This is a genomic window from Streptomyces sp. NPDC006923 (genome assembly GCF_040635655.1).
In the GTDB taxonomy this organism is placed as follows: domain Bacteria; phylum Actinomycetota; class Actinomycetes; order Streptomycetales; family Streptomycetaceae; genus Streptomyces.
Genome location: NZ_JBEYIF010000005.1, coordinates 57672 through 172253, shown reverse-complemented (window position 1 = coordinate 172253; position 114582 = coordinate 57672). Strand labels below are relative to the sequence as shown.

Sequence of the window (114582 nt, the reverse complement as noted above, 5' to 3'; positions counted from 1 at the left end):
GGGTCGTGTATGGAGTGCTGCGCACGGCCGACGCGGTCTCCCCCGAGGTCTCCCAGGCGGAGGTGCTCACCTCGATGATCATCTTCACCCTGCTCTACGCGGTCCTCGCGGTCATCGAGGTCAAGCTGCTGGTGAAGTACGTCAAGGCCGGCCCGCCCGAACTCACGGACGCCGACCTCAATCCGCCCACAAAGATCGGCGGCGACCAGACGGACGCCGACCGGCCGATGGCCTTCTCGTACTGAGGACTTGAGGAGCTATGGAACTCCATGACGTCTGGTTCGTCCTGATCGCCGTCCTGTGGACCGGCTACTTCTTCCTTGAGGGATTCGACTTCGGCATCGGAATCCTCACCAAACTGCTCGCCCGCGACCGCAAGGAACGGCGCGTCCTCATCAACACCATCGGACCGGTCTGGGACGGCAACGAGGTCTGGCTGCTGACCGCGGGCGGGGCGACCTTCGCCGCCTTCCCGGAGTGGTACGCCACTCTCTTCTCCGGCTTCTATCTGCCGCTGCTGCTCATCCTGGTCTGCCTGATCGTGCGCGGTGTCGCCTTCGAATACCGGGCCAAGCGGCCCGAGGAGAACTGGCAGCGCAACTGGGAACACGCCATCTTCTGGACCTCCCTGCTGCCGGCCGTGCTCTGGGGCGTCGCCTTCGGCAATATTGTGCGGGGCGTGAAGATCGACGCGCGGATGGAGTACGTCGGCGATCTCGGGGACCTGCTCAACCCCTACGCCATCCTGGGCGGGCTGGTGACCCTGGCCCTCTTCACCTTCCACGGCACCGTGTTCGCCGCGCTCAAGACGGTGGGGGACATCCGGGTACGGGCCAGGAAGCTGGCGCTCACCCTGGGAGTGGTCACCGCTGTACTGGCGCTCGGCTTCCTGCTGTGGACCCAGGCGGACCACGGGGACGCCAAGAGCCTGGTCGCGATGATCGTCGCGGTGGCCGCGCTGGCCGGTGCGATCGGCGCCGTGGCGGCGGGCCGGGAAGGCTGGTCGTTCGCCCTCTCCGGGGTGACGATCGTGGCCGCGGTGGCCATGCTCTTCCTGACGCTCTTCCCGAATGTCATGCCGTCCTCGCTGAACGAGCAATGGAACCTCACGGTCACCAACGCCTCGTCGACCCCGTACACCCTGAAGATCATGACGTGGTGCGCGGGTATCGCGACCCCCCTCGTGCTGCTCTACCAGGGCTGGACGTACTGGGTGTTCCGCAAGCGGATCGGTACCCAGCACATCGCCGACGCGTAACCGCTGTGCGCGTCCGGTGGGACGCAGGACAAGGAGTGGGTGTTTCACGTGAAACCAATCGACCCGCGTCTGCTCCACTACGCCCGGGCCACACGTTTTTTCCTGGTGGCCGTGGTGGTTCTCGGCCTGGCCGGCGCGGGGCTGGTGATCGCTCAGGCCATGCTGATCGCCGACGTGGTGGTGGGCGCCTTCCAGCGCGGGCTCGACGGCTCCGAGCTGCGCACTCCCCTGCTCCTGCTGGGCGCGGTCGCCGTCGGGCGCGGTCTGGTCTCCTGGCTGACCGAGCTGGCCGCCCACCGCGCGAGCGCCGCGGTCAAGTCCGAACTGCGCGGGCGGCTGCTGGCACGGGCGGCCGAACTGGGTCCTCGGTGGCTGAGCGGACAGCGCACCGGTTCGCTCGTCACGCTGGCCACCCGAGGGGTCGACGCCCTGGACGACTACTTCGCGCGCTATCTGCCGCAACTGGGCCTGGCGATCGTGGTGCCGGTGGCCGTCCTGGCGCGGATCGTCACCGAGGACTGGGTCTCGGCAGCGGTCATCGTGCTGACGCTGCCGCTGATTCCGGTGTTCATGGCGCTCATCGGCTGGGCGACCCAGTCACGGATGGACCGTCAGTGGCGGCTGCTGTCACGGCTGTCGGGCCACTTCCTGGATGTGGTGGCCGGGCTGCCGACACTCAAGGTCTTCGGACGGGCCAAGGCGCAGGCCGAGTCGATACGCGAGATCACCTCGGAGTACCGGAGGGCGACCCTGCGCACCTTGCGGATCGCCTTTCTGTCGTCCTTCGCGCTGGAACTGCTCTCGACGCTGTCGGTGGCGCTGGTCGCCGTGGGCATCGGGATGCGCCTCGTCCATGGAGATCTCGACCTCTACACCGGGCTGGTCGTGCTGGTCCTCGCGCCCGAGGCATATCTGCCGCTCCGGCAGGTGGGCGCGCAGTACCACGCGGCGGCCGAGGGGCTTTCCGCCGCGGAGGAGATCTTCACCGTCCTGGAGACCGAGCCGCCGGCGAACGGTACGGGCGAGGTGCCGGGCGCCCCGCGCCTGGAACTGGACGGTGTGACGGTCCGCCACGACGGGCGTGCGGAACCGTCGCTGGAAGCCGCCACCCTGACGGTCGAGCCGGGGGAGACGGTCGCTCTCGTCGGCCCCAGCGGGGCCGGGAAATCCACCCTGCTCAATGTGCTGCTCGGGTTCGCCGTACCCGACGAGGGCCGGGTGCGGGTCGACAGCCGGGATCTGTCCTCCCTCGACCTGCACCGCTGGCGGGACCGGATCGCCTGGGTCCCGCAGCAGCCGTATCTCTTCGCGGGGACGATCGCGGAGAACATACGCCTGGCCCGGCCTGACGCGGACGACGCGGCGGTACGGCAGGCACTGGGGGACGCGGGGGCGCATGACTTCGTGACGGCGCTCCCCCGGGGCATGGACACCGCGCTCGGCGAAGACGGCGCGGGTCTCTCGGCGGGGCAGCGCCAACGGCTCGCCCTGGCACGGGCCTTCCTGGCGGACCGGCCGTTGCTGCTGCTGGACGAACCCACCGCGGCGCTCGACGGGGAGACCGAGGCGGGCATCGTCGACGCCGTACGGCGGCTCTCGGCGGGCCGCACCGTGGTGCTGGTCGTCCACCGGCCGGCGCTGCTCGGGGTGGCGGACCGGGTGATCGCGCTGCCGGAACGAGAGCCCCGCGAGCGGAAGGACCGAACGCGGGGGCTGACCGTCCCGGTCGGGCCGTCCGGGACCGCGCGGCAGTCCGTCCCCGGCGACGACCCGGCCGCGTCCGCAGGCCCGGCCCCGTCGGCGCCGCCCCGGGATCCCCTCGCGCGGGTTCGCGCGGCGGCCGGGACGCTGCGCGGCCGGTTCGGGCTGGCGCTGGTGCTCGGAAGCTGCGCGCTCGGCTCCGCCGTCGGCCTCATGGCGGTGTCCGGCTGGCTCATCTCGCGCGCGTCCGAGCAGCCGCCCGTGCTCTATCTGATGGTCGCTGTGACGGCGACCCGCGCCTTCGGCATCGGCCGGGCCGTCTTCCGGTACGCCGAGCGCATCGTGTCGCACGACGCGGTGCTCAGAATGCTCGCTGCCCTCAGGGTCTCCGTATACCGGCGGCTGGAGCGCATCGCGCCCGCCGGGCTGCGCGAGACCAGGCGCGGAGACCTGCTGTCCCGGCTGGTGGCCGATGTGGACGAACTCCAGGACTACTGGCTGCGCTGGCTGCTTCCCGTCGGCACCGCCGTACTCGTGGGAGCGGGCGCCGTCGGATTCACCGGGTGGCTGCTGCCGGAGGCGGGGGCCGTGCTGGCCGCCGGACTGCTCGCAGCGGGAGTGGGCGCACCGCTGGTGAGCGGCGCCTGCGCCCGCCGGGCGGAGCGGCAACTGGCCCCGGCGCGCGGAGTACTGGCGAGTCTGGTGGCCGATCTGCTCAGGGGCACCGCGGAACTGACCGTCGCCGGCGCGCTGAAGGACCGGCTGCGCCGGACGCGCGAGGCCGACGCGGCACTGACGTCCATCGCCTCGCGGGGCGCCACCGCCAACGCGCTCGGCAGCGGCCTCTCCGCGCTCGTCTGCGGCCTGACGGTGGCCGCCGCCGCGGTCGTAGGGGTGAGGGCCGTCCATGACGGCCGGCTCGCGGGCATCGAGCTGGCCGTTGTTGTGCTCACTCCGCTCGCCGCGTTCGAAGCGGTCACGGGCCTGCCCCTCGCCGTGCGGTACCGGCAGCGGGCCAGGCGCAGCGCGGAGCGGGTGTACGAGGTGCTCGACGCCCCCGTCCCCGTACAGGAACCGGACCGGCCGGCCGCCGCTCCCATGTCGCCCTTCCCGCTGGAGGTGCGGCGGCTGTCCGCCCGGTACGCCGGGCAGCGGCAGGACGCGCTCAGCGGCTTCGATCTGACGCTGACCGCCGGGAAACGGGTCGCTGTCGTCGGTCCCTCCGGCTCGGGCAAGACCACACTCGCCCAGGTCCTGCTGCGCTTCCTCGACGCGCGAGAGGGCACCTGCCGCCTCGGCGGGACGGACACGGCAGGGCTGGACGGGGACACCGTCCGGCGCTTCGTCGGGCTGTGCGCCCAGGACGCGCACCTCTTCGACAGTTCCGTACGGGAGAACCTCCGGCTCGCCCGTACGGACGCGACCGAGGACGAACTGCGTGACGCCCTGGGCCGGGCCCGGCTGCTCGACTGGGTCGACGCGCTGCCCGCCGGACTCGACACGCTCGTCGGGGAGCACGGCGCCCAGCTCTCCGGCGGGCAGCGGCAGCGGCTGGCGCTGGCCCGCGCGCTGCTCGCGGACTTCCCCGTGCTGGTCCTGGACGAACCGGCCGAGCACCTGGACCTGGCGACGGCGGACGCCCTGACCGCCGATCTGCTGGAGGCGACAGAGGGAAGGACGACGCTGCTGATCACCCACCGGCTCCGGGGACTGGACGCGGTCGACGAGGTGATCGTGCTGGAGCAGGGCTGTGCCGTGCAGCGCGGACCCTATGACGACCTGGTCGCCGGTGAGGGGCCGCTGCGGCGGATGCTGGAACGGGAACGCGCCGGTGATCTCCTTGACGCCCAGCAGCCGACTTTCCCTATCAAATAGGGCTTATTAGTCTCGATACCATGAATGTGTCCGAGCCTCCGGATTCCTTCGAGCCCGGCGCCCGCCCGGCCCGCGGCGCTCGCGGGCTGTCCACCGACCACACCTCGCAGGTACCTCAACTGCTGGAGGCCATGCGCTCCGCCGGAGCGGGCCGGGAACTGCACGCCACCCTGGAGCGGATCTGCGAGACCGCGGCGGGCCTCGGGGACGCCCGGTACGCCGCGATCGGTGTTGTCGACGAGGCGGGCGAGGGCCTCTCCGAGCTGGTGACCTACGGGGTCGACGAGGAAACGGCCCGGCGCATCGGCCGTCAGCCCGACGGGCACAGCGGTCTGCTCGGCGCCCTGCTCCACCATCCCGGCCCGCTCCGGCTGGCCGATGTCTCGGCCGATCCGCGTGCCGTCGGATTTCCGCCGGGCCATCCGGTGATGAGGACGTTCCTCGGCGTCCCCATCCGCGTCCATGACGAGATCTTCGGCAACCTCTACCTGTCCGAGAAGGCGAACGGACGCGAATTCGACGACTACGACCTGCACATGGCGCGCGTGCTCGCCACCGAGGCGGGCATCGTCATCGGCAACGCCCGTCTCTACGAGGCGGCCCGGCAGCGCGAGCGGTGGATCGACGGTTCGGTCGCGGTCACCACCGCGCTACTCTCCGGTGGCGACGCCGGCGGCGCCCTGGCGGTCGTCGCCGAGCATGCCCGCAGACTGGCGGACTCGGTCGTCGGCGTGGTGCTGCTGTGCACGGCGGATCGCGGTCTGGAGATCGTGGCCGCCTCCGCCGATCATCCGGCCATCAAACTGGGGACGGTCATCCCGGCGGAGAGCCCCGCCGTGGTGTCCCTGCTCGCCGGCGAATCCGTCTTCGTGGACGACGGTGCCACCGATCCGCGTGTGATCACGGATCTGGCCCTGAGTTTCGGCCCGTGCATGCTGCTGCCGCTGCGGACCGACGGCCGGGTGCTCGGAGTGCTCGCGACGCCTCGCATGCCGGGCGGACGCCGCTTCAGTACGACGGAACGCACTCTGGCGACGCAGTTCGCCGCACAGGCCGCGCTGGCGCTGATGATGGCCGAGGCCCAGCGCGACCGGGAGCGGCTGGCAGTCCTGGAGGACCGGGACCGGATCGCCCGCGACCTTCACGACCTGGTGATCCAGCGGCTGTTCGCCACCGGGATGATGCTGGAGAGCGCCCAGCGCGGACCTGTCGAGGCCGAGGTGCATCGGGGCATCGACAAGGCGGTCGGCGAACTGGACAAGACGATTCAGGAGATCCGCACCGCCATCTTCGCGCTGCACCAGGGACCGGCCGAGGCGCCGGCCGGATTGCGCACCCGCGTCCTGCGGGAGATCAATATGGCCGCGGTGCCGCTGGGATTCACTCCCTCTCACCGCTTTGTGGGGCCGGTCGACTCCGGCGTCGGTGAACTCGCCGGAAGGAATCTCATCGCCGCGCTCCGCGAGGCGCTTTCGAACGCCTTCCGGCACGCGCACGCCACCCGTATCGAAGTCGTGGTCGACGCGACCGTCAGGCTTTCGGACGGCAGGGTCGCGGTCCGGCTGTCGGTCGCCGACGACGGCGTGGGCATCCCGCACGGCGGGCGCCGCAGCGGACTGCGCAACCTGCGACGACGGGCGGAGTCACTCGGCGGATCCAGCACCTGCGGGCCGGGACTGGGCACGAGCAGGGGCGGCACCACGGTGATCTGGCAGGCCCCGCTCTGACCGGCGGAACCGTGCCGGAGCCTACGCGCCCGCCAGGATCCGCTCGATGACGACCGCGACGCCGTCCTCGTTGTTGGTGAGGGTGTGTCCGGAGGCGGAGGCGAGCACGTCCGGGTGGGCGTTGCCCATCGCGTACGAGGTCCCTGCCCAGGACAGCATCTCCAGGTCGTTCGGCATGTCCCCGAAGGCGACGACCTCGTCGGACGAGATACCGCGCTCGGCGCAGCACAGCGCCAGCGTGCTCGCCTTGCTCACTCCCAGGCCGCTGATCTCCAGGAGCGCGGTCGGGCTGGAGCGGGTGACGGACGCGCGGTCGCCCACCGCCGTACGGGCCAGCGTGAGGAAGCCGTCGGGCGTCAGGTCGGTGTGATGGGCGAGGAGTTTCAGCACGGGCGCGGCGGAGCCGGGGTCCGGCTCGTGGAGGAGCTTCTCGGCGCTGGCGACGGTCGCCCCGGCGTCCTGGTGGAAGGGCGGGTACGCCGGCTCGCGGTGGATGCCGGTGGTCAGCTCGACCGCGAAGGTCGTCCCCGGGGCGGCGTCCCGCAGGCCCCGTACGACCTCCAGGGCCGTCGCGCGGTCCACCGGGCGGACCCGCAGCAGCCTCGCGTCGTCGTGCAGATCGACGACCGCGGCTCCGTTGGCGCAGATGGCCAGGCCATGGCCGTGGACATGGTCGCTGACGACATCCATCCAGCGGGCCGGACGCCCGGTGACGAAGAACACGTCGATCCCGGCCTTCTCCGCGGCGGCGAGCGCGGCGACCGTACGGTCCGACACGGACTTGTCGTCGTGCAGCAGGGTGCCGTCCAGGTCGGTGGCGATGAGCCGGGGCCTGGCGGGCAGCGGGAAGTCCTGAGGCGCGTTCACGTCGCCCATTCTCACGTACGGATACGCACGGGCGTGCGGAGGGGCGCACATCTGAGAGGAGTTGTCTGGCCACTGCCGGTGCGCGGCGGTGGGACGCGGGGGCCCGGTGGCGGCGGTCGACGGAGCGGAGGCGGGGCCGGTGCGTGATCCGCCGCGCCTCCGGGGACCTGCCGCGCGGGCGCGGCGGATTCGGGGCGGCTGATCAGGTCAACTGGGTGAGCGCATCGGTGGCGATCTGCTCGAACACCTTCTGGTCGGCCGCGAAGTCCGAGTCCGGGATCGGGGAATGGATCACGATCTCGGTGATGCCGAGCGCGAAGTGCCTGCCGGCGAAGTCCACGAAGGCGTCGAGGGATTCCATGGGGCGGCCGCGGTCCGGTGTGAAGCCGGTGAGGAAGACCTTGTCCAGTTCACCCGGGTCCCGGCCGATCTCCGCGCAGGCGGCGCCCAGCCGGTCGATCTGATCCCGGACGGCGTCCCGCGACTGCTCGGGGGTGCCCGTCTCGAACAGCTTCGGGTCGCCCGTGGTCACCCAGGCCTGCCCGTGCGCCGCGGCCAGCTTCAGCCCGCGCGGGCCGGTCGCGGCCACCGCGAACGGAATACGGGGACGCTGTACGCAGCCCGGGATGTTGCGTGCTTCCACAGCGGAGTAATGGGTGCCCTGCCGGGTCAGCGAGGGTTCCGTCAGCAGCCGGTCCAGCAGGGGCACGAATTCCGCGAAGTGGTCGGCCCGCTCCCGGGGGGTCCACGGCTCCTGTCCCAGGGCCGTCGCGTCGAAGCCGTTGCCGCCGGCCCCGATGCCCAGGGTGATCCGTCCGCCGGACACGTCGTCCAGCGTGATCAGGTCCTTGGCCAGTGTCACGGGATGGCGGAAGTTCGGCGAGGTCACCAGGGTGCCGAGACGGATACGCTCCGTCACCGTCGCGGCGGCGGTCAACGTGGGCACCGCTCCGAACCAGGGCTTGTCCCGGAAGCTCCGCCACGACAGGTGGTCGTATGTGTACGCGCCGTGGAACCCCAGCTCTTCGGCCCTCGTCCACTGGTCTTTTCCGCCGTTGTGCCAAGGGCGGACCGGCAGGATCACCGTACTCAGTTGCATGATGACGACCTTACGGTCCGGCCTTCGGGCCTCCCCGCGCAGGCGGCGGATCGAACACCGGCCGCAATCCCACCGGCCGCGACATTCGCGGCCGTGCCGGTCGGACACGGCCGACAGGTGGGCGGCATCGGACAGCCTCGGCGTGCGGCCGGGCGCCCCAGAGGTGCGGATGGCAGACCCGGATCAGTTGGGACCGGACCAGTAGGCATCCGGCCACACCATCGCGTCGGGGCTGAACTCGACCTCGATCTTGTCGGCCGCGTCGGGAGGCAGCGAGAAGGCGTACTTGCCGACGGCTTCCTTGCCGGGCAGGACATAGCCGGTGATGACCTTCTGGCGTCCGCTTCCGTCGATCACCAACTCCGTGGAGGCCCCGTTCGCGTCGGTGACGTTGGGCAGCCCCGTCTCGACCGGGATCCGCTCCTTGCCACTGTTGAAGACGGTGACCGTCACCTGGACCGCCTTGTTCCCCGTCGCGTGACCGAATACGGGGTCGCTCGGCGTGAACGGCTGCGGCTTGGCCACGGTGACCCTCAGGCCGTTCTCGTAGGTGTACGTCTCACCGAATGACAGGTGTCTGGCCTTCTCCTCCTCCTTCGCCTTCTTGTCCTCCGCAGCCTCGGACGCCTTCACCTTGTCGATCCTCGCCCGAGTGTCTTCGGTGACCTTCTTCACCGTCATTACGGCAAACACCCCGCCGCCGACCGCGATCAGCAGACCGACCGCACCCAAGATCACACCGGCCAGTGACATCGCCCTGTTGGTCGCCAGCCCCTTGCGCGCGTGGCTCAGTCCGATGAAGCCGAAGACCACGGCCAGCAAGGACGGCAACCAGGACATCCAGAAGAGAATGATGACCAGGCTCAGGAGCACACCGACTATGCCGAGCACCAGGGCCGTGACACCCATCGCGTTCCGTGCCTGCGGCACCGGCACCGGGTACACCGGCCAGTTCAAGGCTGCCGGTCCCGACGGCCCGGGGCGCCACGGATCCTGGACCGGCGGCTCCTGGTTCACAGGATCCTGGCCTTCGGGCGGAGCGGGCATGGTCACGTGGAGTCCTCCGGGCAGGTCGAATGAAGAGTCGATGACACTACTGAATCTGAACGCGTCGCGCCCGCCGGACCGCGGTCAGGCTTCCATGGTCGGGCCGACGCCGGCCACGAAAAGCCACGGGTCAGCGCGTGACGGGCGAGCAGGCTTGACTGAGGCCACCAGGGCGCCGAGACGGATCCGCTCGGTGCGGTGGCCGCCATGGTCAGGGTCGGGACCGCTCCGAACCACGGCCCGTCGCGGAACGACGGTACGGCCCCGTGCGGCTCAGCCCGTGGCCGGCGCGGGGAGACCGAGCAGATGACGCATCGACTGCGCGGCGCGGACGGCCGCGTCGGCGCAGCAGTTGTTGAACAGGACATGGACCTCTCGGGCCTGCCCGGCCATCGTGCGGATGCGCGGCGCCCACTCGGCCAGTTCCCCGGGCGTGTAGGAGTGCCGGAACCTCTCTTCCTTGGTGCCCGTGCCCCAGGCGCTGTTGCGACCGTGAAAGCGCACGACCGCGAGCCCGGGGGTGGTGACCGGTGCGACCGGAGGTATGGAGGAGGGAAGGGTCTGCACCATGTCGACGGCCACGGCAGCCGCGTCCAACTCCGTCAGCAGCGCGGTTGTCGCGGCGATGTGCTCGTCACGCCACCAGCCGGGATGACGGAACTCCACGGCCACCGGCCACCCCTCGGCACGCTCACGGCACCGGCGCAGGAACGCCACCGCCGGCTTCCCCGGCACGAGCCGCTGCGGGAACTGGAACAGCAGGGTCCCCAGGCGGCCGGCTTGGCGCAGTGGTTCGAGGGCTCCGCTGAAGCGGTCCCACACCTCGTCGAGCAGACCGGGGTCGGTGCCGGTCCGGCCCGGCTGCCGGGCGAGGGCCGGGCGCAGTTCGGCCGGCAGCGCGCTCGTCCTGGTCGGATGCCCGGTCAGCAGGGAGAACGCCTTGACGTTGAAGCGGAAGCTCTCGGGGGTGCGTTCGGCCCACAGGAGGCTGTTGCGGGCGCTGGGCAGGCCGTAGTAGGTGGCATCCACCTCTACCACCGGGAACTGCGAGGCGTAGTGCCGCAGCCTGCCCTCCGCGTCGCGGTGGCCCGCCGGATACCAGCCGCTGGACAGCAGCGCCTTGTCCGTCCACGAGCACGTGCCCACCCGGATCTCTCCCATGCCGCCCGTCTGCCCGGCGCGACGACGCCAACGCCTGGGCGCGACGACGGCAACGCCTGGGCGGGCGGCGCCGCGGGGGCCTTTCGCGGTACGGGGGCGGACACACGCTCCGAGCTGTACCCGGTATCGCCGGGGCGCCGGAAAGGTTTCCTCGGTTTGCCGCCACTTTTTTGAAGTAATCGTCGCCCACAGGTTTGATCCACAGTCAACTTGACTTATCCACAGAGAGTTTCGGCGATTCTGTGGACAACTCAAGCTGCGCCGGGACTGATCCGGCTCAAGCGCCCGGCCTTCCCGGCTGCCGGGGCACGAGTTCGTCGAGGCAGAGGCGTCCGGGTTCCTCCCCCGAAGTCCCCGCGTGTGCGGTACGTGTTCGTCAGGTGACACAGATGAATCCGACCGCGCCCGGCGGGCCACGTCAAGCAGAGGGCGTTACCTGTGGATAACTTGGGTGCGGGCCGCTACGGGACCCCCGGCCCCCTACGGGTCCGTACATCTGGAGGGGGACACCGATCCAGCCGCCTGGTCTGACGTTCGATGTGGCCCGCGCCACTACCGTCGAACCGTGACTGTGATCGCGACCGAAAGCCTCAGCAAACGGTTCCCCCGGGTGACCGCGCTTGACCGGCTCTCCCTGGACATCGGACCCGGTGTGACCGGTCTGGTGGGCGCCAACGGAGCCGGCAAGTCAACCATGATCAAGATCCTGCTCGGTCTGTCCCCCGCCACGGAAGGCCGGGCCTCGGTGCTCGGCCTCGACGTCGCCACCAGCGGCGGCGCCATCCGCGAACGCGTCGGATACATGCCCGAGCACGACTGCCTGCCGCCGGACGTCTCGGCCACCGAGTTCGTTGTCCACATGGCGCGCATGTCGGGACTCCCGCCGACCGCGGCCCGCGAGCGCACCGCGGACACGCTGCGCCACGTCGGCCTCTACGAGGAGCGGTACCGCCCCATCGGCGGCTACTCGACCGGCATGAAACAGCGCGTCAAACTCGCCCAGGCGCTGGTCCACGACCCCCAGTTGGTCCTGCTCGACGAGCCGACCAACGGTCTCGACCCGGTCGGCCGCGACGAGATGCTCGGGCTGATCCGCCGCGTCCACACCGACTTCGGCATCTCCGTCCTGGTCACCTCGCACCTCCTCGGCGAACTGGAGCGCACCTGCGACCATGTCGTCGTCATCGACGGCGGAAAGCTGCTGCGCTCCAGTTCCACCAGCGACTTCACCCGGATCACCACCACCCTCGCCGTCGAGGTCACCGACACCGACGCTCATCCGGACGGCACACGCGCCCTGCGCGAATCCCTCACCTCGGCCGGAATCACCCTCCACGACGGCATGGAGGAGGGGCTGCCGGGAGCGGGCCACATCCTGCTCGTCGAGGCCACGGGCGAGGAGACGTACGACACCGTCCGCGACACCGTCGCCGGACTCGGCCTGGGTCTCGTGCGCATGGAACAGCGGCGTCATCACATCGCCGAGGTCTTCCGGCCGCGAGCGGCCGGGACCGCGGACACGGCGGCCACCGACACCCAGGACACCCCGCGGACGGGAGGCGGCCGAGATGAGCACTGAGACCGGAACCGAGAACACCCGGATCCACAACATCGGATACCGCGCGTATGAAGGACCGAGGCTCGGCCGCGCCTACGCCCGCCGTTCCCTCTACTCGCAGTCCCTGCGCGGCGCCTACGGACTCGGCCGCTCGGCCAAGTCCAAGGTCCTGCCGATGATCCTCTTCGCCGTGATGTGCGTGCCCGCGGCCATCATCGTCGCGGTCGCCATCGCGACCAAGCTCAAGGACCTGCCGCTGGACTACACGCGCTACGCCATCGTCACGCAGGCCGTCATCGGCCTGTATCTCGCCGCCCAGGCTCCCCAGTCCGTCTCCCGCGATCTGCGCTTCAAGAGCGTGCCGCTCTACTTCTCGCGCCCCATCGAACGCGTCGACTACGTCCTCGCGAAGTACGGCGCGATGGCCTCGGCGCTCTTCGTGCTGACCGCGGTGCCGCTCGTCGTCCTCTATGCCGGCTCGCTGCTGGCCAAGATGGACTTCGCCGACCAGACCGCGGGATTCGGGCAGGGACTGGTGTCGGTGGCGCTGCTCTCCATCCTCTTCGGCGGACTCGGCCTGGTGATGGCCGCGCTCACACCGCGCCGCGGCTTCGGAGTCGCCGCCGTGATCGCCACCCTGACCATCTCGTACGGCGCGGTCTCCACCGTCCAGGCGATCGCCTGGGAGTCGGGGTCGGCCGGCGCCGTCAAGTGGCTCGGCCTCTTCTCGCCGATCACCCTCATCGACGGCGTACAGACCGCGTTCCTGGGTGCCACCTCCGCCTTCCCCGGGGAGGCAGGCCCCTCGGCCGGTGTGGGCGTGGTCTATCTGCTCGCTGTCCTCGCGCTCGTCTTCGGCTCGTACGCCGTCCTCATGCGCCGTTACCGGAAGGTGGGGCTGTGACCACCATCAATATCGACCACACCTCGCGCTGGTTCGGCAACGTGGTGGCCGTCAACGACGTCACGATGACGATCGGCCCCGGAGTCACCGGGCTGCTCGGCCCCAACGGCGCGGGCAAGTCCACTCTCATCAATATGATGGGAGGCTTCCTCGCCCCGTCCACCGGCACCGTCACCCTCGACGGCCGGCAGATCTGGCGCAACGAGTCGGTGTACCGGCAGATCGGCATCGTGCCGGAGCGGGAAGCGATGTACGACTTCCTCACCGGTCTCGACTTCGTCGTCGCCAACGCCGAACTGCACGGGCTGGGCGCCAAGGCGGCCCGCGCGGCGCTCGCCACGGTGGAGATGGAGTACGCGCAGGACCGCAAGATCGCGACCTACAGCAAGGGCATGCGCCAGCGGGTGAAGATGGCGTCCGCGCTGGTCCACGACCCGTCGGTGCTGCTGCTCGACGAGCCCTTCAACGGTATGGACCCACGCCAGCGCATGCAGCTCATGGATCTGCTGCGGCGTATGGGCGCCACGGGCCGCACCGTCCTCTTCTCCTCCCATATCTTGGAGGAGGTCGAGCAACTCGCCTCGCACATCGAGGTGATCGTGGCCGGTCGCCATGCCGCCTCCGGAGATTTCCGCCGGATCCGCCGGCTGATGACCGACCGGCCGCACCGCTATCTCGTACGGTCCAGCGACGATCGGGCGCTCGCCGCCGCGCTGATCGCCGACCCGTCGACGGCGGGTATCGAGGTGGACCTCGCCGAGGGCGCGCTGCGTATCCAGGCGGTCGACTTCGGGCGCTTCACCGAACTGCTGCCGCGGGTCGCCCGTGAGCACTCCATCCGGCTGCTCACGGTCTCGCCCTCGGACGAGTCCCTCGAGTCGGTCTTCTCCTATCTCGTAGCGGCCTGAGCGGCCTGAAAGGAGCTGTGACGTCATGTACAACCCCACAGTCGCCCGGCTCACCTACCGGGCCCTGCTCGGCAGGCGCCGGGCCGCGATCCTCTTCGTGCTGCCCGCTCTGCTGATCCTCATCGCGGCGGCCGTCCGCGCCTTCAACGGCGCGGACGACCAAGTCGCCTCCGACGTCCTGGGCGGCTTCGCCATGGCGACCATGGTGCCGCTGATCGGGGTGATCGCGGGGACCGGCGCCATCGGGCCGGAGATCGACGACGGCTCGATCATCTATCTGCTGTCCAAGCCGCTGAAGCGGCCGACGATCATCTTCACCAAGCTGATCGTGGCGGTCGCCGTGACCATGGCCTTCTCCGCGATCCCCACCTTTGTCGCCGGATACATCCTCAATGGCAACGGCCAGCAGATCGCGATCGCCTACACCGTCGCGGCCCTCGTCGCCTCGATCGCCTACAGCGCGCTCTTCCTGCTGCTCGGTACGGTCAGCCGTCACGCGGTGGTCATAGGACTGGTCTACGCGCTGGTCTGGGAGGCGCTCTTCGGCAGCCTGGTGGCGGGCGCGCGGACCCTCAGCGTCCAGCAGTGGTCGCTGGCGCTCGCCCAGAAGATCAGCGACGCCGGCACGATCACCTCGGACGTGGGGCTGCCGGTCGCGGTCGCCCTGCTGGTGGCGGTCACCACCGTCGCGACCTGGTACGCGGGCCAGAAACTGCGGACGCTGACCCTCGCGGGCGAGGAGTGAGCGAGCTGTCGGCGAAGACAACCCCCGCTCGGTGGGCGGGGGTTGTCGGGCGAACCGTGCTCCGTATGAAAGGACACCGCGCGGCCGCGGATACCGAGTGACGTCCAGCCCCGGCCCGGCGTCGGGACGGCCCTCAGCCCAGCAGCTTCTCCAGCACCACCGCGATGCCGTCGTCCTCGTTGGACGCCGTGACCTCGTCCGCCACGCATCTGAGTTCCTCGTGTGCGTTCGCCATGGCCACGCCGTGCCGTGCCCAGCGGAACATGGGGATGTCATTCGGCATGTCGCCGAACGCGATCGTGTCGGCGGCCGTGACGCCCAGACGGCGGGCGGCGAGCGAAAGCCCGGTGGCCTTGCTCAGGCCCAGCGGCAGGATCTCCACGACGCCCGCCCCGGCCATCACCACATCCACCAGGCCGCCGGCCGTCGCCCGCACCGCTCGCGCCAGCGCGTCGTCGTCCAGCTCCGGATGCTGGATGTACACCTTGTTGAGCGGTGCCGCCCACATCTCCGCCTCGTCGTCGACGAGGAGAACCGGAAGCGGGCCCTCCAGCACCCGGTATCCGGGGCCGACCAGTACCTGGCCGTCGAGGCCGTCCCGGCTCGCGGCCAGGGCCAACGGACCGATCTCCGCCTCGACCTTGGCGAGCGCGAGCCTGGCGAGCTGCCGGTCCAGCGTCACCGACGTCAGCAGCTTGTGCTCACCCGCGTGATAGACCTGCGCGCCCTGGCCGCACACGGCCAGACCGTCGTAGCCCAGATCGTCCAGGACATGCCGGGTCCAGGGCACGGCCCGTCCGGTGACGATGATGTGCGCCGCGCCCGCCGCCGTGACCGCGGCGAGCGCCTCACGTGTACGACCGGAGACCGTGCCGTCGTGACGCAGCAGCGTGCCGTCGAGATCGGTCGCCACGAGCTTGTACGGGAACGCTCCAGCGCTCCCCGGGGCAGGGGAGACGCTCACGTGGCGACCGGCTCCAGTACCTCACGGCCGCCCAGGTACGGACGGAGCACCTCGGGCACCCACACAGAACCGTCGGCCTGCTGATGGTTCTCCAGGAGCGCCACAATCGTGCGCGGGACGGCGCAGAGCGTGCCGTTCAGCGTCGCCAGGGGCTTGATCTGCTTGCCGTCCCGCATCCGGACGGAGAGCCGCCGGGCCTGGAAACCGTCGCAGTTGGACGCGGACGTCAGCTCGCGGTACTTGCCCTGCGTCGGAATCCATGCCTCGCAGTCGAACTTGCGCGAGGCCGAGGCGCCCAGATCACCCGTGGCCACATCGATCACCTGGAAGGGCAGTCCGAGGGCCGTCAGCCACTGCTTCTCCCAGTCCAGCAGCCGCTGGTGCTCGGACTGGGCCTCGTCGGGGTCAACGTACGAGAACATCTCGACCTTGTCGAACTGGTGGACCCGGAAGATGCCCCGGGTGTCCTTGCCGTACGTCCCGGCCTCACGGCGGAAGCACGGGGAGAAGCCCGCGTACCGCAGGGGCAGCTTGTCGGCGTCGATGATCTCGTCCATGTGGTACGCGGCGAGCGGCACCTCCGACGTACCGACCAGGTAGTAGTCGTCCTTCTCCAGGTGGTACACGTTCTCCGCGGCCTGGCCGAGGAAGCCCGTGCCCTCCATGGCGCGCGGGCGGACCAGCGCCGGCGTGAGCATCGGGATGAACCCCGCCTCGGTGGCCTGCGCGATCGCCGCGTTCACCAGGGCGAGCTCCAGCAGCGCGCCGACGCCCGTCAGGTAGTAGAAGCGCGAACCGGAGACCTTCGCGCCGCGCTCGACGTCGATGGCGCCCAGCGCCTCGCCCAGCTCCAGGTGGTCCTTGGGCTCGAAGCCCTCCGCCGCGAAGTCGCGGGCGGTGCCGTGCGTCTCCAGGACGACGAAGTCCTCCTCACCGCCCACCGGGACGTCCTGATGGACGATGTTGCCCAGTTGGAGGAGGAGTCGCCTGGCCTCTTCGTCGGCCTCGTGCTGCTCGGCGTCGGCGGCCTTGACGTCGGCCTTGAGCTGCTCCGCCTTTTTGAGAAGCTCGGACCGCTCTTCGGCGGAGGCCCTGGGGATCAGCTTGCCGAGGGACTTCTGCTCGGAGCGGAGCTCGTCGAACCGGAGCCCGGACGACCTGCGTCGCTCATCGGCGGAGAGCAGGGCGTCGACAAGGGCGACGTCCTCTCCACGGGCGCGCTGGGAGGCGCGAACACGGTCGGGGTCCTCACGGAGCAGGCGAAGGTCAATCACCTCTCCAGGCTACCGGTGCGCGCCGACACCGACCCACTCGATATCCCTTGACGTATCCCTTTGTCTGAATTGCCTCAATTGGGTGAGGTGTCGGAAAATCCGCGATCGGTCGTGCTGTGTTCGTCAATAAGCGGGATCCAATTCCCCGGAAAGAGGTCTCCCGGTGCCCTCCCTTGACTCACTTTCCTTGTGATGGAGGGGACTTGAGGCGGAGTTCCTCCTCATCTTGTCCACAGCGAGGCCCCGCCCTGCCTTAGTTATCCACAGGCTGTGTGGAGAGTCTGTGGATTACGGAAGTGATCGTTCCGATCGCCGCTCGGGGGCCGGAGAATTCGGCACCCAAACCCCCTTCAGACACTCATTCGGGTGGGAATTGCTCGCTCCAACGAGTTGATCACGGAAATCGAGGGGGCGACGGGACCTCGGCGTCCAGCAGCGGGAGGCGGGAGGGGCGGAGTGATATGTCGACCGCCCGGACCGTTCTTGTCGACTTGTCCCCAGGTCGAGAAGCGTGCCTGTGGATAACTTGGTGCTCCATCCACAGGTCGTCGGGCGCGGCCGTCCCGGCTGCGTGCCGCCTCGCCGGCCCGCCGCTCCGAGCCATGACCCTCCGCGTCCACCGCGAAGCGGTAATGACCGGTGTCCGCGCCGGGTTCTTGCGGCGGCGCCCCTACGCGTGCGGTCAGGACTCCAGGAGCCGCTGGCCCACATACTCCCCGGGACCCGCGCCGCCGGGCACCGCGAAGAGCCCGCTCGCCTCGTGGCGGATGAACGCCGACAGCGCGTCTCCCCGGTCGAGCTTGCGCTGCACCGGCACGAACCCCTTGAGCGGATCAGCCTGCCAGCAGATGAAGAGCAGCCCCGCGTCGGGGGTTCCGTCCGGCCCGATCCCGTCGTGGAAGGAGAAGGGACGGCGCAGCATCGCGGCCCCGCCGTTGGCCTCGGGGGCGGAGATCCGGGCGTGCGCGTTGGCCGGCACGACGAGCCTGCCGTCCGGGCCCGTCCGGTCGAGATCCAGCTCGCTGGTCTCCTTGCCGCCGGTGAGCGGGGAGCCGTCGGACTTGTGCCGGCCGATGACCTGCTCCTGCTTGGCGAGCGGGAGCTTCTCCCAGTCGTCGAGCAGCATGCGGATCCGCCGGACGACGGCGTAGGAGCCGCCCGCCATCCAGGCCGGGGTGCCGGCCGCCGGTTTCGCCGGGACGAAGATCCGGCGGTCGAAGTCCGGCTCGGAGGGCTTCGGGTTGCCGGTGCCGTCGACCTGGCCCATCAGATTGCGGGCGGTCATCGGGTGCGGGGTCGCGCCCGGTGAGCGGTTGAAGCCGTTCATCTGCCAGCGCACCCGGGCCGCCGTACCCGCGTCCTTCTGCAGTGCGCGCAGGGCGTGGAAGGCGACGAGCGCGTCGTCGGAGCCGATCTGGATCCAGAGATCGCCGTCGCTGCGCCGGGCGTCGAGGTGGTCGGAGGAGAAGGCGGGCAGCGGGTCCAGGGCGGCGGGCCGCCGGTCGGTCAGGTCCGTGCGGTCGAAGAAGCTGCGGCCGAAGCCGAAGGTGACGGTGAGGGAGGACGGGCCCGCGTCGAGGGCGACACCGGTGTCGCCGCCTCCGGCCGGTTCGCCGGCCATGATCGCCCGCGCCGAGGCGGACCAGCGGCGCAGCAGTGCGGCGGCTTCCTTCCGGCCCGCGCCGGGGGCCAGGTCGAAGGCGATGAGATGGCCGCGGGCGTGCATCGGGGTGGTGATTCCGGGCTGGTGGGCGCCTTCGAAGGGGACGGAGCCGGTGCCGAGGGTGGTCAGCGCCGTCGGGGGGTCGGGCCGGCGGGCGGCGTATCCGGTGGCACCGGCGGCCGCGCCGAGCGCCAGTCCGGTGGCGCCGGCGGCGCTCACGGTGCCGAGCAGCCGCCGCCGGGAGAGTGCGGGACGGGGAGCGTGGTCGCTCGCGTCCCCTGGGACGTCCCGCGCGGCCTGGGCGTTCTGGGTGTTCTGGACTTTCCGGAGGTTCCGGTCGTCGTGGTCCTGCCGGGTCTCGCTCACGGAGGTCAGCCGATCTTCACGTTCTTGTCGACGGTCGTCTGGTCGATGTCGGAGGTCCGTACGGTCACCTGGAGCTGCCAGTCGCCCGGCATCGGGATCTGTATGTTCTCCGCGCTCCAGTGTCCGGGAGCGAAGCGCTCGGGGACGACCGGGAGGGGGCCGATCTTCTGGGCCTTGAGGGTGAAGGCGGCCTTGACCTCGGGCACGTCCAGCGGCTGGCCACGGGGGTCGTCGACATAGATGTGCATCAGATTGGCGCCGGAGCGGCCGGGGTCGAGGGTGAGCCGTACGGTGCCCTTGCCGTTCCGGCCGCCGGTGTCGAAGGGCAGGCTGAGGCTGACGGGGCCCTCGGTCGCCGGGGCGACGGCGGTGCCGCCGGTCCTGGCGGCTTCCTGTTCGGCGGTGCGGCCCGGTTCGGTGGAGGTCAGCACCGTGGTGACGGCGAGGAGCACCACGGCGACGCCGGTCTCGGCCAGTACGGAGCGGCGCAGTCCGGTCCGCTCCGGGTCGGCGTCCCGTTCGCGCTTTTGGCGTGCGGTCGCCATGGCGGCCCGCTGGCGGGCGAGTTGGGCAATTCTTTCACTGTCACCGACCGCGGTCGTCGCGGCGGCGGTGCCGGTTCCGGTCTCCCTCCCGGTCGCCGGCTCCGTCGCGGCGTCGGCCTCGGTCTCCGCCAGCCCGTTGTCCGTCCCTGTTCCGGTGTCCGTGTCTGTTCCGGCCTTCGCCTCTGTTCCCGGCTCGGCCATTGCCCCCGTCCCGACCCGCTGTCCCAGCCGTCCCGTCCACCGCCGGGAGAACCACGCGATCCCGACCAGCACGGCGACAAGTCCGACCTTGACCAGCAGGAGCTGTCCGTATGACGTCCCCCCGAGCGCCGACCAGGATCCGACCTGCCGCCAGGACTGGTAGATCCCTGTCACGGCGAGTATCACGACGCTGACGAACGCGATGCGGGAGAAGCGCCGTACCGCTTCGCTCTCGATGGAGGGCGCCCGGTAGAGGGTGACGAGCAGCGCTGTGAGCCCGCCGAGCCAGGTCGCGACCGCCAGCAGGTGCAGGACGTCCACCGGCATGGCGAGACCGGTCTGGATCCCGGTCGAGGCGTGTTCGGCGAGCGCCCAGGTCCCGGCGATTCCGGCCGCGACGACCGTCCCGCCCACCACCAGTCCGAAGGTGAGGTCCTTCTTCTCTGTGCTCTCCCGTTCGTCCAGCGGGGTCTGGCGCTTGGCGTACGCGCCGAACAGGACGGCGACGAAGAGCGCGGCGGCGCCGAGGAGCAGCAGCCGGGAGACGAGTGCGGCTCCGGTCTTGGTGGCGAGGACGTCCTGAAGTCCGCCGAGGTCGAAGGCGTCGCCCAGTTTCCCGGAGCCGGTGTAGGGGGTGCGCAGGAGCAGCAGGGCGAGTGTGGCGGCGGTGAGGGCGATCCAGCCCTGGACGACGAGTCGTTGCAGGGGCCGTACGGACGAGCCCCGCTGCCAGCAACCGAGGATGAAGGCGGCGCCGCCGACGAGCAGGATGAAGCCGGCGTAGGAGATGTAGCGCGCGATGTCGTAGAGGACGCCGACCAGTCCGCCGCCGGCCTCTTCGGTGGGCAGCGTGGCGGCGGTCTTCGAGGGTGCGCCGATGGAGAAGGTGAAGGCGCCGGAGACGGGATGGCTGTCCGCGGAGACGGCCTGCCAGGCGACGGTGTAGGTGCCGTCGGGCAGTCCGGCGTGCAGGGCGACGCCGTAGCGGACGGTGCCCCCGGCGCTCAGGTCCCGGATCTTTCCGGCGTCCGCGCGTTTGTTGGCGGGGTCGATGACGCGGATCGAGTCGTCGCCCATGGCGACCTGTTCGGAGAAGGTGAGGGTGATGTCCTTGGGGGCGGCGGCGACCACCGCCCCGTCCTCGGGGGTGCTCCCGGTCAGCGCGGCGTGCGCCGACGCCGTGCCGGAGGACACGGTGAAGACGGTGCCGAGAAGCACCGTGGTGATGAGCAGCAGCTGTACCAGGGGTGCGGCTCCGAAGCGCGGGGCGGTGGCTGTCATGGCGTCTCAGTCCCCTAGTGCTGTGCCGGGTTGTAGGTGGTCTCCTTCACGGGAAGCTCGACCTCGATGGGGTCGGCCTTCTCGAAGTGCAGTTGGACGGTGACCTTCTGACCCTGCGTGGGACGCTGCTTGAGTTTCTCGAACATGATGTGGTTGCCGCCGCGTTCGAGATCGAGCGTGCCGCCGGCCGGGATGGTGAAGGACTTCACCTCCTGCATTCTCTGGTTCTCGGTCTTGTGGATCGTGATGTGCTCGGAGAGGTCGCTGGTGACGGAGGTGAGTTTGTCGGTGGTGCCGCCGCTGTTGGTGATGATGAGGAAGCCGGCCGCGAGATCGCTGACAGGCTGGGGCATATAGCCGTCGCTGACCTTCAGTTCGGGTGCGCTGCCGGCCGAGGCGGAGGAGTCCGTGGAGCAGCCGGCCAGTGTCAGCGCGGCCGTGAGGCCGATGCCGACGGCGAAGGCGGTACGGCGGGTCACGGGTTCTCCCCCCTGATGATCTTCGGCAGGTCCTTGGCGTAGTCGTCCGAGGAGGCGTCCTCGCCGTACAGGACATAGCCCTCGTCGGTCTTCGGTGAGAAGGCGATGACCTGGGCGCCGTGCATGGAGACGACGGTGCCGTCCTTCTCCTTGGTGGCCGGGTCGATGCCGATGCCGAGTTGGCGGGCGCCGGCCTGGATGGCGGCGAAGTCGCCGGTGAGTCCGACGAAGGAGGGATCGCCGGCGCTGGGCAGCCACTTGGCGAGTTCGGCGGAGGTGTCGCGTTCCGGGTCGGTGGTGACGAAGACGACCTGGAGCTTGTCCTGGTCGGCCTTGGGCAGGGACTTCCTGGCGATGGCGATATTGCTCATCGTCAGCGGGCAGACGTCCGGGCAGTTCGTGTAGCCGAAGTAGATCAGGGTCGGCTTTCCCTTGGTCTGCTCGCGGAAGTCGTAGGTCTTCCCCCGGGTGTCCTTGAGGACGAGGTCGGGCTTTGTGAAGGGCTGGTCGAGCACGGTCGCGGCCTGGGTCTTCGCCTGGGCCGAGACATCGGCGATCGGCTTCGCGGGGTCGTCGCCGCTGCCGCAGGCGGTGAGGGCGAGTGCCGCGGCCACCGCGAGGGCGGCGGCAGCGGGCACGGTCTTCTTGCGCATGAGCGTATTTCCTGTTGTGGAGTGAGGGGCACCGGGCGCGCGGGCCGGGGGTGGCCCGGCCTCGCGTGCCGCGGGTGCGTGGTGCGTCAGGCGGTGCGGCGCCGGCCGGCCAGGACGCCGAAGGCCACGCCACCGGCTCCGACGACGATGCCGGCGATGCCGAGGACCCGGGCGGTGGTGTCGCTGCTGTCGGCGGACGCCGTCTCGGTCTTCGCCGTGTCGTGCGCCGCGCCGTCGCTCTTGGCGGCGGTGTCGGTGCCGGCCGCGGCGCCGTGCTCGTCCCCGCCGGCAGCCGCCAGCTTCAGGACGGGCGCCGGGCTCTCGGGCTCGGCCGCGCCTTCCTTCGGCTCCTCGATCCAGCGGACGACCTCCTTGTTGTCGTACGTCTGGAGGGCCTTGAACACCAACTGGTCGGCGTCCTCGGGGAGCTGGCCGACGGAGAGCGGGAACTGCTGGAACTGACCCGGTGCGATCTTGCTGCCGGCCGCGGTCCAGGTGACCTTGGAGACGGCCTCGGTGATGGTGTTGCCGTGCAGCTTCAGCGGCTCGGCGAGCTTGCTCTTGGTGATGTCGATCTTCCAGCCGGCGATGGGCTCGGCCATCACGGAGGCGAGCGGGTGGTCGGCCGGGAAATTCACCTCGACCTTGACGGTGGAGGCGTCGTCGCGCTCGTTGGGCACTTTGAAGTTGATCGTGGCGTAGCCGCCCTTGGCGGCCTCGCCCACCGGCTGCACGCTGACATGCGCGGAGGCGGGGCCCGCGAGCAGCAGAAGGGCGGCCGCGGCGACACCGCCGGCGACGGAGACACGAGTCACGTTCTTGGCTGAGAACACAGAGCACTCCACAGGTGGGAAAGGTGATCAGGCAGGGGTGGCCGCGCTGCGCGGATGCGCGGCGGCGTCGCGAAGCGGCCGCATGCGTGCGGGTCGCGTCGCGTCAGGCTGCGAGAGCGAGGACGGCCGGCGGGCCGCGCCTGATCACGGTGTGCTGGAGTGCCTCCCCGTTCGGTACGGGAGGAGCGCCGCAGGAGGGGCGCGGGGCGCGCGCCCGGGGGGCGGGTACGCCGGGCAGCCCGGAGCGCAGGGCGCGTACGAGAGCGAGGGCGGCCCGCAGCGCGCGGAGCTGGGTGCTCTCCGTCACTTCGCCGAAACCGTGCGCGGAGAGCTCGGCGAGTCGCAGAAGCGCCAGGTCGCCGCGGCGGAGCAGCCAGCCGGTCGCGAGGGCGGCCAGCAGGTGCCCGAGCACCATGGGAAGGGAGGGCAGCAGTCCGTCGGCGGTGGACATGGGGCCGGTGCCGGCGGCCATGCCGGGGCCCATGTGGTGATGGGCGCCGGCCGCCGTACCCGCGGGGCCCAGTCCCGCGTCGGCGACGATCCGCTGTGCGTCGACATGGCTGAGCGAGGTGGGCCCCGCTCCGCAGACCAGTTTCGCGGCCATTCTGATCAGGGCGTCATTGGCGCCCACCGGCATCGCGAGGTGCTGCTGGCCGATGCCGAACACGCTGTGCAGGGCGAGCTGGCCGCCCGTCAGCGCGCCGACCGTGAACGCCGTCGAGCGCGGGCGTCCGGCGAGCGGAGCCGCGAAGGCGAACACCCCGAGGAAGCCGAGGAGCAGAGACCACCAGGGGAGGGGCGCGCAGGCCGCCAGTACGTGCCCGGTCGCGGACAGCACGACGCAGACCGCGGTGAACACCGCGGCCCTCAGCAGCCGCGGAGCGGCACCGGCACGCATCTCAGACATGGCCGGGTCATCATCGCACTGCCGGTGGGGCCGCGGTGAGGCAGGTCCGGAAGATCATGCTCTGTCCCGTACGCCGTTGTGCGCCCTGTGCGCCATCGCCGAATGTGGGCTATCACGTCCATCGGGCGCTTACCACCCGCCATCCAGGGCAATACGTATCGGTATGTCGAGCCAGGAGGAGGCTGGAGCATGAGCATCTGGTGGTCTCTCCATTTGCGGCGCGAGGCCGCGAGCGTTCCGCTCGCCCGGCGCCTGCTTCTCGGCACCATGGAGACGGCGGGGGTCGATCCGGACATCTCGTTCGACCTGTCGGTGGCGCTCACGGAGGCCTGCGCGAACGCCGTCGAGCACGGCGGGCGGCAACAGCCCGGCGAGAAGACCGGCGCCTATCGGGTGACCGCGTATCTGGACGGCGAGAAGTGCCGTATCGAGGTGGCCGATTCAGGACCGGGCTTTCCCGCCCGGCGGATCGTGCGGCGGGCGCTGCCCGCTCCCGCGCCCACGTCCGAGAACGGCAGGGGGCTGCGGCTGATCGAGCAACTCGCCGATCATGTGCATTTCCGTAACCGGCCCGGGTACGGCGCCGTGGTCAGCTTCGACAAGATCCTGAAATGGCGGGAGGGCGCCCTGCTCAGGGCCGTATGAGCCCGGAGCGGCGCGCCCTCCGCGGGCATCCCGCGCGGGGCGGGGACCGGTTGGGTCAGACCTGCCTGAGGGCAGCCATCCACGCCTCGACCTCGTCGGAGCGGCGAGGCAGCCCGGCCGACAGGTTCCGGTTGCCGTCCTCCGTGACGAGGATGTCGTCCTCGATCCGGACCCCGATGCCGCGGTACTCCTCGGGCACGGTCAGATCGTCCGCCTGGAAGTAGAGGCCGGGCTCGACGGTGAGGCACATGCCAGGCTCCAGCGTCCCGTCCGCGTACGCCTCCCTGCGGGCGGCCGCGCAGTCGTGCACGTCCAGGCCGAGCATGTGACCGGTGCCGTGCAGGGTCCAGCGGCGCTGGAGGCCCAGCTCCAGGGCCTTCTCGACCGGTCCCTCCAGCAGGCCCCAGGCGACGAGCTTCTCGGCGAGGACGTGCTGCGAGGCGTCGTGGAAGTCGCGGTACTTCGCGCCGGGGCGCACCGCGGCGATGCCGGCCTCCTGGGCCTCGTAGACCGCGTCGTAGATCTTCCGCTGGATCTCGCTGTAGCGGCCGTCGATCGGCAGGGTGCGGGTGACGTCGGCGGTGTAGAGGGTGTAGGTCTCCACTCCGGCGTCGAGGAGCAGCAGGTCGCCGCGGCGTACGTCGCCGTCGTTGCGGACCCAGTGCAGGGTGGTGGCGTGCGGTCCCGCGGCGCAGATCGAGCCGTAGCCGATGTCGTTGCCCTCGACGCGGGCGCGCAGGAAGAAGGTGCCCTCGATGTAGCGCTCGCTGGTGGCTTCGGCCTTGTCGAGGATCTTCACGACGTCTTCGAAGCCACGCACGGTGGAGTCGACGGCCTTCTGCAGTTCGCCGATCTCGAACGCGTCCTTCACGACGCGCGCTTCGGAGAGGTACACGCGCAGTTCTTCGTCGCGCTCGGCGGTGACCTTGTCGGTCAGCGCGGCTTCGACGGCGGCGTCGTGTCCTCGGACGGTGCGGACCGGACCCGTGGCGTCCCCGAGGGCGGCGGCCAGTCCGCGTACGTCCTTGGCGGGGATGCCGAGCAACTGCCCTGCCTCGCCGAGGGAGTGCCGGCGGCCGACCCACAGCTCGCCCTGGCCGTCGAGCCAGAACTCGCCGTTCTCGCGGTTGGAGCGCGGCAGCAGATAGATCGTGGCGTCGTGGCCGCCGGTGCCGGTGGACTCCGGGGCGGGCCTGGGCTCCAGGACGAGCACGCCGTCCTGTGTCTGGTCGCCGGTGAGATAGGTGTACTCGGTGGAGGCGCGGAAGGTGTATTCGGTGTCGTTGGAGCGGGTCTTGAGGTTGCCCGCCGGGATGACCAGGCGCTCGCCCGGGAAACGCGCGGAGAGCGCGGCGCGGCGTGCGGCGGTGTGGGCGGCCTGCGCGATCGGCTCCAGGTCCTGCAGTTCGGTGTCGGCCCAGCCGGACCTCATGTTCTCCGCGAGCTCGTCGGTCACGCCCGGGTACAGGCCGTTCTTCCGCTGTTTGATCGGCTTTTCCTCTGTTTCCGGGGTCTCCGGGACGAGCTCCTCAGCCACTTTTTCTCCTTGATACGACTCTGGACCGGCTTTCCATCGTATGTGCGAGGGGAAGACGGCCCGGAGACTGTGTGAGGAACCGGCGCGGATCAGTCGAAGCGGGCGGCGAGCAGGACGAAGTCCTCGGCGGCCGCGGGGCCCGCCGGGTCGGGCAGTACGGTCCGCAGCACATGGTCGGCGACCGCTCCCGGATCATCCCGGAACGCCGTGGGAACGCTCGCCGCCGCCACGTGCAGCCGGGCGAACGCCCGGTCCATGGGGTCGCCGGTACGCCGCGGCAGACCGTCCGTGTAGAACAGCACCGTTTCGCCGGGCGCGGCCCACATCTCCACGCTCGGCGCCTCCCAGCAGGCGAGCATCCCGAGCGGCGCGGACAGGGACGTCTCGATGAACTCGGTCCGCCGTTCTCCGACGACCAGTGGCGGCGCGTGCCCGGCTCCGGCCAGCAGGATCTTGCGCCTGGCCGGTTCGGCGTACGCGAAGAGGGCGGTCGCGGTGCGCGCGGGCTCGGTCAGCCGCAGCAGCAGTTCCAGGTCGGAGAGCACGGCGACGGGATCCTCGCCCTCCATCACGGCGTACGCCCGCAGCGAGGCGCGCAGCCGTCCTATGGCGCCCACCGCGCCGGGGCCCGAGCCGCTGACCGAGCCGACGGTCAGTCCCAGGGCGCCGTCGGGAAGAGGCAGCGCGTCGTACCAGTCGCCGCCGCCGCGCGGGCCGGTGCGGTGGCGCGCGGTGAGCTGTATGCCGGGGATCCGGGGCAGCCGGCTGGGCAGCAGTTCCTCGGCGATGGCGGCCGCGCGGGTCCTGGCCCGCTCCAGTTCCAGCAGCCGGGCGAGGTGTTCGCCGGCGTACTGGGTGTAGAGGCCGACGAGATGGCGCTGACGTGCCACCGGTTCGGCCGGTTCGTCGTACAGCCACACGGCGGCACCGAGGTGTTCGGCGCCGGGTCGGTCTCCCGCGGTGTCGGCGGCGAGCGGGACGGCGTAGCTGGCGCCGTAGCCGAGCCGGGCCGCGACCTCGCGCTGGAGCGGGTCCAGTCCGGCGTCGGCGAGCAGGTCGGGAGCGGCCACCGGTTCGGCCCGGCCGCCCGAGTGGTCGAGGAGACGCCCGTACGAGGTGGCGCGGCGCGGCACGGTCTCCAGATGGCCGAGATCGGCGTGCGCGAGCCCCAGACCGAGCGTCCTGGCCGGGCCCAGACCGTCGGCCGGTTCGAGAACGACCAGGCCGCGGCGGGCCCCGACCAGAGCGGCTCCGGCGTCGAGCAGTTCATTGAGCGCGTCGTCCAGGGAGCGGGTCCTGGCCAGGCGTTCGGTCAGTTCGTGCAGGGTGGTCAGATCGGAGACCCAGCCGGCCAGCCGGTCCTGGATGAGCGCGCCCGGCGCGGCCGGGAGATCGTCGGGGGGTGCGGCAGTGTGCGCGGGAGCGGGAACTGTGGAATCGATTCCAGCCACTTTCGGGATGTTCGGGGCGCTCATGGCAGCCGGCTTCCCGGCTGGTGCGTATCGCTCAATAGCATCGCAAACCCCTATGTCATTCTGCGCGGCTATCAATGTATCCACATGTACAGGTACAACTGACGCGATGTCCAGCATTGTCCTGGCGGGGTCCCCGGTGTCTGTGAGACTGTTTACTTGGCTGGAAAATGACCCCCCTGGCTGGGTTTTGCGATCGACTGATGGCGCTCAACAGGGGATCTTCCGAGCTGGGATCATGTACGGCCCGGGTGGAGCGTCATTCCGGACGTGGTGGGTACGTAGACGGTGACGGACAGGGGCGGTCGAGACCGCCCCGGAACCTGGCGGCAGGCCCAGGCGTCTTAGCCGTTGCAGGCCGCGCCCCATCCCCCGGAGTGGCGAGAAAAGCACAGCGGGACAGCAAGCGCCATGCGCACGCCACCCCCCGCCACACGTTCCATGCGGACAGTCCGTGCTCGGCCCAGGGACGGCGTGACGAGCCGCAGGCCGGAGAGTCTGTCCGTGCCTCAGGCAAGGGGCGGCCACGCGTCGAATGTACGCACGGTGAAGTGATGCACACACATGGTGTCAGTGTCATGTGGACCTCGGCGTTCAACGGAAAGGAACGAGCGCTTATGCGCGAGATCCTCGGAAGGCGACGCAGGCTCCGGTTCTGGCGCAAGGGGAGGCCCGCCCAGCTCGACGCGGCCCTCACCTGCGCCACCGCGTGGAGATGGCCCGTACTGCCGGGCGCCGGTCTCACGTCGGCCGGACGCGGGACGCGCGGGCACGGCTGTGCCTGCCCCGACCCCGAATGCGCCGTACCAGGCGCGCACCCCTTCGAGCCCGGACTGCTCGCGGCGACCACCGACGAGCGCATGGTGCGCTGGTGGTGGAAGAACCGCCCCACGGCCCCGGTCGTCATGGCCACCGGCGGCAGCGCGCCGTGCGCGGTGAGTCTGCCGGCCGTGGCCGGCGCGCGTGCGCTGGCGGAGCTCGACCGCCTGGGCATGCGGCTCGGACCGGTCGTCGCGACGCCCACCCGGTGGGCGCTGCTGGTGGCTCCCTACAGCCTCGAACAGCTCGGTGAGCTGTTGTACGCGAAGGACTGGGTGCCCAGTTCGCTGCGCTTCCACGGCGACGGCGGCTATCTCGTGCTGCCGCCGTCCGAGGCGGCCGGCGGACAGGTCCGCTGGGAGCGGGCACCTCTGCCCGGCTCGGCGGCGCCCTGGCTGCCGGACGTGGAGGCGGTCGTGGACGCCCTGGTCAAGGCGAGCACCAGCGCTCCGGACGGCGGGAGCCGTCTCGCCTACTGACGGTGGTTCGCGCCCCGGGCCGGCCCGTCCGGACCGGGGCGCTTCGCGTCCTGTCCCGTACGGCCCGTCACTCGTCCGGGTGTGAGCCGCGCCGAGTTGTCCGGGAATTGAGCGCGCGGTGTCCGGGAGCGGCTCTTTCGGCCGATATGTTCGCGGGACCGGCAGCGAACTCCCCGCAGTGACAGGTGGGCCCCACCATGAACCTCCGTGTGATCGGGCTCGTGGCGTTGGTGGTGACCGCCGCGCTGCTGCCCCTGGCCGCCTCCGCCGGACCCGTCGGCGGTCCCCGGTCCACGCCCCCCGCGGGCGGTACGGCGGCGCCGCTGGTGGACGCCACGGTGGGACGCGTGCCCGTCTCCGCGCCCGAACGGCCCGCGTACACGGAGGACTCCGCGGTGCGCCTGGTGGCACGATGTGGGCCGGAAGTCGTCTCTCCCGACGGCCTCACGGCCCAGACCTGCGTCCTGACCGAGGGCCGCGACACCTGGGCGCGCACCTACTACCGCAACGCGACAGGCGGTGAACCCCGGGCCGTACTCAGCCTGATGGGGCCGGGCGGACGGACCGTACAGGCGCACTGCGCGGTCGCGGCGGGGGACGAGCCCGGCATCTGTGAGACGCCACGCGAACCGTCCCGGGGGACGGCGGCGCACTACACGGCGATGGTGGAGTTCGCGGGCCCTTTAAACAGCCCGGACGGCCCGGACGGCCAAGAGATCGGACCTCTGCTGCTGCGGTCGGGGAGCAACTCCGCACCGTCCACGGCCCTTTGACGTTCCGGGATGATCCGGAAACGCAGACGCCCGGTCGCTGGCGACGGGGGATGCACCAGCGACCGGGCTTCTAGAACGGTAACAAGAGATCGGCGGTTAGCAAATTCGATCCGGTGTATTCGGACAGTGAATTACCTGCTGGTACGGGCGGGTGTGACAGGCATCACCGATTCTCACCGCCGAGGGCGACCGCGGCGGTGACTGTCACACACTCACACGCCGCCACGTCCGCCCCTGTCATCCCCCTCAGCTGAGGGTCACTTGGCGGTTGGTGAGACCGCCGCGGGCCCGGCGCTCGTCTGCGGTCAGCGGCGCGTCGACGGCCAGCGCCGCCGCCAGCCGCTCGGCGAACTCCGTCGCCGGCTTCTCGCACTCCTCCGCGCCCATCGTGCTCGGCAGGTCCCACACCGGCACCGTCAGCCCGTGCGCCCGGAAGGAGCCGACCAGGCGGGTCCCCTCGCCGAGGCTCGACGTGCCCGCGGCGTGCAGCCGGGCGAGCGCGTCCAGCAGCTTCTCCTCGGGGTGCGGCATGACCCAGCGCAGATGATTTTTCTCCGGTGTCTCGCACCAGTACGCGGCATCCGTGCCCGACAGCAGCGCGGTCGGGATCGCCGCGGCGTTGGCCCGCTCCAGTGAGGCGCTGACCTCGGCGGAGGCGTTCTCCGCGTCCGGTACCCAGAACTCGAATCCGGAGTGCACCACCGGTGTGAAGGCGGCCCCGGGGTCGAGCAGATCCTGCAGGCGCGGACCGTTGGCGGGCACACGCTGGGCGGCCACCGGGTTTCCGGGCTCGGCGGACAGCGCACGCTGGAGCGTGTCGGCGAGATCGCGGCTCAGATCACCGGACGAGGTGTCGTTCTGGAGCGCGAGCAGTACGGAACCGTCGTCGCGGCGCAGCGCCGGCCAGGCCATCGGCAGGACGGTCGCGAGCGTCACCGACGGCACGCCCTCGGGCAGCCCGTCCCTGAGGGTCAGCTCGACCGTCGCGGCGGGCACCAGCTCGCGCAGCGCGACCCAGTCGCACTCACCGGCCAGCCCCTCGAAGGGGCGCTGTACCAGCTCGGTCACGGCGTGCGCGGCCGCCCGGCCGTGACATGCCTTGTAGCGGCGGCCCGATCCGCACGGGCAGGGCTCGCGGGCCCCGACCACCGGAACCGGTCCGTCCTTGAGCTGCGCCTTGGTGGCCTTCGTCTGGGGGCGCTTCTTGGCCATGGTGTGGCTTTCTCCCGGTAGCGGCGGTGCGGTGTCGGCGCGAGCCTAGCCGTACTGGCATCCCCGGGCGCGCGATGCGACGCGCGAACCGGCGGAGCCGCCCCGGGCGGACGGACGCCCGGTGAATGCCTCGTACGCAAGTCCGGTGGCGGCGTTCCGCGTTCCGGGTCCGCGGACAGGCCGCCGAAGCCGCAAAAGACCGCCGAAGGCCGCGTAGACCGCAGAAGCGTGGCGGCCGGGGAAGGCAGGGGACTCGGTGCCGCCGCGGCCGCGACGCGTGTGCCGGATCGTTCCGGATCGGCTCAGTCCATGCCGTCGAAACCGTCCCCGAATGCCAGCCCGCCGACCCCGAGTCCGGGGCCAGTGACGCGCGTAGCGAAATCGTCGCGGCGATGCCCTTCGGAGACGATCGCCCACACCGTCACCTCTCCGGACGCGCTGTCCCGTACACCCCAGTCCTGGGCGAGAGCGGTGATGATGTTCAGCCCGCGACCGCCACGCGCCGTGACCGAGGGGGTGGACGGGACCGGCCGGGTCGGACCACCGCCGTCCGTCACCTCGACCGTCAGCCGTCCCGCCTTGTCGACTCGCCAGGCGGCGCGGATGTCGCCGTCACCGACCTGCGCGTCTCCCAGCGGCCTGCCATGCCGGCAGGCATTGCTCAGCAGTTCGGAAAGGATCAGTACGGCATCATCGACGACCGAATCCGACACTCCGCTGCGCCTCAGTTGCTCACGCATCAGATGCCGCGCTTCGCCCACGCCCGCTGGGCCATGGGGAACAGCCACGCACGACGACGTGGGCACTTCTGGTGCCACCACAAACGCCACCCCCGAGACCTCCTTTGCCCCACGCCACGGTGTGGATGCCCCATTGGCCTGGACCGGAAACCGGCCACGGGAGGGCCATTGACGCACTCCTGACGACCCAATACGGACTGAACGCGCCGGTGCACTCCTCGTCACCCTCCGTGCGGCGGAGTCGGGAGATATCAGGTGAGACGGCCCAGCTGGGACAGCACCTGTTTGGGGCGGTTGGTGATGATCGCCTCCACTCCGAGGCGGACACAGAGATCGACGTCTTCCGGCTCATTCACCGTCCAGACATGGACACGGTGCCCCGCCCTGTGCAGTCGGGCGATGTAACCGGGGTGGTTCCGGACGATCCGCATCCCGGGACCCGCGATCCGGGCACCGGCCGGCAGCCGTCCGTCGCGCAGCCGGGGCGAGAGGAACTGCATCAGATACACCGTCGGAAGACGTGGCGCGGCGAGCGCGATCCGGTGCAGCGAGCGCGCCGAGAAACTCATGATCCGTACGGTCGAGTCGCCCGGCGCCGGATCGTCCAGGCCGAACCGTCCCAGCAGATGGAGCAGCCGCTCCTCCACTTGGCCCGCCCAGCGGGTGGGGTGTTTGGTCTCGATGGCCAGTTGGACGGGGCGGCCCGCGTCCGCCACCAGTTCGAGCAGACGTTCCAGCGTCAGTACGGAGGTGAACTCACGGTCCCGCCAGTCCGGGCTCTCCTCGCTATCCTTCCAGGAGCCGAAATCGAGCGTCGCGAGGTCGGCGAGCTCCAGGGCGGAGACGGCACCGCGCCCGTTGGAGGTGCGGTTCACACGGCGGTCGTGCACACAGACGAGATGGCCGTCGGCGGTGAGACGTACATCGCACTCAAGGGCGTCGGCGCCGTCCTCGATGGCTTTCGTGTACGCGGCCAGGGTGTGTTCGGGTGCGTCCTCCGAGGCTCCCCGGTGGGCGACGACCTGGATGCTGTGTTGTCGTGCTTGAGTCACCGCGTCATGGTGCCATCGCGAGAGGGTAGCCGGGTGAACGGTCGGGGTTCCCCGGCCGGTCGGTTCCGGGTGCGTTCGTATTGTCCGGAATAAAAGATGGCGGGAGGACACACAGGTCCTGCTTACAGTGGCCTGATGTGCTGTGGGAAAAGCTGACCGCAGACACTTGGCCAGCGAGACTCTTGCCGAAGACTGATGTGGAACCGAGGAGAACGAGCTGTGAGCACCGAGAACGAGGGCAACGCGGTCCCCGCCGCCCCGTCCGTACCTCCCGTGCCGGATGCCGCTCCCGAGGGCACACCCGCGTCCGGTCCGCGAGAGGCCGGGCATGAGCCGGCGGCGGCAGCGGAGGAGCGTACGGGGGCTTCCCCCCAGCCCCCGTACGCCCCTGCGCCGCCGTCAGGAGCGGTCGCGGACGGCGGGACCCCCGAGGCGGACCGGGCGGCGGTCCCCGCGGCCGCCCAGGCGGGGTGGCCTCCGCCGCCCCCGCCCGAGTCGACGGCGTCCGGCGCCGGATGGCCTCCGCCGCCGCCCGCGCTTCCCTCGTACGGGGGCGGCGGCAACGGCCCGGTCTGGGGCGCCCCGGTGCCAGGAAACGAGCCGCCGCGCAGGCGGGCCGGCGGGCTGATCGCCGGTGCGGTCATCGCCGCGCTGATCGCGGGCGGTGTCGGTGGCGGTGTCGGCTACTGGGCCGCGGAGAACAACGACGACGGTTCGGCCGGTTCGACGACGGTTTCGGCCTCGGAAGCCCCGAAGGACCTCAAGCGTCCCGCGGGCACCGTCGCGTCGGTGGCCGGCAAGTCGCTGCCGAGCGTGGTGACCATCGAGGCCAAGGCAGGCGACGGCGAGGGCGGTACGGGCACCGGCTTCATCTACGACAAGCAGGGCCACATCCTCACCAACAACCACGTGGTGGCCTCCGCCGCCAACGGCGGCGCCCTCACCGCGACCTTCTCCAACGGCAAGAAGTACGAGGCCGAGGTCGTCGGCAGGGCCGAGGGCTACGACGTGGCCGTGGTGAAGCTGAAGGACGCCCCGCCCGGCCTGACCCCGCTGGCCCTCGGCAATTCGGACCGGGTCGCCGTCGGCGACTCGACCATCGCGATCGGCGCGCCGTTCGGCCTCTCCAACACCGTCACCACGGGCATCATCAGCGCCAAGAACCGCCCCGTGGCATCGGGCGACGGCTCCGGCGGCAGCAACTCGTACATGAGCGCCCTGCAGACCGACGCCTCGATCAACCCGGGCAACTCCGGCGGTCCGCTGCTGGACGCGCGCGGCGCGGTCATCGGCATCAACTCGGCCATTCAGTCCGCGGGCAGCGGCGGTCTGGGCCAGTCGCAGGCGGGCTCGATCGGCCTCGGCTTCGCCATCCCCATCAACCAGGCGAAGAACGTCGCCGAGCAGCTCATCAAGACGGGCCAGCCGGTCTACCCGCTGATCGGCGCCACGGTCACGATGGCCGACGGCGGCGAGGGCGCCACGATCTCCCCGCAGGGTGAGGGCGGCGCCCCGGCGGTCACCCCGAACGGCCCCGCCGCGAAGGCGGGTCTGAAGGCGGGCGACATCATCACCAAGTTCAACGACACCCCGATCGACAGCGGCCCGACGCTGATCGGCGAGATCTGGACCCACAAGCCGGGAGACAAGGTCACGCTGACCTACAAGCGCGACGGCAAGGAGTCGACGGTCCAGGTCACCCTGGGCGAGCGCAAGGGCGAGAGCTGACCGGCTAGGCTGTTCCTCGCGTCGTCCGCTCCCGGCGGACGACGCGAGGGTGGGTTGCCCGAGCGGCCTAAGGGAACGGTCTTGAAAACCGTCGTGGCAGCGATGTCACCGTGGGTTCAAATCCCACACCCACCGCAGACGAACGGCCCCTGACCAGGCGATACGGTCGGGGGCCCGTTGCCGTTTCGGGTGCCTGTTAGGCACCGTCTCTCCCTGCGGTTTACCGCTCTATCGGGCACGGATGGGGCACGCGGGGGGCACGCCCGGGGCACGGCGATCCAAGACGACTGGTGGCCAACCGGCTGCCCGCTAACGACTGATCGGGATCTCGTAGACGATCTCGCAGTGGGCCGCGGGCACCACGATGTCCGCAGTCTCGACGGGCTGTCCCTGGTCGCTGTAGTACGTCCGCCGGATGTGCGTGACGAGCGCGGCCTTCTGAATGCCGAGAAGTGACGCCTCTTCGGCTGTCGCCTGCCGCGGTTCCGGCTGCTCCACCGCGTGCCCGACGGCAACCCCGATCACGGCCATGCGGTTCACTACGCCCGCCCCGGCGTGGGGGCCACCCTCGGGGAGGACGACGAGCGTTCCGGCGGTGAGCTCGTACGGTTCCCAACTCGTCGAGAGCTGCACCGGCCTGCCGTCAGCCAGGAACTCGTAGATCGTCCGTACGCACAGATCGCCCTCGGCGATACCGAGCCTGGCCGCGATCTCCGCGGGGGCCGGCACCTTGGCGTCGGTGCGACTCTCCCAATCACCCTGCCTGCCCAAGGCCTTCATGTCAGCGCCGAACGGAGAACCGTCGCGCTGCTCGCGCGCCGTCGACCGGACGACCCGCACCCGCTGCCGGGACTCCGCGACGTACGTGCCAGAACCTGCTCGGCCCTCCAGCACCCCTTGGGAGATCAGCAACTCCTGTGCCCGGCGCACCACGTTCTCGCCCACGCCGCACTCCTGGCCGATCTGGGCGCGGGAGGGGAGGCGGTCACCGGGCTCCCATACGTGCTCCGCGATGCGCCGCCGGAGTTCGTCGGCGACGCGGAGATAGGGCGGCTGCTCAGGCATATGGAAAATCTAGTCCACTAGGTCTAATCTAGTTAACCAGCTTCACTCAAAGTGATCGCTGGTGACGGAGGCTGCCCTGTGCCCGGTTCGGGAGTTAGCGCGGCGTCCATCGCCGCCCGACTGTCCGCCGTCGGTCTCCCCGTACGCGTAGAGGAGCACGCCGGGTTCACGTCGGTCGAGGCGGAGGTACCAAACACGCTCTCCGCCGAGACATGGCGCGAAGTTCTGGAAGTGGTCGCTGAGGCCGATCGATTCGGGCTCCTGGCCACCAGCTTGAGCGGCCGCACCTTATGGGCGGTCGTACGCAAACGGTCCCCACGACGGGCGATGTCGGGGGACCGAGCTATCAGCGATAGGAGCTGAACAGCGTGCTCAACCGTATCCGCCGTGCCGCATCGCTCATCAGAGAGCGGCACTTCCCGGTGGGCCGGCATCGCCGCCCTTTATCGCCCGCCCGGCCGCCGGCCGCGCTCACCTTCCCCGCGCCCGCTGAGGCATCGACTGTCGTCCAGGGCCGGACTTCCTCTAGCGCAGCCGGTAGACACCCGCTCAGGGGTGAGGACATCGCGCTCGTCCGCCCTTACGTGCTGGCGTGGGAAGGCCGTGTACGGACACGAGCGGTCGTCATCGCCCCTCGTCTGCCTGCCGACGCCTGGTCGGCCCTCGGGGGAGTCCGCTGATGCCTTCTCCTCGACACCCGTACCTCGCGGACACCTCGTCCGTCCCCTACCAATCGACCGCGTGCCGGATCGGCACACACCCTGCCTGCGCGGAGGCATCCCCGGCCTCGGCTCCGGCCGGCGTCCCGCTGATCTATGAGGCGTGTGACTGCCCATGCCACTCGGCACCCGACCGGTTCGCGCCCGCGGAGGTGACGCTGTGAGGGGTTGGTCCCCAGGAGGCGCTCTGGGCATAAGCGTCGAGGTCACCGCGGACACCGTGCAACGCGGAGACATCATTCAACTCGGCGGCCGGGCCTGCCGGGTGCGCGACCTCTTCCAGCTCCCCAAGGGAGCGAAGCAACTGGTCTTCGAGTCGGGCGAGCTGCTGACCATTCACACGCGTACCCGGCTCATCGCCGTACGGCCGATAAGAAGGCGGTGACCGGATCCGTGGCCTCCCGCCATCGCGACATCGCCGACGACCTCCGGCACCAGATCACCTCCGGCCGTATCCAGCCCGGCGAACGCCTGCCGTCCGAAACCGTCCTGGCCCATCGGTACGCGGTCAGCACGGTGACACTGCGGCATGCCCTCTCCGTGCTCCAGGGCGAAGGCCTCGTCGAGAAAATCCATGGCAAGGGCAACTTCGTCCGTCGCCGCCTCCGGAAGCTCCTGTATGTCGGCGGCTGGGGCACGCTGGACCCGCGGGCCGCCGCTGATCCGACTTTGCGCGCATCACCTTACGCAGCACCACGGTTCTGGCTGACGTGCAGTTGACGACGTTGCTAAAGGTGCCGACGGGCAGCCCCCTCGCGGAGTTCTCCTGCCTCAGCTTCGAAGGAGAGACGCCGCACGGCCTCGCCCGCATCTACATACCCCGCGACCTGGCCCCGGCCCGAGTGCTCGACGCTGACTCCGCGTGCCGGGAGGCAGCCAAGAGACTCGGCTTCCTGGGTCTGCCGCCGGCCGCCGTTCCGGTTGATCCGCTTGCCCGTCCGCCGCAACGCGGCGGTCACCCGCGGGGCCCCGTAAGCACCGCGGGAGGTGGTGTGGATCTCGCGGATCTCCTCGGCCAGTTCCTCCTCGGACCGCTGACGCTCCTTCGCCGCCGGGCGGGCCTTCAGCCAGGCGTAATTACACCGAGCGGGCCAGATTCAGGGCCCGGCAGAGCAGGGCCACGCCGTAGCCGGCGGGGTTCGTCTCGGACGCCTTCTGCGCGTGGACGAAGCGGCACTTGGCGGCTACTTCGTCGTCTCCTTCGCGAAGAAGGCGGTCGCTTTTCCCAGGACCTCGATCGTCTGCTGCTGTTCACGGACCTTGCGCCGCAACCGCACCAGTTCCTCGCGCTCCGCACTGGTCAGGGCCCCGGCAGGCCCCTGCCCCCGGTCGATCTCTGCCTGCTTGACCCAGCCCCGCAAGCCCTCGGAACTCACCCCGAGCTCCCGGGCGACCTCGGTCACCGTCCGGCCGGACGAGATGACCAACGCGACCGCATCCCGCTTGAACTCCGGCGTGTACCGCTTGCTCGTACTGCTCTTCTTACTCACTACCTGAACTGCTTCCTCCGGGACCCATACGTCCCAGTATCAACCTGTCCAGGATTGTGGTGGAACTTCAGCTTCTCGGCGTAGTAGCACATGAGGTGAACGTACCTGGCACGGTGGCTTTGTTTGCGAGAACCGGTTCTCGCGAACAAAGCCAGGTCTTGCATGATGACCGGCATGAACACGGAAACCTGCGACCCAGCCGAGTTGGCCGCCCTCCGCGAGATCTTCGTGTCCCGTCCCGAGGCGGTGCCGCCAGCCGGCTCGGAGGCGGTGGGGTCCTTCGAGGCGGAGCACGGCATCGTGCTCCCGGAGCCGTATCGCACGTTCGTGGCGGAGATATGCGACGGATTGCGCGCGGGACCGCCCTACTACGGCCTTCTGCCCCTTGCGCAAACGCCCTCGGACTGGGGCTCGTACCGCCCCGAGCGCCTGCTTGCCGAGCCTTTTCCGCTCACGGCGGCATGGCTGTGGGAGGAGCAGGGGGACGAGGAGGCGCTGTCGGAGCAGGAGTTGGAGGACCGGAGAGACTGCGTGTTCGACCATGGCTCACTGCTGCTGGGCACCGACGGCTGCGGCATGTACTGGCACCTGATCGTCACCGGCCCGCAGCGCGGTCACGTCTGGCTGATCGACGAGAACGGCGCGGTGCCCTTCGGCACCTCCCTGATGCCGGGCACGCCCGGTTTCGCGGGGTGGGTGACCGCCTGGGCCAAGGGCCGCTCCTGGTTTGCGGACGCTTAGGAGCTCGGGGCCGCTCTCTTGATAAAGCTCCTTGAACGTTCCGCCCGGCGCAGGTAGAACCAGATGCGTGACCGTCTTCTACTGCGCGAAGTGTGGGACCGCGCTCACCGAGGACCTGGTGGCGCTGCCAATTGTTCCGAAGATGGATGACCCGGATCATGGCCGGGACAAGAAGACAGGTCGGGCTCGCTCCACCGTTCCTGGCGGGTACTACGCCATCGACCCCGACCCTTGGGGCGCTCCGTTCGTTGTCGCCGACGCATCCCGGCGCCTCGCTCGGGCAACAGGGCGCGAGCTGCTGAGAGCTGACGGCCACATCACCGTGTCCGCCGGTTGGCGTGACAGCTTCGTACTCCACCCGGACGATGTCCTGCCACGCCTCGAACCTTTCACGCGCGGGGACAACTGGGCCGGGTGCTGCGGTCCCACTGGCGCGCATGGCCCCAACCTGGCCTGCTTCTGCGGCTCACACCTGGCGACTTGGGCGGCCGACTGCTTGGGCCCGAATGAGCTCCACCTCGACCCGGTCCGTGTCTACGCCTGGCATCAGGGCGGACCAGCAGACCGCGGATGATGAAGGTGTGGCCCCACGGTCCCCAGCTGGCAACGGTGGACTCCTGACTCAGGAAGCACGACCTTGACCGAGGGGCACGCAGCGGGCACGACGATGACGACAACGGCTCCGCAGGGATGCCGGTATCTGTCTGACCTGCGAGGGAAGACGGGAAGCCCTTGATCGGCGAAAGGTCTTGAAAACCGTCGTGGCGCAAGTCACCGTGGGTTCAAATCCCACACCCACCGCACAGGTCAGAGAAGTAGCAGGTCAGAAGGGGTGCTCCTCAACGAGGGGCGCCCTTTCCATGTTCCCCGTGTCTCACCCTGTTGCGCTTGTGGATCACCTTGGATCAGTGTTCGTCCCCCAGCCGTCCCCCAGATCTAGGCAATCCTTGGGGTAGTCGAGCAGGGCGAGTCCAAGGGGTCAGCGACCAGTAGGGGCCCGAGTTACAAGTTCTTCTACGTCTTTCAAGGCACGCGGTTGCGCTCCGCTCCGCCGGGCGGCGCTCCCGGCTCCGCTGCGCGCTGCGCCCCTGCCTCCGGCCCGCTCCGCGCACGCTGCGCCGACGCATGGATGGTAGCGCCGGAGGCCATGAGGCGAGCGCCGCATGCGCGGACCACGGTCAAGGCCACGCCTCAGGCGGGGGATCGGCCGGCACTGGGGGAGAAGGGCGCCGTTCCCGCTCGTGGGCGGGGCAGTGTCGAGCTGAGCGCAGCTCCCGTCGTACAGCAGCGGAGTACAGCAACCACAGCAACCGGCGTTGCTCGCTGGCGTTCCTCTTGGACCGCAACGTGGCCGATAAGACTGTCCGTGTCTGGTCCACATAGAGCTACGGATCAGATGGTGACGGCGGATCGTGGCGGACGATGCGTCGGCCAGGAGGGGCCCACCAGATGAGTTGGTTGGCATGGGTTTGGCGGCCTCGAAGGATCTTGGCGTAGACGCGTTACCTGACTGCCAGGCTGTGGCCGGCGCGGCGGGCTACTTCTGAGGGTTCGACTCCCGCTTTGGTCCAGAGGGAGATTCCGGTGTGGCGGAGTGAGCAGGGACGTCTGCGAGGGGTGTTTTGGCGCCCTCCGGCGTGAGTGCCTGTTCACGCGCTTCCTTCCAGATCTCGCAGTACTCAGTCACCTGGGCCGCGCTGAGAACGATCCGCGCGGCCCGCCCGGACGGCGCCCCGATCTACGTGATCCTGGACAGCGAAAGAAGCATCCGCCGGGGCGGCAGACCCCTACCCACCGCGGCCTGACCACTCAACCCGGTGGACCTTCCCGGTCACAGCGCAGGCCGCGGGCCGGAACGTGACGGAGCCCGGGAGCATGTCCAGCTCCCGGGCTCCAGCTTGCCACCCATTTGCGCACACCGGCGGCGTTTAAGAACCGCGGGTCATGTTGAGATCGACGTGTTCTGCCTTTGAACTACAGCGCCACGAGAGAGGCGCCGGGGGGACTTGAACCCCCATCCGTCGATGTTCGCCCACGCTCGGTCGATCCGGTGTTCGGCGGCGAATACTGAGACTGGAGCGAGAATCTGAGTTTCACGGGGCCGCCTCTGCCAGGCTTGGGCCACCCCCGCACGTGGTGCGGGGAGAGGGATTCGAACCCCCAACTGACACCCCTTCATCAGCTTCAACATCAGTTTCAGCTTGCGCTCATCGCGCACCCTCCGCTCGCGACGGAGGGCGTATGTGGGGGCTACCGGAAGAGGTAGCCGAATACCGCGTCGCCGACCCGCTGGTCGGTGACCTCGGTGTTGTTCGCCTCCTCGCGGGCGAACTTGACGGACTGCTGAAGCTTCTCGACGCGGTCGAGGAGCTCGTTGACCCGCCGGGCGGGCAGCGCGCCGGAGAACTTCACCGTAGTCCAGTAACCGACCGGGACGTCCTCGTAGTAGACCTCGACCTGCGCCGGGTGCTTCTCCGTGGCCTCGGCCTTCACGTGGTTGCGCGGAACCTTCTTCGTGCGGATGGTCCGCACCGGGTCCGTCTTCCACGAGTCCGTCGAGGGGTCCAGGTTCCACGACTCGGAGGCGTCGAGCACCGGCAGCTTGCGCACGAAGGTGTGCAGGTCGGTGAGTTGCTTTTCCAGGAACAACAGGTACGGGACGGGCACCTGGGGCAACAGCACCGTACCGTCGACCACCACGTCCGCGACCGCGGACCGGTTCGCCCAGTCCTTCGTCGCGGTCACGTCGAAGAGCCGCGTCAGCGTCCCGGCGGTCGCCCGCAGAGCGTCCTCGGCCTTGATCTGCACCCGCGTGGACTCGGGCGGCAACTGCTCGCCCTCCTCGTCCTTGGGCTGGTAAGTCCGGGAGATGCCGGCCAGCAGGGCGGGCTTCTGCACGTCCTGGTGAGCCTGGGTGAGCTCTTGGAGGGCCTTGGACTTGACGCCCTTTTCGACTGCGATGATCTGATTCAGCTTCGGCACACGGCGAACCTAACAACCCCGCGCCGCACGCACATCCGATTAAACACCCGCCCCATCCCTTCCGGCCGAGAGGGCGGGGCGGCGAGTGTGAGCCAGGACCCGGGGCGCGAAGGTCACCAACCGTAAGGCGGCCGCCCGGCCGGCGGCCCGTTCGGTGCATCGCAACGCGGAGGGCCAGGGGCTCCTACCGGACGTACCTCGGTGGTCCGTTCCGCCCTTACCACTTGGTTCACGGCTCGCCAGAAGTGGGCGGCTCGGCCGTGACGTTCCTGGCCTTGCGCAAGAGCAGTCCGGAAGCGGTCGGGTTGGGGTCATACGGGCCGCAGCTTTCGCCCCGAGGCGTCGGCGGCACCCGTCCGTACGGGGGACCGGCCCCCTCCCCTGAGGGCGCCGCCGCCGTGGGTCAGGGGCCTGCCGTGAGCCGGGCGGCCGAGGCGATGGTCGCGCGTGCCTCGTGCTCGTCCAGTCCCGTGCGTACGGCGGCGTCGACGAGGGCCTCCGCGAGCGCCTCGCCGAAGCCGTGTTCGTAGGCGCGGCACGCGGCCCAGAACAGCCGGGTATTGCGCTGTCCCTCCCGCGCGGCGAGGACGAACCGCACCAGCCCGCTCCCCTGCGGCGGCTGGCTCTGGGGGCGGTGAGGGCGGGCCGGGGGAGTGAGCAGGCGCAGCAACTCGGGTGGGCAGGGCGCCGGCGCCAGGCCGGCGGTACCGGGCGCCGTCCGGTAGGCGCCGCGCGCGGTGACCGAGCCGGGGCCCACGAGATAACCGCCGGCGCCGCGGACGTCGATGCCCGGGGCGAGCCGGCTCGCCGAGTTGGGCACCACGACATCCGGCGGTCCCGTCAGCCAGAGGTGCCGGCCGCCGCTCGGGGTCAGGACGGTCACCGTCTCCGGCACCGTGAACTGATGCCGGCGGGCCAGCCGCTGGAGGGCGGCCACGGAGTCCGGGACGGAATCGGGGACGGGGTCGAGGACGGACGGGGAGGCCGGCCCGGGCCCCGTTCCGGTGGCGCCGTCCTCGTGGGTGATGTCCAGGTCGATGCCGATGAGCCGGTGCGGGGGCCGGCCGCAGGCGATGCCGTAGCCGGTCGCCCAGGGCGCGGCGGCGAACAGGGCGCGTACGCCGGCCGGATCGGTGGTGGCGTCGTGCACGCCGTGGCCGGGCAGTCCGCACTCGCCGTGGCAGTGGCTCCGCTCCGGGGCGCCCCGGTGGGGCGAACGCAGCGCGGGGAGTTTGGTGGAGGACAAGGGGATGACGGGCAGTCCGCGCTCGGCGGCGGACAGCGCGTGGATGAGGGCCAGGTTGGCGGGGCGCCGGACGGTGGTGGCCATGGCTCTATTTTCGTACAGACGTTCGAAGAAGGGAAGGGCGCCCGATGAGGGGCGGGCGGGATCCGGAATGTGCCCCCTCCCTGTCGCCCGTTTTCTGTCCGAGGCAGGCTGTCCGAGGCGGGCTGTCCGAGGCAGGTTGTTCGCGCCGGTGGCAGGCGCCGTTCCCGTGCAGGTGTTCGGACGCCTGGACGGTCCGCCCGGCCCGGCGGGGCATCCGCCCGTCCGCCGTGGCCCCGGCACGGACCCTGACAGACTCGTGGCCCTTCTCCACCTTCAGGAGGTGGGGCCGGCACCACCCCTACACCCTGAGGCGGACATCGCTTCGGGACCTGGGGCCGATCCCCCGAGGTGGGCCCGCTCCTAGCGTGGATCCCATGACCACGCCTGTCCGCACGAGCGCCTCCCCAGTCGTCAGGGCGGCCTCGTACCCGCCGTATCCGCCTTACGCGTCGTTCTCCTCGTACGTACGGGCGCGGGGTCCCGTACTGCTGCGTACGGCCCGCTCGCTCACCGCCAATCCGAGTGACGCGGAAGATCTGCTGCAGACCGCCCTCACCAAGACGTACATGGCCTGGGACCGGATCGAGGACCACCGGGCCGTGGACGGCTATGTGCGCCGCGCCCTGGTCAACACCCGTACGTCGCAGTGGCGCAAACGCAAGGTCGACGAGTTCGCCTGTGACGAGCTGCCCGAGCCGGCCGGCGCGCCGGAGCCGGACCCGGCCGAGCGGCAGGTGCTGCACGACGCGATGTGGCGCGCGGTGATGAGACTTCCCGCCCGTCAGCGGGCCATGGTCGTCCTGCGCTACTACGAGGATCTCAGCGAGGCCCAGACCGCCGAGGTCCTCGGTGTCTCGGTCGGCACGGTCAAGAGCGCGGTGTCGCGCGCCCTCGGAAAGCTGCGTGAGGATCCCGAGCTGTTGCCCGTCCGCTGAACCCCCGGCGGCTTCGCGGCGGCTTCCCCGTGACCTTCCGGCGGCTTCTCCGCGGTCGTCGGCCCGGTGGTCCGTGCGTGGTACCTCTACTCCCGGGTAGTGACATACCGCGCGGTACGTGCGCAGAATCTCGGCAACTGCCCTGTCGCGCCAACGTCCACCGGGAGGACGCCGTGCTGAGCACCATGCAGGACGTACCGCTGACTGTGACCCGCATCCTGCGCCATGGGATGACCATCCATGCGAAGTCGCTGGTCACGACCTGGACCGGCGAGGACGAGCCACAGCGTCGCAGTTTCGGTGAGATCGGCGGGCGGGCGACGCGCCTCGCCGGCGCCCTGCGTGACGAACTCGGGGTGGGCGACGACGAGCGCGTGGCCACCCTCATGATGAACAACGCCGAGCACGTCGAGGCATATCTCGCGATCCCCTCGATGGGCGCGATCCTCCACACCCTCAACCTCCGGCTTCCCGCACGGCAGTTGATCTGGATCGTCAATCACGCCGCCGACCGTGTGATCCTCGCGAACGGCTCGCTGCTGCCGCTGCTCGCCCCGCTCCTCCCGCATCTGCCGACCGTCGAACACGTCGTCGTCTCCGGCCCCGGCGACCGGGCCCTCCTCGACGGAGCCACCGCGCGGGTCCATGAGTACGAGGAGCTGATCGCGGGCCGCCCCACCGCCTTCGACTGGCCCGAGCTGGACGAGCGGTCAGCCGCGGCCATGTGCTACACCTCGGGCACCACCGGCGATCCCAAGGGCGTTGTCTTCTCCCACCGCTCCATCTATCTGCACTCGATGCAGGTCAACATGGCCGAGTCCATGGGGCTGACCGATCGGGACACGTCCCTGGTGGTGGTGCCCCAGTTCCATGTGAACGCCTGGGGGCTGCCGCACTCCGCGTTTATGACCGGCGTGAGCATGCTCATGCCCGACCGCTTTCTGCAGCCCGCTCCGCTCGCCGAGATGATCGAGCGCGAGAAGCCCACCCATGCGGCCGCCGTCCCCGCCATCTGGCAGGGGCTGCTGGCCGAGGTCACCGCCCGCCCGCGCGATCTGACCTCCATGACCAGGGTCACCATCGGCGGCTCCGCCTGTCCGCCGTCGCTGATGGAGGCGTACGACACGCTCGGTGTACGGCTCTGCCACGCCTGGGGCATGACGGAGACCTCGCCGCTCGGCACGATGTCCAACCCGCCCGCCGGGCTCACCGACGAGCAGGAGTGGCCCTACCGCATCACCCAGGGCCGCTTTCCGGCCAGTGTCGAGGCCCGGCTGGCCGGTCCCGGTGGCCGCTTATTGCCATGGGACGGCGAGTCGGCGGGTGAGCTGGAGGTGCGGGGTCCATGGATCGCGGGCGCGTACTACGGCGGGGCGGGCGCCGAGGAGATCAAGCCCGCGGACAAGTTCAGCGAGGACGGCTGGCTCAGGACCGGCGACGTCGGCGTCATCAGCGCCGACGGCTATCTCACCCTCACCGACCGCGCCAAGGACGTCATCAAGTCCGGTGGCGAATGGATCTCCAGCGTCGAGCTGGAGAACGCGCTGATGGCGCATCCGGAGGTGGTGGAGGCGGCGGTCGTGGCCGTACCGGACGAGAAGTGGGGCGAGCGGCCGCTCGCGACGGTCGTTCTTCGGGAGGGCGCGAGCGCCGACTACGCGGCGCTCAGGGACTTCCTGGCGGGGAGCATCGCGAAGTGGCAGCTTCCCGAGCGATGGGCGGTGGTGCCCGCGGTGCCGAAGACGAGTGTCGGGAAGTTCGACAAGAAGGTGATCCGCAAGCAGTACGCGGACGGGGAGCTGGACATCACCCGGCTGTAACGCGTGCCGGAGCGAGCTGAGCGGACTTCAGGCACCGCGTAGGACCGGCTGAGTGCCGACCGGTCGTACGCGGGCCTTTTGGATGCGCCCTAGTTTGTACCGATCTTCGCCAGCAGCTCGACAATCCGGGCCTGCACCTCGTCACTGGTGGAGCGCTCCGCGAGAAACAGCACGCTCTCCCCGGAGGCGAGCCGCGGCAGCTCCGCCCGCTCGATGCCGACGGCGGTGTAGACGACCAGCGGCGTTCTGTTCAACTGGCCGTTCGCCCGCAGCCAGTCGATGATTCCCGCGCGTTGACGGCGTACCTGCATCAGATCCATGACCACCAGATTCGGCCGCATCTGGCTGGCGAGGATGACCGCTTCGCTGTCGTTGGCCGCCCGCGCGACCTGCATGCCGCGCCGCTCCAGCGTCGCCGTCAGGGCCAGCGCGATCTCCTCGTGCTCCTCGATCACCAGGACGCGCGACGGATGCTGTTCGCTGTCGCGCGGTGCCAGGGCCTTGAAGAGCACGGCCGGGTCCGCGCCGTACGCCGCCTCCCGGGTCGCCTGGCCCAGACCCGCCGTCACCAGGACGGGGACCTCGGCCGCGACCGCGGCCTGGCGCAGGGACTGAAGAGCGGTACGGGTGATCGGACCGGTCAGCGGGTCGACGAACAGCGCCGCCGGGAACGCGGCGATCTGGGCGTCCACCTCCTCGCGGGAGTGCACGACCACCGGACGGTAACCGCGGTCGCTCAGTGCCTGCTGAGTGGAGACATCGGGCGCGGGCCACACCAGCAGCCGGCGGGGGTTGTCGAGCGGCTCGGGAGGGAGTTCGTCGTCGACGGGCCGGGGCTGCGGGCGGTTCGCGACCTCGACGGCGCCACCGGGGCCGTCCAGCGGCTCGGGGCCTTCGGCGCCCTCGTCCGGTGCGCCGATCGCATAGGACCGTCCCTCTTGATGGGCGGCGGGCATCCGCGAACCGCCCTGGGAGGAAGCACCGGTCTGGGGCTGGCTCGGGGCCCCGCCGCGCGCCTGGGCCGGGGCGTGGCCCTGCGGCCCCGCCGGGCCCTGCGGCTGCGGCAGGCCCGGAGTCCCCGGCGCCGGCGCGGTGTTCGCGTCCGCCCGCTCGTCGCCGTCCGGAGGCGTGCCCAGCTTGCGGCGGCGGCCGGAGCCGAGGGACTGGGGCTGGGCGGGGTTCGGCTGCTGCGAGAGGTGCTGCGCCAGCGGCACGCCCTGGCCGAGCGTGCGCACGCTGTAGGCACGTCCCTGGGTGGAGTCCGGCGGGACGGGTGCCTCCTCCGGCAGGGGCTGTGCGGGCGGCAGCGGCTGACGAGCGGTGGGCCGGACGGCGGGCTCCGGCGGTGCGGTCGGCGCGCTCGGTACGTTTCCGGTGCCGCCGCTCGGGCCCGGGTCGTCGGGCCAGCCGGGCGGCCCCGGCATCATGCCGAAGCCCGAAGTCGTGGGCGCTTCCTGACCGTTGGACGCCGGTCCGGTGCGCTGGCCGGGCAGGGACAGGCCGGGCGGGGCCTGTCCGGGTGTCGCCCAGCCGTTCGGATCGGCGGACATGGCGCCGGTGCCGGCTTCCGCGGGACTCGCGCCCGCGCCGGCCGTGGTCGGTCCGGCGGGCCCGAGGCCCGGCTGCGGTGCGGCGTCGCCGTGCGCCCGGCGCCGCCCCGATGGCAGCGGATGCGCCTGTGGCGGGGTGTGGTCGGCGTCCGGTGGCGTACGTACGGCGTCGTGCCGGCCCTCCGGCGAGGCGTTCGGCGCGGCCGGGCGGGCGGGGCGCGTGGGCATGGCCATGGGCGCGGGCGGTGCGGTGGGCGGGGCCGTGACCGGGGCGCGGTCGGCGGCGGCGGGCGGCAGGGCGAACGCGCTGCGGGCTCCCTCCGCCTCGGCCGGTACGGCGGTGTGCCGTTCCTGGGCGGGGGCGAGCGCGCGCCGGGCCCGGCGGCCGGCCGGCTGCGCCTGAGCGGCCCCGCCCGCCGGAACCGACTGCCCCGGAACCGACTGCGCGGGGGGCATCGGAGCGGGCGGCAGGGGGGCGGGCGGCTGGAACTGCGGCGCTGCCATGGACGCGGGCGCGGGAGCAGGCGCCTGCCCGGCGAAACCGGACGGCGCGGCGGGAAAGACGGACGGCGCGGCGGGCTGAGCGGGCGCGGCGGGCGGCGTGGGAGCGGCGGGCAGTGCCGGAAGCGCCCGCTGCCCGCTGTGGCGCGCCCGGCGGCCCGTCTCCGCGGCAGCGGCGTCGGCGGGCACACCCTGGGGCGGTACGGCGGCGCCGCGCGCCGCGCGTCCCATCGGATGAGCGCCCTCGGCGGCCGTCACCACCGAGCCCTCGGAGGGGCCGGCAGCCGGCAGCGCGAGCGCGGAGCCGGGGTTCGGCGCCGCGGCGGCGGCGTCCTCCGCCGGGCTCGGCCGCCCGCGCCTGCGGCCGGTGCCGCCGCCCGAGCCGGACTCCTGCGCCGGAAGCGGATCGGGCCGCCCGTCCGTACGACCGTCCGGCCCCGGAACGCCGGCTGCGGTTTCGGGCCCGGCCGCACGCGCACGGCGGCGGCCCGTCGGCTCCCCGGTGTCCTCTCCCGGCCCGTCCAGAAACGCGTCCGTGGACGCCCGGCGCGCACGTCGCCTGCCGCCGCCCGACGTTCCGGGACCCTGCTGCGCGGCGGGCAGCGCCGGCTGCGCGGGCGCCGGCACCTCGGCGGGCGGCGGCACCGTCCCCGCTCCCTCACCCAGCGGCAGCTCCAGCACATACGCGCTGCCGCCCAGCCCCGGCATCTCATGCGTCTGGAGCACCCCGCCGTGCGCGCGCACGATCCCGCGGACGATCGGCTCGTGCACCGGATCGCCACCGGCGAACGGCCCGCGCACCTCGATCCGTACGACATCACCGCGCTGGGCGGCGGCCACCACGATCGTCGAGTCGACGTAACCGCCGCCCGGGACCAGCCGGGTCCGGCCCGTCGAGTCGACTCCGGCCACATCCGCGACGAGATGCGCGAGCGCCGTCGCCAGCCGGCCCGCGTCCACCTCGGCCTCGATCGGCGGGGCATGCACCGCGAACTGGGCCCGGCCAGGACCGATCAGCTCGACCGCGCCCTCGACACCGGCCGCCACGACCGCGTCGAGCAGGGTGTTCGTCTTGGAGAGCTGCTCCACGCCGGTGTCGAGCCGCTGATACCCGAGGACGTTGTCCACGAGCGTGGTCATCCGGGCGTAGCCGGCGGCGAGATGGTGCAGGATCTGGTTCGCCTCGGGCCAGAGCTGCCCGGCGGGGTCGGCGGCGAGCGTGGCCAGTTCGCCGCGCAGTTCCTCCAGCGGCCCGCGCAGCGATTCGCCCAGGACGGCGGTCAACTGGGAGTGCCGGGCGGTCGTCTCCTCGTACCGCTCGGTCAGTTCCTCGATCTCGGCCGCGTACCGGTCGCTGCGGTCGGCGAGCTCCGCGGCGTGCCGCTCGGTCGCCTCCGCCAGCTCGGTGGTGAGGCGGTCGGTCGTTTCCGTCAGCTCGGTGCTGAGGCGTTCCGTCGTCTCCGTCAGCTCCGCCGCGTGCCGTTCCTTCGCCTCGGTCAGCTCCGCGGTGTGCTGCTCGATCAGCTCGTCGTACGGACGCCGGTCGGTGAAGGTCATGACGGCACCGACGAGCTGGTCGCCGTCCCGTACCGGCGCGGTCGTCAGATCAACCGGCACCCGCTTGCCGCTCTTCGCCCACAGCACCTGTCCGCGCACCCGGTGCTTGCGGCCGGACCTGAGCGTGTCCGCGAGCGGCGAGTCCTCGTACGGGAACGGCTCGCCGTCCGCGCGCGAGTGCAGGATCAGCGGGTGGAGCTGATGGCCGCCGAGGTCGCTCGCGCGGAAGCCCAGGATCTGCGCGGCGGCGGGGTTGACCAGGACGACCCGGCCCTCGGTGTCCGTACCGACGACACCCTCCGACGCGGCCCGCAGGATCATCTCGGTCTGCCGCTGCGAACGGGCCAGCTCGGCCTCGGTGTCCATGGTCCCGGACAGATCCCGGACGACCAGCATGAGCAGCTCGTCGCCGGTGTAGCTGTGCGAGTCGTTGTACGCGTCCCGGCCGTCCTCCAGCGCGGCGCTGGTGACCTCGGCCGGGAACTCACCGCCGTCGGTCCGCCGGGCGATCATCCGCGTCGGCTTGGTACGGCCGCGCGCGTCGGCCGAGTCCGGGCGGCGCATCGAACCGGGGATCAGCTTGGAGTCGAACTCCGGCAGCAGATCGAGCAGCCCGCGGCCGACCAGCGCCGTGCCGGGCGTCTCGAACATCTCCAGCGCGATGGTGTTGGCGTTGACGACCGTGCCGTTGGCGTTGACGAGCACCAGGCCGTCGGGGAGTGCGTCGAGTATCGCCGCGAGGCGAGCAGCGCCTCGGGATGGCCTGCTGCTCACGAGACGCTTCCTCCCTGACTTACTGCACCTTGCGGACGACCGGTCCCATATTGCCCTCCGGGCCCCGGCCTGTCACTGAAGGGAGTCTAAGGGCTGAGGAGGTGACCGCGACGGCGGATGAGGGGGAGCCCTCGACGAGGACATGTGCGAACGGTGCGTGCCGCCGTCCCGTCACCGGTCCGTGGTCCCTCCCGTGACCTGCTGGTGAACGACGGAACGCCCCGCCCTACGACCTGGCGCTCGGCAGTACGGGCTCCAGCGTCTGCCAGCGGGCGATCTCGCAGCCGTCCTTCCGGCTGAACGCGGCGTCGACGCTCCGGCCCTGCCAGGTGCCGGTGACACGCGCGGTGGCGGGGCCGCCGTACTGCAGCGTGCACTGCGTGTCCTTGGGCACCGGCGCGAAGGGGTCCCGCCCCTCGCGGGCGAGGGTGGCCAGCCGGTCGCACGCGGCCCGGGCCTGCGGATGTGTGCCTCCGGCGGGCTCGCACTTCAGCTTGTAGGTCCCGTCGACGTTCTTGAGCCCGCTGTCCGCGACGGTGACGGTGAACTCGTCCGGGGCGTTTTCGAGCAGGGGCAGCGGAAGCGCCGCCAGCCCGGTGAGCGAGTCGGCCGAGGGGCCGGGCGCGGCGGAGGCGGCGGGCGCGATGCCGCTCAGCGCGGCGGCGCACGCGGCGAGGGCGGTGACGGCGGTGAAGACGGGGCGACGCGGCATGGCAGCTCCTGACGGGTTACGGATCGGGGGCGGCGCCCCGCCCTCTCTAACGCGCGTCAAGCCCCGGCGTTGCGCGGCCGGAGATGCTTTGCTCTGCGCCCCGCCCGCCTAGTACCGTGAGAAGCGATTGGTGACACCCCACCCGGCTGTGTCATCATCTGCACGCGACATCCGCGCTCGCGCGGGTGTGCTGGAGGCGTCGCCTAGTCCGGTCTATGGCGCCGCACTGCTAATGCGGTTTGGGTCTTAAAGCCCATCGAGGGTTCAAATCCCTCCGCCTCCGCGCGTTGATCACCGAAGCCCCGGCCAGACGGCCGGGGCTTCGGTCGTTCATCCGGAGGTTCTGGGGCATTTCCGCAGGTCAGGCAGGGTTTGGCTAATGGATTTCACCTGACGCCGCAGGTCATGTAATGTTGTTCCCGCAACGCCGACCGGGAAGAAAAGCCCGGAACGCCAAGCACTCGTAGCTTAACGGATAGAGCATCTGACTACGGATCAGAAGGTTGCAGGTTCGAATCCTGCCGAGTGCACAGCAGGCCAGAGGCCCTGTCGAGAGATCGACAGGGCCTCTGCTTTTTGCGTTGACGGCAGTGTTTGACGGCAACCGCCCCAGGAGGTTTCGGGGAGCGGTTCAGACGGCCATGGGGACGCCTGCCGCACCGCCGTCATCGTCCGGCCCGTCGCCGTCACCCCTCAGCGCGTCGCCCACGCGATCGAAGGCGGAGCGCTGCGAGTCGATCCGTACGAAGGTGTAGATGTCCATGGTCACGCGGATCGAGCTGTGACCCAGAACCTCCATGATCATGCGAGCGTCGGCACCCTGCTCATGGAGCAGGGACGCGCAGGTGTGGCGCAGGTCGTGAAAGCGGACCTTGCGGACGCCGGCGCGGGCGGACAGGGCCTCGAAGGACCGGTTCAGGTTGCGCGGCTCGATGGGTGTCCCGTTCTTCGTCGTGAAGACGAGCCCCTTCCCGGTCCCCTTCCAGTTGTGGCCCGCGGCCTTCTGGTCGGCGATCTGCTGGACGCGCTGGGCACGGAGCGCGGTCACGCACTCGCAGCGCCACGCGCCGGGCCGAGCGCTGGGTCTTCGGCGCGACGATCAGCAGATCGCCCCCCACACGCTGAAGAGCCTGCCGGACGGTCAGAACCCCGTCGAGAAGATCCACGTCCGACCAGCGCAGCCCCAGCAGCTCACCCCGCCGGAGCCCGATGCGGACCGCCAGCTCGTACGCGGCCCAGAGCCGGTTGTCCCGGGCCGCCGTCAGGAGCTGACGTCCCTCCTTGGCGGTGAGTGGTTCGATCTCGCGCTTGGTTCCCATGCTCAGCTCCACGTTCCGGGCCACGTTTCGGGGCAGCTCGTCTTCGCGTACGGCGTGCTGGAGAGCGGCACGCAGGATCACCAGCAGGAAGCGAACGGTTCGGTCAGACGGGAGCTTCCTGCAGCACTTCCGGAGAGCGCAGCAGCGCCGCTTATGCTCCGGCCGCTTCTTGTCCTTGCCCTGCGCGCAGCACTGGCAGGTGACTGCCGTCTTCGCGAGGAAGGCGCGGATGTCGCGGGCGGTGAGCCGAACGAGCTTCTTCTTGCCAAACTCCGCGGTGACGTAGTTGCGGACGAGGGATTCGTAGTTGACGTACGTCGTCCGGCGAACCTTGCCCTTGGCGACGTTCGTCAGCCAGTACGTCAGGTACTCGGCGACCGTCATCTTGCTGGTGGCGACGGGGAGGCCGTTGAGGGAGTCGGCCTTGAGCTTGGTCAGCTTCTCGTGTGCCTCGTCCCAGGTCTTGCCGTAGACGCTGCGTCGCTTGTAAGTGCCGTCCGTCGTCAGGACGTACGCGCTGCCCTCCCAACGGCCGTCCTTGCGCTGGTAGATGGTGCCCTCGTTGTTGGCGTTCTTCTTCGACGCAGCCATCAGGCGGCTTCCTGTTCGGTCTGGAGGGATATGTAGTCGTACATGGCGGATTCGCTGATACGGCGGCAGCGGCCGATCTTGAAGGAGGCGAGTTCGCGCGAGCGGATCAGGTCGTGGACCTTCCAGCGGCTGATGCCGAGACGTTCGGCGACCTGGTCGACGGTGAGCACAGCCGTCGTCATGCGGGCACCAGTCCTTCCTGCTTGAGGCGTTGCGTATGGGCGATGTCGTGGCGGACCTGGGCGGCAAGGAGTTCTTCGCCGGGGCGGTAGCCGCTGCTGAGGTAGGTCCAGGAGGAGGCGGTGACGAGGGTGGTGTTCTCGTCGGTGGTGGGGAGGCCGGCGCGGGTGCGGGCGGCTTCGGCCTGTGCGAGGCGCCAGGCCCGGCGTACGTCGCGGAGCGCGCCGAGCGTGGTGGAGTAGGCACGGGACTTGCTGGAGAAGTGGCCGCGGAAGCCGAGCATGTGGGCCCACTTCCAGAGCTTGAGGTGGGCGAACTCCGGCAGGTGCCCGAGGGCCCAGGCGGTGCGGATCATCTGCCGTACGTGCTGCTGGATGGGCAGGGCCTTGATGGGTTCGGCCTGTCCGGTGCCGTCGCAGTCGGCGCACTGGTCGTGAAAGCCGTCTGGACCGCGTACGTAGCCGCGTCCGGCGCAGGGGCGGCACATCAGGGTGCGATCTACGGTGCCCGCGCCTTCGGCGTTCTTGGTGGCGTACTTGGCGACGTATCCGGCGACCTTGGCATCTGTGTACTCGGCGACCCTAGCGTCGGTGAGTTCGCCGTCGGCCAGAGCGGTGATGGGGTCGACCTTGTACCGGCCGCCCCAGGCGATGACGCGTTCACCGATGGCGTCGGACTCGACAGTGAGCCGGGCACGCTCGACGGCTGAGCCCACGGCGGCGTTCAGGGCGGCGAAGGTGGCCCAGGGCGGGGGCGCAGTGGTGTGGCCGTCGGGTCCGTCGAAGCGGATCACGGCGTGGAAGTGGACCAGGCCGCGCTTCTGGTACTCGGCGACCTTGGCGAAGGAGACGCGCAGGGCAGCGTTGAGCGCTTTCTGTGTCATGCCGAGGTGACAGGCCAGGGCACGGCGCATGTAGGTGGTGAAGCGTGCCCAGAGCTGTCCGGCGTGGGCGTTCCAGAGCACGGCTCCGGTGTAGTCGTAGGTGGCTGGGTTCAGCGGGGTGCCGAGTTCGGGGGCGTCTTCGGCGTGGGTGTCGCCGCAGGCGCAGGGGCGGGGCTTGCCCGCGTCGGTGGTGGGGCGGTTGTGGACGGGGCCGAAGGAGGGGGCGGTGAGAGTGACGAAGGCGCGGGGGTGGTCGCGGACGGTCTCGGCGACGTTCTTGCCACCGGACAGTCCTGCCTTGATCAGGTGGTAGGTGTCGGCGGCGTAGACGCGGGAGCAGGCGGAGCAGCGGGAGGCGCGGCGGTTGCCGCAGGTGGTCAAGAGCCGTCCCGAGGGTTCGTCTTCGGAGCGGTAGGAGCGGACCACTTCCTTGGTGGCCGTGTCGCTGATGATCGTGAAACCGTGCAGGTTCACGGGGCTGGTGCAGCCGCGCAGGTCGCGGACCTGTTGCTGTACCCGGTCGAAGTCGTGGGTGTTGGCCAGTTCGATCAGATCCCGCAGGCCAGGGCTGATGACGTGGCGCAGGTCGAGGGGGCGGCGCATGGGTGGAGGGGTCTCCCTTCTGGCGTGAGGGTGGGCGCCTGCGGGCAGCAGCGATCAGTGCGTTCGTGCTGCTGCCCGCAGGCATGACGGGTCGGCCCAGGGGTGGGCGAGGGTGGGCAGTGCCGGGAAGGCCGGCTGCAGGGGTGGAGCTACAGGGCGGCGTGGAGGGCGGTGGCCATGGGTTGGCCGATGCCGAGTCGCCTCTTGAGCTGGGCCGCTGTGATGGGTTCGCCGTGCTCGTCGTGGTGGGACGCGGCGATGGAGCGTGCTTCGGTCAGCAGCGGCTCAGGCACCTTGACCGCAGGCGCGGTCACGACAGCCGCGGGTGTGACGGGAACCGGGGTGGTGACCGGACCTACCGGGGCCGGGTTCTGCGGGGCGGGCGGCGGGGCGGGTTCTGTCTCGGCAGAGGCCGGGGCGAGTCCTTGAGCCGGTTCTGTGTCGGCAGTGGGAGCCGGGTCGGCCGCATCGGCGGCGACCGTGTGGAAGGAGCGCAGGAGTTGCGGGCCGACCGCTCCCCAGCCAAGGAGCAGCACCGGGGCCACCGCGTCGACGGCGGCGCGGCCGTAGTGCTGGGCGGCGATGGGCTCGGCGATGTTGAGGGCCAGGGTCAGCAGCCCGGAGACGTGCATGAGGCGGGTGGCCGCCTTCATCTGCTCTGAGGGGACACCGCGCAAGGAGAGGTAGCGCAGGGCGACCAGGAGACCGACCACGGAAAGGTCGACCATGGGGGCGATCAGGGGCGCGATGGGGGCGGGAACGCCGAGGCGCAGGGCCAGGGACCAGACGTTGCCGAAGGAGAAGACGAACGCCAGGGCGGCGATGATGCCCATGATCACGGTCACGGTGCGCTGGGTGATCCGGTCCTCAGACATTGGGATTTCACCTCCTCTCGTGGTGTCGGTGGGACTCGGCGGGGGCGGTCACGGCCTGGGGGCGAGGCCGGCCCGGCGGGCGGCGTTCGGGCCGAGGTAGGTCTCCAGGACCCGGCGTTCGTGGGCATTGGCGACGCGGTAGGCGGCGATACCGATCCGTCCGGCCAAGTCGAAGTCCTGAGCGGTGATCGCCTTATGCATGTGCCGGATGTAGATCCTCATGAATCGGCGCATGTCAGGCCGCCAACGGCGTGGAGCTGTCGTCGTCGGGGTCTTCCTTTGTGAGGTCCACAACCGTCCGTCCGGTCAGGTCCTCCAGGAGCCGGGCCGGGTGGCGCACCAGATGGGTAGTGGCTTCGGCGACGCGGGCGGCGTCCTCGTCAGCGACATAGGGAGTGCGGATGCGGATGAAGCCGGGGCGGCCGTGCTGGGACATGACCGCGACACCGACATACGCGGGGTCCTGGAGGAGGACCGGGCTCGCGTCGGGCCACTCGCGGATGTCGTCGCCGAGCGCGGCCACGGCGGCGTCAGCGGTCTTCTGCGCGAAGGACAGACCGACCGGGCAGACATCGCGGATGAAGGTGGGGATGGCGTCCCCGGTGGTCTTCTGCGTGGTGAGCAGGGTCAGGAAGCCGACCGAGCGGCCCTTCTTCACCAGGTCCTCCGTGAGCCGGGCATTCTCCGCAGCGAATGCCGCCAGCCGCTTCGTGGCGGGGTCGGAGCCCTTGTGGTCACGGAAGTAGGTGTGAGCCTCGTCGATAACTATGACGATCAAGGGCCAGTCAGCCGACGGACCGACGTGCCACATGTTCTTCCGGCCCAGCACCTTGCGGATGCTCGCGGAGCGGGCACGGCGCAGCTCCACCAACTCCTTGAGGAGCTTGTTCGCTTCCTCCAGGTCATCCCCGCAGAACGCGAACGCCCGCTGCACCAGGTCGGCGTAGTCGCCCTCGTAGGCGTGCGACACCTTCCCGTCGAAGAAGACGAACTGCACGGCCGGCGAGGGCGCCCAGTCACACACCAGCCGGTTCACACACGAGGTCTTTCCGAAGCCCGGCAGACCGCCGACAGCCACTCCGGGCACCTCCTTGAGGGGCACAAAGACGGGCATGCCGAACTCGTCCACCCCCAGGTCCCACCTCGCGTACTCCTCCGGCGGGCGTCCGGTGGGCACGTGAACGGTTGGCGTGATCAGCGGGTCCACGCGCACCCCGCGCAGCATGACGTGTCCGGGCTTATCCCCCGGCAGCGCTGACACTCGGGTCATACGCCAGGCATCCGCCAGGTAGGGGGCCGCCTTCTGGTACTCGGCCAGGCCGACGCCCGGCAGACAGGTCGCCCGTGCGATCACCCCGAACGCGTCATGCGTGACCTTCAGCGCGGGGACCAGCACGCGGGGCTTGTTCTCCGTGTTCGCCAGCGAGGCCAACGGGGTCGGCATCTTGTCCGTGGCGCACAGCTTCAGCATCTGCGCGAGCCGCTTCCACGTCCGCCGCACCCGCACGGCCTGCCGGATGGACTGCCGCGTCATGGCATCGGCCCGCAGGTAGCGCGCCACCCACCACACCGACCAGCCGACCAGCACCACCAGAGCCACGCCGACGACCAGGGGCGCGTAGCCGAAGACCCCTCCGGCCAGGTCGTTGTCCTTCATGTCTTGCTCTCCCGAGAGTTGTAGAGGAAGGCCCCGAGGGCCGATTCGAGCGCCGCCCGGTCTGGGTTGGCGAGGCGGGGAAAGCCGTAGCCGACGAGCACGGCCGCCACCGAGGTGATGAGGGAGTCACTGAGCCGGGCATCCGGCCCGGCGTGAGGCAGTGGGTAGCCGCACTCGACGCCGGACCGGAACGCAGAACCGCTCACGCCGCCTCAGCAGCCGAAGCCGGGCCGCCGCCCAGGTCCAGGCGGTCTGCGCGGTAGGCGATGCCGTCCGACAGCGACCCGTTGAAGATCCGGGCCCACGGAGTGGCGAACAGCTCCACCGGCATGACCGGCACACCCGGCTTGAGGCCGTTGGGGAGACCGGTCTCCGGAACCGTGATCTTCAGGGCCTCGGCGCGGTCCTCCTCCATGAAGAAGAGCGTGACCGTGAACAGCTTCGCGCCGGTCTCACGGTCGGTCGCGAACTGAGTCTTCTCGGCGTCCGCGTACTTCGGCACCGGCAGGTTGCCGACCATGAACGACGCGGACGGGAGCAGCCCAACACGGATACGAGCCATGGGTGTTGTGTCCTTTCGGTAGGCCCTCCGCCGAGCGGCGGGGTGCGACCTATAGAACCTCGCTCACCTAGCACTGTCAAGTGACAGGAGTGAGCTAGATGTAGAGTGACGCAGTTCAGCTATGTCAGTGGGGTGTGCTAGGGCAGCTAGGGGTCGCTACCCTTGGGGCATGACTCCCGCGCCAGAGAAGAAGCAGGATCGCCGGCCGCCGTATCAACACGCAGCCGACGAGCTCAGGCGCGACATCAAGCAAGGCCGCTTCAAGCCGGGCGAACAGATGCCGTCCGTCCGTGAGCTCCAGGAGCGCTTCGGTGTGGCCAACATGACCGCACGAAGCGCGCTGAACGTGCTGCGGGACGAAGGGCTGATCTACACCATCCATGGCCGGGGTAGCTTCGTCGCCGACGTCGCCGACGGTACGGGCGAGTTCACCATCGACTACAACCCGCCCGCCTGGTACCTGGCCAAGAAGGACAAGGAAGGGCCGGGTGAAGGGGGCGAGGAGAGAGAGCCCGGTAGCGAATCCACCGGGTCCACCCTCATCAAACTCCTTGCCGACCTACGCGACGAGATCCGAGAACTCAGCGCGGAGCACCAGGAGCTGCGTCGGGAAGTCGAGGCCCTGAAGAAGGCCCAGCAGCCGCCACGCTCTTGAGCCGAGCGACATCCTGTCGCATTTGCGTCGCCTCGCGGCCGAGCCTCGTCACCGTGGCCCTCATCTCGCGGACCAGTGCGACCGCCTCTGCCACCTCCCGGCCGTGAATGGCGATCAGCTTCCTTTCTGAGTGGCGTATCTGCTCGGTCATGTCTCCCCGTTCCCTGCGGTGCCGTTGTCCTGTTCAGTCGGCCGCCGCGGACTTGCCCGAAGGCTTGTCCAGTGGTCAACTTCCGCCGGATCAAGGCTTGCCCGTGCCGTCTGGCAAGCCGTCATCGCGGCTGTCGATAGGTCTATCTGCCAGACCGGACACCTGCGTGGTGTGCGGCGCAGTGCTCCCGCGGGGCAGGCAGAATCCGTCCCTCGGATTCCCTTGCGTCCCGCTGGGCGGGAATCAGCGCCTTTCCACACCCACATCGCTCGTCCTTCCAGTCGCCGGCCAGGTGCATCAGCGGTCCGGAGAAACGTCGGTTTGGGTAACAGACGACCGTCGGCTATGTTCCGCCGCCGCTTCTTTGGGGACCGCCTATAGAGGTGTCGAACACCGCATCGGTGTGGCGTCCCGCTCCTGTGTCCCACGTCACTGCCCCTTCTCCGGTTCTGCGGCCGGAGTGGATCCCTGTCCTCATCTGCTACAGGTGTCGGGAAGTTCGTCGGTGTGACAGCCGCTCGGAAGAAATCAGTCCAGCACTCACTGCCGACCATCACGCCGACCACCAACCCCCGACCAAGATCACGAAAAGGTCACGGGATGACGGGGAGTGCCCCGACCAAGCCCGCAATGGCATCCTGCAAGCTCTGACCTGTGGATAAAGTTCGGCGACCGCAAGAGCGAACCAGCATAAAAGCGGATCTATCGGGCTTCGCGCGGCGCACGGATCGGCGACCGCCTGAGTGGTCGAGGTCAGTGCATGCCGCGTGTCGGGTCAGTGGCCCAGCGCAGCGGAGCTGTTCAGAGTTTCTTTACTGGATCAAGGCGGCCCGCCTACGGCGGGCCGCGCGCGCTGGCGGCCATGGGCCGCCGCCGCTCCTTGTCTCCGCCACCGCTCCGGCGGCCCCCACCCGCTCAGCGCGCAGCACCGCCGAGGCGGACAGCCAGAGCAGGAAGCAACCCGACCAGTCCGAGCGCCAGGACCAGGCCGACACCGACCAAGCGAGACCCTGCCACCCCGACCGACCCACGCTCCGCAGCCGACAGAACTCAAAGCCGCAGGCACGCCGATGCTCCAAGACTCTGGTCGCCAACGCCCAGGCCGGGAGAGGGCCGAGGGCCGTGACGAGTGGAAGAAGCGTGGCTGAGACCGGCGGGGGGTTGCTGGAGACACACGTGACGAGTGCTCGTTCGGCGCACCCGCCGTCGTGGCTGACTTTCGGTGGCTCAGGCCAGAACACCTCTCCAACTCGACAACTAGGAGCCGGGGTTGCAGCAACACCCGAATTCGAGCACGCCAACCGCCCCGGTACCATCGGCACCGGGGTCCTGAACAGGGATTCCGCGACCGGGCCACCCTGAATGCTGTCCAGGCGGAGGGGTGGTCCGGTCTTCTGCTTGTGGGTCTAAGGCTTAGCTGAGGGCCTTACCGACCTCGTAGATCGTGGGCCTGTCTTCGGGCGCCGAGCTGAGCATGGCGTCGATCAGTTCGCCCAGCTCGCCGCGCACCCGCACTGGTCGGCGTTTGCCACTCGCAACGGCTCGTCTCTGCTCAGGGCGGGATGCGTCGTCCGGGTACTCGACGGCTCGCCAGCCCGTAGCGGAAATGAGCAGGGACGCGCCGAGCGCGTACACGTCGGCTTCCTGCGTCGCCTCGGCCTCTCCGGTCGCAAGCACGCTGCGCGCGATCTCCGGCGCTTCGTAGTGGACGAGGCAGCCGCGGAACGGGAAGTCGTACCACTCGGGGATGTGCCCACCCCGGGCCAAAGCCAGGTCGATGAGGTGCGTGCGCTCCGGTCCGATGATGAAGTGCGCGGGTTGAACGTCGCCGTGGGCCCAGCCCTTGGCGTGCAGTTCGGCCAGTGCCTCTACGCAGCCGAGGGCCACGCTGATGTGCGGTTCAGTACGAGAGTCCGGCTCACGACAGGGCTTCCAGAGTTCGTAGAGGTCGGGCCCCTCGCGCCACGGCTGGATGTTCCAGGTGCCACGCTCCCACTCACCGTACGCGAAGTCGTTGAAGCCGATCCGATACAGCACGGCGCCTTCGCGTGCGGGGGCCAGCGCCGTCCAGGGTTGGGCGGGCCAGGCGGCCGTAGCCTCGATCGGATATCCGACCTTCACGGCGTATTGCCCTCGATGGCTCTCAACCTCCCAGACCATGGAGCCCCGGCGATTGACAACCAGGCGCTGAGCCTTGGGCATGAGCGCATCGACCACGACGATCGGCAGTTCAGGGGGTGTCCCGGACAACGTCAGCTCTCCTTCCGGGCAACGCGGCCGACCCCAATTGAGGTCGACCGCGCCGCTGGTGTCGTGTCGCTACGCCTGACCGTACGGACGGCCGCAGTCCGAGTCGCACTGCGCGAGGTTGGTGCCGTCCACGGTCCAGAGGTCGTCGAAGACCATGAACCCGGCCGCCTTCATCGCGTGCGCGGAGGCGGCGACCATCTCCGGGTCACGCCCGCCACCGCCCGGCTTCGGGTTGTGGTGGAGGAAGCGGCCGGCGAACCGCTGGCACAGGTCGGCGTACTCCTTCGTATGCAGGATGAGCGCGTGCAGACCGAGGTCCACGTCGTCCGACGGGACCATGGGGACGGTTGCGGTCGCGGCGGCGACTACGAAGGCCACTGCCTGGTCCGCGATCCGCTCTGCCCGGCCGGAGGACTGCCCGTTGTGGAGGACCACGAAGTGCGTGAGGCTCTCGAACAGCTCCTCACCGGCCACCATGCGCCCGGTCTTCTGGTCGTTGGCCGTTGCCGTCATGCGAATGCTCCTTGATTGTCTCTGTGGTCTGGTACTTGCGCCCGCACCGGTCGTCGAGGCGTGGCCTTTGACAGGCGGGGCCTAGAAGACCCCCCCGAACGGGGAGGGGGAGCCAAGGGATGTGGCACCCCATTCGGGGCGGCCGGTCTACTGGCTGATACCGAGGGCCATGCCGATCACCAGGCCACACGACCCGCTGATCACGATGACGAACAGAACCCCCGCGTACCGGCCGATGGCGCGCATCACAGCCCGCCCCGGCTGTTGCCGTTCTTGATGGCAAGTCGGGCGCTCAGTTCCTCCCTTGCAGGCGGTGCCACCACGTCGTCCGGCATGGCATCCCACTCGATGCCGCCACCAACGGGTCTCATCTGCACCCGGGCGCCGACCTCCGCCATGACGACGCCGATACGGCCGGTGGCAGTGTCCTTCGCCAGTTCACTGATGCCTGGTCTGGTCTGCTGGTTGCTCGCCATGCGAACGAGCATCCTGCCGCTCATCGGGACGTCGGAACCACCGCAGAACCCCAGTTGGGGACGTCCCGCATCGGGTAGAACGTCCCTGGTGCCGTCCCCAGGTCTTAGGAGAGATTGAAATGCCGAACGAGAGGTTACGAGCTGCCATGGCAGCTGGCGGCTGGACGTATAGCGCCCTCGCGGACAAGGTCGAAGTCGATCCCAAGTCGATCGAACGATGGGTCAACCAGGGGCGAACACCACGTCGTGCAACCGCCATGCTGGCAGCGGAAACGCTAGGAGAAGACGTGCACGCTCTATGGCCCGCGCTCCGGCAGGCTCGCCCTGCCCGCGCTGTCAGTCCGGAACTGGTGGCTCTGTACGACAAGCGGGCGGACATCCCCGTGTCCACCCTTGTGGACATGCTGGCCCAAGCCCGCGCGCACATTGACGTGTTGGTGTACGCAGCCGTCTTCCTGCATGAGGCGTATCCGCGGCTCAATGACTTGCTGCGGGAGCGAGCTGCGGACGGGTGTGCAGTGCGAATCGCGATCGGTGATCCGGACAGTCCAAACGTGCAACAGCGTGGCGAGGAGGAGCGGTTCGGGCACGGAATCGAGTCCCGATGCCGACTTGCACTCATGCACTACCGCCCCCTTGCCGGGGTATCTGGCATCGAGGTGCGGACTCATGCGACCACGCTCTACAACTCGATCTATCGTGCGGATGACCAGGCGTTGGTCAACGCCCACGTGTGGGGCGTGAACGCTTACGGCGCCCCGGTGTGGCACCTCCGCCGCAGCGAACCGGGCGGGATGTTCGACACCTACGCCAGCAGCTTCGACGCTATGGGACACCGCAACACCAGTAAGGGAAGAGTGACCGTGGCACGGACCGAGTACTACGACGACCCGGCGGCACCTGAGCCAAACAGCATGGTGGTCGCCGCGTCCGCCGTGGTTACCGACGACGAAGGGCGCCTGCTCTTGCAGCGCCGGCGGGACAACGACCTTTGGGCTCTCCCCGGCGGCGGCATGGAGATGGCCGACTCACTTCCTGGCACTGCCGTCCGGGAGGTGAAGGAGGAGACGGGTTTGGACGTGGAGATCACCGGGCTCGTGGGCACGTACACCGACCCTCGCCACGTCATCGCCTACTCGGACGGCGAGGTGCGCAGACAGTTCAACGTCTGCTTCACCGCCCGCGTGGTCGGCGGCCAACTCGCGATCTCGGAGGAGTCAACGGAGCTGCGGTTCGTCCCACCGGAGGAGATTGAGCAACTGCCGATGCACCACACGCAGCGGCTCCGGGTACGCCACTTCCTGGAACACCGTGAGCGCCCCTATCTTGGCTGATCGCGCGTGCGGCACAGCTTTCGATCTTTCTACGTGTGGTGTGCCTTCGACCGAGCCTCAGATCTCCGAGCTCCTTGTCCATGGCTGCTGCCGTGCGCTGCTGTTGATGTCAGGAGTAAGTGTCAGACACAGCGTTGGAGATCGGCGATTTGGCCTGCAGGCATCTACTTGAGGTGCCCGACGGATCGGCGCCCCACCAGGCGGCAGGCTCGTTGCATGGCCATCCCAGTCGCACCTACCTGAGTGACGGCCTGGACAAGCGTTCATCCTGTCTGCGGTGTTGATGGATCGTCATGAGTGTGGGATATTGGTCTTTTTAGAATATGGGGGTCCTGTGAACGATCGCATCATGGCGCTTTACGAAATGGCATTCCGCGATCGCTATCAGGAGTCCTTTGAGGATGAATTTCAAGAATTCTTCTCCGAGATAATGGAGCGCGTACACCCTGACGGGGACTTTGTTCGGGTGCGCCCTTGGGGTAATTCAGGAGACAGGAAGAATGATGGCTACCTGATCTCCCAGCGTACCGTATTCGCCGTTTACGCTCCCAGAAAGCCGACGGCTTCTGGTATCAGAACTAAGGTTGAGACGGATTTTGCAGAGTGCCTGCCTCATTGGGAGGAGTATCTTGACCGCTGGATTTTCGTACACAATGATCGCGAGGGTCTAGGGCCAGACGCCCTCAAGGTCATTCTGGAAATAAATACCGCCCGCGGGGATAATGTCGCGAGCCCTTGGGGGCGAGAAGCCCTCCGTAAGCGTGTGATGGATCTGGAAATTGGCGACTTGCGATCCCTGTTCCCTAACGTCCCGACGTTTGAGGATTTTATTGAAGCAGGGATGGATCAGATTCAACCGGTCCTGGACCACCTGGACCGCGCGAGGGTCCCAGCTCGCGCCGACTTGCGTCCAGTGCCCGACGACAAGATGGAATACAACCTACTGTCTGATGCTACGCGCTCTTTGATCACGCTAGGCATGCCGCCTGCACAAGTAGTGCGTAACTACTACAGGCGGGTGAGTGATGAGCTACTACGGGATCAGACAGCGCAGGCATTTTCAGACAGGTACTCAGAGCTGCGTCAACTCGGCTTGAACCCGGACGAAATCTATTGGGAGCTCCGCAAGTGGGTCGGGGGGAGCGGAGCTCCTAGCCCCTCGCGCGAGGTCGGTGTTTATGGTGTACTGACCTACTTCTTCGAGGAATGCGATATATTCTTGCGTCCCGAGAGGAGTGCTGATCATGATTTTGCCAACTAAGGGAATTCCAGCTGATCGGGCTCTCCTGACTATCGGGGCTCAGATCATCAAAGAACTTGACGAGCCGAGCACAGTCAGCGGCCTATGGCACTTGGTCAGGCTGGATAGATCGAGGACGGAAGAGTATACCCCCCTGACCTTCGATTGGTTCGTTCTAGCGCTCGATCTCCTCTTTGCCGTTGGGGCGATCCGGATGGGTCCGGCAAACACAATTAGGCGGGCGACATGATTACTCGTATTTTCAGCAGCCTGCCTTCTTTTAAAGAAATTCGCCTACACCGAGGGCTGAACATTCTGCTTGCCGACGTCACCCCAGAATCCAAGGAAGTCGACACCAGGAACGGCGTCGGCAAAAGCAGTTTGATTGAGCTCCTGCATTTCCTCTTGGGTGGCAATGCGGACCCAAATAGTTTGTTCCGAAACGAAGCCTTGGTCTCGTATGAGTTCGGACTTGAACTGACCGTGACCCAGAACGGACGATCCCCTGGCGAAGCGTCCATCATCACGGTAGTGCGATCAGGAAGCCAGCCGTCTAAGGTCCGGATTGACGGTTGGGAAAGTGTGCTTGGTTCGCCTAGCGTCACCATCACAAACGCAGTCTGGAAGGCGCTGATCGCTAAGCACCTCTTCGGGCTTAGCGAATCAGAGACCTCTGTTTCCGCCTCGCCCTCGCCTCGCTCTCTCCTTTCCTATCTGATCCGTCGACAGTCGAGCGGCGGGTTTCAGGAAACAATCAAGCACACAACTCAGCAGTCGACTGCCGACCAACAAGTCAATCTGTCCTACCTATTGGGACTTGACTGGTCGATTTCAAGAGACTGGGAGACTGTCAGGCAGCGGGAGAAGTCGCTCAAGGAGCTCAAAAAAGCGGCCAAGGATGGCGCTATGGGTGACGCTATTGGTAAGTCTGCGGAACTGAGGGCGTCTCTCGCGATTGCGCAAGCCGGCGTCACGCGCCTTAACGAACAACTCAAAAGCTTTAGAGTAGTTGACGAGTACTCCGAGCTGCAGAAAGAGGCATCACGGCTTAGTAAGAAGATTTCTCAACACAACGATGAGAACACTCTAGATCGACGCTACCTGGATCGACTAGGCGACGATTCCAGAAATGAGCCTGTGCCGGATCCAGAAAATCTGAGGCTTCTCTATGATCTGGCTGGGGTGGAGCTTCCGGGGGTAGCTCTTGCGGCCTACGAAGACGTCCGCGCCTTTCACGAGTCAGTAATCTCAAATCGGCGTACTTACCTGCGGGAGGAGGTCGTAGCTACAGAGGCTAGAATCGCTGCGCGGGAAAATGAGATCAGATCCTTCGATACGCGCCGTGCTGAAGTAATGCAACTACTGAAGGCTGGCGGTGCTCTTGAAACATTCACGGAACTACAGAAAGAGTTGGGTCGCCGCGAGAATGAGGCGGAGAGGCTAAGCAAGCAGTACCAGGCCGCCGAGGCTTTGGAATCTCAGCAAGTACTGCTAGGACTTGAGCGGCAGCAGCTGCAGGAGCGCCTTCAGCGTGATTTTCGCGAGAGGTCCAACAGCGTTGATGAGGCGGCTGTCGTCTTCCAGGCGCTGTCGCATTCTATTTACGGGGACCGTGGAGGTTTGCTAGCGATCTCTAACACTGATAACGGCCCGAAATTCAGCGTGGGGATTGATGGTGAGCGTAGTAAGGGAATCACCAACATGCTCACATATTGCTTCGATTTGACGCTGATTAGTATCGCACTTCCCTCGCGGGCGCCTCGCGTGTTGGTTCACGACAGTCACATCTTCGATGGCGTTGATAGTCGGCAAATCGGCGCCGCGATCAGAACTGGCCACTCTGAGGCTCTGGAGCGCGGTTACCAGCATCTCATCACGTTGAATAGCGATAATCTCCCATCGGTTGAAGATGTGGACCTTGATTCCGTTGTTCTACCGGTTCGCTTGACCGACAAGTATGAAGACGGCGGTCTATTCGGTATCCGGTTCCGGTAACCAGCAAGACTGATCGGTGGAGCGGCTTTGGGCGAGAGCTGCCAGGGCGCAAGAGATCATGGCCCTTAAGTTTCGGGCGAGTCGGGCAGTCTGCGGACTGGCCGCGCGACGACGCGATGTGCGCCGCGAATGTGCCTTGCACTCATAGGGAGGGAAGGTTGCAACGCTTCGCCTGGCCGGACCTAAGTCCGGCGTACGCTGCGCGTCGTTGCCCCCGTCCAGACTTGACGGCAACCCTGACGGCAACGACGGCACACAGAGGCGGATGATCACCGCCGTCCGCGATCACTCCAGTAGGAGCCCGGACACCGTCCCAGTGACCTGCCCGATCCTACGGATCAGAAGGTTGCAGGTTCGAATCCTGCCGAGTGCACAGCAGGCCGGAGGCCCTCAGGAGAAATCCTGGGGGCCTCTCGCGTTACCGGGGGAGCGGTGAAACGGCACGGCTACTGGGGCGGCCGGTACGGCCCCTCGCGCCGGACAGCACGTTCGGACGATCCCTGAAAGCGGCGCCGTCAACGGCGGGGCGCGTGTCTCCGGCTCGCTTGCGCAGTTCCCCACACGTCTCACCACGCACGGTCTACTCGTCCGCCGCTTCGCGGAGGAACAGGTCCAGCAAGGTGTAGCTGCGGTGTTCCCGCCCACCGGGTGACCGGGCCGTAAGAACGTGTACGTCGGCTGCTACCCGGCGCTCCGCATACGAAGCGAGCAGCGCGGTTACGCCGTCCTTCGGAACCGGGACGACCACCACCTCGCCGTCCTCGACCTCAATTTCGATCACTCCGCGTACCTTGCTGCCGCCGACCACCGTGCCCTCCAGACGGGCATTCGCGTCTTCCACCTGCGCGGCCCGCAGCGCGCTGCGGCACCGTTCAGCACTTTCCGAGCTGAAGGAAGTCCGCCGTGCGGTCGCATTCGACTCCCTGTTGATTGCCCTGTCCAGGAGGATTTGGGTGCCAACCCTCGCTGGTTCAGCCTGCCCTGGGTCCGCGGTCCCCTCCAGGAGCTCCAGTACTTCGCTGGAGGCCCGCTGGTAGTCCACAGCCGGCTCGCGTCGGCGCACCTCTTGAGCCTCTTCCTCCTCGACTTCCTCTGCTTCTCCCCCCTCAAGTTCCTCGTCCTCGCGGTCCTGTGCGTTGTGGCGCTCGTACGCTGCCGAGAAGCGGGAGCTCGCGGCCTCCATCCGTTGCTCGTGACGGGCCCGATCCAGGATGCGCTGGTTCGAGGGGTTGGCCATCACCTTGTGAGCGACATCCGGGCGTCGGATCATCTCCTCCACGGCATCGCTTGCGTTCTCGTTCTCCCTCATCAGCACCCGGACCCGGTCCAGTTTTTCGTCCTTGGTCAGCGGACGGTGCGGAAGCCGACCTGCGCGCCTGGGAGCAGTAGAAGCACGGTGGTGATCGCGGCGAGGTCGGCTCCGGGCTGGAGGCGGATCGCGTCCAGGACCGCGGTCCAGGAGGTGCGGCCGGTCTCCAGCGCGGCCACGATTGAGTACGGCCAGCCGGGCATCATCTGATGCTTGGCCTCACCGCGGCCGTAAGTGTGGCAGAACGAGCGGTCCGGGACCGTGGCGGCGTCCGGCCGCAGCCACGGCGAGACGTCCACCACCAGGACCAGCCTGCCGTCCGCTGCCTTCGGCAGCGGCAGCCCGGCCAGGGTGCGGCGCAGCCGGCCGATGTCGATCCGGCCCTGGTTGAGCCCGCCGTAGAGCGACCCGTGGCCACGGCGGTGTTCCGGCGCGAGGGCCAGTTCGACCAGCGACCGAACGGGCCCGTCCGTGCAACCGCGTCCGCCAACTCGAACAGGGCGTCAGCGCGGGCGGTCAGGCAATCGTAGAAGTCGGTCCGGAACCGCGACAACACGGTCAGGGACTCGACGCTGACAGCGTCGTACAGCAGACTCACCCTCGAGGCCTTGACATGATCAACAGCGTCTCGACAACGCACATGATCACACCAAGGCCGCACCGCTGTCGCACCAGGCCATCAGTAGCCCGACAGGCGCCCAACTGCCTCTCCCCGGGCGGACGTTAAAGAACAAGCTTAAGGGCCCATCAATACGGGCTCCGGTCGCCCTGCCCCGGAGCCCTGACCGCTCTTCCTCAGTCCAAGGTGGCGGCATGCCCGGCCCGGGACCCTTTGCGGGGGCCCGGTGGCGGCCCCGGGAACGGGGGCGAACCGGGGCCGCTGCCCGGTCAAACGACGGTCGACATGACGGCGTTACGGGCGGGATCTTCTCAGGGAGTGGCCCAGGTCCAGCCGCCGTTCAGCTGGCGGGCGCCCGAGCGGTAGTACAGCTTTTCATCGGCGCCGCTGCCGCGGTAGACGATGTGGGTGTCGGTGAACCAGGTGGCGAGTCCGAGCTTGGGGCAGGTGTGATCAGGCGCCGCTCACATGCCAGTCGTCGAAGAGGGCGCTGAAGTGGTCGCGTTCCAGGCGCAGGCCATCCTCCAGGGACAAGTCCAGTCCCTCGTCGATGACCCTCTTGACGCTACCCCGCACCGCGGCCGCACCCGTGGCGAAGGTCGCGGCCCAGTCCAACGCCGCACCGAGGACGGTGTGGGCCGGGACGAATTTGTCGACCAGGCCGATCCGTAGTGCTTCGGAGGCAGAGACGAGTGCGCCGGAGTAGATCAGCTCCTTGGCGCGCGACACTCCGACCAGGCGGGGCAGGCGCTGAGTGGCGCCGCCGCCGGGGAACAGGCCCATCCCTATCTCGTGCTGACCCAGCCGAGCATCTGTCGCGGCAACCCGGAAATCGCAGGCGAGGGCCACTTCCAGGCCCCCACCCGCGGCAACACCCGTGATGGCGGCGACAGTCGCCCGGGGAATCGCCGCCAGCGCGTTGTTGGCGCGGTGGAAGGCTTCCGAGACGCGGCGGCCGATCTCGGGGTCGAAGTGGTCGAACTCGCTCGGGTCGCCTCCTGCGGAGAACAGTTCGGGGCCGCCCCACACCACGACCGCTCCGGGCGGCTCGGCCGCGAGTTCTTCTGCCGCCGACTGGATCTGGGCGAGCACCGTTGTGGACAGGGCGTTCCGGTCGGGGCGGTCGATGCGGAGTACGGCCACGTTGTTGGGATGGCGGATGACGTTGACGAAGGTCTCGGCGGAGAGGTTCTCGTTCACGGTGCCAAGTCTGCGCCAATTGGTATCGCTAGTAAACTGGGCACCTTTTTGATATGTAGGTACCTTATGGATACTAAAGATCTGGGCGACACTGACGGGGGCGGGAGCCCCTCCTTCCGGCTCGACTGCCCCTCCCGCACCATCCTCGACGTACTCGGCAACAAGTGGGTCCTGTACGTACTGGGACTTCTGGAACGCCACGACCGGCCCCTGCGGTTCAACGAGCTGCGTCGGACCATCGAGGGAGTGACCCAGAAGTCGCTCACACAGACTCTTCGCACGCTGGAGCGCGACGGCCTCGTCGATCGCAAGGTCTATGCGACGGTTCCCCCGAGGGTCGAGTACCGCCTTACCCACCTCGGCCGAGAGGTCGGCCGGCTCACCGGAACCATCGCCCGCTGGGCCCTGGAGAACGCGCCACAGGTCATTGCCGCGCGGGACGCCTTCGACTCCCGTCCTACCGGAGAGACCGCGCCGACCTCGACACCTTGGACAGTCCGCGCCTCCTGAACGAGGTCACCGGCGACCCGGTCAGGGCGGCACACCTGGACTCCGGACCGGCTGCGCAGGTGGCCTCCCGCCTCGCTTGGTGAGGCAAGGAACGGGCGGGTCACCTTCTTTGACGGGGCGTCATTCAATGTTCAGCTATTGATGTCTACACGCATAGATGCCTGCTGGGGCAGCATGAGCGCCGCACCGCCGTCCCTGTCCTCTTGGTTCCGGAGTCGATACCTGTCCGTACTACTGTTCGTAGCGTTGTCGCTGCTTTCGCGGCAGCGGCCCTCGCTGTCCTGGCGCTCGTCGGCGCTTCGCCGGCGCAGGCGGCGCTGCCCACCCCGGTCAGCGCTTCCACCGCCCGTTCCTACCTCGCCTCGCTGAAGGTCGCGGCGGAGAACCGCACCGGCTACAGCCGGGACCTGTTCCCGCACTGGATCACCCAGTCCGGGACCTGCGACACCCGCGAGACGATCCTCAAGCGCGACGGCACCGGTGTCGTCACCAGCTCCGCCTGCGCCGCGACCTCCGGCACCTGGTTCTCGCCCTACGACGGTGCGACCTGGCACGCGGCCGCGGACGTCGACATCGACCACATGGTGCCGCTCGCCGAGGCGTGGGACTCCGGCGCCTCCGCCTGGACCACCGCCAAGCGCCAGCAGTTCGCCAACGACCTCACCCGCCCCCAGCTCATCGCCGTCACCGACAACGTCAACCAGAGCAGGCGGACACTGCGTGTCCGAGGCGAACGGCGGTAGGGGAGGCACATACGGCTCCAAGGACAAGCGGAGTAGTCCCGATACTTTATGTGACTTCAGGATTACGCACGGGATGAATCCGCTCGTTCGAGGTATCGCCATCGCATGGAGTACGGGCTCGCGGGGGGACTTGTGGGGTCCGGGTCGCTGATCGCCCGTCAGGAGCCGGCGCGGCTCGGTCCGCGCGCCGGTCGTCCGGTGGGGGTCTCCGGGGTCAGGAGCGCCGCGCGCGCCGGGGGTCTCCCGCGACACGCCCGAGGGGGCCCCGGTCCGGGATCGTCGCCGAGGGGGACTGTCAGTCCCGGCTGTTAGCTTTCCGGCGATCGGTCGGGAAGCGAAGAGGGGCGGCATCATGGGCGCGTCGGGGTGGGAGTACTACACGCCGTACCGGGAAGACCTCGGCGCGGCATTCGCCGACCTGCGGCGGAAGGTCTTCGAGGAGCGGGACTACTACTGGGTGCTGGAGGACGAGGGCCGGCCGTGGCCGGAAACCCTTGAGGCGCTGTGGACGGAGGAGGAGGTCCAGGAGTCGGGGACACACTCGATCCTCGACATCTCCTCGATCCTCGGTCCCGGCGAGAGACCCGAGCCCGGCACGCTGAAGCCGGTGACGGCCGACGAGGCGTTCCGGTATCTCGGCACGCGCGCGCTCACCCGGCGTCATGTGCCCGAGTTCGAGGTCTTCCCCAGCGAGAGATGGCAGGGGCGGTGTGCGGTGCTGCACGATGAGCGGGGCCGGCCGGAGGAGATCTGTTTCTGGGGCGCCTCCGGTGACTGATCCGGGCCCGTGGGGCGGCGGGCGCCGGGACGAGGGTGGTGCTTGGTGACGGGCTGGCGCTGCGGGGGCCTCGGATGGCGGGGATCGGGGCCCGTGCTGGTGTGGCGGCGGGGCGGGGCCGGCCGGGAGAGCCCGCTGGAGTACGGGCGCGAGCTGGGATTCCGTGCCCTCGGCGCCCGAGGGTGTGCCGGGGCCCGGGGGAATGCCTGTCCTGTCGGGGCGCGGGTGCCCGGGCGCAGTACCGGCGGGAAGTGCCCCGAGTGCGCTCGGCTGGACCGGGCGCACTCCGTGGCCGCCGACACCGTCGCGGACGATCCCCGGACGTATCGCGTCTATCTCGCGTGGTTCGGGCCGGGCATGGTGAAGGTCGGGATCACGGCGGAGGAGCGTGGCCCGGCGCGGCTGCTGGAGCAGGGCGCGGTGGCGTTCAGCTGGCTGGGGCGTGGGCCGCTGATGGCCGCGCGGCGGACCGAGGAGCTGCTGCGCACGGCGCTGGGGGTGCCGGACCGCATTCCGTACGCGGAGAAGCGGGCCGTACGGTCCGCGCTGCCGTCCCGGACGGAGCGGGCGGCCGAGATCGAGCGGATGCACGCGCGGGCGGTCGCCCTGGCGGAGTGGCCGGGGTCGCTGGAGCGGACGGGGTTCGCCGCGGTCGATCATGCGGCGGCGTTCGCGCTGGACGGCCTCGCCCCGGCCACGGGAGTGGTGGTGGAGCTGGTCGACGGCGGGTGCGTCGCGGGACGGCTGGTCGCGGCCGCGGGGCCCGATCTGCATCTGGCCACGGCCGACGGCGGGCTTGTCGTCTTCGACACCCGGCTTCTGAGCGGCTGGGAGCTGGCCGGTGTGAAGGCGGCGGAGGCCGGGCCCGCCGTGACGGTCCCCGTACGGGACATACGCGGCGGCGATGTGCAGGACGGGCTCTTCTGAGGGGGTTCTGCCGGCTCGGGGGACGGCCTCTTCTTGGCCGGCCTCTTCTGAACCGGGTGACGGGCCCTTCCGAGCCGGCCACTCCGTTCTGTGGACACGGCATTCTGTGGACACGGCATTCGTACCGGCCGGAAGGTGGGGGTTATGGGCGGTCACGACATGAGTGCCGAGGTGGATGCCGTACGGCGGTTCCGGGAGCGGGTGGGGCTGCCGGAGCTCGTCGACATCCATACGCACTTCATGCCGGAGCGCGTGCTCAGGAAGGTGTGGGCCTACTTCGACGCCGCCGGGCCGCTCGTCGGACGGGAGTGGCCCATCACCTACCGGCACGAGGAGACCGAACGTGTCGCTCTGCTGGCGGCGTTCGGAGTGCGGGCGTACACCTCGATGCTCTATCCGCACAAGCCCGGGATGGCGCGGTGGCTGAACGGCTGGGCCGCCGAGTTCGCGGCGCGTACGCCGGGCTGTCTGCGGACGGCCACGTTCTTTCCGGAGGACGGCGTCGAGGCGTATGTGCGGGAGGCGGTGGAGAGCGGCGCGCGGATCTTCAAGTCGCATCTCCAGGTGGGCGCGTACGACCCCAACGACAAGCGGTTGGACGGTGTCTGGGGTCTGCTCGCCGAGGCCGCCGTGCCGGTGGTGACGCACTGCGGTTCGGGCCCCGCGCCGGGCGCGTACACCGGCCCGGGACCGATAAAGCGGCTGCTGGCGCGGCATCCCCGGCTGCGGCTGGTGGTGGCGCACCTGGGGATGCCCGAATACACCGACTTTCTCGCTCTCGCCGAGCGGTATCCGGAGGTCGGGCTGGACACGACCATGGCGTTCACGGACTTCAGCGAGGGCTTCGCGCCGTTCCCGGCCGAGGCGAGGGGGCGGCTGGCGGATCTCGGTGACCGGATCCTGCTGGGGACGGACTTCCCCAATATCCCGTATCCCTACGTCCATCAGCTTGAGGTCCTGGAGCGGCTCGCGCTGGGCGGCGACTGGCTGCGGGCGGTCTGTCACGGGAACGGGGCCCGGCTCTTCGGGCTGGACGGCGGACAGCGGCTTTCCACACCCGGTGACCGCTTCGCGTGACCGCCACCGCGTGACAGCTTTGCTGCGACTGCGACTGCGACTGCGACTGCGACTGCGACTGCGACTGCGACTGCGACTGCGACTGCGACTGCGACTGCGACCGCTGCCGCCCTGACCGCCACCGCCTGACCGCGTCGCGTACCTGATGGCGGCCCCACCTACGGGCGACCGCGCGTGTCGCGCCTCACCGGACCGTTTCTCAGGCAATTCACAGTTTCCGGCAAGAAGGCTTTCAGGGGCCGTCCCCAGGCTGGACCCATGACCATCACCTCGCCCCAGGGGCGCACCGAGATACTCAGGCCGGACGGGAGCCCTGTCCGTGTGCTCGTCGTGGACGACGACGGTCCGCTCACCGAGCTGCTGTCCATGGCGCTGCGGTATGAGGGCTGGGAGGTGTGCGGCGCCACCGACGGCGCCGGCGCGGTGCGCGCCGCGCGGGAGTTCCGGCCCGACGCGGTGGTGCTGGCCGTGACGCTGCCCGACATGGACGGCCTGGCGGTGCTGGGCCGGCTGCGGCGCGATCTGCCACGGGTGCCCGTGCTCTTCCTCACCGCGAAGGACGCGGTGGCGGAGCGGATCGCCGGGCTCACGGCGGGCGGTGACGACCATGTCGCCAAGCCGTTCAGCCTGGAGGAGGCCGTGGCGCGGCTGCGCGGGCTGATCAGGCGGTCGGGCGCGGCGGCCGTACGCAGCGAGTCGCTGCTGGTGGTCGGGGATCTGACGCTGGACGAGGACAGCCACGAGGTGACCCGCGACGGACAGTCCATCCATCTCACGGCGACCGAGTTCGAGCTGCTGCGCTATCTGATGCGCAACCCGCGCCGGGTGCTGAGCAAGGCGCAGATCCTCGACCGGGTGTGGTCGTACGACTTCGGCGGCCAGGCCAATATCGTCGAGCTGTACATCTCCTATCTGCGCCGGAAGATCGACGCCGGACGGCCGCCGATGATCCACACCCGGCGCGGGGCCGGATATCTGATCAAGGCCGGTGAGCCGGGCGCCGCGCCTCGCTGAGCGGCCGGCGCCCAGGGCCGCAGCACCGCCCGAGCGGCCGGGCGGCCGCCCGAGCGGAGTCCCGGGCGCGGGCCCCGCTGAAGATCACCAGCGCGGCGCTCAACTCCCCTTTCGCGGCGCTCGTTCCGGGGGCCTTCGCAGCGCCGTCGTTGCCGGCCGCCCCCGCCGCGGCGAAGGGCGGCGAGAAGTCGCGGATCCCCGGCTCCTTCGCCCCGCCGACGAGTTGACCCCGGCGACGGCTCAACTCGTCGGCGGGTCACCGTTCCTGACGGTCCCGTCCCGGCCGCCCTGCTGCCGCACCCCGCTGAGCGGGCAGACTCTCCCCTGGAGGCCGCATAGCATCGGGACCGGGCAGACCTCGGACCTCGGCACGCGGCCACCTGCCACCGGAGCCGGTACTGACCGGCGCCGGACAGGTCACCGAGCCCCGGCCCCCGCCCGGCCGGAGAAATCCGGTCCGCGCGGCCGGAAGGAACCGAGGAGGCTCTCCCATGGTGTCGGAAGCCGATCCCGCCAAGCGTCCGGCCAGGGCCAGCGTCTGGCTCCAGGGCAAGCCGGCGGCCCGTGGTCGCAGGAGTGAGAAGCCGGACCAGCCGGCCGTGCTCGACCGCGACCGGATCACCGCGGTCTCGGTACGGCTGCTCGACGAGGAGGGCCCGGCGAAGTTCTCCATGCGGCGGCTGGCCGCCGAGTTGGGCGTGACCGCGATGTCCCTCTACTGGTACGTCGACACCAAGGACGACCTGCTGGAACTCGCCCTGGACGCCGTCTTCGGCGAGGTCCGGGTGCCCGATCTGACGGACGACGGCGCCGACTGGCGCGACCAACTCCGTGAACTGGCCTGCAGCTACCGCGCGGTGCTGGTCCGTCACCACTGGGTCTCGCCACTGATCGGCAAGTACCTGAACATCGGGCCGCGTTCGACGGTCTTCTCCTCCGCCGTGCGGGCGGTCGTGCGCAGGACCGGGCTGGCGCCGCACGGCCAGAAGGGCGCGATCTCCGCCGTCTTCCAGTTCGTGTACGGCTTCGGCACCATCGAGGGCCACTATGTGCAGCGCTGCGCCGACGCGGGGCTGAGCCAGGACGAGTACTACCGGCTGGCCATGGGGTCCATCAGCGAACAGCGGGAAACCCAGCGGGGGTTCGAGAACGCCGGTGAGCTGATGGAGGCACGCGGCGGCGACACGGTGGAGGAGATGCGCGAACGGGACTTCACGTTCGCGCTCGAACTCCTCGTCGCGGGCATCGAGGCGATGCGCGCCCGGGACGCGGGCGCGCCGTAGAAGTCCGTCCGCGCCGCGACCGCCCCCGGGACGCGCGGCCCGCCCCTACTCCGCCGGAGCGAGGTGCGCCGGGAAGCCGCCGGTGGCCAGCGGGCCCCAGCGGGTCGGTGTGACCCGGATGAGGGACTTCCCCTGCCGCACCATCGCCGCCCGGTATTCGTCCCAGTCGGGGTGCTCACCGGCGATGTTGCGGTAGTACTCCACGAGCGGTTCGACCGACTCCGGGGAGTCGATCACCTCGGCCGTGCCGTCGATCTGGACCCAGGGACCGCTCCAGTCGTCGGACAGGACGATCACGCTCACCCGCTCGTCCCGTTTGGCGTTGCGCGTCTTGGCGCGCTCCGGATAGGTCGAGACGACGATCCGGCCCGAGTCGTCGACGCCGCACGCCAGCGGCGAGCCCTGCGGTCGGCCGTCTGCGCGGGTGGTCAGCAGGATCGCCCGGTGACGGGGGCGGACGAACTCCAGCAGTCCGTCGAGGTCCACGGTGGTGTTCGTTGCGATGTTCGGTGCCATGATCCGCAGCCTACGGCTTTCCGGTGCCCCCGGCCCCCGGGAGGGCCCCGCCGCCCGCCCCGCACCCGCCACGCCCCCTGCTACGCCTCCGGCAGGTTCTCGCCCTGCACCGCCTGGATGTCCAGCTCCACCCGCAGCGTCGCCCCGATCGCCGAGATGCCCGCCTGGACCACCTGGTTGTAGTTCATCGCGTAGTCCTCGCGGCTCAGCTCGGTGGTCGCGCGGAACGCCGCCCGTACCCCGCCCCACGGGTCGGGGCCGGTGCCCAGATAGCTGAGATCCAGGTCCACGTCCCGTACGACTCCGCGCAGCGACAACTGCCCGTGCACCGTCCAGCGGTCCGGGCCCACCGGGGTCAGTCGCGTACTGCGGTAGGTGATCTCCGGGAAGCGCTCCACATCCAGGAAGTCCGGCGACTTGAGGTGCTTGTCCCGCAGCGCGTTGCCCGTGTCGATGCTTGCCGCGCCGATGACGGCGTCGACGCGGGACCGCTCATGGCTCCCCTCCCCGCCGTCCTCGAAGATCTCGATCCGCCCACCGAACTCCTTGAACCGCCCGTGCACACTGGAGATCCCCAGATGCTGGGCCACCGCGCTCACCGACGAGTGCGCCGGATCCAGGCTCCATACGCCCGGCGGCGGCAGCTCGACCCCGCCCTGCCGGGCCAGGACCACGGTGCCCACCTCGGCACGGCCGCTCGCCGTGACCAGCGCGGTGGAGGCGACAGGGGCGTAGCCGACGGCCGTCACAATCACGGTGTACGGACCCGGCGCCAGTGCGGCCTCGGTCCGCACCGCGCCGTTCTCGTCCACCGCGGCCCGCAGTACCTGTGCGCCGGTCATGTCGGTCATGGTCACGACCGCGTGCTGGACGGCCCAGCCGTCCCGCGTCCGTACCTGTCCGCGAATTCCCATCCCGTAACTCTCCTTGATCTCAGTCAAGAGCGGGGCCCCGGTGGCGGGCGGCGGCCGTGCCGCCCGCCACTCCCGCCACCGGGGCCCATGTCCGCACCGGACAACGCGCGCTCCGGCCGTCGGGCCCGAGCGCCGCGCCGGCTACTCGCCGGGGTGGGCGAGCTCGATGTCGTGGCCGTCGGCCCCCCGGCCGGCCACGGTCAGCGCACCGGCCACCGGCGGGTATCCGGTCGCGATGACCGTGTAGTCGCCCGCGTCCAGGTCGGCGAAGGCATACGCCCCGTCCTCCCCGGTCGTCGCCGTGGCGACCACATTCCCGGCCGCGTCGATCAGCGTCACGCGGGCGTCGGCCGCCGGACGGCGGTCGGCACCCGCCCTGACGGTGCCCTGGACCAGAGCACCCGCCCGCAGCACCGCCTCGATACGGGTCACACCGTGGCCGCCGATCTCCACCGGCAGCGCCAGCGGCCGGAAACCGGCCGCGTTCACCGCGACCGTCACCGAGCCGGGGACCAGCTCACCGAAGGCGAACTCGCCCTGCTCGACGGACTTCCCGGTGGCCAGCACATCGCCGCGCACATCGGTGACGATCACCATCGCGCCCTCGATCGGCTGCCCGCCGTCCGCACTGCGCACAGACCCGGCGAGACCGCTCGTACCGGAGAGCAGGATGTCGTACGTGACCGGCTGGTCACCGACGACGACCGTGGCGGCCTGGGGCTGGAAGCCGTCGGCCGAGGCGATCAGGACGTACGAGCCGGAGCCCGGCGCGTTCAGGACATAGCCGCCGTCGGACTGGGAGACCGAGCGGGCCAACTGGCGTCCGCCCAGCGAGATCAGCGTGACGGCCGCCCCGGCCACCGCGGCGCTCTCGGAGCCGAGCACCACCCCCCGTACGGCGATGCCGGGCTCCGCAGCCGCCGGCTCCACCGGGCCGGCCTGGGCGGGAATCGCCGCGACCGCGGCGGGCTCCTGGACGGTCGCGGCGGCCGGAGCCACCGGCTCGGGCGCCCCGACGGCGTCCGGCGCGTCACCTGCGGCCCGTGTCTTCAGCGCGACCTCCTTGATGAACAGCGTCAGCAGCAGGGCGACCAGCGCGGCCGGAGCCGAGTAGAGGAACACATCGCCGACCCCGTGGCCGTACGCCATCTCCATGACGCCCCGCAGCGGCGCGGGCAGCGTGTCCAGGTCCGGGATGGCGCCGCCGCCGGTGCCGCCGTGGCCCAGGGCCGCGCCCTGCGGGCCGAGATCGGCCAGGCCGTCCTTCACATAGTGGGTGACCCGGTTGCCGAGCACCGCGCCCAGCGCCGAGACACCGATCGCACCGCCCAGGGAACGGAAGAAGGTGACGGTGGAGCTGGCGGAGCCGAGATCCTGCGGAGAGACCTGGTTCTGCGTGCAGAGGACCAGGTTCTGCATCATCATGCCGATGCCGAGACCCAGCAGCGCCATATAGATGGCCATGTGCCAGTACGGGGTGTCGACCCGGATGGTGCCGAGCAGCCCGAGCCCCGCGGTCACCAGCACACCACCGCTGACCAGCCAGACCTTCCAGCGGCCGGTCTTGGTGATGATCTGTCCGGAGACGGTGGACGAGAGGAACAGGCCACCTATCATCGGGATGGTCATGACACCGGACATCGTCGGTGACTTGTCGCGCGCGAGCTGGAAGTACTGGCTGAAGAAGACCGTGCCGGCGAACATCGCGACACCGACGAAGAGCGAGGCCAGCGAGGCCAGCGTGATCGTACGGTTGCGGAAGAGCCGCAGCGGGATGATCGGCTCGCTGGCCTTCGACTCGATGAGAACGAAGATCGCGCCGAGCACGATCGCTCCGCCGACCATCGTGTACGTCTGCCACGAGACCCAGTCGTATTTGTTGCCCGCGAAGGTGACCCAGAGCAGCAGCAGCGACACGGACGCGCTGATGAAGAAGGCGCCGAACCAGTCGACCTTGACGTCACGCTTGACGACCGGCAGCTTCAGGGTCTTCTGGAGCACGATCAGCGCGATGACGGCGAACGGGACACCGACGTAGAAGCACCAGCGCCAGCCCAGCCAGGAGGTGTCGGTGATGACACCGCCGAGCAGCGGGCCGCCGACGGTGGCGACGGCGAAGGTCGCGCCCAGGTAGCCGCTGTACCGTCCCCGCTCGCGCGGCGAGATCATGGCGGCCATGACTATCTGAGCGAGAGCGGAGAGCCCGCCGACGCCGATGCCCTGGAACACCCGGCAGACGATCAGCATCTCGGCGTTCTGCGAGAGCCCGGCCACGATCGAGCCCGTGACATAGATGACCAGGGCTATCTGGACCAGGAGCTTCTTGCTGAAGAGGTCGGAGAGCTTGCCCCACAGCGGAGTGGTCGCCGTCATCGCCAGCAGCGACGCGGTCACCACCCAGGTGTAGGCGCTCTGTCCGCCGCCGAGGTCGGAGATTATTTCCGGCAGGGCGTTGGAGACGATCGTCGAGGAGAGGATCGCGACGAACATGCCCAGAAGCAGCCCGGAGAGCGCTTCCATGATCTGGCGGTGTGTCATCGGCGTGCCGGGCACGGGAGCGGGGTCGCCTCCGCGCTTGGCGTGGCCGCCCCGCACACCTGTGGGTGTGGTCGTAGCCATTGGATTCCTTGTCTTACGTCTTTACGTCTCTTGCCGCATGGATGTACGGGTGTACGAGTCTTCGTAGCGCCAGTCCCGGCAGTCTCCGAAGCTGTTGCGCAGCCGGTCCAGCATCGTGTTGAGCTGCCCGACCTCCTCGTCGGTCCAGTCGTGGAGAGCGCGCGCGAACATCTCGGTGGTCCGCCGGGCGAGCTCGTCCAGCAGGGTCCGGCCCGCCGGGGTGAGCCGCAGGATGCGCGAACGCTTGTCGGCCGGATCGGGGGACCGTTCGATCCAGTCACGCTCCGCGGCATGGGCGACGTGTCTGCTGGTCACTGACATGTCGACGGCGAGCAGCTCCGCGAGGCGGCTCATCCGCATCTCGCCGTGCTGCTCCAGCAGGGTGAGCACCGCGGCGGAGCCGGCCGGGCATTCCGCCGGCAGGATGCGCGCCAGACCTCGTTTGACCGCGCCGATCGCGCTGAGCTGCCGGGCCAGTTCCGCGTACTGACTCTGTGCGGCCATGGATCCTCCCGACACCTTGTTGCTTGAGGCAACCATAGAACCCGTTGGTTGCTGCAGGCAAACGAAATCGGGCTGAGGGGAGTAAAGGAACCCAAAAGGCTTCGCATGGCCCTGGTCAACGCCGGGCGAGTGGGCTGTACGGGCAATGCGCGGTACCTGTCCCTCGGGTGCGCCGGACCGGAATCCGGGGCCGCCCGGCCGGTGTCAACGGGACGCACGGGCCGGATGCCGGCGTCCGGCGACGGCCGGCGCACGGATTTTGTGCAGCTCGTGGTGGGCCCGGGGTTGGGCGGGACCCGTGAGTTCGCTAGGGTCCTGCCCCATGGCACACAACCCCCATGCCCCGCAGGGCCCCGAGGGCAATCCCGACCCCGCGGGCAGCACCCAGATGTTCCGTGCGTTTGTCGACGAGGGCGAGCCCGAGCGCCGACAGGCACCCCAGCAGAGCGGACCGAAGGTCGGAGTGATCGTCGGCGTCGTCGCGGTCGTCGTGATCCTGGCCGTGGTGGCCTGGCTGGCCCTCGGCTGATCCACTGTCCGCTGATCCCCGGCGGCGTGCCGCCACGCGGTGGACGCTTTGTCGATTCGGGGACTTGGAACCCCGCCCTGGAGTACGGAGTACGGGCGGGGTCCGCGTGCTTCAGTCCGAGATCAGCCCTTCCCGTAGCTGCGCGAGCGTACGGGTCAGCAGCCGCGAGACATGCATCTGTGAGATGCCGACCTCTTCACCGATCTGCGACTGGGTCATGTTCGCGAAGAAGCGGAGCATGATGATCTGCCGCTCGCGGGGTGGGAGTTTGGCCAGCAGCGGCTTGAGCGACTCGCGGTACTCGACGCCCTCCAGGGCCGTGTCCTCGTAGCCCAGCCGGTCCGCGAGCGAGCCCTCGCCGCCGTCGTCCTCGGGCGAGGGCGAGTCCAGCGAGGAGGCGGTGTAGGCGTTGCCGACCGCCAGGCCGTCGACCACGTCCTCCTCGGACACGCCCAGTACGGCGGCGAGTTCGGGGACGGTGGGCGAGCGGTCGAGCTTCTGTGCCAGCTCGTCGCTGGCCTTGGTCAGCGCCAGACGCAGCTCCTGGAGCCGCCGCGGCACCCGCACCGACCAGGAGGTGTCCCGGAAGAAGCGCTTGATCTCGCCGACGACCGTCGGCATCGCGAACGTCGGGAACTCCACGCCGCGTTCGCAGTCGAACCGGTCGATGGCCTTGATCAGGCCGATCGTGCCGACCTGGACGATGTCCTCCATCGGCTCGTTGCGGCTGCGGAACCGGGCCGCCGCGTAGCGCACCAGTGGCAGATTCAGCTCGATGAGCGTGTCACGTACATAGGTGCGCTCCGGGCTGTCCGCTTCTCCGGTGTCCAGCGCGGCGAGCCGCAGGAACAGGGAGCGGGACAGCGTGCGGGTGTCGATGGCTTCCGGCTGGGACACGCGCGGCTGAGCCACGTGGTCGAGAGCATCGGGCGCGGGAGCGCTCTTCGTGAGCGTGAGCACCTTCGAGCTGCCCTGTTCTGCGGACATGCCACCCCCTTGAGGTCGCGGACGGTCGCGTCGGCCGCTCCCGTCGGAGGAACGCAGCCTCCACCTGAATACCGGAGGTGGGGCTGCGGCAAACGCGGTTCCAGCAGAATGTCACATGTCGGCAACACGCTGTAGTGACATGTCGACAAGTGGGAGCTGAATCCGCCCAGGAAAGAGGGGGTGTGGGGGCCTTTCGGCCGGTGAGGACCACCGAAGCGGGTCGAGGGTTGTACCCCTGAGGGTTAAGCCTCGATCCGATTTGCGGATCGCAGGCGCGCAAAACTTCGGGCCAGGAGCCTTGACACATGCATCTGGGAAACGCCCAATTCCTGGCTGATCTGCGACTGCGTCAGATTGTTGTAATAGCGCAGCATCAGAATCCGCTGTTCTCTTTCGGGCAGTTGTACGAGTAGATGGCGGACCAGATCGCGGTGTTCGACGCCGGCCAGCGCCGGGTCCTCGTAACCGAGCCGGTCCAGCAGGCCCGGCAGCCCGTCACCCTCCTGGGCGGCCTCCAGCGAGGTCGCGTGGTACGAACGGCCCGCCTCGATACAGGCCAGTACTTCCTCTTCGGAGATCTTCAGCCGCTCGGCGATCTCGGCGGTGGTCGGGGACCGGCCGTGGGCCGTTGTCAGGTCCTCCGTCGCGCCGGTCACCTGCACCCACAGCTCATGGAGCCGGCGCGGCACATGGACCGTCCGTACGTTGTCCCGGAAGTATCGTTTGATCTCGCCGACGACCGTCGGCATCGCGAACGTGGGGAACTGGACACCGCGGTCCGGGTCGAACCGGTCGATGGCGTTGATCAGTCCGATCGTGCCGACCTGGACCACGTCCTCCATCGGCTCGTTGCGGCTGCGGAAGCGTGCGGCGGCGTAGCGGACCAGCGGCAGATTCGCCTCGATGAGCGCCCCACGCACCCGGGTGTGTTCCCGGCTCCCCGGTTCCAGTTCCTTGAGCTGGGCGAAGAGCACCTGCGTCAGGGCTCTGGTGTCGGCGCCGCGGCTCTGTGCCGTGGAGCGTGGTTCGGTCTCGATCTGGGGCGGCACCTGAGGCGTAGTACTGGCCGGCACGGTCACGCCACCCCTTTGCGGTCGACTACGGTCAACTCATCCGTCAAAAGCGGTCATAGCATCACAAGACATGTCCACTGTGTGCAAGCACCAGAAAAGCCCGTGTTGACGGCAAGTTGGGGCAATAAACCCAAAAGCCCCACACTAGAACGGTGTGGGGCAGGGGGAGCGGATGGCTCAGAACTCGTAGTCGGCGATCACCCAGGTGGCGAACTCCCGCCACTGCCCGACGCCCGCCTGATGGGCCGGATGGTCCAAGTACCGCTGGAGGGCGTCCAGGTCGGCCACGGCGGCGTTGATCGCGAAGTCGTGGGCGATGGGACGGTCGCTGATGTTCCAGGCGCACTCCCAGAACTCCAGTTCCGGAATCTGGCCGCCGAGTTCGCGGAAGGCCCGCGCGCCGGCGATCACCCGCGACTCGTCCCGCGAGACGCCCTCGTTGAGCTTGAAGAGGACCAGGTGGCGGATCACGGCACTCCTTGGAGACGTCCTGGCTGCTGGATGCGCGCCCGGCTACTGGATGAGCTCCGACATGAACTCACCGACGCCCTGGGCGGCGCTCGAAATGCCCTCGAACCCTACCTGGACGAGGTCGGCGGCCCGGGCCGGGGACGTGATGATCGTGTACAGGACGAAGACCGCGACCGCGTAAACCACGATCTTCCTCGTTTGTGCCATCGCGCCGCTGCCTCCCCTGCCGTCTCCCCAGTGCGGTCGCGAGAGTCTAACCGTATGAACGCCGGCGTTCGGAGGCTGTTCGTACGGAAAGCCTGAAGGGTCCCGGCGCACTGCGTCCGGGCCCTTCCAGGAGCGGTGGCGGAGGGAGGTGCACCCGCTTGCGGGACCCGTCTCACCTGTGGTTTTCCCGAGAGCGGGGATACCGCCCCGTTTCCGTCCCGCCGCGCCCTGCTCGACCGGCCTCCGGCAGTGGTCGGTCGCGGACCCATTCCACGGGGCTGCCGCGGCCTGCGGATGCCGCGTGGCAGAGCTTCGGAACGCGGGAGCCGTCGGTGGAGGCGACCTTCATCGGGTGTGGACCGGCCGGCCCGGGTGACATGGCTGGGCCCTGCGGCACCCGGAGGGGCCCCGGGCGGCGGATTCCGCCGTGGAAGGCGCAACGCGCCCGGCGCACGGGCCAGTTGTGCTCCCGGCGGCTCCGGGGCCGCACCGCCGTGTGGAGTGCGTGCCGCACGCAAAACACCCTCCTGATCGCGTTTCCGCAGGTCAGGAGGGTGTGAGAGCGGTAGCGGAGGGATTTGAACCCTCGGTGAGTTTCCCCACACTCGCTTTCGAGGCGAGCTCCTTCGGCCGCTCGGACACGCTACCGGGAGAGAGCTTAGCCCAAGGTGGGCCGTGCTCTGAAATCGATACTCCGGTACGGCGATCGAAGGGCGGCGGGAGGCGGTTCGGTCGGGGGTGGACTGGGATCGGAGAAGGGCGGTGGTCGGTTCGGGGATGGGTTCAGGAGTCGGTCGGAGGCGGACCGGGAGCCGGTCAGCGGTCCCGGAAGAAGGCCGTCAGAAGCACGGAGCACTCGTCCGCGAGCACGCCGTGGATCACCTCGGGGCGGTGGTTGAGCCGCCGGTCGCGTACGACGTCCCAGAGCGAGCCGGCCGCGCCGGCCTTCTCGTCGAGCGCGCCGAACACCACCCGGTCGACCCGGGACTGCACGATCGCGCCCGCGCACATCGTGCACGGCTCCAGGGTCACCACCAGCGTGCAGCCCGTCAGCCGCCAGGCGTCGCCGAGCTTCCCGGCCGCCCTGCGGATCGCCAGGATCTCCGCGTGGGCCGTCGGGTCACCGGTCGCCTCGCGCTCGTTGTGGCCCGTCGCGAGCACCGTGCCGTCCGGGGACAGCATGACGGCGCCGACCGGCACATCGCCGGACCGGGCCGCCAGTGCCGCCTCGTCCAGGGCGAGCCGCATGGGCTCGGTCCAGGGAGCGCGTACCGGATCGCTCACGGAGTCGTGCCGGATCACCAGTGCCTTTCTCTCGGATCGTGCCGGATCGTGCCGGATGCGCGACTGTCCTAGCGGACGGTCTCCAGCACCTCGGCGGCGCCCAGGGCTTCCGCGATCTCGGCCATCGCGTCGGTGTCGAGCGCCAGCAGATCCACCTCGGACAGGCCGAGGTCGGCGAGGATCTCGCGGTCGCCGACGGCCCCCGTCGGCACGGTCTCCCCGTCGATCACGGGGCTGTCCTCGTCCTCCTCGTCGTTCTCGTCCGGTTCGCCGTCCTCCGTACCGTCAAGGTCCAGCGTGTCCAAGTCGTCGGCCGGGTCGTCATCGTCCCTGCCGAGCAGTTCATCAATGAGGATCTCCCCGTACGAGGAGCGTGCGGCCGCGGCCGCGTCCGAGACGTAGATACGAGGGTCTTCCTCGCCCTCCACGCGGAGGATGCCGAACCAGGCGTCCTCCTGCTCGATGAACACGAGCACCGTGTCGTCGTCGACCGAGGCCTCACGGGCCAGATCGATCAGGTCCGACAGGGTCTCCACATCGTCGAGCTCTGTATCGCTCGCTTCCCACCCGTCTTCGGTGCGCGCGAGCAGTGCGGCGAAGTACACCGTGACTCTCCCACTGGTCAGAGGTGTGACGATCAGGCGGTGCGCTGCTCTGCCCCGCCTACTCGGAATCGTGGCAGAAACGAGCGCTTCACGAGAGGTCTTCCACCGTTGCGTCGTGGGGCCATTTTATTAGGCGCCTGTTCGGCCCCAAGCGCCGGATGCCCCTCAATCGCCGAGGCGGGGGCGGGAGACCCGCCTCCGTCCGGTCGTACGGCCCGCACACAGTCCGCACGTGGCCCCCACAAATCTCCCACCTGAACGGTCCCACCGGACGGGCCTGCGCGGGCTACCAGCGGAATGTACGCATCCGCATCTGCTGGCGCATCCGGGCGGCGCGGGCCTGCCGGGGCTTCACCCGCTCGCGCAGCGCCTTCGCCTCGTTCAGCTCCCGCAGGAACTGCGCACGCCGCCGGCGGCGGTCTGCCTCGCTCTCCTCGGCCACGCCGTCCCTGCCGGGGTCCGCGGACTCCGGGCCCCGCTGATCCTGGTCCGCCATCGACGCCTCACCACCCCAAGGCTGGGTCCCTGGCTCCACGGATTCACCGGGGAGACCCCTCACACCTTCCCTCGGGACCGGGGGTTGATGCGGACCGGTTGACGGCAGCGCGAGCGGCCCTGACCCCCGGTTACTGTGTCGCCATGCGGATTCATGTCGTCGACCACCCGCTGGTGGCGCACAAACTCACCACGCTGCGCGATCGGCGCACCGACTCTCCTACCTTCCGGCGCCTCGCCGACGAGCTGGTCACCCTGCTCGCGTACGAGGCCACCCGCGACGTGCGGACGGAACAGGTCGACATCGAGACCCCCGTGACGGCGACCACGGGGGTGAAGCTCTCCCATCCGCGCCCGCTCGTGGTCCCCATCCTGCGGGCCGGTCTGGGGATGCTGGACGGAATGGTGCGGCTGCTGCCCACCGCCGAGGTGGGCTTCCTCGGGATGATCCGCGACGAGGAGACGCTCCAGGCGTCGACGTACGCGACCCGCATGCCCGAGGACCTGTCGGGCCGCCAGGTGTACGTCCTGGACCCGATGCTGGCGACCGGCGGCACGCTGGTGGCGGCGATCCAGGAGCTGATCAAGCGCGGCGCCGACGATGTGACGGCGGTCGTGCTGCTCGCGGCGCCCGAGGGCGTCGAGGTGATGGAGCGGGAGCTGGCGGGGACGCCGGTGACCGTGGTGACCGCCGCGGTCGACGAGCGGCTCAACGACCACGGCTACATCGTGCCGGGCCTCGGCGATGCCGGCGACCGGATGTACGGCACGGTCGACTGAGAAGACCTCTCCCCCTGCACGTGTGGCGCCCCTCCGGCTCGACGGCCGGGGGGCGCCACAGCGGGTTTCAGTGCTTCTCCGGCGTACCGGCCTCCGGCATACCGGCCTCCGGCGCACCGGCCTCCGGCGCACCGGCCTCCGGCGCACCGGCCTCCGGCGCACCGGCCTCCGGCGCACCGGTCTGCGGTGCTCCGGTCTCCGCGCAGGCGGGATCCGCCACGGGCTGGGCCAGGGTGGCCAGGGCCAGGTCCGCGTCCTTCTGCACGGTCAGCGTCTGGAAGGCCATGCCGATGATCAGATCGACATCCGGCGTCTGACGGGCGTCGGTCTTGGGGGTGGCGCCCGTCAACTGGGTGCCGAGGACGGAGAAGGGTCCGTCCATGGCCGTTGTGGCGCCCAGCATTATCCCGGGGCCCGGCACTTTCTTGTCGTAGGGAGCGGGGGCGTTGCCCACCTTGCCGATGACGAAGCCACGTTTCTTGAGTTCGTCGGCGGTGGCTTGGGCGAGACCGCCTCGCGGCGTCGCGTTGTAGACGTTGACCGTGATCTGGCTGGGTTTGGGCAGCGCCCTGGCGGGCGCCGAGGAGGGATCGCAGTCGGGCGTCCGGCCGGCCGTGGTGTGTTTGCCTTTGCCGGTGAAGACGTCGATGAGCTGCAAAGTCCCCCAGCCGGCCAGGCCGAGGGCAACAACGGCGGCGACGGCCGCGAGCACGATCCTGCGGCGATGACGGGGGCGGCGCATACGTGGGTATTTGTCCCCCGTGATGCGGTACTTTCCGCCCATCCCGGGGGGAGTGAGCATGCTCATGAGCGCAGCGTAGTGGGAGCCGCTGGCGATTCCTACTAAATGATCAACGGGTTGGGCAGTCCGGGTGGGGAAAGGGCTCGAACGGCTCAGTTCTCACCCGTACGGGCCCGTCTCAGCCCAGGTCGAGTTCGAGCACGCGCGCGTGCAGCACCTGGCGTTGCTGGAGCGCGGCGCGCACGGCGCGGTGCAGTCCGTCCTCCAGATAGAGATCGCCCTGCCACTTCACGACATGCGCGAACAGGTCGCCGTAGAAGGTGGAGTCCTCGGCGAGCAGCGTTTCCAGGTCCAGTTGACCCTTGGTGGTCACGAGCTGATCGAGGCGGACCGGGCGCGGCGCGACATCCGCCCACTGCCGGGTGCTTTCCCGGCCGTGGTCGGGATACGGCCGCCCGTTACCGATGCGCTTGAAGATCACACGGAAAGCCTACCGGGCGAGCGGCTCCGGGCGCAGCCATGGCGACGGAGCGCAAAGACGGCATGCGGCACCAAAGGGGAGCGAAGTGTGAGTGGAAGCGCGCCGTCCGCCGCTCACGTGGCCGAGATCTCCGCCGGGACGGCCGTTGGCCAGAGTCCGTACGGCCCGTGTGCGGGCGGGTGACCCGATTCCCCCGAAAGGGGGCGGCGGGATGTTCACGCCGCCGGCGGGGCAGCGCATCGCGCGACCGGGGTCGGCGGGCCATCACGGACACGGTCCGCCGCGTCCGTGATGGCACGGGCGCGGCGGACCGTGGGGCCTTTCGCCTCGGTTCGTGGTCAGGCGGCCGGCTGGTGACCGCGCGCGTGGAGCGGACGGCCGCTCTGCCCCTTCGTGGCACGCGCCGGAGCGCCGGCCGGCTTCGAGAGCGAGCTCAGGTCGTGGGCGTAGGTGCCCACGGCGTGGGCGATCACATCGACATTGATGTCGAGGGCCTTCGTATTGATGTTGGAGAGGTTGTCGCAGGCCGAGTGGTAGCACGTGTCGTAGGCGACACCGGCCTCGCCGCCGAACTTCGCGGCCTGGGCGGCGGTCTTGACGCCCTCCGCGCCGGTGAAGGTGCCGCCGGACGGGATGCCCGCGTCGATGAACGGCCCGTAGTCGGAGCGGCCGTCGAAGTCCGTGCCCTCGTGCGGGAAGTTCCCGCTGTCGAGGAAGTCGTTGATGCCCTTCTCCAACTGGGCCGAGCCCTCGGGCCCCGGCCCCGCGCCCACCCCGTCGGAGTTGTCGCCGTCATAGACGAACTGGCCGAAGTTCGGTGATCCGATCATGTCGAAGTTGAGGTAGAGCGCGATGTCCGCGCGCTGTTCCGCGGTCAGGCCGGTGACATACGCCTCGGCGCCGAGCAGCCCCAGCTCTTCCGCCGACCACCAGGCGAACCGCACCTTGTTGGCGGGCTTCTCACGGGTCTCGGCCAGGTCGAGGGCCACGTCCAGCAGACCGGCGGAGCCCGAGCCGTTGTCGTTGATGCCGGGGCCGTCGGTGACCGAGTCGAGGTGGGCGCCGAGCATCACGGTCCGGTCCGCGTCGCCGCCCCTGGTCTCGGCGATCACATTGCGGGTCGTCCGCGGCTCCTGGAGCTGACGGACCTCCAGGGAGACCGTGACCGGGCCCTTCCCGGCCTCGGCGGCGAGCGCCTGGCCCTCGGACTGGGTGATCCCACCGGTGGGGATCACGCCGATGCCCGGACCGCCGAGGGTGCCGTTGAGCGCGCCCTCGGTGTTGTTGTAGACGATCGCGGCGACCGCGCCCGCGGCCGCCGCCTCCTTCTGCTTCATCGCGAAGTCGCAGCCACCGCGCTGGATCAGCGCGATCTTTCCGGTGACGTCACCGGCGGCGTAGTCGGCGGGCTCGCAGCCGGTGGTCGCGTCGACCGGTACGGCGGCGAGAGCGGCCCGGATTCCGTCCTTCGGGGTGGACGTGGTGTACGACATGGCGACGACCGCGATGTCGCGCGGCGTGGGCGCGGTCACCGAGAGCTTCTCGGCGAGCGTCTCGATGTAGGTGAAGCCGAACGTCTCGTACGAGACCTGGTAGCCGGCCTTCTGGAGTTGGCTGTAGACGTAGGCGGCCGACGCGTCGTGTCCCAGTGAGCCCGCGGCTCTGTTGCCGTCGGCGGAGTCGGCGATGGCCTGGAACATCTTCAGATGCCGGTACGCGTCCCCGGCCGAGGCCTCACGCACCAGCTTCCGGGAGAGTTTCGCCGCGTCCTCGGCCGGGGTGTGCGGCCGGGCGGCGGCGTCGGGGGCGGACAGCAGGAGCGGCGCGGCGAGAGCGGCGGCGGCCGCGACAGCCAGGAATCCGCGGGGAGTCGCGTTCACAGGGGTCCTTCCGGTGCGAACGAATGTGAGGGAAAGCTAGCGATCGGAGTGCCGCCTGTGAACAGCGTCTCCGGAGAAGGCGGCGCGTACTCAGCCCTCGCCCGCCGCGTTGTCCGCCTTCGCGGCTCTCGCCGCGCGCTTCGCCTCCTGTTTGAACGCCCGGACCCGGGCCAGCGACTCGGGCCCCGTGATGTCCGCCGCCGAGCGGTAGGAGCCGGCGTCGCCGTACGCGCCGGCGGCCGTCCGCCAGCCCGTGGGTCGTACGCCGTACTGCTTGCCCAGCAGGGCCAGGAAGATCTGGGCCTTCTGTTTCCCGAAGCCCGGCAGCGCGTTCAGCCGCCGCAGCACCTCCGCGCCGGTGGCGACATCACGCCACACCGCGCCGGGATCGCCGTCGTAGTGCTCGACCAGGTACTGGCAGAGCTGCTGCACGCGCTTGGCCATCGACCCCGGATAACGGTGCACGGCGGGCTTGGCGGAGAACAGCTCCACGAATGCCTCGGGGTCGTAGGCGGCGATCTCCCGTGCGTCGAGATCGTCACCGCCCATGCGTTCGGCGATGGTGTAGGGCCCCGAGAACGCCCATTCCATGGGGATCTGCTGGTCCAGCAGCATGCCGAGCAGCGCGGCCAGCGGGCTGCGGCCGAGCAGTTCGTCGGCCTCGGGCCGTTGGGCGAGCCGAATGGTGACGCTCATTCCACGATGGTCGCCCGCGTCCCGCCGTGGCGCACGCAGGCCGCGCGGTATTTGTACGCTCATATGACTGTTAAGTGGCGCGGATGGCGGCCCGGGGCGGGGGGTAGAGCTGAGCCGACCGGGTGACACGGCAGGGGGGCGGTACCACGATGTCGGCATTCCTGATCCGCGCATTCCGGCGCAGGAGAATTCTTCCGGGACCTTCGGGAAAGGCCGCGCGCCAGTGACTCAGCCCTTTGAACTGCCGGATTTCTACATGGCTTATCCGGCCCGGCTCAATCCGCACCTGGAGGAGGCCAGGGAGCACTCCAAGAAGTGGGCCAGGGAGATGGGAATGCTGGAGGGATCCGGGGTCTGGGAGGAGCACGACCTCGATTCCCACGACTATGCCCTGCTCTGCTCGTACACCCATCCGGACTGTGACGGACCGGCGCTGTCCCTGGTCACCGACTGGTATGTGTGGGTCTTCTTCTTCGACGACCACTTCCTGGAAGTCTTCAAGCGGCCCCAGGACCGGGAAGGCGGCAAGGCGTATCTCGACCGGCTGGCCGCCTTTATGCCCATGGACCTGTCGGCGGGTTTCCCGGAGGCCACCAATCCGGTCGAGGCGGGCCTCGCCGATCTCTGGGCGCGTACGGTCCCGAGCATGTCCATGGCCTGGCGGGAGCGGTTCGCGGAGAGCACCGAGAATCTGCTCAACGAGTCCGACTGGGAGCTCGCGAACATCAACGCGGAGCGGATCGCGAACCCCGTCGAGTACATCGAGATGCGCCGCAAGGTCGGCGGCGCGCCCTGGTCGGCCGGTCTCGTCGAATACGCCGCAGGCGCCGAGGTCCCCGCGGCGATCGCGGGGTCCCGTCCGCTGCGGGTCCTCAGGGACACGTTCTCCGACGGTGTCCATCTGCGCAACGACCTGTTCTCGTACCAGCGGGAGATCGAGGAGGAGGGCGAGCTGAGCAATGGGGTGCTTGTCCTGGAGCACTTCCTCGGCTGCTCCACACAGGAGGCGGCGGACGCCGTCAACGACCTGCTGACCTCGCGCATCCAGCAGTTCGAGAACACCGCCCTGACCGAACTCGGCCCGCTCTTCGCCGAGAAGGGCCTGGACCCGGGGTCCTGCGCCGACACCCTCGCCTATGTGAAGGGGCTCCAGGACTGGCAGTCGGGCGGCCATGAATGGCACATGCGCTCCAGCCGCTATATGAACGGCGGCGGGGGTTCCGAGGGCGCGTCGTTCTCCATGACGCCCGTCGGTCTCGGCACGGCCGCCGCCGACATCGCGAGGACGATCGGCGCCGGCGCCCCCGCCCGGGCCCGGGCGCACGGCCATGTCCCGTTCCGGCGGGTGGGGCCCTCGCTGCTGCCGGAATTCAGCATGCCGTTCGAGCTGGAGCTGAGTCCGCATCTGGAGTCCTCGCGGGAGCATGTCGTCGAGTGGGCCCACCGCATGGGCCTCCTCCAGCCGCAGCCGGGCGTGCCCCGCTCCGACATCTGGGACGAGGACCGGCTCAGGCGCATCGACCTCCCGCTCTGCTCCGCCGGGATCCACCCGGACGCCACCCCGGAGGCGCTCGATCTGACCTCTGACTGGCTGACCTGGGGGACGTACGGCGACGACTATTTCCCGGTCGTCTACGGCGATGTCCGTGATCTGGCCGGCGCGAAGGCGTGCAATGAACGGCTCTCGATGTTCATGCCGGTCGAGATCTCCGGGATGCCGGTGCCGGTCAACGCGCTGGAACGGGGCCTGGCCGATCTGTGGGTCCGCACGGCCGGCCCGATGGAGCCGCCCGCCCGCCGCACCTTCCGCACGGCCGTCGAGGACATGACGGCGAGCTGGCTCTGGGAGCTGGCCAACCAGGCGCAGAACCGCATCCCCGACCCGGTCGACTACATCGAGATGCGCCGGCAGACCTTCGGCTCGGACATGACCATGAGCCTGTCCCGGCTGGGTCATGGCCGCGAGGTGCCGCCGGAGATCTACCACAGCGGCCCGGTGAAGTCCCTGGAGAACGCGGCACAGGACTACGCCTGTCTGCTGAACGACGTCTTCTCGTACCAGAAGGAGATCGAGTTCGAGGGCGAGATCCACAACGGTGTGCTTGTCGTGCAGACCTTCTTCAACTGCGACTACCCGACCGGTCTCGCGATCATCGACGATCTGATGAAGTCGCGCATGCGCCAGTTCCAGCATGTCGTCGCGGAGGAACTGCCCGTGCTGTACGACGACTTCGCCCTGGGCGAAGAGGCGCGCCGGGTACTCGACGGCTATGTGAAGGAGCTGGAGAACTGGCTCGCCGGCATTCTGAACTGGCACCGGGGCTGCCGTCGTTACCAGGAGTCGGACCTGCTCCGGGACAGCCGGGCCGCCCGCTGGCTGCCGCCCGTCCCCCATGGCCTCGGCACCTCAGCGGCGCGGCTGCCGCTGCCGGGAGGCGGCGCCGTGCCCGAGATGGCGGGGTGACGGCCGCGGGGGGACGGGGGCCCGTCCCGGCGCCGGACGGTCGCTGAGCCTTGTCAGGTTCCGCCGGGGGTGTCCGGGGCCGCGGCGTCGCGGGCGTAGGTCTCCGCGCTCTTCAGGAACATCGCGTGGAGCGCGCCCGCCGCCGTGGGGACCGAGGCGGAGAGCGGACGCTGGATCACCAGGAGGACGGTGGTGTTGTCGGCTTCGAGGGGGCGGTAGGTGATCAGTCCTGAGCGTTCCAGGGGGTCGCCGCGGACGCTGAAGTCCGGCAGGACGGTGGCGCCGAGGCCCTCGGCGACCATCAGTTTGCCCATCTCCGCGCCGTCCGTGGAGTATGAGAAGGTCGGGCTCCGGCCTTCGAGGAGCCGGTGCACATAGCGGTGCATCACATAGCCGGACCGCATCACGATGAGCGGCTGGGCGAGGAGGTCGGCGACCGACACCGTGCGCCGGGCCGCCAGCGGGCTGTCGGAGCGTACGCAGACGACCGGGCGGCCACGCAGCAGCTCGGTGGTGTGCAGGCCGGTCGGTTTGTCGTCGCCCTGGAGGTAGTTGATGAGGCCCAGATCGAGCCCGCCCTCCAGCAGCTCGCGCTGGATGTCGGCCTGCTGGGCTCCGATGACCTCGACCTGAGTCTCCGGGTGGGCCGCCCGGAACGCGCGGATGGTCGGGACGAGCAGCGGCACGGTGGCCGCGTTGACCGTGCCCAGCCGGATCATGCGGCTGGTGTGGTGCTGGTCGTCGGCCGCCCGGCGCAGGGTGTCGACCGCGTCGAGCACACCGATGATGTGAGGCAGCAGTTCGCGGCCCGCCGCGCTGATCTTGGCCCCGGACCGCCGGCGGTCCAGGATGTCCACACCCAGCTCCCGCTCCAGATTGCGGACGGTCTCGCTCAGCGCGGGCTGGGAGACATGCAGGGCCTCGGCCGCGCGGCGCAGGGAGCCGAGCCGGGTGACGGCCGCTATGTATTCGAGCTGCTCAATTCGCACGGCGATATCGCCTTTCGGCCATGCTGAAAGGGAAACCCTATCACCACGTCGCGGATACCGAATCGACCGGTACGGGGGCCCGCCGGTACCCTCGTGATCCATAGGGTGTCGAAATGGGCGACGAGGTGGTGACGTGCTGATGAAGGATCTCCGGGAGCTGACCCGGCGTCGTCATGTCGATCTCGTACGCGTCTCCAGCGCGCTCTGTCGGCGTTCGGGCTGAGTACCGCGATTCCCCGCAGTCTGCCGCGCCGAACCGCCTCTGACCAGGGACGCCGCTCGTATCGCAGCGTGCCGCGCCCACGCTCACCGTACCGGTGACCACTTGGCGGGCATCGTGTGAAGCGCTGGAAACGAATGCGCGAGGACCTTCCGCGGGGATTCCTCTCTGCTGATTTCTGTTCCGTCCGCCGTCACGGATTTAACGAGTTCTTCATGTTTATCGTGCCGTGCACGCCGGACGTCAGTGTCGGTCCCGCATCCTTTCATCCACCGGGAGTTCCCGATGTCCGTCCCGTCCCGCGCGGAGCCTCTCCGTTTCGCCTATTGGGTCCCCAACGTCAGTGGTGGCCTGGTCACCAGCACGATCGAACAGCGCACCGACTGGGAGTACGACTACAACCGTGAGCTGGCAGTGCTCGCCGAGAACAATGGCTTCGAGTACGCGCTCAGCCAGGTCCGCTACATGGCGAGCTACGGCGCCGAGTACCAGCACGAGTCGACCAGTTTCAGCCTCGCCCTGCTGCTCGCCACCGAGCGGCTCAAGGTCATCGCCGCCGTCCATCCAGGTCTGTGGCACCCCGGCGTGCTCGCCAAGCTGGGCGCCACCGCCGACCGGCTGTCGAAGGGCCGGTTCGCGGTGAACGTCGTCAGCGGCTGGTTCAAGGCCGAGTTCACCGCGCTGGGCGAGCCCTGGCTGGAGCACGACGAGAGGTACCGGCGCTCGGAGGAGTTCATCCGGGCCCTGCGTTCGATCTGGACCGAGGACCATGCCGAACTGGCCGGGGACTTCTACCGGATCCGGGACTTCTCGCTGAAGCCCAAGCCGCTCAGCACCCCGGAGCGCCCGCATCCCGAGATCTTCCAGGGCGGCAACTCCACCGCGGCCCGGGCCATGGCCGGCCGGGTCTCGGACTGGTACTTCAGCAATGGCAAGGACTTCGACGGTGTGACGGAGCAGATCGGGGACGTCCGGGCCGCCGCGGCCGACGCGGGCCGCCGGGTCCGCTTCGGGCTCAACGGCTTCCTGATCGCCCGGGACACGGAGGCCGAGGCGCGCGAGGTGCTGCGCGAGATAGTCGCCAAGGCGGACACCGAGGCGGTGCGCGGATTCGGCTCGGCGGTGCGGCAGGCGGGCAGGTCGGCGGCGGACGGCAAGGGCATGTGGCAGGACTCGTCGTTCGAGGATCTCGTCCAGTACAACGACGGCTTCCGGACCGGTCTGATCGGTACACCGGAACAGATCGCCGAACGGATCGTGGCGTACAAGCGACTCGGTGTGGATCTGTTCCTCCTCGGCTTCCTGCACTACCTGGAGGAGGTCGAGTACTTCGGCAAGCGGGTGCTGCCGCTGGTCCGCGAGCTGGAGGCGCGGTTTCCGCAGGAGAGCGAGGCGACCGCGGCCCGGGCCTGACCGCCGGTGTCCGTGCCCCCGCCCCCGCCGCCGGCTTCCCCGCGCTTGTCCTCCCCTAACGCCCTTACGCGTACCAACGGATCCCGAGGTGATTCCGCATGGCCACGATCCTTTCCGTCTCCGGCAGCCCGTCCCCTGTCTCCCGTACGGCACGGCTGCTCCGGCACCTTGACGGCCGGCTCACCGCCCAGGGCCACCGGGTGATCCCACTCGATGTACGGGCACTGCCCGCCGAGGCCCTGCTCGGCGCGGACTTCGGCGATCCCGCGATCGTCGAGGCCAGGCGGCTGTTCGAGGAGGCCGACGGCGTTGTCATCGGCACCCCGGTCTACAAGGCCGCCTACTCCGGGCTGCTGAAGTCCCTGCTCGATCTGCTGCCGCAGTACGCCCTGGCCGGCAAGACCGTACTGCCGCTGGCCACGGGTGGGAGCACCGCACATGTGCTGGCGATCGACTACGCGCTCCGGCCGGTGCTGTCCTCCATGGGCGCGGCGCATATTGTCCAGGGCTGGTTTGTCCTTGACCGGCATATCACCGTGCGGGAAGAGGGAGGAGTGACCGTGGAACCGGGTTCACAGGAGGCGCTCGATCATGTGGTCGACCAGTTCTCGCTGGCGCTGCTGCCGGTCCACGCGCCGAGTGTGGCCGCCTGACCCCCTCACCTGCTCCGCCCTGTCCGGCGCGCCAGACGCCGGACAGGACCCAGGCCGCTGTTGTTGATCCCTTTCGTTTCCCCTTCCTTTCCATCGAAGCCCCGCCCGGAGGCCCTGCCGTGACCGCACCCGAATCCGCCGCTTCGCCGGCCCATGTGATCGCCGACGAGGCCGAAGCGCTCGCCGTCGCCGCCGAACTGGCCGAGGTCTTCCGGGCGGGCGCCGCGCGGCGGGACGCGGAGCGCGCCCTGCCCCGTACCGAGCTGGACCGGCTCTCGGCCACCGGCCTGCTCGGTATCACCGTGCCCCGCGCCCATGGCGGCGCCGATGTCCCGGCCCGGGTGCTCGCCGAGGTCGTCCGGCTGCTGGCCACCGGCGACGCCAGCCTCGCGCAGATCCCGCAGAGCCACTTCGTCTACATCAATGTGCTGCGCAGACAGGGCACTCCGGAGCAGCAGAAGTTCTTCTTCGGCGAGGTGCTGGCCGGGCGGCGGTTCGGGAACGCGCAGTCGGAGAAGGGCACCAAGCACGTCCAGGACATCCGCACCCGGCTGAGCCCGACGCCGGAGGGCGGGTACCGGCTGACGGGCGAGAAGCACTACTCCACCGGGGCGCTGTTCGCCGACTGGATCCCCGTCCTGGCCCGGGCCGCCGAGGACGCGCTGCATGTCGCGTACATACCGCGCGACGCGCCGGGGGTGACGGTGGTGGACGACTGGGACGGCATGGGACAGCGCACCACCGCGAGCGGGACGGTGCGGCTGGACGGTGTCGAGGTGCCCGCCGACCGTGTTGTGCCGCACCACCTCACCTTCGAGGGGCCTCAACTGCACGGCGCGGTGGCCCAGTTGCTGCACGCGGCCATTGACGCGGGGATCGCGTCCGCGGCGCTCACGGAGGCCGCCGAGTTCGTCCGTACGAAGAGCCGCCCCTGGTTCGAGAGCGGCCATGACACCGCGGTCGAGGACCCGCTGCTCATCCAGCGGTTCGGCGAGCTCTCGCTGGCGGTCAGGGCGGCGGACGCGCTGCTCGCCGCGGCTGCGGGCGCGGTGGACACGGCCGCCGCGGAGCTGACCGACGACACCGCCGCCGAGGCGTCGATCGCCGTGGCCGCCGCGAAGGTGCAGGCGGCGACGGCGGCGGTGGACACGAGCAGCGCGCTGTTCGAGGTGGCGGGCACCCGCGCGGCCCTGGACAGCCTCAATCTGCACCGGTATTGGCGGGACGCGCGTACGCACACGCTGCACGACCCGGTCCGCTGGAAGGTGCAGCACATCGGCCGCTATGTGCTGACCGGTACGCGCCCGCCGCGCCACGGTCTGCTCTGACCGCCGCTTCCCACCAGCCCCTCCCGTGCCCCATCCCCTGGAGAGTTCAGTGAGCCTCACCTTCCATTGGTTCCTTCCTACGTATGGTGACAGCCGCCATGTCGTCGGCGGCGGGCACGGCCTGCCCGCCGGCGCCGCCGGGGGGCAGCGCCCCGCCGACCTCGGCTATCTCACCCAGATCGGCCGCGCGGCCGAGCAACTGGGATTCGAGGGCGCGCTCACGCCCACCGGCGCCTGGTGCGAGGACGCCTGGCTGACTACCGCCATGCTGGCGCGCGAGACCGAGCGGCTGAAGTTCCTGGTCGCCTTCCGGCCCGGTTTTGTGTCACCGACGCTGGCGGCCCAGATGGCCGCCACCTTCCAGCGCCACGCCCCCGGGCGGCTGCTGCTCAATGTGGTCACCGGTGGCGAGAGCCACGAGCAGCGCGCGTACGGCGACTTCCTGGACAAGGACGCCCGCTACGCGCGGACCGGGGAGTTCCTCTCCATCGTCCGCGACTTGTGGCGGGGTGAGTCGGTGACGCTGGAGGGCGAGCACCTGCGGGTGGAGGACGCGCGGCTGGCCAGGGTCCCCGATCCGGTGCCGCCGGTGTATTTCGGCGGCTCCTCGCCGGCCGCGGGGGAGGTCGCCGCCCGGTACAGCGACGTCTATCTGACGTGGGGGGAACCGCCGGCCCAGGTCGCCGAGAAGATCAAGTGGATCCGGGAGCTGGCGGCCAAGGAGGGCAGGACCGTACGGTTCGGCATCCGGCTGCATGTGATCGCCCGGGACACCGCGGACCAGGCGTGGGCCGAGGCGCGGCGGCTGCTGGACGGCTTCTCCGAGGAGGCGATCCGCGCCGTACAGGCGGGCCTGGCCCGCAGTGAGTCCGAGGGACAGCGGCGGATGCTGGCCCTGCACGGCGGATCCACCGACGGCCTGGAGATCTCTCCGAATCTATGGGCCGGTATCGGTCTGGTCCGAGGAGGCGCGGGCACTGCCCTGGTGGGCAGCCATACCGAAGTGGCGGAACGTATAGCCGAGTACCACCAGCTCGGGATCGACGAGTTCATCATGTCCGGTCATCCTCATGTGGAGGAGGCCTACTGGTTCGGCGAGGGCGTACTGCCGCTGCTGTCCGAGGCGGGGCTGTGGACCCATCCGACGGCCGCGCCGGCGAGCGCGCCGGCCTCCGTGCCGTTCGCCGCGGAGGTGGGTCGCTGACCGACCGGTGAGGAGGCGCGCTCCGGCGGAGCGCCACGTGCGGAGCGCCGCCTCCTTGCGGTCCGCGTCGTAAGGACGCGCGGCCGCCGCGGTCGGTCTGCCCGCCGTGTTCGGCCTGGCCGCTGTGTCCGGCCCGGTGGACGGGCCGCCCCCCTCGCTACCGTCCCCGCTCCTCTTCGCACGGCTCCGGTTCGCGAAGGCCCTCGGGCGGCACCAGGGCGTCACCGGGGCGAGGCCAGGGCCTGCCTTCCATCTCCTCGATGGTGGTGTTGTACCGCAGCAGCGCGTGCGCCAGCGTGGCGATCTCGTCCGCCGTCCAGTCGGCCAGCAGGGTGCCGAGGCCGTTGATGGCCCAGACGCGATTGGCGTGGAGGCGGCGCAGGCCCTCCTTGGTGATGCGGATCTTCTTGGCCATTCCGCCGTCCGGATCCGGGATCCGCTCGGCCAGGTCCGCGCGCAGCACCGCGGCGGTCTGCCGGTTGACGGTCGAGGTGTCGAGGCCGAAGGCGTCGGCGAGCTGCCCGATCGACAGGGGTCCTTCGATCTCGATCCGGCTGAGCAGCAGATGGGCGCTGCGCTCCAGCCGGTCCCCGGGAGGGAAGTGGTCGGCACCCATGGTGGTGTGGCGGCCCACCAGTCTCAGCTCGCGCTCGATCGCGGCGATTTCCCGCTCCATGACCGCTGCCTCCTCTTCGATGTGGCGCGCTGACATAGTACCGGCCGGATATGTATGGTGCACACTCCATGCATCATGCATACTGCGTGCATGATGCATAACCTCATAGGCCAACGGGAGACCAGATGAGCACCGCCGCTTCTCCCGAGCCACGCAGCGGCGTCATCGTGGGGGTGCTGGCGGCCGCCGGCATCACGGTCTCCGTGATGCAGACGCTGGTCGTCCCGCTGATCCCGGACCTCCCGCAGCTCCTGCACACGTCGGCGTCCAACGCCTCCTGGGCCATCACCGCCACCCTGCTGGGCGGCGCCGTCGCCACCCCGGTCGTCGGCCGGCTCGGCGATCTCTACGGCAAGCGCCGCATGCTGCTGATCAGCACCGTGCTGCTGGTCGTCGGCTCGCTGGTGTGCGCCCCCGCCGACTCCCTGGCGCCCGTGGTGACCGGCCGGGCCCTCCAGGGCTTCGGCATGGGAGTGATCCCGCTCGGCATCAGCATCATGCGTGACGTCCTTCCGCCGGAGCGGCTCGGCTCGGCCATGGCCGTCATGAGTTCCTCGCTCGGGGTGGGCGGCGCGCTCGGCCTGCCCCTGTCGGCCGCCGTGGCGCAGAGCGCCGACTGGCACGTGCTGTTCTGGGGCTCGGCGGGACTGGGCCTTGTGGTCGGTCTGCTGATCCTGCGATTCGTGCCCGAGTCCAACGTCAGCGCGGGCGGCCGCTTCGACGTCGTCGGCGCGCTCGCCCTCTCCGCCGGGCTGATCTCGCTGCTGCTCCCCGTCTCCAAGGGCAGCGACTGGGGCTGGACGAGCGGCACCACGCTGGGCCTGTTCGCCGTGTCCGCCGTGATCCTGCTGCTGTGGGGCGGCTGGGAACTGCGCCACCCGGCGCCTCTCGTCGACCTGCGCACCAGCGCACGCCGTCCCATCCTGATGACCAACCTCGCGTCCGTCGTCATCGGTTTCGCCATGTACGCCATGTCGCTGGTCGCCCCGCAGCTTCTGCAACTGCCGAGTGCCACGGGTTACGGGCTGGGCCAGTCCATGCTCGCGGCGGGCCTGTGGATGGCCCCCGCCGGACTGGTGATGATGGCCGTCTCGCCCTTCGCGGCCAAGCTCTCGGCGGCCCGCGGTCCCAAGATCTCCCTGCTTGTCGGCGCGCTGATCATCTCCGTCGGGTACGGCGTCGCGCTCGCCCTGATGGGCAGTGCCTGGGGCGTGCTCGCCTTCGCGGCGGTCATCAGCGCGGGTGTCGGCTTCGCCTACGCCGCCATGCCGGCCCTGATCATGAGTGCCGTCCCGGCCTCGGAGGGCGCGGCGGCCAATGGCCTCAACAGCCTGATGCGCGCCATCGGCACCTCCACCGCGAGCGCGGTCATGGGTGTGGTGCTGGCACATATGACCACCGACCTGGGCCCGGTCACGATCCCGTCCGAGGCCGGGTTCCGTACCACCTTCATGATCGGCTCGGGGGTGGCACTCCTGGCCGCGCTGGTGGTGCTGGCCATCCCGGGCGCCCGGACGAAGTCCGGCCCGGCCGCCCGGATCCCGGCCGAGCCGCGGGTGGGAGAGGCGGCCGTGACCGGTTCGGAATCCCACTGATCGTCGCTCGCCCCGAGGGGAAGCCCGTTCGCCGGCCCGGCCGGAGGGCGGGCTTCGTTCTCACCCAGCGGAAGTCCTGACCCGCAAATAGGATGGGCGGGCGGTCCGCGCACATGTCCGACCGGCGCCGGAGACGCTGGAGAACAGGGGATTCGGCCAGGTCAGTGGCGTGTGGTGGACCGTACGACCGATGCTGCCGCGAGGAAAGTCCTCGCGGCGGTCCGTGAATGGACGTACTTCGGAGTGGTCCATGACCCGACGTCGTCGTCCCGCACAGTCGGCGAGCGCCGACGATCTGCTGAGCACGCTCGGGCAGCTCACGGCACGGGCGCGGGAAGGTGCCGAGCTGCAGCAGGCCCGGGTGGAGCTGGCCGTGGCGCTGCAGCGCGAGATGCTTCCCGCCGCGCTCCCGACCGTGCCGGGGCTGCGGGCCGCCGCCCGGTACTCTCCCGCGCAGCACGGCCTGGCGATCGGCGGCGACTGGTACGACGGGTTCCCGCTGCCCGACGGCGCTCTCGGCTTCTCCATAGGAGATGTGCAGGGACACGACGCCGAGGCGGCCGCGTTCATGGGCCAGATCCGTATCGGGATGCGGGCGGTGGCCAGTCCCGCCGCCGACCCGGGCGAGGTGCTGGGCCGGGCCAACGACCTGCTGCTGTCGGTGGACTCCGTCCTCTTCGCGACCTGCACGTTTCTCCGCTTCGACCCGGTCTCCTGGGAGCTTCAGATCGCCCGCGCCGGCCATGTCGCCGCCGTCTGGGCCACGGCAGACGGTCAGTACGGCGTCGCCGAGGTCTGTGGCGGCCTGCCGCTGGGCATCCTGCCGGGGCAGGTGTATCCGGTGACCCGGCGCAGTCTGACGACGGCGGGAGTCTTCGTCCTGCTCACGGACGGTGTGGTGGAAGGGCCGTCCTTCCCGATCGAGGAGGGGCTGGCGCGGGTGGCCCGGCTGGTCCGTGCCGGAGCCGTCGCCGGTACCGGCCCCGGCGAGCTGGCCACCGAGGTGATGCGGGTGGCCGAGCTGACCGGGCACTCGGACGACGCGGCCGTACTCGTCCTGTGCCATGAGGCGGCTCCGGCCCCGCCGGACGGGAACGGGTGACGCCCCGGCCGCGGCAGTGCGTGTCATGGCCCGTGCGGGCCGGATGACGTTGTCTGATGGCTGCTGTGGTACGCACCGAGGACATACGACATCTCTCCGTAGCCGTTCTGCGGATCCTCGCTGTCACTGTCGCCTACTACGTGACCGGACAGATCGGCCTGATCAGGGAAGTGGTCCTGGAGGGCGCGGTCGTCACGCCGCTGTGGCCGTCCACGGGTGTCGCGCTGACCTGCCTGCTGTGGTTCGGTGCCGGCGTGTGGCCGGGCATCACCCTCGGGGCGCTCCTGAGCGTCGCGACGGTCGGCCCGCTGTACCTCGGCGACCTCGGGATCCTCGCGGGCAACACCCTCGCCCCGCTGTGCTCCCTCTGGCTGCTCCGCCGCGTCGGCTTCCGGCCCGATCTGGCCCGCCTGCGGGACGGCCTGGCGCTGGTGTTCCTCGGCGCGCTGGCCGGGATGCTGATCAGCTCGACCCTCGGGACCTCGATGATGGTGGTCAGCGGGCGGTTGCGGCCGGAGGGATTCTGGCCGGTCTGGGCGGCGTGGTGGACGGGCGACGCCATGGGCGTCCTCGTGGTCACACCGCTGCTGCTTGTCCTGCGCCGGGCGCGGCTGCCCCGGGACCTGCACCGCTGGGGAGAGGCGGGGACCCTCGCGGTCCTGTCCGTCGCCATTACCCTGCTGGCGACCAGGAGCTCCGTCGCGCTGCTGTTCCTTGTCTTCCCGCTGATCATCTGGGCCGCCCTGCGTTTCGAGTTCGCGGGGAGCGCGCCGTCTGTGCTGCTGGTGTCCGTACTGGCGATCGTGGCGGCGACCGATCGCGTGGGGCCGTTCGCCCACCACACCCTCTTCGAGGTCATGTTCAGCCTCCAGGCGCTCAACGGATGCGCGGCGCTGACCGGGCTGCTCCTGGCCGCGGTCGTCACCGAGCAGAAGAACATCCGCAGAAAGGTCGAGGAGGCGTGCGAGGAGCTGGCCAGTGTGGTGGACCAGCTCGCGCCCGAGGTGTCGGTGAACCGCTGGCCGCCCGAGCGGGGAAGACGCCAGGCCGAGGGGTGAGCGCGGGCGCCGTCCGCCTCGCGCGGGACAGCGACGGCGGGGCGGTGTCCACGTGTCACCTGGGTGGTGTCAATTCGCGCGAAAGCGTGAGGGTCCGGGCCGTCGACCGGTCCCGGAATCCGGGGCTCCGTGCGTCGGGCCGATCCCGTGAATGCCGGGAGGGACGGTGCCCGCACCGTCCCTCCCGCTCCGTCCTGGTCCCTCCTGACGCCGGCAGAAGCTAATCGGTCTTCGCGGTCAGACTGGGCGCGCGGTCGGCCGTGTCCGTGCGCGGTCGCGGCAGCGACGCCTCGTCCTGGTGGCGCACGACAACGGTCCGTCCCGGTACGGGGATCTCGATCCCCTCGGCCCGGTAACGCTCGTGCAGGCGCTTGATGAAGTTGTGCTTGATCACGTACTGGTCGCCGAACTCCAGCACCCGCAGGATCACCGTGAAGCCGATGCCGGCCTCCGTGAAGGTGTGGAAGCGGACGGCCGGTACATGGTCGGGCACGCCGCCCTCCACCTCGGCCATGACCTTCTCCGCCACCTCGGTCGTCACGCGCTCCACCTGGTCGAGGTCACTGCTGTACGCCACCGCGACCTGGATCAGCAGCGACATCTGCTGTTCCGGGCGGTGGTAGTTGGTCATGATGGTGCTCGCGAGCTTGGAGTTCGGGATGATCACCAGATTGTCGGAAAGCTGGCGCACCACGGTGTTGCGCCAGTTGATGTCGACGACATAGCCGTCCTCGCCGCTGCTGAGCCGTATGTAGTCGCCGGGCTGCACGGTCTTCGACACCAGGATGTGCACACCGGCGAACAGGTTGGCCAGCGTGTCCTGCAGGGCCAGAGCGACGGCCAGTCCGCCCACACCCAGGGCGGTGAGCAGCGGGGCGACCGATATGCCCAGCGTCTGCAACAGGACCAGGATGCCGATCGCCAGCACGGTGACACGGGTGATGTTGACGAAGATGGTCGCCGATCCCGCCACCGCGGCCCGGGACAGGGTCACGGACCGCACCAGCTCGGCGACCGTACGGGCCGCCGAGAAGGTGGCGGACAGGATGAGAAGGGCGATCAGCACCTGGTTGACGTTGTGCCCGACCGTCGAGGTCAGGGGCAGCGCCGCGGCCGCCGCCGAGACGCCGAGGGCCAGCGCGGCCCAGGGGACCAGCGTGCGCAGGGCCGTGACAATGATGTCGTCGCCGCTCCAGCGTGTCTGGGTGGCGCGATCTCCCAGCCACCGCAGTGCGATTCTCAGGACCAGTCCGCCCGCGAGACCGACGAGCACCGCGGCGCCGGCGATGAGCAGGTCGTGCAGGGTGAGTTCCCGGTTCACCGGCCGGCCCCCGGCGTACGGGTCGGCGCCGGGGCGGGGACGCCGGACCGGGGCGCGCGCTCCGGCCGGGGGGCTTCCGGTCTGCCGGAGGCGAAGGTCGCTGCCCGGAACCGGGCCTGCTGGGTCGTCACTTCATCACCTGTTCGTTCCTGGGATGTGTGGGCACACCGGCGGGAACGGAAAGAGGGGGAGTTCGCCGTCACGTCGTGGACCGGTGTGCGCTGACATCTTGCCGCACGGGTGATCGTCTCTCGGGAGCGCGTGCCATCCGTTGGAGGCGGGCGGCTGCTCCCGCGGGCGTCGGGATCGTGGTGTGCCGAAGGCCCCCGGCCGGCGGACGGCGGGAGCCTTCGGCACGGACAGCCGTCAGCGAGCGAGCACCAGGACGACGAACCCGCCGAGGTAGCAGGTCGCGAAGAGCAACGGGATCCATTGTTCGACATGGGTGAGGGGCCAGTATTTCGACCGGTCGCGGCCCTCTCCCAGCTCGGTCCACTCGGCTCGCCAGTACGGCGAAGCGGGGAGTCTTTCTTCCAGAGCTCCGATCACCCGGTATTTGGCGGTGTTCAACTGCCGGTAGGAGCGGATGATGAAGAACCAGGCAAGGCACTGGATCACCAGTATGGCGCAGGGGAAAGCGAGCAACAATGCCCGGTAGGAGAGGTCGAGCGATGCAAGAGCCCCAGCGAGAGTGAAAATGCCGGTGTTGAGCGTCAAGAAGAATGTATTGGCGGCCGCTCTTCTGGCGCTGATTCGATCGGCCATCTCCACATATAACTTGTATTGTTCGAGAAGGACGGTTCGAGTGTCCTCGTCAATATCGTCCGCCGGTCCAATTTCTATGTTCCACAGGTTTGCCGGCATATTCCAATCCCCCCGTTTTTCAGACTGTCTCGCGCAGGTCGGAGGCCACCGAGACCAAGATGGTGCCGCCGCCGATGTTGTGCTGGACGATTTGAGTCCGTCCCGCCGTCCCGCCGCCGGCGGATGAGATCGGACGGTATACGGAGCCATCGTCCGAATTTTCGACGATCGACCGCAGAGCGTCCACCGCGTCGGGATCATCCTCAAGGAGCGCTTCCAGGCGCCCCTGCCAACGAATGGCGACAATCTCGCTGCTGGAAGAACCACTGGACACCACCTGACGAGCGTCTTCCAGCGCGCTGGTCATCTGATCCATCCGCGCCGGCGCCCGCCGGCTCAGCAGTTCGGCCATGCGGTCCCGCATGGCTTGCCAGGCGTCCGTCATCATGGCCTGAACCAGTACCCGTCCAGCCGCCGCCGCTACGGATGCCGCGATCGCGTCCATCTGTGTGCACCTCCTCGTTAGGGCCTCTGTTCCGGGGGACGACAACTGTTTTAACCGTGGTCTCCGGCGACCTCGTCAACGCGACGGCTCAGGGCGCTGTCGGGTCCGAAAACCTTCTTCATGTCTTCGTTGATCGACCGAGCGATCGAACTCGCCTCATCATTTTTCCCCACGACGAGCAACACGGAAACCAGGCTTGCCGCACAGCGTAGGGTCTCCGGATGCTGGTTTCCCATGATTTTTCGGCGCCCCGCCCAGGCCATGTGTCTCAGTTCCACCGCGTTCGCGAATTCTCCTCGCTTTTCCTGAATGAAAGCGAGATTGTCCGCCGAAGCCAGACTTGCGGGATGGAGCTGACCGAAGAGCTCGACTCGTTTTTCCCAGACCGATGTTTCGATCCGATGTGCCTCTTCGAATTCTTCCACCCCGCACAGCGACGAGGCGAGATTTCCCGCCGATACGAGAGTGTCGGAGTGATCCGACCCCAGGCGTGCGGTTCTTTCTTCAAGGATCTCTCGGTGGAGCTCGACCGCCTCCGCCCATTTGCCCTGGCCCGCGAGTGTGGCGGCGAGGTTGTTGCGGGAGGCCAGGGTCACGGGATGAGAGGCACCGAGGAGCTGCTCACGCGCGGCGTTGAGCCTTCTCAGTACCGCCTCGGCTCGCTTCGCGTTCCCCAGTTCCCAGTCGCACAGCGCCACCATGTGCAGTCCGGCCAGCGTGTCCTCGTGAACGGTTCCGAGGAGGAGCTCGAACCTTTTGACCACCCGGTCCGCCAAGTCCTTGGCTGTGAGCGGATTTCCGGCAGAGAGCTGGAACCAGCACAGCCGTAGCAGCAGCTCCCGGAATCCGGACTCGGTCGGCCAGTGAACCGAGTTCACCAGCGGCATCAGGGATCGGTAGACGGGCCAGGTGGCGGCATCGCTCGGATCACCCGGGTCATTGGCGACCAGCATCCGGGTGAGTTCGGATGTGATTTTTTCCTGTTCGTCCGGGGGCAGATTCGCTCGGATCACCGCAGCCAGTACGGGGTGCGTCCGAAGGTTCGAGCGTTTCCTCTCGGCCAGGTTGTCGGTGATGAGGATTCCGATGGTGTGGCTGAGCCCTTCGGGGTCCTTCACCGCCTTGCGCAAGGGCTGAGCGAAGACACTGGGGTCCCTGGTGAGCAGGCTGTCGGGAAGGGAGTGGGGCGCCGCCATCGCGAGCAGCCGGAGCATATGCGCCGCGGCCGGGTCGCGGGCGGAGAGTTTGTCGTACGTCTCCTGGAACCTGGCCATCAGTGAGTGCCCGGAGTCTCCGCCTGCTCGCAGGACGACCTGGTCCAAGCGGCTGTCCAGCAGCGCCAGGAAGTCTCCGACACTGGAGCCGGACACACTCAGTTGGTTGGCCGCGATACTCAGGGCGACGGGCAGGAACCCGAGGCGCATCGCGATCTGGTCGGCCGCCCCCGGAGGAATCTTGGGGGCGAACCGGCTCAGTAGTTCGGTGGCTTCGGCGCGGGAGAAGACCTCCAGCCGGATTCCGTGCCTGATCGCTGTCGCATGTCTGCGGCCCGTGACGATGACGTGGTACGGGGCCAGCGCCCGCGCGAGCTCTTCCGTCAGTGACACATTGTCGAAACCGTCCAGCACGACGAGGGCGCGGACATCACTTCCGGGGTCCGTCGGGATTCCGCTTCCGCCGCGGTGAAGGCGTGGCGAGATTGTTCGCAGGGCGGCGAGGGCGGCGAGTTCGTCGTCGCTGTCGCGACCGATGTCCTCCGGGCGGACGAGGACGGCACCGCCGTAGTTTCCCCTGACCCGGTTGGCGAACTCCACCGCCAGGGAGGTCTTGCCCGACCCGGCCATACCGCTGACGGCGAAGGGAGAGCCGTCGTCCCGGAAGTGGTCCAGCATGCGCAGGAGTTCTCTTTCCCTGCCCACGAAAGGGAGCGTGGGGGCAGGGACCTCCCAGATCTCGGGATGCGCGTCCGGGTATCTGGGGCTCTTTCGGCTGTCCGCCCTCGGGCCCCGGTTGGCCATGGGGCGGCCATAGAAATTCAGGACCGCCTGGAGCAGGTTCTCTCTGGCCTGCTTCTCCGACAGACCCGCGATGTCGACGACCACGCGGCGTGCCGGAGTCGCGTCCAGCACGCCGAACTGGGAAACCCTGATCTGCAGCAGACGGTCGGAGGGATCCTCACGGCCGACCGACGTGACCGTGGCCCTCGCGGTCTCCGCCCTCACCCATTCGCTGCGGTGCGAGTCGGGCGAGAGGAGTGCGAGCACCTTGGCGCTGTCCGCCTCCGCGTTCCGCAGGTCGTAGGCCCAGGTTTCTCCGGCGCCGGGCGCCGCGTCGGGCGTGACCAGGTAACCGGCGTTGGCCAGTTGGGCGGCGATCCAATCAGCCCAGGGCCTGTCCTGGACCGCGTAGCTCAGAAAGAAGTCGTATTTGACTCGGCCGTGCGGACGCTGCCGGTAGCGGTGACGCAGCGCGGATCGCTGTTCCGGATCGATCGGAACGGCCCGGTTGACCGTGTCGCGGGTCAGATAGCCGGTCAGCCGCTCGAATGCCGACAGCAGAGTGTCCTCCTGCTGAGGCCGGTCTCCGATCGGGGCGAGAAGTTCCTCGTAGGCGTACAGGCTCCGGTAGGGGACCTCCACATCCCCCCAGTAGCGTTCGACTTCTCCGGTGGGCACCTCCGCGAACGCTCTGCGGAAGCTCCACTGCGCCCAGTCCCGGCTTTCCTCCAGGCGGTCCGTCTCGCCGCTTTCCACGCGCATGGGCACGGGAAGGATCCGGACCGGGTGGTCGCCGCGCTGGCGCAGGACGGATTCCACCACCGAAGCGCATCCCGAGATGCTCTGTGTGCTCATGGTGAAGCAGGCGACCAGTGTGTCGGGGAGCTGGATGGTGCAGAGCCCCGAAGTGTCGCTGAGACCGGTCCTGCTGTCGATGAGGACATAGTCGTAGTGGTCCCGCATCTGCTGTCTCAGCGAGGCGATGAAGGTGCTCCCGCCGAGGCGGCTGTAGAACGAGTGCCAGTCGAAGGAGTTGACTCGCTGGCCGAACGACTTGTTCTGCCGGCCCGCGCCCAGCAGGTCGATGTGTCCGTCAGCGGGGAACTCCCACCGCAGTGAAACGGCGTGCTGCAGCGGATTGGCATAGGGCTCGTGCCAGCCGGGCCGGGTGTCCGCGTCCTGATCCAGGGCGGCGAGTGCGAAGTCCCACAGCATGTCGAGCACGCCGGAGGTGGACTTCAGCTCCTTGTCGAGGAGAAAAGGATGGAAGTAGCGGTGCAGCCCCGGTGCCTCCAGATCCCAGTCGACCACGAGGACGGACTTGCCGTTGCTGGCCAGGATCCAGGCCACATTGGCCAGTCCCATGGTCCTGCCGGTGCCGCCCTTGTACGAGTAGAAGGTGATGATTTCGCCCGGCTTCTTGGGCGCCGTCGTACCCATCATGCCTCCGAGGGCCCGCTGAGAAAGGCACGTGGAATGAAGGTCGCGCTCGCGTCGGTACTGACGGCCGGACGCACATGCGGCGCGTTCGAAACCAGCAGCCGGCAGAGCTCGATGAGCAGCTCCCGCAACGCGTCCTTGAAAGAAGCGACCGTGTCCAAGGACATCTTGAACACCGGTTGCCGGGCCCTGGCGTGCCGCCCGAGCACATGGAGGATCTGTAACCGGAGCGCGTCCGCGTTGTCGGTGGTTTCCGAGTCGCAGGCGCTCTCCGGAACCACCATCCCCGCGTTGATGGAAAGGCGCTTGTCGTACTCCTCCAGTGCCGCCTGACGGTGGTCCATCGCGACGGTCCACGGATCGAGGATGATGACGGCGAGCTCATTGTTGGCTTCGGCCTTGTCCAACAATTGGGCTACCTCGTCGTCGAACTCTTCGGGGTGCGGGACCAGTCGTAATTCTGTGGCGACCTCGGCGGCGTAAATGAGCACCGGCTCGGGCGCGTCCGGAGTATAGGGGGCCCAGTCGTCCTGTCTCGCGCCGTAGTGGGACGTGTCCTGCCGCAGGCTCCCCAGGTCGCCGCTGGTGCCGGAAGCCACCACCAGGCGGACGTGTTTCGGTCCGGACGGGAAAGCGGGCGGGCCGGGCACCGCGGCCGTCACGGCCGACTTCTCCTCGGCCTGCTTCGACACCGTCGCCGCCACGGGCCCGATCTCCGGATCCGCGAACGCGTTGTACAGGTCGTCCAGTTCGGAGGAGACGGAGTCGGGTGTCAGCGGGCTCTCGTTTATGAGACCTGCTACTCGCTCGCCCAGCATGTAGATGATCTCGTGGTACTGAGCTGTGTAGTCTCTGTGGTGCTTGAGTTGTACGAGCTGGCGCAAACCCGTCTTCGCGTAGCGTTCGCCCAGCTCTCGCTGTCTGGCCCAGATGTCGGCGGCGGTCTTGGGGAGACGTACGCGGTCGTGGAACACACCTTCCCAGATGACAGGGAAGATCATATTTGGTTCCGGTGCGGGTGTGCTCGCCGCGTATTGCTCCAGCCTTTGGCTGAAGGCCCACCACTCCTTGCCGCAGAACTCACTGGCGAAGTAGCGCGGCGAGTAGAGCGGTATGAACACCTTGCATGAGCCGAGGGCCTCGCTGAGTTCCCGGCGCCACTTCATGGCCGCTCGCATCTCGGCGTAGTTGTATCCCAGATGGTCGCGGCTCAGCGTGGTGATGCGGATGATTTCCTGGCATAAGTCTTCAAAAAAGTCCGAGACGAGATCGTTCTCATTGTCGTCTCCAGAGAAGCTGAGAAAAAGCTCCACCGCGCACACCCGCCACTGTCCGCTCCCCCCCTGACGCTGGCGCCCCAGGCCTGACGTCGGCATTTTTCCAGACGGAACCCCCCACGTCCTGGAGTCGGGAAGAATCAGCGCCGACAGCTCACCGACCGCGAAGGTGTACCCCGCCGCTCAGCCGATGGGCTCGACGGGGCACTCCTTCGCGGTCAGTGGCCTGGTGTCGCCCGACTGCCGGGCACAGAGCACCGTCCGTTCGTAGTCTCCCGAGCCCGGGTTCGCCACCTTCACCAGCGAGACCGCGTACCCGTCGCGGGTCCCGTCCAGGTGGGTCACGGTGAAGTTGACCCGCCCGGTGGCGAGTCCGTTCACATCCGTACGCCGGAGGTTGGCCCATGCCTCCGCCCGGCCGCGCGGTTTTCCGTCGAGCGTCGCGGCCCGGTAGAGCACCTCCACCGCGTCGTGCGTGAGCGCCGTCTGGCCGTCGACCAGCTTCTCGGACCTGGGTGTCTCGCTGGGGCTCAGGCCGAAGTCCTCGACCGCCTCCGCGGGGACGTTGGCCAGCCGGTCGTAGAAGATCGAGCCGTTCGCGGACTGCTGCAGCGCGGTCAGCGTGAGGTGGTAGAGCGTGACATTTCCCGCGACGCGGCTCTGCTTGGTGGCGAAGCCCGCCTTGGACAGGTCGTCGCCGGCCAGCACCGCGATCGGCCGGTCGTCACAGCCGGGGGTGGCGGTGATGCCGTTCATCAGCGGTGTGACGTCCTCGGACCGGCCCGCGAAATAGACGGCCAGGGGGGTGTCTCCGCCGCGGCAGATGTCCGCGATCTGACCGTCGAGAACGGGTTTGCCGTTCTGGAGGTCGTAGTCCGGCAGAACCTCCACCTGGTAGCCGGCGGCCTCCAGCATCCGCGTGCCGAACCTCTTCTGCTCCCCGGTGTAGCGGTCGTGACTCCTGCCGGGATCGCGGGCGAGCACAACGGCCCGTTCCTCATCCGGCTTCGCCGACAACTGCTGTGCGACCAGAGCGAGTTGATCATTCTGCCATTTGTCGGTCGCGGCGAGGCCGAAGAAATTGGGGTACTGGGCGAGGAACGTGCCGGAATTGGTGCTGGAGACGACCGGCAATTCGGCCTCCCGGAGCATCTCCTGGACCGTGTCGCTGTCGGTCATGTCCCGGCCCAGTCCGACCACGCCGACAATCGACGTGTCCCTGGCCGCGAGGTCGACGACATGCCGGGCCATGATCTGCTGGCTGTACATGTCCGCGCCGCCGTTGGCCACCAGTATCCGCAGCTTGACCGGGGATTCCTCGTTGCGTGCCACCTGCGCGAGATAGGCGCCACGCAATTCCTCGGCGCCCTTGACGAGCGCTCCGGTCGGGCCGGACAGCGGTCCCGCGTAGACGATCGTCACGTAATCGCTGTCGCCGATGTCCTCGTTGGCCTGCCGGATGAGGGCCTGGACCTCCCGCGCGACCGGGAAGGTGACCGTGCCGGTGGCGACGCCCACGCACTCCGTGTCCGCGCTGTCCCCGACGGGCACGCGCTCGGAGTCGCGGTTGGTGCCGCCCAGGCCGCCCACGCAGTACTCCTTGCCCAGCTCGGCGTCACGCAGTCCGGCGCCCAGCCCCGCGGCGACCAGCAGCAGGACCAGGGCCGGCAGGGACCAGAGCCAGGTCCACCGCGGTCTGCCCGGCGAGAGCGTCGTCCGGCGGAGGCTGCCCACCCCGAGGTCCGGCTGCCGCAGCAGGGTGTCCGGCAGCGGCACTCTCAGCACCCAGGGCAGGGTGCTGCCCTCCAGGCTCGGGGACTGGTTCACCCGCCGGCTCCGGTTCCAGTCGGCGTACCAGTCGGGAAGCTCCGCGACCGACCTGGGAAAGGAACCCGCCGACCGCCGGGCGGTGACGCTGCGGTCGAGGTCGCCGACATTCGCCTGCCGGACCGCGGCGATCACCAGCAGCGGGTCCAGCTCACTGCGGATGCTCCGTATGTCGCTGATCGCCTTGATCAGTTCGATACGGCCGTTGTCCATGTCCGCCCCCGGCAGCATCAGCACCGGCGGCGTCGGGCGTTTGCGGCCGCGCAGGTCCGGCGCCCAGGGGGAGTGGGCGTCGCGCAGATCTTCCCGCAACGCGTGCACACGGAGCTGCAAGTGCCTGCGCTGGGCGTCCTCGTTGGCCGCGGTCGGCTCCGCGTTGTCCAGCAGGCCGCTGTCCCGGATGTCGGGGACGACGGCGCCGAGCCGCTGCCGGACCGAGCCGGGCTGCCACAGATGGAGCAGCCGCCAGGTGCGGCCTTCGCCCCGTTCCGCCCTCGGGCCCTGGTTGAGATAGGTGGTGCCGAGGAACCAGCGGATCTCACGCCGCAGACCGAGGAAGACCGGCGTTCTGCCGGGCAGGACGCTCAGAGTGATCACCGCGGCCAGCACGGCCGCCACCACGCCGAGCGTCACATACCAGGGCCTGTCCGCGATCAGCACCGCGACGACCGCGATCAGCAGCGCGGGCAGAGTCTTGGACGCGTCCTTGGCGGCTTCCTGGAGACGCGAGGCCCAGTGGGTGCCGGTGGGACGCCAGCCCCTGCTGTTCAGTTCCCTGAGTAATTCCGCCGGATCGGCCTGGCCGCTCTGCTCCGTGACCACGTCCTCGATGGTCGAGAGGAGCTTGCTGCGCGGAAAGGTGTAGTGGCCGTACTGGCGGGCGCCACCCTTCCACGGGTCGGCTTCGACGCATGGTGCCCGTCCGGTCTCCGGGGACTTGCCGCCGAGCTCCTGCACCATGCGCAGAGCCCGGACCCGGGGTCCGAGGTCGCTGTCCTGAGGCGAGGACTTCACCAGCGCGAACGGCACGCCGCGGGCTCTGAGCTCTTCGCCCAGTTCGAAGAGGATGCCCTCGACATCGTCGTCCGCGGTCACCGTGCCGGACTCGGCGTGCAGAACGAACTCGGGCAGCGCCATCGGATTTCGTCTGCGGAATCCCTGGAAGAGCGCGTCCAGCATTTCGATCAAGTGCGGTGTGGTCGCGTGGTGCCGTCGTCTTCTGAAATCCGCGCGCGTCACCAAACGAGCCTCCCCCGGCCGGAGTTCCGCACTGAGAACCTGATACCGAGTCTGCCGTATCACCGCGTGTCGCAGAAGGCGTTGGCGGAACTGTGACCCGGCCGGGATATGCCGTACGCCGCCGCTCTCCGTGATCCCGAACCCCGTTCGGGAACGGGGGAGTTGCGGCCGGAGCCGCGCCGCCCGCGGGTACGGGTGGAAGCCCGGCTTCCCCTGGTCTCCGGCGTTCGCCGCCGCCCGGGAACGCTCGCTCCGTGACTGCCCGGAACCTGTGCCGTATCACTCCGGACTCATGCCGGGAGACCCTTTCGGGAAACACCGAAGAAACGCTTCTGGTTTCCCGGCGCCTCCGATTACCGGATTCCATTCCGGAGTCGGTGGCCCGTCCGAACACGGCCCCTGGGACGCTGAATTCCCGATTCCGCGCATGGGTTGGTACGTCCCGTCCCGGCGGCGACGGCCCACGGCCCGGCCGGGGAGCCGCGGCGTACGGCACCGGCGGAAAGGCGGTTGCGGGTGTGACCGGGTGATTGTCCCCGCTGCCCCTGGCCCCGCCAGGGCGGATTCGAGGCGGCGGGCGGATTCAGGTGAGCAGCCGCAGCAGATGCGCGCAGGCCGCCGACTCGCTGATGTGCCGGGCGATGACCTGGTGCAGGCCGCGTTCGTACGCTCCGGTCTCCCACGCCCCCTCGGGGGTCCTGCGCAGAAACAGGAAGTCGGGCGGTGTGGGGACCGGTTCGTGGATGCCCTGGATGCGGTAGTAGCCGTCGGCCACCCCCGCCGCGATCAACGCGGCCCGCAGTTCGAGGCGGTCCATGAGCACTCCGAGCGACGGCCGTCAGGCCACGGACGTGAGATAGCCGTGGTCCAGCAGCCACTTCACATTCAGCCGCTGCCCCTGACCGGGCTCCAGGAAGACCGGGTCGAGTTTGATCTGCCGTCCCCTGCCGGGCTGCTCGAACCAGGGGGCGATGCTGCCCTGCCACACCCAGAACGGCTTGGTCACCCGGTAGACGTGATAGTCGCAGGGCGCCGCCGTGTCACGGGTGTTGAGACTCTGCGGCGGCAGCGCCCGCTCCGCGTACGCGTCGCCCGCCGGAGCCAGGTACCCGCCGTACTCGGAGCCGAAGCGGTCCAGCCGCTCGCCGGTGCGCAGCTTTGCCGGCTCCTTGTCCACCGCGCCGTTGACCTCGCCGAACCCGTCGTTGGGCGGGTACTTCCAGCCGCCCGTGTCGGCGGGCCCCTCCCAGTACTTCTTGAGGAAGGCGGCCGGCGACAGCTTCCCGGTCCGCTG

101 protein-coding genes, 4 tRNA genes and 5 pseudogenes (2 of these 110 running past the window's edge) are annotated in these 114582 nt (G+C 69.3%); 45 read left to right on the top strand and 65 right to left on the bottom strand.

Going from position 1 to position 114582, the window contains the following annotated elements:
- The 4 genes in view from ABZ707_RS11875 to ABZ707_RS11860 are tightly spaced (at most 48 nt apart) and all read left to right on the top strand, a layout consistent with a single transcriptional unit that may run on beyond the window.
- A protein-coding gene (locus ABZ707_RS11875) for a cytochrome ubiquinol oxidase subunit I (RefSeq protein WP_360171754.1) crosses the window boundary here: on the top strand, positions 1 to 245 show its 3' portion. Its footprint begins 1264 nt before the window's first position; only the last 245 of its 1509 coding nucleotides appear in the window; its start codon lies off the left edge, out of view; the stop codon is at positions 243 to 245.
- 14 nt (positions 246 to 259) lie between these two features.
- On the top strand, positions 260 to 1258 hold the full coding sequence (gene cydB / locus ABZ707_RS11870) for a cytochrome d ubiquinol oxidase subunit II (protein ID WP_360171751.1): 999 nt from the start codon (positions 260 to 262) through the stop codon (positions 1256 to 1258).
- Positions 1259 to 1306: 48 nt separating this feature from the next.
- Positions 1307 to 4834 (top strand): thiol reductant ABC exporter subunit CydD, encoded by a 3528-nt coding sequence (gene cydD, locus ABZ707_RS11865; protein ID WP_360171748.1) that lies wholly within the window; start codon positions 1307 to 1309, stop codon positions 4832 to 4834.
- Positions 4835 to 4854: 20 nt separating this feature from the next.
- The gene (locus tag ABZ707_RS11860) at positions 4855 to 6561 is read left to right on the top strand and encodes a GAF domain-containing protein (RefSeq protein WP_360171745.1); all 1707 of its coding nucleotides are present in this window, start codon (positions 4855 to 4857) and stop codon (positions 6559 to 6561) included.
- Positions 6562 to 6582: 21 nt separating this feature from the next.
- On the opposite strand, the gene ABZ707_RS11855 is transcribed toward ABZ707_RS11860, so the two are convergent.
- The 4 genes from ABZ707_RS11855 to ABZ707_RS11840 form a co-directional block, all read right to left on the bottom strand.
- Entirely contained in the window at positions 6583 to 7437 is an 855-nt protein-coding gene (locus tag ABZ707_RS11855; RefSeq protein WP_360171742.1) for a Cof-type HAD-IIB family hydrolase, read from the bottom strand.
- A 193-nt stretch (positions 7438 to 7630) separates the two neighbouring features.
- Entirely contained in the window at positions 7631 to 8527 is an 897-nt protein-coding gene (locus ABZ707_RS11850) for an LLM class flavin-dependent oxidoreductase (protein WP_360171739.1), read from the bottom strand.
- Positions 8528 to 8710: 183 nt separating this feature from the next.
- Complete coding sequence (locus ABZ707_RS11845; protein WP_360171736.1) at positions 8711 to 9484, bottom strand: DUF4190 domain-containing protein; 774 nt, start codon at positions 9482 to 9484, stop codon at positions 8711 to 8713.
- 363 nt (positions 9485 to 9847) lie between these two features.
- Entirely contained in the window at positions 9848 to 10735 is an 888-nt protein-coding gene (locus ABZ707_RS11840) for a DUF72 domain-containing protein (RefSeq protein WP_360171733.1), read from the bottom strand.
- Between the two features lie 571 nt (positions 10736 to 11306).
- Between ABZ707_RS11840 and ABZ707_RS11835 the strand changes: the two genes are divergently transcribed.
- The 4 genes from ABZ707_RS11835 to ABZ707_RS11820 are packed head-to-tail and all read left to right on the top strand — an operon-like array spanning position 11307 to position 14850.
- Positions 11307 to 12314 carry an ABC transporter ATP-binding protein gene (locus ABZ707_RS11835; protein WP_360172574.1) on the top strand — a complete coding sequence of 336 codons (1008 nt, stop codon included), beginning with the start codon at positions 11307 to 11309 and terminating at the stop codon, positions 12312 to 12314.
- Positions 12304 to 13197 (top strand): ABC transporter permease, encoded by an 894-nt coding sequence (locus ABZ707_RS11830; RefSeq protein WP_360171730.1) that lies wholly within the window; start codon positions 12304 to 12306, stop codon positions 13195 to 13197. The genes ABZ707_RS11835 and ABZ707_RS11830 overlap by 11 nt, the downstream gene beginning before the upstream one ends.
- Positions 13194 to 14105 (top strand): ABC transporter ATP-binding protein, encoded by a 912-nt coding sequence (locus ABZ707_RS11825; RefSeq protein ID WP_360171727.1) that lies wholly within the window; start codon positions 13194 to 13196, stop codon positions 14103 to 14105. The genes ABZ707_RS11830 and ABZ707_RS11825 overlap by 4 nt, the downstream gene beginning before the upstream one ends.
- 25 nt (positions 14106 to 14130) lie before the next feature.
- The gene (locus tag ABZ707_RS11820; protein ID WP_360171724.1) at positions 14131 to 14850 is read left to right on the top strand and encodes an ABC transporter permease subunit; all 720 of its coding nucleotides are present in this window, start codon (positions 14131 to 14133) and stop codon (positions 14848 to 14850) included.
- A gap of 133 nt (positions 14851 to 14983) precedes the next feature.
- On the opposite strand, the gene ABZ707_RS11815 is transcribed toward ABZ707_RS11820, so the two are convergent.
- The 8 genes from ABZ707_RS11815 to ABZ707_RS11780 all read right to left on the bottom strand — a co-directional run bounded on the left by ABZ707_RS11815 (position 14984) and on the right by ABZ707_RS11780 (position 24007).
- Entirely contained in the window at positions 14984 to 15814 is an 831-nt protein-coding gene (locus ABZ707_RS11815; protein WP_360171721.1) for an HAD family hydrolase, read from the bottom strand.
- Positions 15811 to 17088 (bottom strand): serine--tRNA ligase, encoded by a 1278-nt coding sequence (gene serS / locus ABZ707_RS11810; RefSeq protein ID WP_360171718.1) that lies wholly within the window; start codon positions 17086 to 17088, stop codon positions 15811 to 15813. Before serS ends, ABZ707_RS11815 begins: the two co-directional genes overlap by 4 nt.
- 682 nt (positions 17089 to 17770) lie before the next feature.
- Positions 17771 to 19126 (bottom strand): iron uptake transporter deferrochelatase/peroxidase subunit, encoded by a 1356-nt coding sequence (gene efeB, locus ABZ707_RS11805; RefSeq protein WP_360172571.1) that lies wholly within the window; start codon positions 19124 to 19126, stop codon positions 17771 to 17773.
- Complete coding sequence (locus tag ABZ707_RS11800; protein WP_360171715.1) at positions 19123 to 21144, bottom strand: copper resistance protein CopC; 2022 nt, start codon at positions 21142 to 21144, stop codon at positions 19123 to 19125. The genes efeB and ABZ707_RS11800 overlap by 4 nt, the downstream gene beginning before the upstream one ends.
- 14 nt (positions 21145 to 21158) lie before the next feature.
- Positions 21159 to 21623 (bottom strand): copper chaperone PCu(A)C, encoded by a 465-nt coding sequence (locus tag ABZ707_RS11795; RefSeq protein ID WP_360171712.1) that lies wholly within the window; start codon positions 21621 to 21623, stop codon positions 21159 to 21161.
- The gene (locus ABZ707_RS11790) at positions 21620 to 22276 is read right to left on the bottom strand and encodes an SCO family protein (protein WP_360171709.1); all 657 of its coding nucleotides are present in this window, start codon (positions 22274 to 22276) and stop codon (positions 21620 to 21622) included. Before ABZ707_RS11790 ends, ABZ707_RS11795 begins: the two co-directional genes overlap by 4 nt.
- A gap of 86 nt (positions 22277 to 22362) precedes the next feature.
- Positions 22363 to 23109 (bottom strand): YcnI family protein, encoded by a 747-nt coding sequence (locus ABZ707_RS11785; RefSeq protein ID WP_360171706.1) that lies wholly within the window; start codon positions 23107 to 23109, stop codon positions 22363 to 22365.
- A 103-nt stretch (positions 23110 to 23212) separates the two neighbouring features.
- A complete protein-coding gene (locus tag ABZ707_RS11780) occupies positions 23213 to 24007 on the bottom strand; it encodes a hypothetical protein (RefSeq protein ID WP_360172568.1) in 795 nt (264 codons plus the stop codon).
- A gap of 198 nt (positions 24008 to 24205) precedes the next feature.
- Between ABZ707_RS11780 and ABZ707_RS11775 the strand changes: the two genes are divergently transcribed.
- Entirely contained in the window at positions 24206 to 24661 is a 456-nt protein-coding gene (locus tag ABZ707_RS11775; protein WP_360171703.1) for an ATP-binding protein, read from the top strand.
- Positions 24662 to 24716: 55 nt separating this feature from the next.
- Here ABZ707_RS11775 and ABZ707_RS11770 read toward each other — a convergent pair whose 3' ends face one another.
- Both ABZ707_RS11770 and ABZ707_RS11765 read right to left on the bottom strand, forming a co-directional pair.
- Positions 24717 to 26198, bottom strand: a complete 1482-nt coding sequence (locus ABZ707_RS11770) for an aminopeptidase P family protein (protein WP_360171700.1) — start codon at positions 26196 to 26198, stop codon at positions 24717 to 24719.
- Between the two features lie 89 nt (positions 26199 to 26287).
- The gene (locus tag ABZ707_RS11765) at positions 26288 to 27790 is read right to left on the bottom strand and encodes a PP2C family protein-serine/threonine phosphatase (protein WP_360171697.1); all 1503 of its coding nucleotides are present in this window, start codon (positions 27788 to 27790) and stop codon (positions 26288 to 26290) included.
- Positions 27791 to 28287: 497 nt separating this feature from the next.
- Between ABZ707_RS11765 and ABZ707_RS11760 the strand changes: the two genes are divergently transcribed.
- A complete protein-coding gene (locus tag ABZ707_RS11760) occupies positions 28288 to 28968 on the top strand; it encodes a bifunctional DNA primase/polymerase (RefSeq protein WP_360171695.1) in 681 nt (226 codons plus the stop codon).
- 197 nt (positions 28969 to 29165) lie between these two features.
- Positions 29166 to 29741: a hypothetical protein gene (locus tag ABZ707_RS11755; protein ID WP_360171692.1), complete on the top strand. Its 576-nt coding sequence runs from the start codon at positions 29166 to 29168 to the stop codon at positions 29739 to 29741.
- 246 nt (positions 29742 to 29987) lie between these two features.
- Here the strand turns inward: ABZ707_RS11755 and ABZ707_RS11750 are convergent, their stop codons facing one another.
- From ABZ707_RS11750 to ABZ707_RS11740, 3 genes are all read right to left on the bottom strand, one after another.
- Positions 29988 to 30953: a DUF5926 family protein gene (locus ABZ707_RS11750; protein ID WP_360171689.1), complete on the bottom strand. Its 966-nt coding sequence runs from the start codon at positions 30951 to 30953 to the stop codon at positions 29988 to 29990.
- A 302-nt stretch (positions 30954 to 31255) separates the two neighbouring features.
- Positions 31256 to 31870, bottom strand: coding sequence for an ATP-binding protein (locus tag ABZ707_RS11745; protein ID WP_360171686.1), 615 nt, complete (start codon positions 31868 to 31870; stop codon positions 31256 to 31258).
- Between the two features lie 74 nt (positions 31871 to 31944).
- Positions 31945 to 32745 carry a glycerophosphodiester phosphodiesterase gene (locus ABZ707_RS11740; protein WP_360171683.1) on the bottom strand — a complete coding sequence of 267 codons (801 nt, stop codon included), beginning with the start codon at positions 32743 to 32745 and terminating at the stop codon, positions 31945 to 31947.
- Between the two features lie 219 nt (positions 32746 to 32964).
- On the opposite strand from ABZ707_RS11740, the gene ABZ707_RS11735 reads away from it, so the two are divergent.
- Positions 32965 to 34473, top strand: coding sequence for a trypsin-like peptidase domain-containing protein (locus ABZ707_RS11735; protein WP_360171680.1), 1509 nt, complete (start codon positions 32965 to 32967; stop codon positions 34471 to 34473).
- A gap of 48 nt (positions 34474 to 34521) precedes the next feature.
- Positions 34522 to 34608 (top strand) — tRNA-Ser (locus tag ABZ707_RS11730).
- A 174-nt stretch (positions 34609 to 34782) separates the two neighbouring features.
- Here the strand turns inward: ABZ707_RS11730 and ABZ707_RS11725 are convergent.
- Positions 34783 to 35538, bottom strand: a complete 756-nt coding sequence (locus ABZ707_RS11725; RefSeq protein ID WP_360171677.1) for a GntR family transcriptional regulator — start codon at positions 35536 to 35538, stop codon at positions 34783 to 34785.
- A gap of 78 nt (positions 35539 to 35616) precedes the next feature.
- Between ABZ707_RS11725 and ABZ707_RS11720 the strand changes: the two are divergent.
- From ABZ707_RS11720 to ABZ707_RS11710, 3 genes and pseudogenes are all read left to right on the top strand, one after another.
- Positions 35617 to 35894 (top strand): annotated as a pseudogene (locus ABZ707_RS11720) (hypothetical protein).
- A gap of 523 nt (positions 35895 to 36417) precedes the next feature.
- Entirely contained in the window at positions 36418 to 36642 is a 225-nt protein-coding gene (locus tag ABZ707_RS11715) for a hypothetical protein (protein WP_360171674.1), read from the top strand.
- Positions 36639 to 37141, top strand: a pseudogene (locus ABZ707_RS11710) (GntR family transcriptional regulator); the annotation flags it as partial. The gene ABZ707_RS11715 and the pseudogene ABZ707_RS11710, both read left to right, overlap by 4 nt.
- A 42-nt stretch (positions 37142 to 37183) precedes the next feature.
- On the opposite strand, the pseudogene ABZ707_RS11705 reads toward ABZ707_RS11710, so the two are convergent.
- Together ABZ707_RS11705 and ABZ707_RS11700 are read right to left on the bottom strand one after the other, a co-directional pair.
- A pseudogene (locus ABZ707_RS11705) lies at positions 37184 to 37276 on the bottom strand (IS3 family transposase); the annotation flags it as partial.
- Positions 37277 to 37441: 165 nt separating this feature from the next.
- The gene (locus ABZ707_RS11700; RefSeq protein ID WP_360171671.1) at positions 37442 to 37747 is read right to left on the bottom strand and encodes a transposase; all 306 of its coding nucleotides are present in this window, start codon (positions 37745 to 37747) and stop codon (positions 37442 to 37444) included.
- 162 nt (positions 37748 to 37909) lie between these two features.
- Between ABZ707_RS11700 and ABZ707_RS11695 the strand changes: the two genes are divergently transcribed.
- Positions 37910 to 38488 carry an SMI1/KNR4 family protein gene (locus ABZ707_RS11695; RefSeq protein ID WP_360171668.1) on the top strand — a complete coding sequence of 193 codons (579 nt, stop codon included), beginning with the start codon at positions 37910 to 37912 and terminating at the stop codon, positions 38486 to 38488.
- Positions 38489 to 40738: 2250 nt separating this feature from the next.
- Here the strand turns inward: ABZ707_RS11695 and ABZ707_RS11690 are convergent.
- Positions 40739 to 41470: a hypothetical protein gene (locus tag ABZ707_RS11690; RefSeq protein WP_006376607.1), complete on the bottom strand. Its 732-nt coding sequence runs from the start codon at positions 41468 to 41470 to the stop codon at positions 40739 to 40741.
- Positions 41471 to 41873: 403 nt separating this feature from the next.
- Positions 41874 to 42800, bottom strand: coding sequence for a bifunctional DNA primase/polymerase (locus ABZ707_RS11685; protein WP_360171665.1), 927 nt, complete (start codon positions 42798 to 42800; stop codon positions 41874 to 41876).
- A gap of 374 nt (positions 42801 to 43174) precedes the next feature.
- Here ABZ707_RS11685 and ABZ707_RS11680 point away from each other — a divergent pair, with 374 nt between their 5' ends.
- Together ABZ707_RS11680 and ABZ707_RS11675 are read left to right on the top strand one after the other, a co-directional pair.
- Positions 43175 to 43735 carry a SigE family RNA polymerase sigma factor gene (locus tag ABZ707_RS11680; RefSeq protein WP_360171662.1) on the top strand — a complete coding sequence of 187 codons (561 nt, stop codon included), beginning with the start codon at positions 43175 to 43177 and terminating at the stop codon, positions 43733 to 43735.
- Between the two features lie 173 nt (positions 43736 to 43908).
- Positions 43909 to 45555 carry a long-chain fatty acid--CoA ligase gene (locus tag ABZ707_RS11675; RefSeq protein WP_360171659.1) on the top strand — a complete coding sequence of 549 codons (1647 nt, stop codon included), beginning with the start codon at positions 43909 to 43911 and terminating at the stop codon, positions 45553 to 45555.
- Between the two features lie 89 nt (positions 45556 to 45644).
- Here the strand turns inward: ABZ707_RS11675 and ABZ707_RS11670 are convergent, their stop codons facing one another.
- Together ABZ707_RS11670 and ABZ707_RS11665 are read right to left on the bottom strand one after the other, a co-directional pair.
- A complete protein-coding gene (locus ABZ707_RS11670; RefSeq protein WP_360171656.1) occupies positions 45645 to 49937 on the bottom strand; it encodes a PAS domain-containing protein in 4293 nt (1430 codons plus the stop codon).
- A 226-nt stretch (positions 49938 to 50163) separates the two neighbouring features.
- The gene (locus ABZ707_RS11665) at positions 50164 to 50649 is read right to left on the bottom strand and encodes an SSI family serine proteinase inhibitor (RefSeq protein WP_360171653.1); all 486 of its coding nucleotides are present in this window, start codon (positions 50647 to 50649) and stop codon (positions 50164 to 50166) included.
- A 192-nt stretch (positions 50650 to 50841) separates the two neighbouring features.
- Here ABZ707_RS11665 and ABZ707_RS11660 point away from each other — a divergent pair.
- Both ABZ707_RS11660 and ABZ707_RS11655 read left to right on the top strand, forming a co-directional pair.
- Positions 50842 to 50932: transfer RNA gene (locus tag ABZ707_RS11660), tRNA-Ser, on the top strand.
- 174 nt (positions 50933 to 51106) lie between these two features.
- A tRNA-Arg gene (locus tag ABZ707_RS11655) sits at positions 51107 to 51179 on the top strand.
- Positions 51180 to 51280: 101 nt separating this feature from the next.
- On the opposite strand, the gene ABZ707_RS11650 is transcribed toward ABZ707_RS11655, so the two are convergent.
- From ABZ707_RS11650 to ABZ707_RS11610, 9 genes are all read right to left on the bottom strand, one after another.
- Entirely contained in the window at positions 51281 to 51583 is a 303-nt protein-coding gene (locus ABZ707_RS11650) for a tyrosine-type recombinase/integrase (RefSeq protein WP_360172565.1), read from the bottom strand.
- Positions 51474 to 52559: a tyrosine-type recombinase/integrase gene (locus ABZ707_RS11645; RefSeq protein WP_360171650.1), complete on the bottom strand. Its 1086-nt coding sequence runs from the start codon at positions 52557 to 52559 to the stop codon at positions 51474 to 51476. Before ABZ707_RS11645 ends, ABZ707_RS11650 begins: the two co-directional genes overlap by 110 nt.
- Positions 52559 to 52741 (bottom strand): helix-turn-helix domain-containing protein, encoded by a 183-nt coding sequence (locus tag ABZ707_RS11640; RefSeq protein WP_360171647.1) that lies wholly within the window; start codon positions 52739 to 52741, stop codon positions 52559 to 52561. Before ABZ707_RS11640 ends, ABZ707_RS11645 begins: the two co-directional genes overlap by 1 nt.
- Positions 52738 to 54225, bottom strand: coding sequence for a replication initiator (locus ABZ707_RS11635; protein WP_360171644.1), 1488 nt, complete (start codon positions 54223 to 54225; stop codon positions 52738 to 52740). The genes ABZ707_RS11640 and ABZ707_RS11635 overlap by 4 nt, the downstream gene beginning before the upstream one ends.
- 149 nt (positions 54226 to 54374) lie before the next feature.
- Entirely contained in the window at positions 54375 to 55100 is a 726-nt protein-coding gene (locus ABZ707_RS11630; protein WP_360171641.1) for a DUF2637 domain-containing protein, read from the bottom strand.
- A gap of 48 nt (positions 55101 to 55148) precedes the next feature.
- A complete protein-coding gene (locus ABZ707_RS11625; protein WP_360171638.1) occupies positions 55149 to 55301 on the bottom strand; it encodes a hypothetical protein in 153 nt (50 codons plus the stop codon).
- A 34-nt stretch (positions 55302 to 55335) separates the two neighbouring features.
- Positions 55336 to 56757, bottom strand: coding sequence for an FtsK/SpoIIIE domain-containing protein (locus ABZ707_RS11620; protein ID WP_360171635.1), 1422 nt, complete (start codon positions 56755 to 56757; stop codon positions 55336 to 55338).
- Complete coding sequence (locus tag ABZ707_RS11615; protein ID WP_360171632.1) at positions 56754 to 56963, bottom strand: hypothetical protein; 210 nt, start codon at positions 56961 to 56963, stop codon at positions 56754 to 56756. Before ABZ707_RS11615 ends, ABZ707_RS11620 begins: the two co-directional genes overlap by 4 nt.
- Positions 56960 to 57319 carry a hypothetical protein gene (locus ABZ707_RS11610; RefSeq protein WP_360171629.1) on the bottom strand — a complete coding sequence of 120 codons (360 nt, stop codon included), beginning with the start codon at positions 57317 to 57319 and terminating at the stop codon, positions 56960 to 56962. Before ABZ707_RS11610 ends, ABZ707_RS11615 begins: the two co-directional genes overlap by 4 nt.
- Before the next feature lie 169 nt (positions 57320 to 57488).
- On the opposite strand from ABZ707_RS11610, the gene ABZ707_RS11605 reads away from it, so the two are divergent.
- The gene (locus ABZ707_RS11605) at positions 57489 to 57974 is read left to right on the top strand and encodes a GntR family transcriptional regulator (protein ID WP_360171626.1); all 486 of its coding nucleotides are present in this window, start codon (positions 57489 to 57491) and stop codon (positions 57972 to 57974) included.
- A 1564-nt stretch (positions 57975 to 59538) separates the two neighbouring features.
- Here ABZ707_RS11605 and ABZ707_RS11600 read toward each other — a convergent pair.
- From ABZ707_RS11600 to ABZ707_RS11590, 3 genes are all read right to left on the bottom strand, one after another.
- Positions 59539 to 60375 (bottom strand): protein kinase, encoded by an 837-nt coding sequence (locus ABZ707_RS11600; RefSeq protein WP_360171623.1) that lies wholly within the window; start codon positions 60373 to 60375, stop codon positions 59539 to 59541.
- A gap of 69 nt (positions 60376 to 60444) precedes the next feature.
- Complete coding sequence (locus ABZ707_RS11595; protein ID WP_360171620.1) at positions 60445 to 60888, bottom strand: hypothetical protein; 444 nt, start codon at positions 60886 to 60888, stop codon at positions 60445 to 60447.
- A gap of 245 nt (positions 60889 to 61133) precedes the next feature.
- Positions 61134 to 61376 (bottom strand): hypothetical protein, encoded by a 243-nt coding sequence (locus tag ABZ707_RS11590; protein WP_360171617.1) that lies wholly within the window; start codon positions 61374 to 61376, stop codon positions 61134 to 61136.
- A gap of 107 nt (positions 61377 to 61483) precedes the next feature.
- Here ABZ707_RS11590 and ABZ707_RS11585 point away from each other — a divergent pair.
- From ABZ707_RS11585 to ABZ707_RS11565, 5 genes and pseudogenes are all read left to right on the top strand, one after another.
- Positions 61484 to 62225: pseudogene (locus tag ABZ707_RS11585) on the top strand (helix-turn-helix domain-containing protein).
- A gap of 2 nt (positions 62226 to 62227) precedes the next feature.
- The gene (locus ABZ707_RS11580; protein ID WP_360171614.1) at positions 62228 to 62698 is read left to right on the top strand and encodes an NUDIX domain-containing protein; all 471 of its coding nucleotides are present in this window, start codon (positions 62228 to 62230) and stop codon (positions 62696 to 62698) included.
- A gap of 334 nt (positions 62699 to 63032) precedes the next feature.
- On the top strand, positions 63033 to 63959 hold the full coding sequence (locus ABZ707_RS11575) for an ABC-three component system protein (protein ID WP_360171611.1): 927 nt from the start codon (positions 63033 to 63035) through the stop codon (positions 63957 to 63959).
- Positions 63943 to 64188, top strand: a complete 246-nt coding sequence (locus ABZ707_RS11570) for an ABC-three component system middle component 6 (protein WP_360171608.1) — start codon at positions 63943 to 63945, stop codon at positions 64186 to 64188. Before ABZ707_RS11575 ends, ABZ707_RS11570 begins: the two co-directional genes overlap by 17 nt.
- Positions 64185 to 65933, top strand: coding sequence for an ABC-three component system protein (locus ABZ707_RS11565; RefSeq protein WP_360171605.1), 1749 nt, complete (start codon positions 64185 to 64187; stop codon positions 65931 to 65933). The genes ABZ707_RS11570 and ABZ707_RS11565 overlap by 4 nt, the downstream gene beginning before the upstream one ends.
- A 580-nt stretch (positions 65934 to 66513) precedes the next feature.
- Here ABZ707_RS11565 and ABZ707_RS11560 read toward each other — a convergent pair.
- From ABZ707_RS11560 to ABZ707_RS11550, 3 genes and pseudogenes are all read right to left on the bottom strand, one after another.
- A complete protein-coding gene (locus ABZ707_RS11560) occupies positions 66514 to 67392 on the bottom strand; it encodes a DUF6192 family protein (RefSeq protein WP_360172562.1) in 879 nt (292 codons plus the stop codon).
- Positions 67332 to 67840: pseudogene (locus tag ABZ707_RS11555) on the bottom strand (transposase); the annotation flags it as partial. The gene ABZ707_RS11560 and the pseudogene ABZ707_RS11555, both read right to left, overlap by 61 nt.
- A 474-nt stretch (positions 67841 to 68314) precedes the next feature.
- Complete coding sequence (locus ABZ707_RS11550; protein WP_360171602.1) at positions 68315 to 69061, bottom strand: enoyl-CoA hydratase/isomerase family protein; 747 nt, start codon at positions 69059 to 69061, stop codon at positions 68315 to 68317.
- A gap of 66 nt (positions 69062 to 69127) precedes the next feature.
- Here ABZ707_RS11550 and ABZ707_RS11545 point away from each other — a divergent pair, with 66 nt between their 5' ends.
- From ABZ707_RS11545 to ABZ707_RS11515, 7 genes are all read left to right on the top strand, one after another.
- Positions 69128 to 69571: a helix-turn-helix domain-containing protein gene (locus ABZ707_RS11545; RefSeq protein ID WP_360171599.1), complete on the top strand. Its 444-nt coding sequence runs from the start codon at positions 69128 to 69130 to the stop codon at positions 69569 to 69571.
- Positions 69572 to 69789: 218 nt separating this feature from the next.
- Complete coding sequence (locus ABZ707_RS11540; protein WP_360172559.1) at positions 69790 to 70314, top strand: DUF1524 domain-containing protein; 525 nt, start codon at positions 69790 to 69792, stop codon at positions 70312 to 70314.
- Positions 70315 to 70666: 352 nt separating this feature from the next.
- Complete coding sequence (locus ABZ707_RS11535; RefSeq protein ID WP_360171596.1) at positions 70667 to 71092, top strand: hypothetical protein; 426 nt, start codon at positions 70667 to 70669, stop codon at positions 71090 to 71092.
- A 42-nt stretch (positions 71093 to 71134) separates the two neighbouring features.
- Positions 71135 to 72019, top strand: coding sequence for a DUF2797 domain-containing protein (locus ABZ707_RS11530; protein WP_360171593.1), 885 nt, complete (start codon positions 71135 to 71137; stop codon positions 72017 to 72019).
- Positions 72020 to 72163: 144 nt separating this feature from the next.
- Positions 72164 to 73096, top strand: a complete 933-nt coding sequence (locus ABZ707_RS11525; RefSeq protein ID WP_360171590.1) for an amidohydrolase family protein — start codon at positions 72164 to 72166, stop codon at positions 73094 to 73096.
- A gap of 258 nt (positions 73097 to 73354) precedes the next feature.
- Positions 73355 to 74110, top strand: a complete 756-nt coding sequence (locus ABZ707_RS11520; RefSeq protein ID WP_360171587.1) for a response regulator transcription factor — start codon at positions 73355 to 73357, stop codon at positions 74108 to 74110.
- A gap of 491 nt (positions 74111 to 74601) precedes the next feature.
- Positions 74602 to 75393, top strand: coding sequence for a TetR/AcrR family transcriptional regulator (locus ABZ707_RS11515; protein ID WP_360171584.1), 792 nt, complete (start codon positions 74602 to 74604; stop codon positions 75391 to 75393).
- Between the two features lie 45 nt (positions 75394 to 75438).
- Here the strand turns inward: ABZ707_RS11515 and ABZ707_RS11510 are convergent, their stop codons facing one another.
- The 4 genes from ABZ707_RS11510 to ABZ707_RS11495 all read right to left on the bottom strand — a co-directional run bounded on the left by ABZ707_RS11510 (position 75439) and on the right by ABZ707_RS11495 (position 79946).
- Positions 75439 to 75909 carry a PPOX class F420-dependent oxidoreductase gene (locus tag ABZ707_RS11510; protein WP_360171581.1) on the bottom strand — a complete coding sequence of 157 codons (471 nt, stop codon included), beginning with the start codon at positions 75907 to 75909 and terminating at the stop codon, positions 75439 to 75441.
- 80 nt (positions 75910 to 75989) lie between these two features.
- Entirely contained in the window at positions 75990 to 76823 is an 834-nt protein-coding gene (locus ABZ707_RS11505) for a YceI family protein (RefSeq protein ID WP_360171578.1), read from the bottom strand.
- A 141-nt stretch (positions 76824 to 76964) separates the two neighbouring features.
- Entirely contained in the window at positions 76965 to 79442 is a 2478-nt protein-coding gene (locus ABZ707_RS11500; protein WP_360171575.1) for an MFS transporter, read from the bottom strand.
- A gap of 21 nt (positions 79443 to 79463) precedes the next feature.
- Entirely contained in the window at positions 79464 to 79946 is a 483-nt protein-coding gene (locus tag ABZ707_RS11495; RefSeq protein WP_360171572.1) for a MarR family transcriptional regulator, read from the bottom strand.
- 322 nt (positions 79947 to 80268) lie between these two features.
- On the opposite strand from ABZ707_RS11495, the gene ABZ707_RS11490 reads away from it, so the two are divergent.
- Positions 80269 to 80475, top strand: coding sequence for a hypothetical protein (locus ABZ707_RS11490; protein WP_360171569.1), 207 nt, complete (start codon positions 80269 to 80271; stop codon positions 80473 to 80475).
- A 111-nt stretch (positions 80476 to 80586) separates the two neighbouring features.
- Here ABZ707_RS11490 and ABZ707_RS11485 read toward each other — a convergent pair whose 3' ends face one another.
- The 8 genes from ABZ707_RS11485 to ABZ707_RS11450 form a co-directional block, all read right to left on the bottom strand.
- Positions 80587 to 81462, bottom strand: a complete 876-nt coding sequence (locus ABZ707_RS11485; RefSeq protein WP_319682885.1) for an RNA polymerase sigma factor SigF — start codon at positions 81460 to 81462, stop codon at positions 80587 to 80589.
- A 242-nt stretch (positions 81463 to 81704) separates the two neighbouring features.
- Complete coding sequence (locus ABZ707_RS11480; RefSeq protein WP_319682886.1) at positions 81705 to 82535, bottom strand: RNA polymerase sigma factor SigF; 831 nt, start codon at positions 82533 to 82535, stop codon at positions 81705 to 81707.
- 177 nt (positions 82536 to 82712) lie between these two features.
- Positions 82713 to 83006: a Dabb family protein gene (locus tag ABZ707_RS11475; RefSeq protein WP_360171565.1), complete on the bottom strand. Its 294-nt coding sequence runs from the start codon at positions 83004 to 83006 to the stop codon at positions 82713 to 82715.
- A gap of 42 nt (positions 83007 to 83048) precedes the next feature.
- On the bottom strand, positions 83049 to 83213 hold the full coding sequence (locus ABZ707_RS11470; RefSeq protein WP_319682888.1) for a hypothetical protein: 165 nt from the start codon (positions 83211 to 83213) through the stop codon (positions 83049 to 83051).
- A gap of 563 nt (positions 83214 to 83776) precedes the next feature.
- Positions 83777 to 83861, bottom strand: a tRNA-Ser gene (locus tag ABZ707_RS11465).
- Positions 83862 to 84029: 168 nt separating this feature from the next.
- On the bottom strand, positions 84030 to 84461 hold the full coding sequence (gene tadA / locus ABZ707_RS11460; RefSeq protein WP_360172556.1) for a tRNA adenosine(34) deaminase TadA: 432 nt from the start codon (positions 84459 to 84461) through the stop codon (positions 84030 to 84032).
- A 104-nt stretch (positions 84462 to 84565) separates the two neighbouring features.
- On the bottom strand, positions 84566 to 85102 hold the full coding sequence (locus ABZ707_RS11455) for a hypothetical protein (RefSeq protein ID WP_360171562.1): 537 nt from the start codon (positions 85100 to 85102) through the stop codon (positions 84566 to 84568).
- Positions 85103 to 85388: 286 nt separating this feature from the next.
- Positions 85389 to 85598, bottom strand: a complete 210-nt coding sequence (locus ABZ707_RS11450) for a hypothetical protein (RefSeq protein WP_360171559.1) — start codon at positions 85596 to 85598, stop codon at positions 85389 to 85391.
- A gap of 143 nt (positions 85599 to 85741) precedes the next feature.
- Here ABZ707_RS11450 and upp point away from each other — a divergent pair, with 143 nt between their 5' ends.
- On the top strand, positions 85742 to 86377 hold the full coding sequence (gene upp / locus ABZ707_RS11445; RefSeq protein ID WP_360171556.1) for a uracil phosphoribosyltransferase: 636 nt from the start codon (positions 85742 to 85744) through the stop codon (positions 86375 to 86377).
- 67 nt (positions 86378 to 86444) lie between these two features.
- On the opposite strand, the gene ABZ707_RS11440 is transcribed toward upp, so the two are convergent.
- From ABZ707_RS11440 to ABZ707_RS11425, 4 genes are all read right to left on the bottom strand, one after another.
- On the bottom strand, positions 86445 to 87185 hold the full coding sequence (locus tag ABZ707_RS11440) for a LytR C-terminal domain-containing protein (protein WP_360171553.1): 741 nt from the start codon (positions 87183 to 87185) through the stop codon (positions 86445 to 86447).
- A 112-nt stretch (positions 87186 to 87297) separates the two neighbouring features.
- Positions 87298 to 87600: a type II toxin-antitoxin system VapB family antitoxin gene (locus ABZ707_RS11435; RefSeq protein WP_023540426.1), complete on the bottom strand. Its 303-nt coding sequence runs from the start codon at positions 87598 to 87600 to the stop codon at positions 87298 to 87300.
- Positions 87601 to 87938: 338 nt separating this feature from the next.
- Entirely contained in the window at positions 87939 to 89456 is a 1518-nt protein-coding gene (locus ABZ707_RS11430) for a M28 family metallopeptidase (RefSeq protein ID WP_360172553.1), read from the bottom strand.
- A 114-nt stretch (positions 89457 to 89570) separates the two neighbouring features.
- A complete protein-coding gene (locus ABZ707_RS11425; RefSeq protein WP_360171550.1) occupies positions 89571 to 90176 on the bottom strand; it encodes an HhH-GPD-type base excision DNA repair protein in 606 nt (201 codons plus the stop codon).
- A 223-nt stretch (positions 90177 to 90399) separates the two neighbouring features.
- Between ABZ707_RS11425 and ABZ707_RS11420 the strand changes: the two genes are divergently transcribed.
- Complete coding sequence (locus tag ABZ707_RS11420) at positions 90400 to 92640, top strand: family 2 encapsulin nanocompartment cargo protein terpene cyclase (protein ID WP_360171547.1); 2241 nt, start codon at positions 90400 to 90402, stop codon at positions 92638 to 92640.
- A gap of 53 nt (positions 92641 to 92693) precedes the next feature.
- Here the strand turns inward: ABZ707_RS11420 and ABZ707_RS11415 are convergent, their stop codons facing one another.
- The gene (locus ABZ707_RS11415; RefSeq protein ID WP_360171544.1) at positions 92694 to 93629 is read right to left on the bottom strand and encodes a LysR family transcriptional regulator; all 936 of its coding nucleotides are present in this window, start codon (positions 93627 to 93629) and stop codon (positions 92694 to 92696) included.
- 139 nt (positions 93630 to 93768) lie between these two features.
- Here ABZ707_RS11415 and ABZ707_RS11410 point away from each other — a divergent pair, with 139 nt between their 5' ends.
- The 5 genes from ABZ707_RS11410 to ABZ707_RS11390 all read left to right on the top strand — a co-directional run bounded on the left by ABZ707_RS11410 (position 93769) and on the right by ABZ707_RS11390 (position 98447).
- Positions 93769 to 93852 carry a putative leader peptide gene (locus ABZ707_RS11410; RefSeq protein WP_360172550.1) on the top strand — a complete coding sequence of 28 codons (84 nt, stop codon included), beginning with the start codon at positions 93769 to 93771 and terminating at the stop codon, positions 93850 to 93852.
- 282 nt (positions 93853 to 94134) lie between these two features.
- A complete protein-coding gene (gene sfnG / locus ABZ707_RS11405; RefSeq protein ID WP_360171541.1) occupies positions 94135 to 95262 on the top strand; it encodes a dimethylsulfone monooxygenase SfnG in 1128 nt (375 codons plus the stop codon).
- Between the two features lie 98 nt (positions 95263 to 95360).
- The gene (gene ssuE / locus ABZ707_RS11400) at positions 95361 to 95915 is read left to right on the top strand and encodes an NADPH-dependent FMN reductase (RefSeq protein WP_360171538.1); all 555 of its coding nucleotides are present in this window, start codon (positions 95361 to 95363) and stop codon (positions 95913 to 95915) included.
- Between the two features lie 119 nt (positions 95916 to 96034).
- Positions 96035 to 97243 carry an SfnB family sulfur acquisition oxidoreductase gene (locus ABZ707_RS11395; protein ID WP_360171535.1) on the top strand — a complete coding sequence of 403 codons (1209 nt, stop codon included), beginning with the start codon at positions 96035 to 96037 and terminating at the stop codon, positions 97241 to 97243.
- Between the two features lie 49 nt (positions 97244 to 97292).
- Positions 97293 to 98447, top strand: coding sequence for an LLM class flavin-dependent oxidoreductase (locus ABZ707_RS11390; protein WP_360171532.1), 1155 nt, complete (start codon positions 97293 to 97295; stop codon positions 98445 to 98447).
- 157 nt (positions 98448 to 98604) lie between these two features.
- On the opposite strand, the gene ABZ707_RS11385 is transcribed toward ABZ707_RS11390, so the two are convergent.
- The gene (locus ABZ707_RS11385; RefSeq protein ID WP_360171529.1) at positions 98605 to 99123 is read right to left on the bottom strand and encodes a MarR family transcriptional regulator; all 519 of its coding nucleotides are present in this window, start codon (positions 99121 to 99123) and stop codon (positions 98605 to 98607) included.
- 125 nt (positions 99124 to 99248) lie between these two features.
- Here ABZ707_RS11385 and ABZ707_RS11380 point away from each other — a divergent pair, with 125 nt between their 5' ends.
- From ABZ707_RS11380 to ABZ707_RS11370, 3 genes are all read left to right on the top strand, one after another.
- Entirely contained in the window at positions 99249 to 100718 is a 1470-nt protein-coding gene (locus ABZ707_RS11380) for an MFS transporter (RefSeq protein ID WP_360171526.1), read from the top strand.
- Positions 100719 to 100968: 250 nt separating this feature from the next.
- Entirely contained in the window at positions 100969 to 101820 is an 852-nt protein-coding gene (locus tag ABZ707_RS11375; RefSeq protein WP_360171523.1) for a PP2C family protein-serine/threonine phosphatase, read from the top strand.
- 56 nt (positions 101821 to 101876) lie between these two features.
- On the top strand, positions 101877 to 102878 hold the full coding sequence (locus ABZ707_RS11370) for an MASE1 domain-containing protein (RefSeq protein WP_360171520.1): 1002 nt from the start codon (positions 101877 to 101879) through the stop codon (positions 102876 to 102878).
- Positions 102879 to 103098: 220 nt separating this feature from the next.
- On the opposite strand, the gene ABZ707_RS11365 is transcribed toward ABZ707_RS11370, so the two are convergent.
- The 8 genes from ABZ707_RS11365 to ABZ707_RS11330 form a co-directional block, all read right to left on the bottom strand.
- Positions 103099 to 104199 carry a mechanosensitive ion channel family protein gene (locus tag ABZ707_RS11365; RefSeq protein WP_360171517.1) on the bottom strand — a complete coding sequence of 367 codons (1101 nt, stop codon included), beginning with the start codon at positions 104197 to 104199 and terminating at the stop codon, positions 103099 to 103101.
- Between the two features lie 366 nt (positions 104200 to 104565).
- On the bottom strand, positions 104566 to 105063 hold the full coding sequence (locus ABZ707_RS11360) for a hypothetical protein (RefSeq protein ID WP_360171514.1): 498 nt from the start codon (positions 105061 to 105063) through the stop codon (positions 104566 to 104568).
- Positions 105064 to 105082: 19 nt separating this feature from the next.
- Entirely contained in the window at positions 105083 to 105508 is a 426-nt protein-coding gene (locus tag ABZ707_RS11355) for a hypothetical protein (RefSeq protein ID WP_360171511.1), read from the bottom strand.
- A gap of 50 nt (positions 105509 to 105558) precedes the next feature.
- Positions 105559 to 108948 (bottom strand): FxSxx-COOH system tetratricopeptide repeat protein, encoded by a 3390-nt coding sequence (gene fxsT, locus ABZ707_RS11350; RefSeq protein ID WP_360171508.1) that lies wholly within the window; start codon positions 108946 to 108948, stop codon positions 105559 to 105561.
- Positions 108945 to 110258, bottom strand: a complete 1314-nt coding sequence (locus ABZ707_RS11345) for a TIR-like protein FxsC (RefSeq protein WP_360171505.1) — start codon at positions 110256 to 110258, stop codon at positions 108945 to 108947. The genes fxsT and ABZ707_RS11345 overlap by 4 nt, the downstream gene beginning before the upstream one ends.
- Positions 110259 to 110405: 147 nt before the next feature.
- Positions 110406 to 113237 (bottom strand): ABC transporter substrate-binding protein, encoded by a 2832-nt coding sequence (locus tag ABZ707_RS11340; protein WP_360171502.1) that lies wholly within the window; start codon positions 113235 to 113237, stop codon positions 110406 to 110408.
- 634 nt (positions 113238 to 113871) lie between these two features.
- On the bottom strand, positions 113872 to 114105 hold the full coding sequence (locus tag ABZ707_RS11335) for a hypothetical protein (protein ID WP_360171499.1): 234 nt from the start codon (positions 114103 to 114105) through the stop codon (positions 113872 to 113874).
- Between the two features lie 21 nt (positions 114106 to 114126).
- Positions 114127 to 114582, bottom strand: partial view of a TNT domain-containing protein gene (locus ABZ707_RS11330; RefSeq protein WP_360171496.1) — the 3' portion only. It continues 216 nt past the right edge of the window; the window shows 456 of its 672 coding nt (coding positions 217–672); the start codon falls outside the window, past its right edge; its stop codon occupies positions 114127 to 114129.

Excerpts from the sequence above, each read along its gene's own strand:
- ABZ707_RS11635 (WP_360171644.1), bottom strand. The coding sequence starts at position 54,225 with ATGCGCCGCCCCCTCGACCTGCGCCACGTCATCAGCCCTGGCCTGCGG.
- ABZ707_RS11855 (WP_360171742.1), bottom strand. The coding sequence starts at position 7,437 with ATGGGCGACGTGAACGCGCCTCAGGACTTCCCGCTGCCCGCCAGGCCC.
- ABZ707_RS11665 (WP_360171653.1), bottom strand. The coding sequence starts at position 50,649 with ATGCCGCGTCGCCCCGTCTTCACCGCCGTCACCGCCCTCGCCGCGTGC.
- ABZ707_RS11355 (WP_360171511.1), bottom strand. The coding sequence starts at position 105,508 with ATGGACGCGATCGCGGCATCCGTAGCGGCGGCGGCTGGACGGGTACTG.
- ABZ707_RS11410 (WP_360172550.1), top strand. The coding sequence starts at position 93,769 with ATGAAGGATCTCCGGGAGCTGACCCGGCGTCGTCATGTCGATCTCGTA.
- ABZ707_RS11440 (WP_360171553.1), bottom strand. The coding sequence starts at position 87,185 with ATGAGCATGCTCACTCCCCCCGGGATGGGCGGAAAGTACCGCATCACG.
- ABZ707_RS11450 (WP_360171559.1), bottom strand. The coding sequence starts at position 85,598 with ATGGCGGACCAGGATCAGCGGGGCCCGGAGTCCGCGGACCCCGGCAGG.
- ABZ707_RS11695 (WP_360171668.1), top strand. The coding sequence starts at position 37,910 with ATGATGACCGGCATGAACACGGAAACCTGCGACCCAGCCGAGTTGGCC.
- ABZ707_RS11850 (WP_360171739.1), bottom strand. The coding sequence starts at position 8,527 with ATGCAACTGAGTACGGTGATCCTGCCGGTCCGCCCTTGGCACAACGGC.
- ABZ707_RS11830 (WP_360171730.1), top strand. The coding sequence starts at position 12,304 with ATGAGCACTGAGACCGGAACCGAGAACACCCGGATCCACAACATCGGA.
- ABZ707_RS11630 (WP_360171641.1), bottom strand. The coding sequence starts at position 55,100 with ATGTCTGAGGACCGGATCACCCAGCGCACCGTGACCGTGATCATGGGC.
- ABZ707_RS11360 (WP_360171514.1), bottom strand. The coding sequence starts at position 105,063 with ATGCCGGCAAACCTGTGGAACATAGAAATTGGACCGGCGGACGATATT.
- ABZ707_RS11535 (WP_360171596.1), top strand. The coding sequence starts at position 70,667 with ATGGGCGCGTCGGGGTGGGAGTACTACACGCCGTACCGGGAAGACCTC.
- ABZ707_RS11750 (WP_360171689.1), bottom strand. The coding sequence starts at position 30,953 with ATGGCCAAGAAGCGCCCCCAGACGAAGGCCACCAAGGCGCAGCTCAAG.
- ABZ707_RS11470 (WP_319682888.1), bottom strand. The coding sequence starts at position 83,213 with ATGGCACAAACGAGGAAGATCGTGGTTTACGCGGTCGCGGTCTTCGTC.
- ABZ707_RS11335 (WP_360171499.1), bottom strand. The coding sequence starts at position 114,105 with ATGGACCGCCTCGAACTGCGGGCCGCGTTGATCGCGGCGGGGGTGGCC.
- ABZ707_RS11495 (WP_360171572.1), bottom strand. The coding sequence starts at position 79,946 with ATGGCCGCACAGAGTCAGTACGCGGAACTGGCCCGGCAGCTCAGCGCG.
- ABZ707_RS11570 (WP_360171608.1), top strand. The coding sequence starts at position 63,943 with ATGATTTTGCCAACTAAGGGAATTCCAGCTGATCGGGCTCTCCTGACT.
- ABZ707_RS11590 (WP_360171617.1), bottom strand. The coding sequence starts at position 61,376 with ATGCTCGTTCGCATGGCGAGCAACCAGCAGACCAGACCAGGCATCAGT.
- ABZ707_RS11800 (WP_360171715.1), bottom strand. The coding sequence starts at position 21,144 with ATGACAGCCACCGCCCCGCGCTTCGGAGCCGCACCCCTGGTACAGCTG.
- sfnG (WP_360171541.1), top strand. The coding sequence starts at position 94,135 with ATGTCCGTCCCGTCCCGCGCGGAGCCTCTCCGTTTCGCCTATTGGGTC.
- ABZ707_RS11545 (WP_360171599.1), top strand. The coding sequence starts at position 69,128 with ATGGATACTAAAGATCTGGGCGACACTGACGGGGGCGGGAGCCCCTCC.
- ABZ707_RS11605 (WP_360171626.1), top strand. The coding sequence starts at position 57,489 with ATGACTCCCGCGCCAGAGAAGAAGCAGGATCGCCGGCCGCCGTATCAA.
- ABZ707_RS11500 (WP_360171575.1), bottom strand. The coding sequence starts at position 79,442 with ATGGCTACGACCACACCCACAGGTGTGCGGGGCGGCCACGCCAAGCGC.
- ABZ707_RS11820 (WP_360171724.1), top strand. The coding sequence starts at position 14,131 with ATGTACAACCCCACAGTCGCCCGGCTCACCTACCGGGCCCTGCTCGGC.
- ABZ707_RS11515 (WP_360171584.1), top strand. The coding sequence starts at position 74,602 with ATGGTGTCGGAAGCCGATCCCGCCAAGCGTCCGGCCAGGGCCAGCGTC.
- ABZ707_RS11680 (WP_360171662.1), top strand. The coding sequence starts at position 43,175 with ATGACCACGCCTGTCCGCACGAGCGCCTCCCCAGTCGTCAGGGCGGCC.
- ABZ707_RS11385 (WP_360171529.1), bottom strand. The coding sequence starts at position 99,123 with ATGGAGCGGGAAATCGCCGCGATCGAGCGCGAGCTGAGACTGGTGGGC.
- ABZ707_RS11640 (WP_360171647.1), bottom strand. The coding sequence starts at position 52,741 with ATGACGACGGCTGTGCTCACCGTCGACCAGGTCGCCGAACGTCTCGGC.
- ABZ707_RS11610 (WP_360171629.1), bottom strand. The coding sequence starts at position 57,319 with ATGGCTCGTATCCGTGTTGGGCTGCTCCCGTCCGCGTCGTTCATGGTC.
- ABZ707_RS11380 (WP_360171526.1), top strand. The coding sequence starts at position 99,249 with ATGAGCACCGCCGCTTCTCCCGAGCCACGCAGCGGCGTCATCGTGGGG.
- ABZ707_RS11645 (WP_360171650.1), bottom strand. The coding sequence starts at position 52,559 with ATGGCTGCGTCGAAGAAGAACGCCAACAACGAGGGCACCATCTACCAG.
- ABZ707_RS11625 (WP_360171638.1), bottom strand. The coding sequence starts at position 55,301 with ATGCATAAGGCGATCACCGCTCAGGACTTCGACTTGGCCGGACGGATC.
- ABZ707_RS11725 (WP_360171677.1), bottom strand. The coding sequence starts at position 35,538 with ATGCCTGAGCAGCCGCCCTATCTCCGCGTCGCCGACGAACTCCGGCGG.
- ABZ707_RS11525 (WP_360171590.1), top strand. The coding sequence starts at position 72,164 with ATGGGCGGTCACGACATGAGTGCCGAGGTGGATGCCGTACGGCGGTTC.
- upp (WP_360171556.1), top strand. The coding sequence starts at position 85,742 with ATGCGGATTCATGTCGTCGACCACCCGCTGGTGGCGCACAAACTCACC.
- ABZ707_RS11425 (WP_360171550.1), bottom strand. The coding sequence starts at position 90,176 with ATGAGCGTCACCATTCGGCTCGCCCAACGGCCCGAGGCCGACGAACTG.
- ABZ707_RS11490 (WP_360171569.1), top strand. The coding sequence starts at position 80,269 with ATGGCACACAACCCCCATGCCCCGCAGGGCCCCGAGGGCAATCCCGAC.
- ABZ707_RS11755 (WP_360171692.1), top strand. The coding sequence starts at position 29,166 with ATGAACCTCCGTGTGATCGGGCTCGTGGCGTTGGTGGTGACCGCCGCG.
- ABZ707_RS11840 (WP_360171733.1), bottom strand. The coding sequence starts at position 10,735 with ATGGGAGAGATCCGGGTGGGCACGTGCTCGTGGACGGACAAGGCGCTG.
- ABZ707_RS11775 (WP_360171703.1), top strand. The coding sequence starts at position 24,206 with ATGAGCATCTGGTGGTCTCTCCATTTGCGGCGCGAGGCCGCGAGCGTT.
- ABZ707_RS11375 (WP_360171523.1), top strand. The coding sequence starts at position 100,969 with ATGACCCGACGTCGTCGTCCCGCACAGTCGGCGAGCGCCGACGATCTG.
- ABZ707_RS11505 (WP_360171578.1), bottom strand. The coding sequence starts at position 76,823 with ATGGGAATTCGCGGACAGGTACGGACGCGGGACGGCTGGGCCGTCCAG.
- ssuE (WP_360171538.1), top strand. The coding sequence starts at position 95,361 with ATGGCCACGATCCTTTCCGTCTCCGGCAGCCCGTCCCCTGTCTCCCGT.
- fxsT (WP_360171508.1), bottom strand. The coding sequence starts at position 108,948 with ATGATGGGTACGACGGCGCCCAAGAAGCCGGGCGAAATCATCACCTTC.
- ABZ707_RS11485 (WP_319682885.1), bottom strand. The coding sequence starts at position 81,462 with ATGTCCGCAGAACAGGGCAGCTCGAAGGTGCTCACGCTCACGAAGAGC.
- ABZ707_RS11860 (WP_360171745.1), top strand. The coding sequence starts at position 4,855 with ATGAATGTGTCCGAGCCTCCGGATTCCTTCGAGCCCGGCGCCCGCCCG.
- ABZ707_RS11520 (WP_360171587.1), top strand. The coding sequence starts at position 73,355 with ATGACCATCACCTCGCCCCAGGGGCGCACCGAGATACTCAGGCCGGAC.
- tadA (WP_360172556.1), bottom strand. The coding sequence starts at position 84,461 with ATGCGGCTCGCCCTGGACGAGGCGGCACTGGCGGCCCGGTCCGGCGAT.
- ABZ707_RS11685 (WP_360171665.1), bottom strand. The coding sequence starts at position 42,800 with ATGGCCACCACCGTCCGGCGCCCCGCCAACCTGGCCCTCATCCACGCG.
- ABZ707_RS11370 (WP_360171520.1), top strand. The coding sequence starts at position 101,877 with ATGGCTGCTGTGGTACGCACCGAGGACATACGACATCTCTCCGTAGCC.
- ABZ707_RS11760 (WP_360171695.1), top strand. The coding sequence starts at position 28,288 with ATGCGCGAGATCCTCGGAAGGCGACGCAGGCTCCGGTTCTGGCGCAAG.
- ABZ707_RS11510 (WP_360171581.1), bottom strand. The coding sequence starts at position 75,909 with ATGGCACCGAACATCGCAACGAACACCACCGTGGACCTCGACGGACTG.
- ABZ707_RS11780 (WP_360172568.1), bottom strand. The coding sequence starts at position 24,007 with ATGCGTGCCGGTGCCGCTCCGCGGCTGCTGAGGGCCGCGGTGTTCACC.
- ABZ707_RS11765 (WP_360171697.1), bottom strand. The coding sequence starts at position 27,790 with ATGCTGGACATCGCGTCAGTTGTACCTGTACATGTGGATACATTGATA.
- ABZ707_RS11565 (WP_360171605.1), top strand. The coding sequence starts at position 64,185 with ATGATTACTCGTATTTTCAGCAGCCTGCCTTCTTTTAAAGAAATTCGC.
- ABZ707_RS11790 (WP_360171709.1), bottom strand. The coding sequence starts at position 22,276 with ATGCGCAAGAAGACCGTGCCCGCTGCCGCCGCCCTCGCGGTGGCCGCG.
- ABZ707_RS11595 (WP_360171620.1), bottom strand. The coding sequence starts at position 60,888 with ATGACGGCAACGGCCAACGACCAGAAGACCGGGCGCATGGTGGCCGGT.
- ABZ707_RS11620 (WP_360171635.1), bottom strand. The coding sequence starts at position 56,757 with ATGAAGGACAACGACCTGGCCGGAGGGGTCTTCGGCTACGCGCCCCTG.
- cydB (WP_360171751.1), top strand. The coding sequence starts at position 260 with ATGGAACTCCATGACGTCTGGTTCGTCCTGATCGCCGTCCTGTGGACC.